The sequence below is a fragment of the Bradyrhizobium septentrionale genome, from assembly GCF_011516645.4.
Taxonomy (GTDB): domain Bacteria; phylum Pseudomonadota; class Alphaproteobacteria; order Rhizobiales; family Xanthobacteraceae; genus Bradyrhizobium; species Bradyrhizobium septentrionale.
This window is the reverse complement of record NZ_CP088285.1, coordinates 4,886,351-5,001,693: the sequence shown is the minus strand read 5'-3', so window position 1 is coordinate 5,001,693 and position 115,343 is coordinate 4,886,351. Positions and strand designations below refer to the sequence as shown.

Genomic DNA, 115,343 nt, shown 5'->3' with positions numbered 1-115,343 from the left:
GTGCGACATTTGCGGACGTGCGCATTCCATGATGCGAACGCGCGCAAGGCAAGGGTGAGCCTGGTGATGACCGGCTCACGACAGAACAGCTTCGGAGGAAGCGGAATGCTCGATCGACGAGACTTGATGAAGCGCGCCGGGTTGGCCGCGTTGGTGACGGGGCTGGGAGCAAGGGGCGCTTTTGCCCTCGACACGGTGACGCTGCCGTTCGGCAATGGCGAACGGCCGCTGGTGCGCTACCCGCAGAAGCGCCCGATGATAGGCCTGACCAGCCGGCCACCGCAGCTGGAAACGCCGTTTGCGATCTTCAATGACGGCCCGCTGACGCCGAACAACGCATTCTTCGTCCGCTATCACCTCGCCGACCTCCCCTACAATCTCGATCCGGACAAGTTCACGCTGGAGATCAAGGGCAAGGTCGACAAGCCGCTCAAACTGTCGCTGAACGATATCAGGAAGCTGAAGGCGACCGAGCTCGTCGCCGTCAACCAGTGCTCCGGCAACAGCCGCGGCTTCTTCAATCCGCGGGTCGCCGGCGGCCAGCTCGGCAATGGCGCGATGGGCTGCGCGCGCTGGCACGGCGTGCCGCTGAAGACCGTGCTCGACATGGCCGGCGTGCAGGCCGGCGCCAAACAGGTCACCTTCAACGGCATGGACGGTCCGGTCAGCGACAAGACCCCGGATTTCGTCAAGGCGCTCGATATCGACCACGCGCGCGACGGCGAGGTGATGCTGGCCTGGGGCATGAACGGCGAGGACCTGCCGTTCCTCAACGGCTTCCCGCTCCGCCTCGTGGTGCCCGGCTATTACGGCACCTATTGGGTCAAGCACCTCAACGAGATCAACGTCATCGACAGTGTGTTCGAGGGCTTCTGGATGAAGTCGGCCTACCGGATTCCGGATACGCCGAACAACGCGGTCGAGCCCGGCACCGCACCGAAGGCGACGATCCCGATCAACCGCTTCACGGTGCGCTCGTTCATCACAAGCGTCGCCGACGGCGCCAAGCTCAAGGCAGGCCGCACCATGCTGCGCGGTATCGCCTTCGACGGCGGCAAGGGCATCAAGGAGGTCGCGGTCTCGACCGATGGCGGCAAGAGCTGGATGCCGGCCAGGCTCGGCAAGGATCTCGGCAAATACGCGTTCCGCGAATGGAAGCTGCCGGTCAAGCTCGCGGCCGGCCCCTCAGACCTGAAGGTGCGTGCCACCAACAATGCCGGCGACACCCAGCCGATGGATCCGTTGTGGAATCCGGCCGGCTATCTGCGCAACGTCGTCGAAACCGTGCGCGTCACCGCGGCGTGAGGAGAAGCATCATGACCAGCAAGCTGCTTGCCTCACTCGCCGCGATCGCTGCGCTTTCGATCGGCGCCGCGATCGCCGCGCCCGTGAACTACAAGGTTCCCGAGGAGACCGCGGCGTTCAAGCCGGGTCCCAACCTCGAGGTGGCGCAGAACAACTGCACCGCCTGCCACTCGGCCGACTACATCAAGACCCAGCCGCAGGGCGAGAAGTTCAAGAAGGACTTCTGGCAGGCCGAGGTGACCAAGATGATCAAGGTCTATGGCGCGCCGATCGACGATGCCGACGTCGGCAAGATCGTCGAATACCTCACCGCGACCTATTGAGATGCGGTCGATTTGAACCCCCGCGCGCCGGCGGAAGACCTACGCGCGGGGCCATTGATCCAATATGGGTCGCTGGAACCGACACTTTTTTGCAGCGCAAAAATTGACCATGAAACCAACCAAATCCCCGCAAAGCGGGTTGTTTCCGGTCAAAAACACACCGTCGTTTGATCTACCCAGCTTTTTCCAAACTGCTATCCTGTAGTTACGGACAAGCCGGTTTGTGCGGGGACCGGCTGGTCTGTTTTCGATTGATTCCGCGGAGACGACTGGAATGCCCAAAGGTACAGTGAAGTGGTTCAACCCGACCAAGGGTTACGGTTTCATCCAGCCCGCAACGGGCGGCAAAGATATTTTCGTGCATATTTCAGCGGTTCAGAAGGCTGGTCTTCAGAGCCTCAACGAAGGCCAGACAGTTGAATACGAAGAGATTGCAAATCGCGGCAAGACGTCAGCCGAGAATTTGAAGGTCTAGCGCAATAGCGCCAGATCCGGCGGCGCACTCTCGGACGCCATCCGGGAGTGGGGGCCGATCCACACACCAGACCACGTGACGTTCGGCGGAGCGGGCACGGTGCCCGCGCGCCACGGCGGTGACCTTTTTTCGGCCGCCATCGATCGCGCGCCGACACATATTTTTTACTCCGGGAAGCGCCCGCCGCGGCGGGGTTGCCGCGTTACAGACAGGTGCCGCCCTGACCGGTGCCGCATGGCACCTTCTTCGACAATTCCTGGATCTTGCGTTTGGACTCGGCCTGCGCGAGCACGTCGAACACGCTCGACGGCGCGAGCTGGGTGGCTTTGCGGAAATCCTCGGTCGCCTTGTCGGTGTGGTTGAGCGCCTCATGCGCCTTCGCGCGCGCGAACACGCCCTCCACGGTCTCCTTCTGCGCAATCGCCCGATCGAGATCCTCGACCGCCTTGTCGTAGTTGCGCAGCGTCGACCAGGTGATGCCGCGCAACGTCAGCGCGGCCTGATAATCGGGACGTGAGCTGAGGACCAGATTGAGATCCTTCATCGCGTCATCCGGCTTCTTCAGCCCGAGATAGGCCCGCGCGCGCAGCACATGCGCGAAGGGATCGTTGGGCGCCCGTGCGACGATCTGGTCGAACGCGGCGATGGCGCGGTCGTATTGGGCCGAGGTCAGCATCGCGAGCCCGCGGCCGAGCTGCGCCGTGGGATTGTTGGGGACTCGCTCCAGCACGGCGTTGATATCGACCAGCCCCTCGTCGGTGCGGCCCTTGAGCATCAGCGCAAGGCCGCGCCACGATTTGGCGATCAGATTGGTCGGCACCAGCGCCAGCGCCTGATCGAAATCCAATAGCGCCTTGTCGAGCTGATTGAGGTTGAAATAGGCGAGCCCGCGTTCGGTGAAGGCGAGCGTCTCCTTGGCGTTGAGCGAGATCGAATGATCGTAGTCGGCGAGCGCGTCCTTCACCTTGCCGGTGCTGGCCTTGACGAGGCCGCGGGCGAGATAGGCCAGCGAGTTATTCTGATCGAGCGTGATCGCGCGCGTGGCGTCGGCCGTGGCATCGTCGAACTGCCGCAAGCCAGCGGCATTGAGCGCGCGGAAGGCGAGCAGCTGCGGATCATCCGGCTTGAGCTTGAGCAGGTCGTTGAGATCGTTGCGTGCTTCCGCCAGCCGGTTGAGCCGTGAATAGGCCTGCGTGCGCAGCCGCAGCGCCGCCTCGTTGCGCGGGTCGCCGCTCAGCACCTGGCTGAGATTGTTGATCGCGCCGGCGAAATTGCCCTGTGCGATAAACTGCTTTGCCTGCTCGATCTGCTGGTTGCTGGAAGCCGGCACCGCGGCGGATGGTTGCGCCGCCGGTGCGGCGGGAGCCGGCGTGGTCGGTGATGGCGCGGCTGCGCCCGATTTGGCGAGCTCGGCCTGCATCGCGACCGCCTGCTGGCGCTGCTCCTGGATCTCCTTGTTGCCGGGAAGGACCGTCAGCAGCCTGTCGAAGTCGGCAATCGCGCGCGCGTAATCGCCCTTGGCGCTGTAGAGCTGGGCGCGGGCGAAATAGGCGTTGCGCTCGGTCTGCGGCGCCTGCGCGATCGCACGCGAAAAATCCTCGATCGCACGATCGATGTCGCCCTTGCGGCGATAGGCCTGGCCGCGCCAGTAGAACGCGTTCGGCGTGCTCGCGTTGACGGCAATCGCGGTGTTGGCGTCGGCCAGCGCCGCGTCGGGCTGTCCGGATTCGACATAGGCCCGCGCGCGCCCTACATGGGCTGCGGGGAGATCCTGCCGCAGCGTGATGGCCTGGTCGTAGTCCGAGATCGCGTCAGTCCAGGCGCGCTGGTCGGCGCGCAGATTGCCGCGCGCGAGGTAGCCGAACGGACTCTTCGGCTCGAGCTCGATCGCGCGATCGAAATCGGCGCGGGCCTGATCCAGGCTGCCCTTGCGCTGCTGGACATAGCCGCGCGCAATCAGCGCCGACACGAATTGCGGATTGAGCTGAAGCGCGGCATCGGCATCGCCCAAGGCCTGATCGATCTTGCCGCGGGCGATATAGAATCGCGAGCGGCCGGCAAAAGCCTTGGACCGATCGTCGGTGGACCGTGCGGCATCGCTGATGATGGCCGAGCACGCCGCCTCGGCCTTGTCGGTCGGCGGCCCGTTGCAGTCCTCGACGTCGCCGGCGCGCGCCGGGCCGGCGAGCGCAAGCGCCAGCAACAGAAACAGTTGGAAACGAACACCGCTGACAGCGGCATCGGTGCAGATCGGACGTAAGCGCATATCGTGCCTCGGGTTGACCGAATGCCGTTCGTCTTATCGCGTCACTTGGTTCTTATGGTGGTGGGCGTGGAAGGTATTTGTCGAGCTTGTTTCGAACCTTGGAGCTCGGTTCCAGCGCCAATGACGCAGCTAACTATCCCTATAATCAATGGGAATGGAACACCACGGAACGCGCGCGCGGCAACACCAAGCCGTTCAATCTTCCGTCACCCATTGGGCGACGGTCATGACGTCAGGCGGTTGCAGATAGCCGCGGGGCCAGAGATCGACAACCCATTCCACCTTGGTGGCGCGCTCGACCAGGACGGCGGTGTTGTGCGGCGTTTGCCCCAGCGAAAATCCGCGGTAGTGGGGATCGCCGACGTCATGGAACTTGAACAGGTTCCAGGCCTGCATCACCAGCATCAGGCTGGTCGTGTTGCGGGTGGTGTCCCAGCAATCGTAATTGTGCTTGTCGTCGTTGGCGCGGAAGTCCGCTTTGGCCACGCGCTTGTCGGTACCGAGGATCGGCCCCATCCGGCGATCGAGCCAGATCACGGCCTTTTGCATGGCCGCGCGTTCGGCGGCGGCACTGGCGCGGCCACCGGCCATGATCTTGCCCAGGGCCGCCCTGTCGGCCGCGCTGAAATCGAGCATCTCGCGGCGCCGGCACACGAAGCCGTAGCAGACCGTCATCGTCGAGGCCGACGGCGGATAGATCGAGACCGACGTATAGAGTTGCATGATTCCCGAGCTGAGCTCAGCCGCGCGGGCCGGAGCCGCTGGTGGCAAGGACAGCATGAACACAGCCAGCGCACCGGCAAATCCGGTCCGCATCAAACGTATCGGCTGATCGGCGTCTTTCATCACCATTGGCCCCAACTCAAGGAGAGCGTTTTCAAGCGAAGTGGACACCGGTTCGCGTGAAGAAAACGCGTCAAAACAACAAGAGGATTATCGCGGGTGCGGCGCGATGCCAAGACATCCCGCGCATGGCTGTGGATCACATCGGGCGCATATCAACCGACCGGCAACGGCGCGTCGCGCTTGACTTCCTCCATCACCGCGTAGGTTCGCGTTTCGCGCACGCCCGGCAGCGCCAGCAGGGTCTCGCCGAGAAACCTGCGATAGGCGGTCATGTTGGCGACGCGCGCCTTGACCAGATAGTCGAAGCCGCCGGCCACCATGTGACACTCCAGCACTTCCGGCGCGGTCTGGACCGCCTTGGCGAAGCGCTCGAACACGTCGGGCGTGGTCTTGTCGAGCAGCACCTCGACGAACACCAGCAGGCCGAGCCCAAGCCGGTGCGGATTGAGCCGTGCGCCATAGCCCTCGACGAAGCCGTCGCGCTGCAGCCGCTTCAGCCGCTCGCCGACCGAGGTCGGCGACAGCCCGATCCTTTCCGCGAGCTCCACATTGGCAATCCTTCCATCCCCTTGCAGGATCGAGAGGATTTTGCGGTCTGTCTTGTCGATCTCTGTCATATCTACGGCAACTTTCCGATTGATCCTGATTTTCTAAGGCAAATCTGCTAATTTGTCTATCGAACTACGGTTCGTGTGCGCGTAGGTATTCCGTGCAACCCTGAAGGAACCGTCATGCCCGACCCGCTCCCGCCCCCGTTCAGCGCGCCCTACGCACCCGACGACGCCGCCATCGCCGGCCGCCTGCGTCAGGACGCGACGTCAGGCGCGGAGGCGGAGGTACGGATCGACCGCACCGCGACGCGGCTGATCGAGGCGATCAGGGCGAACGACGATCCGCTTGGCGGGGTCGAGGACATGCTGCGGGAGTTCGCGCTGTCGACCAAGGAGGGGCTGGCGCTGATGGTGCTGGCGGAGGCGCTGCTGCGGGTGCCGGACGCGCGCACCGCCGACCAGTTCATCGAGGACAGGCTCGGCCAGGGCGACTTCGTCAATCACGAAACCAGATCGAGCGCGTTCCTGGTCAACGCCTCGGCCTGGGCGCTCGGCATGTCGGCGCGCGTGATCCAGCCCGGCGAGACGCCGCAGGGCACGATCGGGCGGCTGACGAAACGGCTCGGCGCGCCGGCGGTGCGCGCCGCGACGCGGCAGGCGATGCGGCTGATGGGCAGCCATTTCGTGCTCGGCGAGACCATCGAGGCGGCGCTGGCGCGCGCGCAATCGCACACCGCGCGCGGCTCGCGCTATTCCTTCGACATGCTGGGCGAAGGCGCGCGCACCGCCGACGACGCCCAGCGCTATTTCGAATCCTACGCCCGCGCCATCGAGGCGATTGGCAAGGCCGCCGGCGATCAGGCTTTGCCCGACCGGCCCGGCATCTCCGTAAAACTGTCCGCGCTGCATCCGCGCTTCGAGGCGGTCAGCCGGGCGCGGGTCATGACCGAGCTGGTGCCGCTGCTGATCGATCTGGCGCGGCGCGCCAAGGCATTCGATCTCAACTTCACCGTCGATGCCGAGGAAGCCGACCGGCTGGAGCTGTCGCTCGATGTGATGTCAGCTGCGCTCGCCGACCCGTCGCTCGCCGGCTGGAGCGGCTTTGGGCTCGCGATCCAGGCCTATCAGAAGCGCGCCGCCGAGGTGATCGACTATATCGATGCGCTCGCGCGCGGCCTCGACCGCAGGATGATGGTGCGGCTGGTCAAGGGCGCCTATTGGGACACCGAGATCAAGCGCGCGCAGGAGCGCGGGCTCGACGGCTATCCGGTGTTCACCCGCAAGGCGATGACCGACCTCAACTACGTCGCCTGCGCGCGCAAGCTATTGGCATTGCGGCCGCGGCTGTTTCCACAATTCGCCACCCACAACGCTTTGACGGTCGCGACCATCCTCGAACTCGCCGACGATCCCACGAGCTTCGAATTCCAGCGGCTGCACGGCATGGGCGAAGCGCTCTACGCCCAGCTCGGCGAGGACAGGCCGGAGATCGCCCACCGCACCTATGCGCCGGTCGGCAGCCACCGCGACCTGCTCGCCTATCTGGTGCGACGGCTGCTCGAGAACGGCGCCAACTCGTCGTTCGTGGCACTGGCGGCGGACAATCGCGTCTCCATCGTCGACCTGTTGCGCCGCCCGGCGGAGATCGTAGGTAGCGACAACAATGCCGCCCATTCCGGGATTCCGCTGCCGGCCGATCTCTATCGGCCGCAGCGCGAGAATTCGCACGGCATCGAATTCGGCGAACGCACGGCACTCCACGCGCTGACCTCGGCGATTGCGGCCGAGCGCAAGGCTGCGCCCAACGTCGTCGCGACGTCGACGACCGAGCAGGCAAATGCCGCCGTCGCCGCTGCGCGGCACGGCTTCAAGCCCTGGAACGGCACGCCGGCTACAAGACGTGCGGCGATCCTCAACAAGGCCGCAGATCTGCTCGAGCAGCGCCGCGCCCACTTCCTTGCCCTGCTGCAGAGCGAGGGCGGCAAGACGCTCGACGACGCGCTCTCCGAGGTGCGCGAGGCGATCGACTTCTGCCGCTATTATGCGGCGCAGGGGCAAAAGCTGTTCGGCGAGCCGGAGGCGATGCCGGGACCGACCGGCGAGAGCAACGCACTCGCATTGCGCGGCCGCGGCGCGTTCGTCGCGATCTCGCCCTGGAATTTCCCGCTCGCGATCTTCCTCGGCCAGGTGACGGCAGCGCTGATGGCGGGCAATGCGGTGATCGCAAAACCGGCCGAGCAGACGCCGCGCATCGCGACCGAAGCGGTCGCGCTGCTGCATCAATCGGGCGTACCCAGATCGGCGTTGCATATCGTCCAGGGCGACGGCGCGGTCGGCGCCGCGCTGGTCGCGCATCCCGCGATCGCCGGCGTCGTTTTCACCGGCTCGACGGAGGTGGCGCGGTCGATCAACCGGACACTCGCCGCCAAGGACGGCCCGATCGTGCCACTGATCGCGGAGACCGGCGGCATCAATGCCATGATCGTCGACGCCACCGCGCTGCCGGAACAGGTCGCCGACGATATCGTGACCTCGGCGTTCCGTTCCGCCGGCCAGCGCTGCTCGGCGCTGCGGCTGTTGTTCGTGCAGGACGACGTCGCCGACCGCATGATCGAGATGATCGCCGGTGCCGCACGCGAGTTGAAGATCGGCGATCCCTCCGATCCGTCGACGCATATCGGACCGGTGATCGATGCCGAGGCCAAGCAGCGGCTCGATGCGCATATCGCACGGATGAAGCAGGAAGCGCGAGTGCATCTCGTCGGCGAGGCGCCGGCCGGCAATTTCGTCGCGCCGCACATCTTCGAACTGTCGGCGGCAAGCCAGCTGCGTGAGGAGGTGTTCGGTCCCATCCTGCACGTCGTGCGCTATCGCGCCGAGCGGCTCGGCGACGTGCTGGCCGCGATCGAGACAACTGGATTTGGGCTGACGCTCGGCATCCATTCGCGCATCGACGACACGATCGAGCACGTGATCGACCGTCTCCAGGTCGGCAACATCTATGTCAACCGCAACATGATCGGCGCGGTCGTCGGCGTGCAGCCGTTCGGCGGCAGCGGCCTCTCCGGCACCGGCCCCAAGGCCGGCGGCCCGCATTACCTCACGCGCTTCGCCACCGAGCAGACCGTGACGATCAACACCGCCGCCGCGGGCGGTAACGCGGCGCTGATGGCGGGGGTGGAGTAGCGGACACCGTCATTGCGAGGAGCTCGCGACAAAATTGCAAAGCAATTTTGCGCTGAAGCGACGAAGCAATCCATCTGTCCCCGAGCTGAGGTATGGATTGCTTCGCTCCACTCGCAATGACGGCCCAACAAGCCGTTGCATCGTGCCCCCGAGATGGGTCAAATGGCGGTCCGATCGGGATCATCGCCTGCGATAATTCCAGCTACCGGAAAAACACCAACAAGCGCCACGGGAGCGACGGCACGATGGAAAAAGGCATTTTTGACGGGCTCAAGGTCCTGGACTGCGCGAGCTTCATCGCGGCGCCCGCGGCCGCCACCGTGCTGTCCGACTTCGGCGCCGACGTCATCAAGATCGAGCCGCCGGGTGCCGGCGACCCCTACCGCAATCTGCCCAACCTGCCCGGCTATCCCTCAAGCGAGCACAATTTCGCCTGGATGCTGGAGGCCCGCAACAAGAAGAGCCTGGCGCTCGACCTCACGAAGCCCGAGGCGCGCGAGGTGCTCTACAAGCTCGTCGCCGAGGCCGACGTGTTCATCACCAACATGCCGCCGCAGGTGCGCCAGAAGCTCGGCATCACCCACGATCATCTCGCCCATCTCAACGACCGGCTGATCTACGCCTCGTTCACCGGCTATGGCGAAAAGGGCGATGAGGCCAACAAGCCCGGCTTCGATTCGAACGCCTATTGGGCCCGCTCCGGCCTGATGGACCTGGTGCGCGCCGACGAGGACACCACGCCGGCGCGTTCGGTCGCCGGCATGGGCGACCACCCCTGCGCGATGGCGTTCTATGGCGCGATCGTCACCGCGCTGTTCCAGCGCGAGAAGACCGGCAAGGGCTCGCATGTCGCGACCAATCTGATGGCCAACGGCGTCTGGGCCAACGGCGTGCTGGCGCAGGCCAAGCTCGCCGGCGCCAAGTTCAAGAAGCGCAAGCCGCGCGAAGAGGCGCTGAACGCCGTCACCAATCACTACAAATGCAAGGACGGGCGCTGGCTGATCCTGTCGCTGCTCAACGAAGACCGGCAATGGCCGACGCTGGCGCGCTGCATGGACCGCGAGGACCTCGTCTCCGATCCGCGCTTCGCCACCAAGCCGGATCGCCACGCGCGCTCGGTCGAATTGATCAGGATTTTCGACGAGGTGTTCGCCGGCAAGGATCTCGCCGAATGGCGCAAGATCCTCGACGGCAATGGTCTGGTGTTCGGCGTCGTCGGCATCCTCGACGACATTCCGAACGACAAGCAGATGATCGAGAACGAGGTGCTGGTGCGCTTCGAGAACGACACCATGCTGACCGTCAACACCCCGATCTTCATCGACGGTGCCAAGAAGGTCCAACCGCGCAAGCCGCCCGAGGTCGGCGAGCACTCCGACGAGATCCTGCGCCAGGCCGGCTACGACGAGGCCACGATCCAGAAGCTGCGCGCCTCCGGCGCGGTGGCGTAGGCCGGCTGACACGACCCGTCCTCCCTCGCCCCGCTCTTGCGGGGAGAGGGTCGGGGTGAGGGGCTTTCTCCACGAGCGTTGGCGTTCGTGAGACCTGTACCCCCTCACCCGGGTCGCTGACGCGACATAGCCGAAGCAGCGCTTCGGCGTTTTTTGACGGCCGCCAGGGGCGGCCTGTGCCTCTCCCCGCAAGCGGGGCGAGGTAAACTCGCGCGAGCTGCGGGCGCGTACGTCCCCCGCTACTTCTTCGCGATCAGGCTCTTGATCAGCGTCAGCAGGCTCGCTGCCATCTCTCGCCGAAATCCGCGGCGGGGGGTTGCGAGCTGCTGCAGCAGCATTCCGATCAACGCGGACACGAACAATTCCGCATGGCGGCGCGGCTCCGCGGAACCCCCCGCGCGCAAGGCGAGCTCCGCGCTTTGCCGCCAGGTCTCGAACCACTCTCCGACCACGGCCCGGTAGCGCTCGCTGCGCGCAGCCGCGAGGAACGCCTCGTAGCAGGCGATGTGGATTTCGCCCCGCGTCTTCAGCTCCTGATCGTACCAGCCCACCAGGGATTCGAGCCATGCCTCGACATCGAACGCCTTGCCTTGCAGGCTGAGCGCCAGCGCCTGCAGCCGGCCGGTCTCGCGGGCCAGGGCGAGGCGAAGGGCGCCGTCGACCAGCGCGTCTCGCGTCTTGAAGTGATGGGTGATCGCGCCGAGCGACAGGCCGGCCTCCGCCGCCACCGCCCGATGGGTCACGCCGTCGAGGCCCTTGCGCCCGATGATCCGAAGCGTCGCCTCCATCACGGGGCGTTCGCGGTTGCCGCTCTCAGGTTCAGTTCGCTTCATCGATTGCCGCTCAGGCCAGCCATGCAGAATGAACAGAACAAATGTTCCGTTTTGCGAAGTATACGTATCGTCGAGTAAATCGACAAGCATCTCAGGAACCCGACGATGCCCCGCTATCGCCTGCATTACTTCCCGGAATCCGGCAACAGCTACAAGCTCGCGCTGATGCTGACGCTGTGTGGCGCGACGTTCGAGCCGGTGTGGACCGATTTCGGCGGCGGCGTCACGCGGACCGCGGAATGGCGCGCTGATGTCAACGCGATGGGCGAGATCCCGGTGCTCGAGGTCGACGGCGAACGCCGTACCCAGACCGCACCAATCCTGCTGCAGCTTGCCGAGCAATACGGAAAATTCGGCGGCGAAACGCCAGCGGAGAAATTCGAGCTGCTGCGCTGGCTGTTCTGGGACAACCAGAAACTCTCCGGCTACATGGCGACCTATCGCTTCATGCGCACCTTCACGCCGTCAACCGACCCGAAGGTGCTGAAGCATTTTCGCACGCGGCTCGACGACTTCCTCGGCATCCTCGACCAGCATGTCGGCAACAACGCCTTCATGATCGGAGCGCGGCCGACGGTGTCTGACATGTCGATGATGGCCTATCTGCACTATCCTGCTGACGAGACCGGCTACGATTTTGCGGCCAGCCATCCCAATATCAGCGCGTGGCTCGGCCGCATCGCTGCGCTGCCCGGCTGGAAATCGGCCTATGATTTGCTGCCCGGCCCGCGCCTCAAGCACTACGCCTAAAGACTCTCTTTTGACGCGTTTTCTTCACGCGAACCGGTGCCCACCCCGCATCACGTGCGGGGCAGGCTTCGCTTGAAAACGCTATCTCGTCATCCAGGCCCAGACGATGGCCACGACGATGATGCCGATGATGACCGCGAGCCCGATCGCCCAGCTGCTGACGCGGACGGCGCTGACCGCCTGACGCTCGGCCTCGTTGGCCGCGATCTCGCGGTTGCGCTGCTTGTCCTGCTCGGGAGCATTCATCGGCCGGTCTCCGTCAAGGCTGGGCTGTTCGGGTCGTGGTCGCGAACCGCAATGTAGCATCAAATAATGACGCCTGGGCGCATCGGTTCCCGAGATCGCTACCGCCCCTTCACGAAGCACATCCCCATGCGCGAGGTCTTGCCGGCAATCTGGCAGGCGAGGCCCTCGGCACAGGTCCAACCACGGAAGCTGCGGTCGGTCTCGGCCGGCCTCGTGCCCGGCAGATAGCAATGCGCGCCCCAGCCGTCGCTGTACTCGGTGCCGGCCAACTCAGTGCCGCCGCGCAGTTGCGGCCGGTTGGAGAAGCCGCGCGAAAAGTCCGGCGCCTTGCCATCGCGGAAGCTCGTGAGGATATCGCGGCGACGGACCTGGTCGCCGAAGAAATGCGGCGAGGCCGGCACCACGGTGGAGTTCGACGGCTTCGCCGCCATCCAGTCGACGCCGGGGACATGGAAGCCGCCAATGCCGCGGGTCTGGTGGCAGCCGGCGCAGGTGACGTCGTTGAGGCGGCGCTCGAAGCCGGCCAGCGACTGAATGTTCTGCAGCTTCGTTCCGTCAGCCGCGGCCTTCTGCAAGGCGCCGACGACATCGCCGTCCGAGAACAGCGCATGGCCGGCGGTCCCCTCGCCCTGCACCATGCCGAATTCGGGCTGCAGATCGCTGACATCGAAACCGATCGGGGTCGGCGCCACCGCCGAGCTTGCGAGGAAGCGATCGGGGATCAGCAGGGTGCCGCGGTCGAGCTCGGCAAAATGCCCGGGATCGAGCAGCCACGCCTTGAAGTCGCGCCGCAGCGCCTCGTCGGCCAGAATGCGATCGCGATCGATCTGGTTCTCCAGCGGCGCTTCGGTGAAGCGCTTCGCCGCGCCGTCATAGTCGAACACTTTCAGGAGATAGTCGGTGCGGAAGTCGCGCACGGCGGATTTCGGCGCGTGTGCGATCTGCAGATTGGTTTCGATGCGATCGATATTCCCGGCGCCGATCAGGTCGAGCGGGCCGTCCTTGCCGAACAGTTTCTCCAACGTCGGCGGCGCACCGCCGGTCGCGAGCCAGCGCCGCGCGATCTCGCGGCAGGTGAGCGAGGCATCGTTGCCGTCGCCCTTCGCCTTCAGCACCAGGTTCAGCGTCATCGGCAGCCGCTGCGAGACCGCGATCTCGCCGATCAGCGGCACATCGGTCCGCGTCAGCCGATAGATCAGCCGGATCTCGCCGCAGCTTTTCGGCGCCACATAGGCGCGGTCCATGCGGTTGACGATGCCGGCCAGCACGAAGCGAACGTCGGGGGATTGAAACAGCGCGCGGTCGAACAGCTGAAAGGCAAAGCCGTCGCCGACACCGATGCTCTCGTTCGGCAGGCTGGCTTGATGCTTTGCGACATAGCGATCGAACTCACGATCGAGCGCCTCGCGCACCGGCACCATCGAGGGCAGCGCAAACAGATCGCGGTTGGACAGCAGCGTGTCGGCGGAACGCTCCGGCGCAAGCATCCGGCCGAGACTGAAACGGCCGTGATCGAGCTCGCGCAGGATGGCGGGATCAATGATCGCCGCACCGCGCTCGAGCGCGCGATCCTCGGCGGCGCGTGCAGGCACGGCTCCGCAGAGCAGAACGGACATCAGCAGAAAGCATTTCAGCGCGCGGCTCATGCCCCCACTAACACCGCGCGGCAAACCCTATTCAAGAAAAAAGGCGCTTCACATCGCGGTGAAGCGCCTTGGTGTTGTCGTGTTTCGGCGAAGATAGCGTTTTCGAGCGAAGTGGACGCCGGTTCGCGTGAAGAAAACGCGTCCGAACAACAAACTAGAGCTTCGGTTCTGCTTCAATCAGAACCGAAGCTCTAGCGCGAAACGATCAGGCCCTTGCTGGTGACGACCACCCAACGGCCGTCCTGCTTGCGGATGGCGTCGACGCGGCCGAGGCCGGGGACGGGATCGCCGGCATACACCTCGTAGATGCCGCCGCGGCCCTCGATCAGCGCGCCGCCATTGCCTACGTCGCGCAGTGACCAGCCGTCGACCACCGGCATGCGGCCGACCTCGGGCTTGGGGGCAGCCGGCGCAGCCGCGGCAGTCGCCGGCGGGACCGAGCCGGTGACCTCGCGGACGGGCGTCGCAGCGGCGACGGTCGTCTGCGGCGTGGCGCGCAGCTTGTCGACGGTCTCGCTGAGCTTGGCGAGCCTGGCGTTCGGCTCGGCCAGGGCTTTCTCGACCTTCTCGATCCGGTCGCTGGCCTTGCTGAACTGGGCCTGGCCGGCCTTGGCGGTCTGCTCGACGCTGGCCTTCAGCGCGGCGATTTCGGATTCGAGCCGGGCGAGCGAGGCGTCAGCCGTTTCCTTCGCGGCGGCGTCCTTGGCAGCCGTGTCCTGGGCGGAGGCAATGGCGGGACTGGCCAGATGGCCGAGGCCTGCGGTCGCGAGCGCGCCGCCGATGGCACCTGCCACGATCGCCAGCGCAATCACCGCGGCCATCGCCCCGATCCGGCGCGTGCCGGCCGGTTTGGCTGCCTGCTCGGCGCCCGGCTTGGAGGCGGTCGCCTCATGGTCCCAGGTGCGGTCACCGGGCGCCATGATCATCAGCTTGCCCGGAAAACGCGGCTCCTCACGCTTGCCGGCCTCGACCTTGGGCTCGTCCATGTTGGTCGGCTCGATCTTTGGCTCGACCTTGGGGTCGATCTTGGGCTCAACCATGGCATCAACCCTCGGCTCGACCTTGGGCGGCTCAACCTTCGGGAATTCAACCTTGGGCGCGTCCATCCTGGGCGCGTCCGCCTTCGGCGACGTCTCTTCCTGGTCGGGCGCCAGCCGGGTAGCCTCGGCCGCGGCCATCACGGGCTCGCTCTTCGCCGCCGTTTCGGCGCCGGTTTGACCGCTGACCGGCTCGCTCTGCTGCTCACTCACGTTCAAAGTCTCCAGACTAGGTTGACAATTCGGTAACTTTTATTGCTTGCGAAATGGTTACCCGGCCCCGCCATTACCTAAATTTTAGGGAGTTTTCCGGGCCGGATTGGGGCGGTGTTGCCCTGCGGCGTTTGCGCGCGGCGCTTTCCCGATTAACATACCGCCATCTTCCAGCCAGAAGGCAGGAGAGCGCCATGACGATCGAAAAATGCATCAAGGAATTTGGTGTCGATGACGTCATTTTCGAGGAAGGCTCGACCGGCCGCGAGCTGTTTGTCGTGCTCGACGGCAAGGTCGACATCGCCAAGATCGATGGCGGAAACAAGACTGTTATCGTCAGCCTCGGCAAGGGCGAGTTCTTCGGCGAGATGGCCGTGATCGACGGCTCGGCGCGCTCGGCGACCGCGATCGCCTCCGCGCCTGCGACGCGGGTGATGCGGATCAACCACGCCCGCTTCGTCTATCTGGTCAGCCAGCAGCCGGCGTTTGCGTTGATGGTGATGGACGCGCTCTCGAAACGGCTGCGCGCCTCCAACGCCGTCACTTACCGGTCGGCAGCCACCCCATGAGCGAGCGCAAGCCAAGCCCCTTCAAGACGCTGTTCGAGACCGACGTCGCGTCGCTGATCCAGGCCGCCGACGACGTCTACCAGATCCGCTTCAAGAACCGTGCGGCAAATGCCTATCTGGTGCGCGGCAGCAAGCGGACCATCATGATCGACGTCGGGCTGTCGACCAACTATCCCGCGCTTGTCGCCTGCCTCGATCATCTCGGGATCACGCCCGAGATGATCGACATGGTGGTGCTGAGCCACGAGCATCTCGACCACATCGGCGCGGCCTATCATTTCCACGGCAGCGCCTATATCGCCGCGCACCGGCTCGCCGCCAACAAGATCATGCTGCGCGACGACTTCTCGATGCTGCGCAAGATGTTCAACGAGCCGAACGTGCCGATCGATATCGACATCTGGCTCGAGGAAGGCAATCTGATCGACCTCGGCAATTTCCGCCTCAACGTGATGTACACGCCGGGCCATACCTCGGCCTGCATCACGCTGTTCGATCCGGACAAGGGCTTGCTGTTTGCCTCCGACACGCTGATGCCCGGCGGCGTGATGGGCGGCGTGTTCGGCTCCGGCTCGATTGCCGATTACATCCAGTCGCTGGAACGGCTGAAGGGCCTCAACTCCAAGATCCTGCTGTCGGGTCACGGCCGGCTGTCCGACACGCCACAGGACGACGTGCGGATCGCGCTGCAGCGCTCGCATGCCCTGCTCGAGGACACCGCGCAATTGTTCGATGCGCTGGATGCGCGCGCGAATTTCGAACCGATCATGCAATCGGTGCGCGACCTCAACAAGCTCGACGATTGACCCCGTTTGTGACAGGGCGTGCGACATCGGCTTAACTCCACGCCTCGCCTGACATCCGCGTGAGCCCTGCGCAGCAGCAAGTCATTTGACAAATCCGCGCGCGGCCTGTTCAACAGCAGCAATAACAACGCTGAAAAACAGGGAGCGAGGACATGAAGCTTTACGACTCGATCGGACCCAACCCGCGCATCGTGCGCATGTTCATGGCGGAGAAGGGCATCGAGATCCCCAAGCAGGCCGTCGACCTGCGCAAGGGCGAGAACCGCGAGGAAGCGCATCTGAAGCGCAATCCGCACGGCCAGATGCCGGCGCTCGAACTGGACTGCGGCAACTACCTCTCGGAGATCACCGCGATCTGCGAATATCTCGAGGAGAAGCACCCCTCGCCCGCGATGATCGGCGGCACGCCGGAAGAGCGCGCCGAATGCCGGATGTGGACCCGCCGCGTCGATCTCAACATCGCCGAGCCGCTCGCCAACGGCTACCGCTTCGGCGGGAGGCGCTGAAATTCTTCGAGAAGCGCATTCCGGTGGCGCCCGACGCCTCGCCCGGGCTGAAGATGATTGCGGCCAACCGCATCAAATGGCTAAACGACCAGATGTCGGATGGCCGCGACTACATCTGCGGCAAGCGCTTCACACTCGCCGACATGCTGCTCTATTGCTGGCTCGATTTCGGCAACCAGGTCGGCCAGCCGCTGGACCAGTCGAACGGCAACATCGTCGCCTGGTTCAATCGCGTGGGTGAGCGGCCTTCGGTGAAGGCGTAGGTTCTCGCCCGACCGTCATTCCGGGGCGCGCGAAGCGCGAACCTCAGGTGCGCAATTGCGCACCGGGGAATCTAGAAGTAATGGCGCGAGATTCCGGGTTCGATGCTGACGCATCGCCCCGGAATGACGGGCTCAAATCACCACCGGCTTGTCCGGCAGCTCGTTCGGGTCACCCTCGGCATGCGGAAAATATTTCGCCAGCTCCCGCGACACCGCCGCGATGCCGTTGATCACGCCTTGCTCGAACCGGCCTGATCGAAAATCCGCTTCCATGGCGCGGCAGATCGCTTCCCAGCCGGCGTGACCGACCTTGGCGTCGATGCCGCGGTCGGCGACGATCTCGACATCGCGGTCGGCGAGGAGGAGATAGATCAGGACGCCGTTGTTGTGATCGGTGTCCCAGATCCGTAAGTGCGAGAATACGTCGAGCGCCCGCTCCCGCGCCGGCTGGTTGCGGAACAGCGGCACACCGTCGAGCGCGCCTTCGACGACGAAACGGATCTGGCCCGAATGGGTCGCCTCACCTTCCTTGATCGCGCGCTCGATGGCGTCGAGCACGCGCGGCGGAAAGTCACGCCGCACCCGCCAGCGATGTTCGAGCAGATGCCTGCCGATGCGCTTGATGCTCATGTGCCTACCAGCTCCCCGAGGCGCCGCCGCCGCCGGACCAGCCGCCGGAATAACCGCCGCCGCGCCGATAGGGTCCGGAGCCCGCCGCCGGGCCACCAAAATTCAATCCGCCGAAGATCAGCGCCGCGACACCAGCGAACAAGCCGACCACCAAAGCGGTGGCGAGCGAGCCGGCGATCAACCAGGTGAAGACGCCGACGATACCGCCGGTTGCGGCCGAGCCCAACAAGCGCCCCAGCATCGCGCGCAGCGCGCTCGCCACGATGATAACGACGAAGATCGCCACCGGATTGGCGAAGTCGACCAGGTTCGGCGCCTGCCAATGCTCGGGCTCCGGCGCCGGCAGCTGCTCGCCATTGACCAGCCGGATCATCCGGTCGACACCGGCCGAGATGCCGCCGGCGAAATCGCCGGCCTTGAATTTCGGCGTGATGTCCTCGTCGATGATGCGGTGGGTGACGACGTCACTTAGCACGCCTTCGAGGCCATAGCCGACCTCGATGCGCAAATGCCGGTCGTTCTTGGCGACCACGAGCAGCGCGCCGTCGTCGACCTTCTTGCGCCCGATTTTCCAAGCCCCGGCGACGCGGATCGAGAACTGCTCGATCGTCTCGTCGCCAGTGGTCGGTACGATCAGGACAGCAATCTGGCTGCCTTTTCGTTTCTCGAGATCCTCCAGCTTTCCGTTGAGCGCAGCAATGTCGCCCGATGACAACGTCCCGGTCTGATCGACGACGCGGCCGGTGAGCTGAGGCACTGCGACCTCGGCCCGCGCCGGGCAGATGAGGCCCAGCAGGAAAGCGAACAGGATGACGCGAATGGCGGCCATTGCGGTCGGCGCGCGCCGCCGCTACTTCGACGGCGCCGGCGTTGGGCTGAAATCGACCTTCGGCGCGGTCGAGATCTCCTTCTCGTTCTCGACCGTGAAGTTGGGCTTCTCCTTGTAGCCGAACACCATCGCGGTCAGGTTGTTCGGGAAGGTGCGGATGCCGACATTATAGTCCTGCACCGACTTGATGTAGCGGTTGCGCGCCACCGTGATGCGGTTCTCGGTGCCCTCGAGCTGCGCCATCAGGTCGCGGAACAGCGCGTCCGATTTCAGCTGCGGATAGTTTTCGGTGACGACCAAGAGCCGCGACAACGCGCTGGTGAGCTCGCCCTGCGCCTGCGTGAACTTCTGGAACGCGGCCGGATCGTTGAGCACTTCCGGCGTTGCCTGGATGCTGCCGACCTTGGCGCGCGCGTTGGTGACGCCGAGCAGCACGTCCTTTTCCTGCTGCGCAAAGCCCTTCACCGAGTTGACCAGGTTCGGCACCAGATCGGCGCGCCGCTGGTACTGGTTCACCACCTCCGACCAGCTCGACTTGACCTGCTCGTCATTGGTCTGAATCGCGTTGTAGCCGCAATTGGTCAGGCTCAACGTCGCCAGCGCTGCCAGCACGGTCCAAAGCTTGCGCATGAAATTGGTCCTCCCGGTGGATTCTTCGCCAGCGTAGCAGATTTTCGTCCGTTAATCCCGTGTGGCGGTTTTCGCGCCACCTTTAGCGGACGATGGCCCTTGCCTATCCCTCCCCGCGCCGTTCATCATGGCGAAAAAATCGATCCGGGGAGGATCCATGACGTCTGAACAATTCGAGACGATTGTCGTCGAGCGGCCGGAGCCCGCGATCGCGCGGATCGTGATGAACCGCCCCGAGGTCCGCAACGCCCAGAACCTGCAGATGACCTACGACCTCAACGCCGCCTTCGACCAGGCGGTGCAGGACGACGCGGTCAAGGTCATCATCCTCGCCGGCAACGGCCCGCATTTCTCGGCCGGCCACGATCTGCGGCCGGGGGCCAAGAACCAGGCGGGCGTCGATTTCCCGCCAGTCGGAAATTGGGGCGGCTTCAACGAGCCGAACGCCCACGGCCGCTTCGCGCGCGAGCAGGAGATCTACCTGCAGATCACAAGGCGCTGGCGCAATCTGGCCAAGCCAACGATCGCGGAGGTGCACGGCAAGTGCATCGCCGGCGGGCTGATGCTGGCCTGGGCCTGCGACCTGATCGTCGCGAGCCATGATGCCGAGTTCTGCGATCCCGTGGTGACGATGGGCGTCTGCGGCGTCGAATGGTTCGTGCATCCCTGGGAGCTCGGCGCGCGCAAGGCCAAGGAGATGCTGTTTACCGCCGACATCTGGAGCGCCGACGAGGCGCACCGCCTCGGCATGGTCAATCACGTCGTGCCGCGCGGCGATCTCTCGTCCTTCACGTTGGCGCTGGCGCGCAGGATCGCAGCCAAACCCGCCTTCGCGCTGAAGCTTTCCAAGGAGGCGGTGAACCGCTCGATCGACATCATGGGACAGCCCGCCGCGGTCGATCAGGCCTTCGCGCTGCATCAGCTGTGCCACGCGCATAATCTTCAGGAATTCGGAATGGTGGTGGACCCCGCCGGTCTGCATCCCTCCGTCAAGAAAACCGCCAACGTGAAGTGACCAGATGGACCTTACCCTCAGCGACGAGCAGCGTCTGCTGCGCGAGAGTGCCGACCGCTTCGTGGCGGAGACCTTTACATCAGAGCATCGCAAGAAGACCGCGAACGATCCGCTCGGCTATTCGCCCGCGATCTGGAAACAGTTTGCCGAGCTCGGCTGGTTGGCGCTGCCGATCAATGAGGCCCATGGCGGACTCGGCGGCGGCGCGATCGAGATCGGACTGTTGATGGAAGCATTCGGCCGCGGACTGGTGTCGGAGCCGTTTCTCTCCACGGTCGTGATCGGCGCCGCGCTGGTCGCCGAATGCGGCACCGAGGCGCAGCAGCAGGCGATCCTGCCCAAGGTTGCAGAAGGCGCTCTCACGCTCGCCTTCGCGCATTCCGAGCGCGCCGCACGCTTCGACCTCGCCCATGTCGACACCACGGCCACGAAGAGTGCTGACGGCTGGCTCTTGAACGGCAGCAAGATCGCGGTTCTCGACGGCGCGTCGGCCAACCGGATCATCGTCTCGGCCCGCGTCGCCAACGCCAATGGCGCGTCCGGCAGGCTTGCCCTCTTCTTGGTGCCGGCAGGAACTCCCGGGCTAACTGTGCGCGATTACGCGCGGCTCGGCGGCGGACGCGGCTGCAATCTCGATCTGAAGGATGTGCAATTGCCTGCCAACGCGTTGCTCGGCAACGGCCAGGACGCGTTGCCCGCGATCGAAACCGTGATCGACCGCGCGATGGCAGCGCTCGGCGCCGAGGCGGTCGGCGTCATGCAGACGCTGCTCGACACCACACTCGAATACACCAAGATCCGAAAACAGTTCGGCCGGCCGCTATCGGCAAATCAGGTGATCCGCCATCGGCTCGCTGACGTCGCGATGCAAGTCGACGAGGCGCGCTCGATGGCGCTGCGCGCGGCGTTGATGGCCAATGCCGAACCCGTGGCGCGCGGCCGTGCGGCGTCCGGCGCCAAGGCCAAGATCGGCAGATGCGCGCGCTTCGTCGCCGAGCAAGCCGTGCAGCTGCACGGCGCCATGGGCGTCACCGAGGAGCTCGACATCGGCGCCTATTTCAAGCGGCTGCTCGCTTTCGACACGCTGTTCGGCGGCAGCGCCCATCACTATCGCCGCCACGCCGCGCTGAGCGGCCGCGCCCACGCATAACGGAGAGCGCACCATGGATCTCACCTTCAGTGCCGAGGAACGCGCCTTCGAGCAGGAAGTCCGCGACACCATCGCCGCGAGTCTCACGCCGGAAATGAAGCGCGCCACCGCGCTGACGCCTTCGGTGTTCTCCGACCCTGATATCGGCATGGCCTGGCAGCGCGCGCTGCACAAGAAGGGCTGGGGCGCGCCGGGCTGGCCGGTCGAACACGGCGGGCCGGACTGGACGCCGGCGCAGCGCTGGATCTTCGAAGCCGAATGCGCCCGCGCCGGCCTGCCCAATGTCAATGTGATGGGCGTCAAGATGGTCGGCCCCGTCATCATCGGCTTCGGCTCGCCGGAGCAGAAGAATTTTTACCTGCCGCGGATTCTCTCCGGCGAGGACTATTGGTGCCAGGGCTATTCCGAACCGGGCTCGGGCTCGGACCTCTCGTCGCTGAAGACGCGCGCGGTGCGCGATGGCGACGACTACATCATCAACGGCACCAAAATCTGGACCACGCATGCGCATCACGCCAACCGCATGTTCGCGCTGGTGCGCACCAGTGACGGCGAGCGGCAGCAGGACGGCATCAGCTTCATGCTGATCGACATGAAGACGCCGGGCATCACCACCCGCCCCATCCTGACCATCGGCGGCGATCACGAGGTCAACCAGGTGTTCTTCGACGATGTCCGCGTGCGCGTCGCCAACCGTGTCGGCGAGGAAGGCAAGGGCTGGACCTACGGCAAGTACCTGCTCGAATTCGAGCGCGGCTCCGGCATCGCATCCGCCAAGCTGCGCGAGGCGCTGAAGACGATTGCCGATCTCGCCGAAGCCGATGTCACCGGCCGCGCCATCGAGGACCCCGACATCGCGATGCGGATGTCGGAGGTCGAGGTCGACATCGATGCGCTCGAGATGACCGAACTGCGGGTGCTGTCGGCGCTGCAGACCGGACAGAACCCCGGCGCCGTGTCGTCGCTGATCAAGCTGCGGGTCAGCGAGATCCGGCAGGCGGTGACCCGGCTCGGCGTCGACGTGATCGGCAATGACGGACTTGCCGTCGAGCCGGCGCGGCCGTTCTACCGCTTGAACCACGAGCCGGCGATCCCGGAAGAGCTGCTGCCGGTGGTGCCGGAATATCTCAACGGGCGGGCGTATACGATCTTCGGCGGCTCGTCGGAGATCCAGCGCGACATCATCGCGAAGATGGTGTTGGGGTTGTAGCTCTCTCCGTCATTCCGGGGCAGCCCGCAGGGCTGAGCCCGGAATCCATCAAGCCGAATGTTCTGTAGCGAAATGGATTCCGGGCTCGCGCTAACGCGCGCCCCGGAATGACGTGTTGAGAGAGGGGCGCAATTAAGCTGCCCCCACCTTCGCGTCCTGGATCGCCTGCCAGATCTTGGCCGGCGTCAGCGGCGTGTTGAGCTGGGTGATCCCGACCTCGCTCAGCGCATCCATCACGCCGTTGGTGATGCAGGGCGGCCCGCCGATCGCACCGGACTCGCCGCAGCCCTTGGCGCCCAGCGGATTGGTCTTGCACGGCGCGGAGGGATCGAGCGTCACCGTGATCGGCGGAATGTCCGAGGCACGCGGGATGCAATAATCCTGATAGCTCGCGGTCAGCAGCTGGCCTTCCTCGCTATAGGCCACGCCTTCGTACAACGCCTGGCCGATGCCCTGGGCAACGCCGCCATGCACCTGCCCCGTCACCAGCATCGGATTGACCGCGACGCCGACGTCGTCGACCGTGGTGTAGCGCACCACCCGCGTGACGCCGGTCTCGGGATCGATCTCGACCTCGCAGATATGCGTGCCGTTCGGCCAGCTCGGCCCGTCGACCTCACCCTCGCTTTCGACCGAGAGCTTTGCGCCGGTTTCCTTCTTGGCGATCTCGAACAGGCTGATGCGCCGGTCGGTGCCGACCACGGTGAGGAAGCCGTCGCGATATTCGATATCCTCGACGGAGGCTTCCAGCAGATGGGAGGCCTTGTCGCGCGCCTTCTTGATCATGTCATTGCTGGAGACCGCAACCGCGGTGCCGCCAACGAACAGCGAGCGCGAGCCGACGCTGCCGAAACCGGTGGCCAAATCAGTGTCGCCCTGCACGACGTCGATCTTGTCCATCGAGATGCCGAGCGTATCGGCGACCATCTGGGTGTAGGTGGTGGCGAGGCCCTGCCCCATCGCCATCGTGCCGGACCACAAGATGACGCGGCCTTCGGCGGTCGCGTGCAGCGAGACCTTCTCGGTGTGGGCGCGGCCGCCGGTCCACTCGATGTAGCTGGTCAGGCCGCGGCCGTAGAGCAGGCCCTTCTTCTTCGCCGCTTTCTTGCGCGCGGCAAAGCCGTTCCAGTCGGCGAGGTCGGAGGCGCTCTCCAGCATGTGCGCGAAGGCGCCGGAGTCGTATACCTGCCCGACCGCATTGGTGTAGGGCAGCTGCGCCGGCTTGATGTAGTTGACCTTGCGGATGGCGCGCGGGTCCATGCCGATCTGGCGCGCGGCGGCATCGAACAGCCGCTCGACGATGAACACTGCCTCCGGCCTGCCGGCGCCGCGATAGGCGCCGACCGGCGCCGTGTTGGTCATCACCGACTTGACCTCGAAATGCACCAGCGGCAGGTCATAGACGCCGGTCTGGACGAACGGGCCGAGCACCAGCGGGATGATGTTGGCGGTGCCCGACGAATAGGCGCCGGTGCCGCCGATTGAGCGCACCCGATAGGCCAGCACGCGGCCCTTGGCATCGAGCGCGAACTCGCCGGTCGAGGTCAGGTCGCGGCCGTGGGTGCCGCCGACGAACTCGTCGGTGCGATCGCCGCGCCAGCGGATCTTCTCATTCAGCTTGGTCGCGGCGTAGGCGACGATGCCGTCTTCGGGATACAGGCTGGTCTTTTGCCCAAAACCGCCGCCGATATCGCCGACCAGCACGCGCACGCTGTCCTTCGGCCGCTTCAGGATGGATTCCGCCAAGAGGTCGCGGGTCGAGCCCGGGGTCTGCGACTGCACGTGGAGAATCAGTCGTCCGGTCTTCTTCTCGATCTCGGCGATCGTCGAGCGCGGCTCCATCGCGGACGGCACCAGGCGCTGGCTGAGCAGATCGAGCGACACCTTGTGGGCGGCGCTGGCAAAGGCTGCCTCGACCTTGGCGGCATCGCCATAGCTCATTGCGGCCACGATATTGTCGGGCGCCTCCGGCCAGACCGCAGGCGCGCCGGGCTTGATCGCCTCGACCGGATCGACCACCGAGGGCAGCACCTCGTAATCGACCTCGATCGCTTCCGCCGCGGTCTGCGCCAGCACGCGCGAGGTCGCGACCACAGCCGCGATACCCTCGCCCGCATAGCGCACCACCTCATGCGCCAGCAGGCGGCGCGGCGGCACGGTCATCGGCGAGCCGTCGGGCCGCTTGAAGATCGCGAGCGTCGGCAGCGTGCCGATATCGTCCTTCACGAGGTCGGCGCCGGTATAGACCGCCTTGACGCCGGACATCGCCAGCGCCGCCTTGGCGTCGATCGACTTGATGTTGGCGTGGGCGTGCGGCGAGCGCAGCACGTGGAGCCAGAGCGCGCCGTCGGCCGGCTTGTCGTCGATGAAATGCCCCTTCCCGGTGAGCAGCCGCTGGTCCTCCAGACGCTTGACTGGCTGGCCCGCACCAAAACGCATATTGCCGGGAAGAATGTTCATCAGAGGGTCCTTGGATTGCAGAAATTTCGGCGGGTTTTAACGGATTTTCGGCGCGAGACAACACGCCCGGGAAAGACGAGGTAATGCGCCTTGTGCATCCCGCAAGCCAGCGTCAGCCGAGATCGCGCAACGCTGCCTCGACCACCTTGCGCTGCTCGGCCGTGAGCGGCGCCTGCGGCGGCACGGGGTCGCCGACGTCGTAGCCCTGGATCGCAAGCCCGGCCTTGATGCAGGCCGCGAGGTTGAAGCGGGCGAAGGCCTCGTTGATGCGCCAGAGCTTGCGCTGCAGATTCATCGCCTCGTCCCAGCGGGCGCGGCGGCACAGGTTATAGAGCTCGACGCTCTGCCGCGGGATGATGCAGGCCGGGCCCGCCATCCAGCCATGGCCGCCGATCAGCATCACCGCGGCCGGAATATGGGCCGAGGCCGAGAACACTTTCAGGCTGTCGCCGCAGCGGTTCATGATCGACAGCAACCGGCCGGTGTTGGTCGAGGCGTCCTTGATGTAGCCGATGCGCGGATGCGCGGCGAGGCGCGCGATGACGTCGAGCGTGAGGTCGGAGCGCTGGAAATTCGGATTGGTGTAGATCACCACGGGAATATCGACCGCATCGGCGATGGCGCGGAAATAGGATTCCGCCTGCGCGTCGCCGACCGGAAAATACGCCTCCATGATCGCGAGAATCCCTGACGCGCCGCGCTTCTGATAGGCCTTGGCCTGCGCCACGGCATCGGCCGTCGAGGTCGAGGCGACGCCCGCCACTACCGGCACGCGGCCCTGCGCGGCCTCGATCGTGGTCGCCACCACCTGCATGCGCTGCGCATTGTTGAGATAGGCGAACTCGCCGGTCGAGCCGAGCGGCGTCAGTCCATGGACCCCGGCCTTGACCAGATCGTCGCAGAGCCGGCCAAGCACCTCGGTGCGGACATGGCCGGCCGGGTCGACCGGGGACACCAGATAGGGAAAGACGCCGTGAAAATCAGCCATTTGCGAGCCTCGTTGACGGCGAGACATAGTCGGGATCATGCGCAAAGGGAAGCGGCTCACCGCTGCGCAGAGCGCCGAGCACCGCTGCAAAGTCGTTCACCGCGCGGAAACCGAGCAGCCGTTCGGCCTTGGTGGAATCGTAGATCCGGCCGATCGACCGCGGCAGGCGCCAGCCGCGCTGCGCGAACAGCGCCGGCGCATCGGGGAAAGTGCGCGCGATCACGCCGGCCGCGTCCGTCTTCAGGTCCGCGACATCGCTGCGCGCAAACGGCGTCGGCGCGCTGATCACGAACACCTCGAAGCCGCGGATCCTCTCCAGCGCCGCGACATGGGCGTCGGCGGCGTCCCCGACGGTGAGGCGGCGGTACAACAACTCGGTCGCCTTCAGGTTCTCTCCATGGATATCGCGGATGGTGTCGTCGTCCTCGGGGAAGAAGCGGCTGGTCCGCAGCACCGCGCAGTTCAGCCCATGCTGGCGGCTGTACAGCCGGCACAGCCCCTCGGCGGCGAGTTTTGTAACTCCGTAGATGTTGCGTGGCTCGAGCGGCCCGATCGTCTCGTCGAGCCAAACCGCCGCATGGCCTTCGTCGTCGCGGATCGCCTGCGAGATCATCAGCGACGTGGTCGAGGTGAAGACGAAACGATCATGGCCGGCGGCGGCAGCCGCCTGCAGCAGATTGAGCGTGCCTGACACGTTGACGTCGACGAAGGCCTGCGGCGAGAACCGCGCAATGTCGGGCTTGTGCAGCGCGCCGCCATGGATCACGGCCGCGATGCCATGATCGGCGAACACGCGGTCGACCATCGATCGGTCGGCCACCGAGCCGACGACATCGGTCGCTGCGCCCGGGACGACGTCGAGGCCGACCACGTCATGGCCGACCTGCCGCAGCCGCGGCGCAAGGAAACGGCCGAGCCAGCCGGAGGAGCCGGTCAACAATACGCGCATGAATTCCGCCCGGCCCCGTGCCTTCAGAACACCTTGGCGATCGCGGCCTGCGCGTCGCCCTGGATCTGCTTCAGATGATCCGGCCCGCGGAAGCTCTCGGCGTAGATCTTGTAGACATCCTCGGTGCCGGACGGGCGCGCGGCAAACCAGCCGGCCTCGCTCTCGACCTTGATGCCGCCGAACGGCTGATCGTTGCCCGGCGCCCTAGTCCTGACCGCGCGCACGGGATCGCCGGCGAGCTCGGCCATGTTGAGCTGCTCGGGCCCAAGCGCCTTCAGCGCGCTCTTCTGCTTCGGCGTCGCCGCGACGTCGATGCGTTCGTAGTAGGGAACGCCGAGCTCGGCGGTCAGCTCCTTGAACAATTCGCTGGGATCGCGGCCGGTTTTCGCGATGATCTCCGCCGCCAGCAGGCCGAGGATGATGCCATCCTTGTCCGTGGTCCAGGCCGACCCGTCGCGCTTGAGGAACGAGGCGCCAGCGCTCTCCTCGCCGGCAAAGCCGAAGCCGCCGCTGCCGAGCCCGTCGACGAACCATTTGAAGCCGACCGGCGTCTCCACCAGCTTGCGGTTCAGCTTCTTCGCGACGCGATCGATGATCGAGCTCGACACGATGGTCTTGCCGATCGCAGCATCCCCGCTCCATTGCGGCCGATGCGCGAACAGATAGGCGATCGCGGTGGCGAGGAAGTGGTTCGGGTTCATCAGCCCGTTCGAGCGGGTCACGATGCCGTGGCGGTCGGCATCGGTATCGTTGGCAAAGGCGACGTCGAACCGGTCGCGCATCCCGATCAGGCTCGCCATCGCGTAAGGCGACGAGCAGTCCATCCGGATCTTGCCGTCCCAGTCCGCGGTCATGAAGCGGAAGGTCGGATCGACGGCCTCGTTGACGACGGTGGCATTGATGCCGTAGCGCGCGATGATCGGCCGCCAGTAATGCACCGCCGCGCCGCCGAGCGGATCGATGCCGATCTTGACGCCAGCGGACTTGATCAGCGCAAGGTCGACGGTATTGCCGAGATCGGCGACGTAAGGCGTGATGTAGTCGTGCAGATGCGTGGTCGTGGCCTTGCGCGCGCGATCATAGGGCATCCGCGCGACGCCCTTCAGGCCAGCTTCGATATAGCGGTTGGCGTTTTTCTCGACCACCGCGGTGACGTCGGTGTCGGCCGGGCCGCCATGCGGCGGATTGTATTTGTAGCCGCCGTCCTCCGGCGGGTTGTGTGACGGGGTGATGACGACACCGTCGGCAAGGCCCGCGCTGCGTCCCTTGTTGTAGCTCAGGATCGCGTGCGAAATAACCGGCGTCGGGGTGTAGCCGCCCTGCGCGTCGATCATGATCTCGACGCCGTTGGCGGCGAACACTTCCACCGCGCTCGCCAGCGCCGGCTCGGCCAGCGCATGGGTATCGATGCCGATGAACAGCGGCCCGGTGAGCCCCTTCTCGCGCCGGTAATCGCAGATCGCCTGCGTGGTGGCGAGGATGTGGTCCTCGTTGAAGGAATTCTTCAGCGACGAGCCGCGATGGCCCGAGGTGCCGAACGCAACCCGCTGCGCGGGATCACTGGCGTCGGGCTTGCCTGCAAAATAGGCCGTGACCAGCCGCGGCACGTTGGCGAGCGAGGCGGGATCGATGGGTTTGCCGGCGGCGGGATTTGGTGCAGTCACGTGACCTCTCAGATCTGGTATCGCCGATCATCAGCACAGGAGTGATGCGCTCGCGTGCTACCATGATGGCTTACGTTCAATCAAGCCGAGCGCTTTTCGTTCCTTGCGAAACGCAGCAATGCGCTACGACACGTCGATCTGCTGCACCTTCTCGCGCAATTCGTCGACCAGCACCCGCTTGTTCTCGGTGTAGTCGATCGGCACCACGACGAGATGCACGCCGCCGCCCGAGAAGGCCCGCTCCAGGGTCGGGACGATCGCTTCCGTGCTCTCGATCCGCGAGCCCTTGGCGCCATAGCTCTCGGCGTATTTGACGAAATCCGGATTGCCGAAAGTCAGGCCGAAATCCGGGAAATTGTCGACCGCCTGCTTCCAGCGGATCATGCCGTAGGCGGAATCTTCCAGGATCAGAATCACCAGATTGAGCTTGAGGCGGACTGCGGTCTCGAGCTCCTGCGAATTCATCATGAAGCCGCCGTCGCCACAGACCGCGAGCACCCGGGTGTTCGGATAGAGCATCGCCGCCATCATCGCCGACGGCAGGCCGGCGCCCATGGTCGCGAGCGCGTTGTCGAGCAGCAGCGAGTTCGCGAGCAGCGTGCGGTAGTTGCGCGCGAACCAGATCTTGTACATGCCGTTGTCGAGCGCGACGATGCCGTCCTCGGGAATGACCTGCCGCACATCGTGCACGATGCGCTGCGGTGTCGGCGGCCAGCGGCCCTCGGTGGCGCGATCGGTGATCTTCGCCAAGATGCTCTCGCGCAGGCTGAGCAGCGCACTGGCCTGCGGTAGCTTTCCTTCGACCCGGTCGGCCAAGAGCTCGAGGCTCGGACCGACATCGCCGATCACCTCGCATTGCGGGAAATAGACCTGCTCGACATTCGCCGCGGTATAGCTGACATGGATCACCTGCGGCCCCTTCGGGCCCATGATGAAGGGCGGCTTCTCGATCGTGTCGTGACCGATCGCGATGATGAGGTCGGCGCGGTCGATCGCCTCATGCACATAATCGCGCTCGCTCAGCGCAGCGGTCCCCATGTATTGATTGGTGCCGCCAGATACCGTGCCCTTGCCCATCTGCGTGGTGAAGAACGGGATTTTGGTTCGACGCACGAAGTCGCCGATCCCTGCGGTGGAGCGCGGGCGCGATGCCGCGGCGCCGAGCATGATCAGCGGACGCTGCGCCTTCAGAATCATGTCGGCGGCGCGGTCGAGCGCGGCGGCATGCGCGATCGGAATCTCGATTGGATGCGGCGAGATCATGTCGACCGGCGCGGTCTCCTCGCGTGCGATGTCCTCCGGCAGCTCGAGCAGCACAGGTCCTGGCCGTTCCTGCGTCGCGATCCGGAAGGCGTCGCGGACCAGCGTCGGAATGGTGGCGCCGCTGACGATCTGCAGCGAGAGCTTGGTCAGCGGGCGGAAGGTGTTGACGATGTCGACGATCTGGAACTTCGCCTGCCGGCTGCTCAAGATGCCCTTCTGTCCGGTGAGCATCACCATCGGCATCGCGCCGAGCAGCGCGTAGGCCGCGCCGGTGGTGAGGTTGAGCGCGCCGGGGCCGAGCGTCGTCATGCAAACGCCGGGCTTTCCGGTCAGCCGGCCATAGGTCGCCGCCATGAAGGCCGCCGCCTGCTCGTGGCGCGTCACGATCAGCTTGATCGAGGATTTGCGCAGGCTCTCGACGACGTCGAGATTCTCCTCGCCGGGAACGCCGAACACCCGTTCCACGCCCTCGTTCTCAAGCGCTGCGACCAGCAAATCGGAACCTTTGACCATGTCAGCCTCGCATCGTTGATTGCATGCCGCCCACGGAGCATAGCCGCATCGCGCGCCGCCGGAAACTCCCTCGCCAGCTCACGGCTTGTGCGCCCTGATCCAGGCGCCGGCGGCGGGCAGCACGCGTGTGGTCAGGTCGGCCGAGATCGCGATTGCTTGCAAGGCTCGCGCCACCATCACCCGTCCGCCGCTGGTCGATTGCGACGGGGCGAACGCAGCGAGCTCCGCCGCGTGGGCCGGATCGGTAAAATTGGTCATGAAGTTCGGCACGAACTGGTCGCGGAAGTTCGGTCCCTGCCTTGCCAGCAACGTATCGAAATTGGTCTGGACGAAATCCCAGGCCAGCTGAGGCTGCTCGCCTGCTGACGCAACTGTGCTGATCATTCCGGTCACGATCGTGTCGGGCAACTCATTGGTCAGCGTCAACGCCAGCGTCGCGCGCGCCAGTTCGGCATCGCGGGCGCTTGCCGCGGCGAAATAATAGCGCAGCCGCTCATTGGTCGCCGTGCTGTTGCGCGCCAGCGCCAGCAGCCTGTCATAGGTCGTCCGATCGGCGGTGATGCCAACGACATGGGCGACGGCATCGCGCAGCGTGGTCGGAAGCGAGCTGGGATCGTCGAGGAATGAGGCGAAGCGCCGCTTCGCCTCAATCACGACAGCGGCGTCGCCGAGGTCGCCAAGCGTCGAGATCAGGCTCGCGCGCAGCAGCGCCGTGTCGTCGTCTCCCGAGCCGCCGCCATCCCATCCGATCCGATCGAACACCGGGCGCAGCTTGGCGCGGGCATAGGCCTGGATCACCGGTCGCTCGGCGCGATCGCGTGACAGCCGGTTGAGCGCGGCGAAGGTCGAGATCACCTGATCCCAGACCGCGCGATGATCGCCGGCATCGAGCGCATCGAGCAGCGCGAGATAGGATGCCGGCTCGGCGCGGCCGGCCTGCACCAACGCCCAGCTGTCGGTCACGACATTGAGCCGGTCTTCGACCTGCATCTGCGGGAATGCGTTCAGCAACGCCGCACGGTTCTTCGGGCCGTATTCGACCCGGTAATATCCGATGTCGCCGAGATTGACCTTGATCGCATCGCCGCACGCGCCTGCCGGGATATCGGCACTGCCCTGCAGCAGGATCTCGTCAAGCGGCTTGCCACGTACCGGTCCGACCGCAACCGGAATCTGCCAGCTGCGGGCCGGCAGCGGCGCTGTGTCGGCCGGGGCGATCACGAAGCGGTCCTGCCGCAATGTCAGGCGCTGCGCGGCGCCATCGCAGGTGGTCTCGGCCACCACCAGCGGCACGCCGTCCTGCGCGGTGAAGGAGGCTGCGATGCCGGTGATGGTCTTGCCGCCGGACTGCTCGAGTGCCTGCCAGAGATCGGCGGTGGTGGAGTTGCTGTAGGCATGCGCGGCCATGTATTTGCGGATGCCGTCACGGAACGCCGCTTCGCCGAGATAGGTCTCGAGCATGCGGATCAGCGCCTGCCCCTTGTTGTAGGTGATGGCGTCGAACGCCGTGACCGCTTCGCTGTGATCGGCGATCGGCTGCTGCACCGGATGCGAGGTGCGGCGCGCATCGAGCGCCATGGCGAACTGCTTGGCGCCGTAGCCGTTCAGCCAGCTCTGCCATTGCGGATAGAACTGCTGCGAGGCCTTGGTCGCCATCCAGCTGGCAAAGCCTTCGTTGAGCCAGAGATTGTCCCACCACGCCATGGTGACGAGGTCGCCAAACCACATATGCGCCATCTCGTGCGCGATGATGGCGAAGATGCCGCGCCTTGCGGTCTCCGCAGAGGTCGCGGGGTCGAACAGCAGCCGGCTCTCGAAGAAGGTGATGCCGCCCCAGTTCTCCATCGCACCACCGAACCCGCCGGGCACGGCGATCAGATCGAGCTTCGGCAGCGGATATTTGACGCCGAAATAGTCGTTGTAATAGGCGAGCAGCTTCACCGCGCTATCGAGCGCGAACCGGCCCTGCCCGCTCTTGCCCTCCGTCGTCACCACGCCGATGGTGACGCCGCCGGCATCCGCCGTGACCCGCTCGAGCTCGCCGATCGTGAGCACGAACAGATAGCTCGACATCTTCGGTGTCGGCGCGAACGTGACCTTCTTGAGATTGTCGGCGACCGGCACCTCGCTCGTCACTGGCATGTTGCCGACCGCGAGCAGATTGCGCGGGATCACGACGGTCAGCGCAAAGCTCGCCTTGAACGACGGCTCGTCCCAGCACGGAAATATCCGCCTTGCATCGGCCGGCTCCAGCTTGCTGGAGATCAGCCGCTTGATCCCGGCCTTGGTTGGATAATCGACCGAGAACAGGCCGGTGCCGAATTTGTTGATCTGCGCCGTGAAAGCGATGCGCAGCCTGTGGCGGCCGGCCGCGAGCGGCTGGGCGAAGGTCAGCGTCGCCGTCTGCGCCGCAGCGTCGGTCGCGACTTCCGCGCGCTGCACACCGTCGTCGATCGTAACCTCGGCGAATGTCGTGTTGATCGCGTTCAGCGTCACCTGCGCAACCGGCGCGCGCACCTCGACGTCGACGGTCTCGACGCCGGGCAAGGCGAGGCTCGTGAAATCCGGCGTCAGCTCGATCGCGTAATTCAATGGGACGACCGTCTTCGGCAACTTCCCGGGTGTGCTGTCGAACGAAAATGTCTGCTCGGCCTGCGCGCCGGCGGCCATTGCCACCAGCAAGCCGATCGCCGTGGCAAGACGACGCAGCAGCGCCGTTTGGACGTGGGTTGCAGGCTTGTTCATCGCGCGCGGCTCACGATATCTCGGAAATTTCGGGGTGGCATTCCGGGAGGACCTGACGGGCAATCTAGAGCAGAAAGTGTCGCCACAGAACTGACAACTCCGCGACATTGCCATCACAACGGTTCGCATCGATTGGTGCGCGCTGGCTTCGGCCTGCCTTGTTGCTCAACGGCGGGGTGGAAGGTTAACCTGAGGCTGGCATTCCAGCCGCAGCGACCGGCGACGGGAGACAATCATGTTCGATCAATTCTCGCGCCGGCAATTTGCGGGCCTTGCAGGCCTCTCGGCGCTCGGCCTGTCGGCGCCTGCCGAGGCCGCAAACCGCGCTCCGCGGCCGAATGGCGCCAGCTTTCCGGCGGGCTTCGTCTGGGGCACCGCGACATCGTCCTATCAGGTCGAGGGCGCGGTCAACGAGGACGGCCGCGGCCCGTCGATCTGGGACACGTTCAGCCACACATCGGGCAAGATCGAGGACGGCTCGACCGGCGACCGCGCCAATGATCACTATCACCGCTACAAGGAGGACGTCCGCCTCATCAAGGAGCTCGGCGCCCGGGCCTATCGCTTCTCGATCGCCTGGCCGCGGGTGTTTCCCGACGGCACCGGCGCGCCGAACCCGAAGGGCCTCGACTTCTACAACCGCCTGGTCGACGAGTTGCTCGCCAACGGCATCGAGCCCTATGCCACCCTCTATCACTGGGACCTGCCGCAGGCGCTGCAGGACCGTGTCGGCGGCTGGCGCTCGCGCGATACGTCGAAGGCCTTTGGCGACTACGCCGGCTATGTGGCGCAGCGCTTGACCGATCGGGTGAAGAACATCTTCACCCTCAACGAAGTCGGGCGTTTCCTGCCATTCGGTTATGCTCTCGGCGTCGACGCGCCGGGGCTGAAGCTGCCGCCGGCCGAGGTGAACCAGGCGCGCCACAACGTTGCGCTGGCGCACGGCCTCGCGGTGCAGGCGATCCGCGCCAAGGGGCGCGCCGGCACGCGGGTCGGTCCGGCCGAGAACATCACCGCCTGCGTGCCCGCGATCAACACGCCGGAGCACATCCGCGCCACCGAGATCGCGACGCGCGAGCTGAACGCGGGCTTCCTCGGCGTCATCCTCGAAGGCAAGTACACCGAGGCCTTTCTGCAATATGCCGGTGCGGACGCGCCCAAATTCACCGCGGAGGAATTGAAGATCATTTCGCAGCCCAACGATTTCGTCGGGCTGAACATCTACGCGCCGCACTGCTACGTCCTCGCCACCGACAGCGCCCCCGGCTGGAAGCCGCTGCCGATGCCGGCCTCGTTCCCGCATATGAGCTCGGATTGGCTGCGGATCGCGCCGGAGACGATCTACTGGGCGCCGCGGATTGCGGCCAAGCTTTGGAACATCAAGAGCATCTATATCAGCGAGAACGGCACCTCCGGCGAGGACAAGGTGCATCCGGACGGGCAGATCTACGACCTCGACCGCATCATGTTCCTGCGCAACTACCTCGCCCAGTTGCAGCGCGCGACCGCCGACGGCGTCCCGGTCCAGGGCTATTTCCTGTGGAGCCTGATGGACAATTTCGAATGGATCTTTGGCTACGAGAAGCGCTTCGGCCTCTATCGGGTGGATTTCGAGACCCAGGCGCGCGTGCCGAAACTGAGCGCCGCATTCTACCGCGACGTGATCGCGCGCAACGCGATCGGGGTGTGACACGCCCTAGCCGAATTGCGGCCGCGCGCCGGACCACGCGCGCCTGAGCAACTCGCTGATTCCCTGCTGCTCGATCGGCCGCGGATTCCAGTAGGGATTTTTGGTCGCGAGCGCGGCCGCCTTTGCGATGCCGTCCTCGGGCATGCCGATCTGGCGAGCGAGCGCGGCGCGCCGAGCCTTGCCGACAGATCGAACAGGCCATCGGCGGCGTCAGCGCCGCCAAGCGCCCGCGCGGCGCGGCCGATCGCCTCACGCGCGGCCGGCGCGTTGTAGGCGATGGTGTGCGGCAGCAGCACCGCATGGGTCTCGGCATGCGGCAGGTCGAACAGCGCTCCGACGGTGTGGCAAAGCTTGTGGTGCAGCGCCATGCCGACGGTGCCGAGACAGACCGCGCACAGCCACGCGCCGTACAGCGCATCGGAGCGCGCGTCGAGATCGCGCGGCCGCGCCACGACCTCCGGCAGCGATGACGCGAGCTTTGCGATCGCTTCCTCGGCCATCAGCGCGGTGATCGGGTTGCCGTCCCGCGCATACAGCGCCTCGGCCGCATGCGCGATCGCGTTGAGGCCTGATATCGCGGAGAATTTGGCCGGCATCGAGAGGGTCAGGTTGACGTCGTAGATCACGGCCTCGGGCAATATCTTCGGCGACGATTGCGTGGTCTTGACGCCGTCGACGGTCTCGCCGAGCACCGGCGTCATCTCGGAGCCGGCATAGCTGGTCGGCAGGATCAGCTGCAGCAGATCGGTGCGCAGCGCAATCGCCTTGCTCAAGCCGGTCGCGGCACCCGCGCCGATCGCGACCACGCCGTCGGGCCTCAGATCGCGCACCGCCTGCATCGCCTGTTCGGTCACCGCGACCGGCGTGTGCACCACAGCGCCATCGAACACGCCGGCCACGCGACCGCCGGTCAATGCGGCGAGATCGCCGAGCTCGGCCTGCTGCCGCCGGCTTGCCAACACCAGCGCGCGGGCGACGCCGAGCCGATCGAGTTCGTCCGCCAGCGCGGCGACCGTGCCGACCCCGAACACGACCCGCATCGGGCTGACCTGATAGGTGAAGGATTGTGGCATCGTGAATTCTGAACCCTGCGTTAGCTGCGGCGCCAGTCGCGCGGCGTGCAGCCGAAGCGATGCCTAAAGCGACGGGTGAAATGCGACAGATCGGAGAAACCCCAGTCGAACGCGATGTCGCCGATCGCTCGTCCGGCGATCGCGGGCTCCTTCAGGTCGCGCGCGGCGCCGTCGAGGCGGCGGTCCATCAAATAGCTGGCAAACGTGGTGCCGGCGCGCTCGAACAGCTTGTGCACATAACGTTCGCTGATGCCGATCCCGGCCGCGATGGCGGCAACGCCAAGCCCGGGCTCGCGCAGCCTGCGGTCCACGGCGCGGCGCAGCGCAAGCCATGTCGCATCCGCGAGACCGGCGCTCTCGGCAACCCCGGCGCGGCTGCTGCGCGACAGGCTGAGCGCGACGAGATCGAGCAGCACGCCGAACAGCCGCGCGTTGTCCGCATCCGATGCGCGGAGCGCCGAGGTGTTGAGGACCTGCGCGGTCTCGGCGATCAGATGGCCGACGAACGGATCGTCTGAGACCCGCGCCGGTGCGACCTCCGGCGCCGACGGCAGCCGTTCATCGAGCGCCTCGGCCGGCACCCAGAACGAGGCGACCTGCAGCGCGGGGCCGCGGTCGTGCAGCAGCGAGAACCGCTGCCCGCTGTCGAAGATTCCGACCTGCCCCGGCGACAGGCTGATCTCGCGCCCTGCCTGCCGGATCCGGCAGCGGCCGGCGAGCTTGAGATTGAGGTAGTAGCAGCGCCGGCTCGACGCCGCGATGTCGGCGGCCGAGCGCCGCACGACATGCTCCGGGAAGCTGACCCGGTTGACCGCACCGTCGCCGAGCGCAACGGTCTCGACGCGGGCGAGGAAGCCCGGCGTCGCCGGAGGTTCCGGCGTCAGGTTCATGAAGGCCTGGCAGATCGCCTCGCGGTAATAGGCGAACTGCTCGCCCGGCCTGGTGTCCGCGGTATTCCAGCTCAGCCTGCGCGAGCGATCCGCGGCGGCGATTTGCTGCATCAGTTCACTCCGAGCCCAATCCGGTTCGGTTACAGCCAAGCGCGTTCCGTAGGCCCGGGTCAATATCCATCAGGAACTGCTTGAACCCGGCGCGTATCCCGGGCCGTCCCGGACGCCGCAATCGATCTAACCAAACCACGCAGGGAGGTACAACATGTCGACCTATGTTCTCGTCCATGGCGCCTGGCATACCGGCGCCGAGTTTGAGCCGGTTGCGGCTGCAATCCGCAGGGACGGCCACGTCGTCCACACCCCGACCATCAGGGGTAACCGGCCCGGGGACAGGAAGGATTCCGGCCTCCCCGAGGCGATCCAGTCGATCGTGGACTATCTCGCCGAGCACGACCTCAAGGACATCGTGCTGGTCGGCCACAGCTACGGCGGCATGATCATCACCGGCGTTGCCGACGCCGCCGCGGATCGCATCCGCCGGCTGGTCTACTGGAACGCCTTCGTGCCGAACAATGGCGAATGCCTCAACGATATGGTGCCGCCGCACTATCGCGGCCTGTTCGATGCCATTTATGCCGAACGCGGCGACGGCTCGGTGGTCCTGCCGTTCCCGATCTGGCGTGAGGCCTTCATCAACGACGCCGACCTCGAAACGGCGCAACGCGCCTATGACAAGCTCAACCCGCATCCCCTGAAGACCTTCCAGGACAAGATCGCGCTGAAGACCAATCCGGCCGAGATGCCAATCGCGAAATCCTACGTCAACTGCACCGAGGATACGGCGATGCCGCACAGCCTGCCCTGGCACCCGCGGCTGTCGGAGAAGCTCGGGCTGTTCCGTCTGGTCCAGGTGCCCGGCAGCCACGAGCTGTGCTTCTCCAATCCGGAGCGCCTCGCGCAAGCCTTCCTCGACGCCGGCCGCGACTGAACCACGTCGGAGCTACGCGACCGCCCTGTACTCCGGCGCGGTCGCCAGGAAGCGCGCATAGGCGTCCGCGTCAGGCGGCGTGAATTTTTCGACGAGCGGGTTGCGGCGCGACGCCTTGGTGCCGATGTCCGCCAACAGCTCGTCGAAATGTTTGAAGTGGTAGGGCGCGACGCACAGCCCGCCATAGACGCCCGCCGCCGGCCGCTCGACGCGCTTGAAGTTGAGCATCATCGCAATGTTGTCGTGCATCTCGGCCGCGCTCGGCTGGTGCGCGAGCTGACCGTCGGCATAGCGCACCAGCCAGTTCGCGGCGAGGTCGGCGCACAGCACCGTGCAGAAGCTCGAATTGAAGCCGACAAATCCCATGTCGGGCAGATCGGGATTGGCGATCAGCCGGTAGAGCCGGTACTGCCCGTCGGGCTCGACCAGCTTGTTCTGATACTCCTCGGGGAGGAACGGCACACCGAGCTTGTAGCCGATCGCGAGCACCGCGACGTCGGCCGCGACACGCTGGCCGCCGTTCATCACAATGGTCTTGCCATCATAATGATCGAACGTGCCGCGCACCGCCTTGATCCGGCCGTCGGCAACCATCGGATAGAAATCGGGGGTCGCGATCGGCACCGCGCAGTTGACGCCGTCCTCGATCCGCTCCTTCGGCACCATGTCGCATTGCTTGAGCTTGAGTTGCATTTTGAGCATGCTCTCGAGCCCGCGCCAGTTCGCCCAGACCAAGGGTTTTGCGACGGCATGCGCAAGCCGTGCCATCGGGCCGATGCCCCAGCTCGCAAACATCTGCTCCTGCGCGCGGATGTAGAGGATGCGCTTGAAGTTGACGAGGCCACCGACGAAATAGGGGATACGCCAGACCGGCTCGCGAAACACGATGGTGACCTCGCTGGCGCCGGAATTGACCGCATTCACGGCGATGTCGGTCGCCGATTTCGAGCCGCCGAGCACGACGACCTTGCGGCCCTTGGCCAGATCAGGATCGCTGTATTGCGACGAGTGCAAGATTTGGCCGCCCTGCGCCTTGAAGCCGTCCTCGCCAGCAAGCGGCAGCGTCTGCGGCTCGTTGAACTGCCCGGTGCAGACCGCGACAAAGTCAAAATCCTCATGGCCGGCGGCGCCGTCGGTCGAGCGCAGTTCGAGCGTCCAGCCCGGCCTGCCGTCGGCGCGGCGCTTCATCGCCTCGACCCTGGTGTCGAACCGCATCGCGCCGTCGAGCCCATGGCTGCGCGCATAGTCACGTAGATAGGCATGAACCTGCGGGCCCTTCGGCCATTCCGGATAGGCCTCCGGCATCGCCTTGTCGGTGTAACGATACAGATCCTTCGGGCTTTGGGTCTGGACATCGGGATAGGAGCGCGCCGGCTCCCAGACCCCGCCGAGATCGCCGCTGCGCTCGATGATGGTCACCTTGTGGCCGCGGCCGGCAAAGGCCTTGCCGGCGGCGAGCCCGGAAATGCCGGCGCCGATCACGCACACATGCTTCTGCTTGACCATGAAACCGCTCCGAATTGAATGAACAGGTCCAATTTCCTCAAGGCGCACGCGTCTCCGTCATCGCCGGAGCCAGCTCCGGCGATTGCCGCCTCGCGTGCGTATTGTTTGTGGCCCCAGGCCTAGTCGTTGGCTTCCGGCGGCAGGAAGTCCACCTCGTGCTGGGCGGAGATGCGCACCACTTCGGTGGGGTCCTGCAGATTGTGCAGCTTGTCGAACAGCGCCTCGAGCTTCTGCATCGGCGACACCCAGAACAGCGCCCGCGCCGGCTTGTCGGACTTGTTGAAATAGCCGTGCGGAATGCCGCGCGGCATGCGCACGAGGTCGCCGGCCTTGGCCTGCACCCAGACGCCGTCGAGCTTGAGGTCGAGCACGCCCTCCTGCACCAGGATGAATTCGTCCTGGGTCGGGTGGACGTGCACCGGCACGAACTGGCCGGGATCGCTGTTGGTCTCGAACGCGAAGGTCGAGTCGGTGACCGCCTTGGGATAATAAACCTGGCCCAAAATATTCCAGGTCTTGCCGCCGTAGCCGGTGCCGGTTCGGGTAATGCCTTTCTCGAGCGTGCCCATGTCAGCCTCTCCAGTTTTGATGCGTCTTGCGGACACGGAGCCTGTCGCCAGCCGGAAGGGCTGTCTAGCCGATAAACGAATCCCGACCCGACACGATCATGCTGCAATGCGGGAGCGTCGAGCAGGGCGTCTGCCCAATGCCGCCGCATCGTCCTGCGCGCCGATCGGGCAGATTGCGCGACGAAACGGCGTTCCCCTTTGCCGGCGGATGCACTAGGCTGCATGATGTTTTAGACCTCAAACAACTCCGGACGGCCGGCGTGACTGCGACGGGCAACGAGGTTTCGGCAAGGGCAAGTTCGACAAGGACGAGGCTCACGGATTTCGCGCGCGTCGCGACGGCGCGCGTCGATGACGCGGCTGAAGCGATCGGCCGCATCTTCTGCCCACACGAGTTGACGCCGGTCGATCACTCCGAGCGCGATTTCTCCGCGCAGCACAATTGCGCAGGCTTCGACGGGTTCTCGGTCAACTATGTCGCCTATGGCGGATCGGTCACGATCAATCCCGGCTGCCTCGACCGCTTCTTCCTGTTGCAGATGCCGCTGTCCGGCTCGGCGACGATCCGGACCGCCGCGCGCGAGCTCACCACGGGGCCGCAACACTGCGCCTCTCTGCTGTCGCCGACCATTCCGACCGAGATGACCTGGCGCGGCGACTGCGCCCAACTCATCGTGCTGCTCGACCGCAAGCTGGTCGAGCATCGCGCCGCGGCCCTTGGCGGCGTCGCGGTCCGGCCGGTCGAGTTCGATCCGGCCGTCGCGCTCACCGGGCCGCTCGGGCAGACGCTCTCGGCCAGGATCGAGCAACTCGTTGCGGTCGCCGAGCAGCTCGGGCCGCGCAAAACCTTGTCCGCGATCGCGGCCGCCGATTGGCGCGAGTCGTTTCTCAACGCCCTGCTCAACGGGCAGCGGCACAGCCTGAGTTCTGCAATCGATGTCTTCAACGGCCGCGCCGAGGCCCAGCCGGCGGCGTTGAAGCGCGTGCGGGCCTATCTGGAGACGCGCGCGACCGAGCCGCTTGACCTCGCCGAGCTTGCGGAGATCGCCGGCACCGGCATCCGCGCGCTGCAACTCGGCTTCCGCCGCCACTTCGGCACCACCGTGTCCGAGATGCTGCTCGACATCCGCCTCGCCCATCTCAACGCCCGGCTAAAGACGGCGCGGCCGGGCGAACGCATCGTCGATATTGCGTTCGACCTCGGCTTTACCCATCTGAGCCGGATGGCGAGCGCCTACCGCGCCAAGTTCGGCGAGAGCCCGAAGACGACCCTGCAGCGGCTGAGCTGAGCGGCGGTTCCGAGCGATGTGGCCGGGCCCTGCCCATCCGGCCAGTATCGCGGTCAGCCGCGACATCCCAGATTGAGGGAAGCCAACGGAGTTTCCCATGACCGAACCGACCGCCGAACCGACCACCCTCGCCTCGCTGTCGTCAGCCCTTTCGGAGACCATTGCGCGCGCTACGCCCGCGGTCGTCTCCGTGCATTCGCATCGCGCGCGCGCATCCGGCTTTGTCTGGAAGGCGGGGCTTGTCGTCACCGCCGACGAAGCCCTCGCCGACGAGGGCGAGGTCGAAATCCAATTCGCCGACGGCAGCCGCAGGCCAGCAACCGTCGTCGGGCGCGACCACACCACCGACGTCGCGCTGCTGCGCGTCGGCGGCGACGTCGCGCCGATCAAGCTTTCCACAGAGATCCCCGCGCTGGGATCGCTCGCGGTGATCCTTGCCGCCGACCGCGGCGCGCCGACCGCGCGGCTCGGCATGGTCTCGTTGTCCGGCGCGCCGTGGCGCAGCCTGCGCGGCGGCGAGATCGACGCGCGGATCGAACTGGACGTCCGGCTGCGGCACAGCCAGCAGGGCGGACTTGCGCTGAATGCCGCGGGCGAGCCATTCGGCATGGCCGTGCTCGGACCGCGCCGCGTGCTGACGATCCCGGCCGCAACCATCGAGCGGGTCGCGACGCAGCTGGAGAAAAGCGGCCGCATCGCGCGCGGATATCTCGGCGTCGGGTTGCAGCCGGTCCGTCTCGACGACGGCCTCGGCGCGATGGTGATGAATGTCGACAAGGCCGGGCCCTCGGCCGCTGCCGGCATCCGCCAGGGCGACGTGATCGTTGCCGTAAACGGTGAGAAACTGTCGGGCGTGCGGGCACTGTCGCGCGGCCTCGGGCCGCAAAGCGTCGGCACCGTGGTTGAGCTCACCGTGCATCGCGGCGGCGAGCCGCTGAACGTCAAGGTCACGGTTGGCGAGAGGCCCGAGACGTGAGCAGTGAGCCGGCCCCCGACATCGTCATCGCGCTCGAGATCGACGATCCCGCGGTGGCCGACCGGCTGGCGACGCTGCTCGGCAGCGTTGCCGGCCTGCGGTTGGCCGCGCCGGGCGAGCAGGCAACGGCTGCGATCGTCGCCCGCAACCGCGAGGCCGCAGGTGCCGGCGACTTCGAGCTGACGCCGCGCGAGCTGGATGTGCTGGCGCTGCTGGCCGAAGGCGCATCCAACAAGATGATCGCGCAGCGACTCGGGATTTCGGTCCACACCGCCAAGTTTCACGTCGGCTCCCTGCTCGACAAGCTCGACGCCACCGGCCGCACCGACGCCGTCGCCCACGCCGCGCGGCGCGGGGTGATCAATTTGTGAAGGGTGGGACGTACAAGGTTGATTCTGGCGGATTGATATCTATCCCTTCATCGTCCAGGCGAAAGCCAGGACCCATAACCACCGCATTTGGTGATGAACGGGATCGCGGCCGCAGCGTCGCGCAACAATTGAGATTTGGGGTAATGGGTCCTGGCTTTCGCAAGGACGACACCGAGTGTGTGGCGCGATTCAACTTCAGATGAACTCGCAGATCAGCATTCTCGCGACATGATTTGTCCGAGCTTTGCTCTTCATTCCGCCCTCTCTTGAACAGAGGGCGCAGGGAAAGCCGGGTGCCGATTGCACCCATGGGCCCCGAGCAAAGGTAGAAAGCTCGGGGGTAGGACCACAGGTGTAACCGGAGCAATCCGGCTTTCCCTGCGCGATGGGTTACGGCTTATACGTGCTCTCCCCGGCGAGACTGGGCTTGTTTGTCACCGTCTTCGCAAGGAGCATTCGCGCTTTGCGAAAAGACACCGGCCGCTAGGGCGTCAGGACCACACGACTTCACCGTCCGCTTCGCGTGCCCTCGTCAGTGCCACGCTCGGCGTCCACCGCATCTCACCGCAACACCCGTGACGATGCGCAGCGCCCCTCGATCGGGTGAGATGCGTCGCTTATACACGGAATTTTCATTCCGATAAACCGAAATATTTTTCACGCAGCCACTGGACAACGACCCCAACTCAGTGATTGCGAAAATTCCGCCATGCGGACGCTTAGACCAATTGCGTAGGTAGTCGTCCGGATACAGACGCCTTCGCGATCTGGCTATGCAGGCTCAGCTCACAAAAAGAAACGGCATGAAGAAGCTGATCGATCGTCACCGGGACATTGAATACACCCTCACCAACATCGAACCCGACCTCTGGAGTTGGTCGTTCGACATCAACGGCAAGACCAAGCGAGGGATCACGCGCGCGAGACTCGACCTGTTGGCGCGGCGCCGGGTTTGCACGCTGATCGATCGCGAATTGAAAGGCGCCGTGCGGACGAAGCCGAGAGAGCCTGGCTAGGCCGGTTGCCACCGCGTTCGCTCAAGACAATGCGATGACAGCCGCAGCAACATCGAGCCGCGGCCCGGCGTATCGCCGGTCGTCCGGCCCGCCCTCGCCGCAGCCGACGCTCCAGACTGCGGGCCAGGAAAAACGCTCGAGCCCTGTCGCCGATATCGCCGTGCACGACGTCCAGCGCGTGTCGCCGCTGCGTCGCCACAGCACGCCGCCCGGTCCCATATCGAGGTAGAAGGCAACATCGAGCGCGAAATCGGCGTCGGCGCCGAGCTCGGGACCGATCCAGTAATGAGGACTGCGCCCCTGCTCGCGTCCCAGGATCAAGGTCAGCGTCTGTTTCGGCCCGCGCAATCCGAGCCAGAGCGGCGCGATCATCCCGGGTGCGGGCGTGCAGAGCAGCGTTTGTGGCGCGGCGGCGGCCGCGGCGGTGCGGCCCGATAAGCTCAGGGCGATAATCGTGGCGGGCGCCGGCGTTCCGGATGATGGCGCAGGGCTCATCCCGCGCGGCAGTGGCGACCACGACGCCTGATCGAACGACGGCAGCGGCCATGCGAGCCGCTCGCGCACGACGCCTTCGGTGTCGAGCACCTGATAGCGAAGGCCGTCCCGATCGAGCGCGGCCTGCACGCAATGCAGATACTCGATGCCCTCGGGCATCCGGTGCGCGGTGCCCGCGCCGGCGGTGCAGAGCTGCAGCACGCCGCGATGGACCTGAACGTCGAAGGCGAGGATGTGGCTGCACAGATAGGCGGTCACATCGGCGCGCACGAGGATATCCCAGAAGCGCGCACTGTATTCGTGGCCGATCTCGCGCTGATAGGCGCCGCTGTAACCATTGATGGGGAATACCGGATGATGGCCCAGCACCAGTTTGTGCCTGGCATCCCCGTGCTGGGCGAGGACGGATTCGAGCCAGTCGGTCTCGACATGCCCCTCGCCACCGAGCCCGCTCCACAGCGTATGGACGAACACCATCAGAAGATCGTCGCGGCGAACCCAGTAGGACAGGCCTTCCTGACCGGGCGGGCCGTTGTGCGGCAGCTTCAGCACCTCGCGAAACACCGCCTCGCTCATTGCGTCATAGGTAGTGTGGTTGCCGGTGGTGTGCCACATCGGCACCTCACGCCGGTCGAGCCATCCCATCTCGGTGTCGAGCCAATGCTGCCATTGTGCGCGCAGCGCACCGGCGTCCGCCGTGAGGCCGATGATCTCGTCGCCGGGAAAGAGAATGAACTCGGGCTGCGGATGCAGCCGGCGAACCACATCATTCACCGCGGCGAAGGTGCGCTCATGCAGCGCGCCTGCTACCCCCGAGCAGGAATCGGCATAGAGCACGAACTGGTGGCCCGAATTTCTCGGCAACAGAGACGGAATTGCATCATGCATGGTCGGACCACGTCCTCGCGAGCCACATCATAGAAGAAGGCAAGCTGATCGCTCAAGGCAGACATTCGCGCGCGCGAGGTTGCGGCCGGCCTGGGCTTTTGAGATCGTGTGCCGCGCATTGCTGATGATCAGGGAGTTCCGGCGTGGCCATCCTCAAGGACTTCACCGTGGGATTCTACAAGATCCCGCTCCCGGTCGTGCTGAGCGACAGCACGCATGGCGAAATCAAGGCGTTCGAGCTCGTCACGATCCGCGCCCGCGACGCCGATGGCGCGGAAGGCACCGGCTACACCTACACGGTCGGCCGCAATGGCGGCGCCATCGCCGATATCCTCCGCCGCGAAATCCCCGAGATCGCGCGCGAGATGGAGGCCGACGACACCGAACAGCTCTGGCACAAAGTGTGGTGGGCGCTGCATTATGGCGGCCGCGGCGGGCCGGCGGTGCTTGCGCTCTCCGCGCTCGATATCGCCCTGTGGGATCTCAAGGCGCGCCGGGCGTCGCTGCCGCTGTGGCGGCTGCTCGGCGGCTTCGACCGCCGCGTGCCCTGCTATGCTGGCGGCATCGATCTCGATCTGCCGCTGGATAGATTGCTCAAGCAGACCGACGACAACCTCGCCAAGGGTTTTCGCGCCATCAAGATGAAGGTCGGCCGCCCTCACCTCGCATCCGATGTGGCGCGCGTGAAGGCGATGCGCGGCCATCTCGGCGACGAGTTTCCGCTGATGGCCGACGCCAACATGAAATGGACCGTCGAGGAGGCGATCCGCGCCGCGCGCGCCCTGCAACCGTTCGACCTGACCTGGCTCGAGGAGCCGACCATTCCGGATGACGTCGCGGGACACGCCCGCATCCTGCAGGCCGGCGGCGTGCCGATTGCGGCCGGAGAAAACCTGCGCAGCCTGTGGGAGTTCAAGCCCTACATCGCCGGCGGCGCGCTGTCTTATGCCGAGCCGGACGTCACCAATTGCGGCGGCGTGACTAGCTTCATGAAGATCGCGCGTCTCGCCGAGGCCTTCAACATCCCAGTGACCAGCCACGGCGCGCATGACATCACCGTGCATCTGCTGGCGGCCTGCCCGAACCGCTCGTATCTCGAAGCGCACGGCTTCGGCCTCGATCGCTACATCGAGCACCCGCTGGTTCTCGAGCAGGGCATGGCGATCGCGCCGGATCGGCCGGGGCACGGCATCGCCTTCGACTGGAAGGGACTGGAGCGGCTCAGCGCGGGATGATGGAACAGCTGGCTCGGGCTATCGGTTGCAGTGGCGGATGAATGTTACATTCCTGGCGTACAGGTAAGTGTAAGGGTCGACCTGTTCGAGCGCGTGGTGCCGCATCACCCAGTCGCGAACCTCGGGCGCATAGGCCGACATCATTAATTGGGTCTCGCCGGGGTTAATGCTGCGATCGCCGTGATGTGCAGCGTGAAACATGAAGTAGCCGCTCGGGGTAATGCAGATCTTGTTGAGGGGAACGGTCCCCAGGACCGTCGTGCAGGACGACTTGCAGCGGCCATCGATCACCACGCGGTCATACTCCGCATTGACTTGCGAGTACTTGTAGATGTGCGCGGCGGTGTTGCCGCCAGGGTCGTGAAGATAGTAGATCTTCTCCGCGTAGGCGGAACCGGCCATTACCAACGTGAAGATGGTGATACTGACCACGGCGAGCATCCGATACATATGACTTCCCCTCTTACTGTCCCCTCTACTTCAACGGGCATTTCGGGATGAGTACTATGCGTGGGTCGCTTTCGCAACTTCCGTCGTTGGACCCTTTGTTGGACCCTTGTTGGACTCTTGGCGGGACACGGTTGGGCAGGCCGACGATACCCGCTCTTGAAGCCAAGCCGAAAGACATAGCTTCAGGTCGCGGATCGGGTCTGCAAGCAAGTGCCCTAGTCGGGCTCGCGGCAAGCTGCTAGCCCTTTGTGGTTCAGATTGCTCAAAGCGCGACGAGATTGGGTTGAATCGTCATCGCGCTTTGAGCTCATTGTTGGGGCATGATCTCCGCGCAAACGCGTTCCGTGTTTGTCGCGAGGGAAAACCGCTTCACACTTTTCCGGATCATGCTCCAGCGAGTTAAGGGACCGAAGCAAATGGACAACCGTAGTGATGTTTGGCGCGGGGTCGACACGATCAAGCCGCGATTCATCGAATTGAGCGACCGGGTCTGGGCGATGCCCGAGGTCTGCTACACCGAGGCACGCTCATCCGCCGAACATCTGGCCGAACTGCGCCATCAGGGCTTTCGCATCACCGAGAACCTCGCCGACATTCCGACCGCGGTGATGGGCGAATGGGGTGAAGGCGGACCCGTGATCGCCTTCCTCGGCGAATATGACGCCCTGCCCGGCCTCAGCCAGGAGGCCGGCGTCGCCGAACCCCACCCGGTCGAGAGCGGTGGCCACGGCCATGGCTGCGGCCACAATCTGCTGGGTTCGTCGGCGCTGCTCGCCGCGACCGCGGTGAAGGACTGGCTGGCCGCCAACAAGGTGCCGGGCCGGGTGCGCTATTACGGCTGTCCGGCCGAGGAAGGCGGCGCGGCAAAGGCCTTCATGGTGCGCTGTGGCGCGTTCGAGGATGCCGACATCGCCATCACCTGGCATCCGCACAGTTTCTGGGAGGTGGCGGTGACGCCGTCGCTCGCCAACACAAGGGCCGATTTCAGCTTCACCGGGCGGACCTCGCATGCGGCGGCCTCGCCGCATCTCGGCCGCAGTGCGCTCGACGCGGTTGAATTGATGAATGTCGGCGTCAACTACATGCGCGAGCACATGCCGAGCGATGCGCGCGTGCATTACGCGCTGCTCGACACCGGCGGCATCGCGCCGAATGTGGTGCAGGCCCATGCCCGCGTGCGCTATTCGATCCGCGCCCGCGACCTGCCCGGCATGAACGAGCTGGTCGAACGCGTGCACAAGATCGCGCAGGGCGCTGCGCTGATGACCGAGACCAAGGTGGAGATGAAGATCATCTCCGCGGTCTCCAACATCCTGCCCAACACGCCGCTGGAGCAGACGCTGCACCGGATCATGGAGGATCTCGGTCCGCCGCATTTCGACGATGCCGACAAGGATTTCGCCGGCAAGATCCGCGCGACCCTGACCGAGAAGGATATCGCCTCGGTGTATTACGCGATCGGCATGGAGCCGACCGACCGGCCGCTCGCCGATTTCCTGGTGCCGATCGACGCCAAGCGCAATCCGCTGATCGGCTCGACCGATGTCGGTGACGTCAGCTGGGTGGTGCCGACCGTGCAGGTTCACGCACCGACGGTTGCAATCGGCACGCCGTTCCACACCTGGCAGGTTGTGGCGCAGGGCAAGACGCCGGCCGCGCACAAGGCGATGGTGCAGGCCGCCAAGGCGATGGCCGGCCTCGGCGTCAAGGCGCTGCTGGAGCCGGAGCTGATCGAAGCCGCCAAAGCCGATCTCAAGAAGCGGACCACCCGCACTCCTTATATCAGTCCGCTGCCGGCGAATGTTGCACCGCCGTTGGACATGTCGGTCGCCTGACGCGCCACATTTGCGGCCGGGCTCCTCGGGGGCCCGGCCAGAGCGCCGTTCCGACTGGATCGGAACAGAGCTGGATTTTGTTTTGACGCGTTTTCTTCGCGCCAACCGGTATCGGCATCCACTTCGCTCGAAAACGTGTTTGCGTGACAAAAAGGCATCTCGGAACAAAGGATAACGAACAAATTTTCCGCACTGCGAGGCGCGCAGAGACGGGCTTTGGCACCGAAATGCCGAACCGATGTGCGGCCGCGCGAGGTTCTGCACAAGCGATAGCCAAAAGACCTATGCGCCGGGCCCCGGGAGCCGTTGACCTTGGCGGTCATTCGGTGTGCCATCCTGCCGCCAAGACGGCGGCCGGTTCCCCGGCCCGCCGCAATCACACGTGAGCCGGACCGAGGGGACTATGTTCGACAAGAATCTGCGTGGCATGATCGACGACGTGAGGGACGGGCGGATGGATCGCCGCGCCTTCGTCAAGCGAATGATTGCCGTCGGCCTCACCGCTCCGATGGCGAACCAGATCCTCAGCCTCGGCGGCGTTGCGATGGCGCAGAGCCCCAGCCCCTACAAGCCGACCAAGCGCGGCGGCGGCGGTCCACTGAAACTGCTGTGGTGGCAGGGCCCGACCCTGCTGAACCCGCACTTCGCCACCGGCACCAAGGACCAGGACGGCTCGCGCGTCTTCTACGAGCCGTTGGCGAGCTGGGATACCGAAGGCAAGCTCAACCCGATCCTTGCCGCGGAGATCCCGTCGATCCAGAACGGCGGGCTCGCCGCCGACGCCAAGTCGGTGGTCTGGAAACTCAAGCCCGGCGTCAAATGGCACGACGGCAAGCCCTTCACGGCGGATGACGCCGTGTTCAACTTTGAATATTGCAGCGATCCGGCAACGGCGGCCGTGAGCGTCGGCTCCTATGGCGATGTCAGCGCGGTCGAAAAGATCGACGACCTCACCATTCGCGTCGTGTTCAAGAAGCCGACCCCGTTCTGGGCGAACGCGTTTGTCGGCGCCTATGGCTGCCTCATCCCGAAGCATCTGTTTGCGGAGTACAAGGGCAGCAAATCCCGCGAGGCGCCGAACAATCTGAAACCGGTCGGCACCGGCCCCTATAAATTCGTCGAGTTCAAGCCGGGCGACCAGATCCGCGGCGAGATCAACCCCGACTACCATATGCCGAACCGGCCCTATTTCGACACGTTCGAACTGAAGGGCGGCGGCGATGCGGTCTCGGCGGCACGCGCCATCATCCAGACCGGCGAGTATGACTACGCCTGGAACATGCAGGTCGAAGACGAGGTGCTGCTGCGTCTCGAGAAGGGCGGCAAGGGCAAGACTGTCTACGCCCCCGGCGGCGACATCGAGTTCATCGCCATCAACTTCACCGACCCGAACACCGAGGTCGACGGCGAACGGTCGTCGATGAAGACCAAGCATCCGATCCTGTCCGATCCCCGCGCGCGCCAGGCGCTGGCGCTGCTGGTCGACCGCGACTCCGTCAAGAAGGCGATCTACGGCCGCGCCGGCCGCACCACGGCCAGTTACCTCAATGGCCCCGAGGAGTTCGTCTCCAAAAACACCAGATGGGAATTCTCGATCGAGAAGGCAGCCGCGCTGCTCGACGAAGCCGGCTGGAAGGTCGGCTCGGACGGCATCCGCGAAAAGGACGGCAAGAAGCTAAAGCTGCTGTACCAGACCTCGATCAACGGACCACGCCAGAAGACCCAGGCGATCGTCAAGCAGGCCTGCCAGAAGGCCGGCATCGACGTCGAGCTGAAATCGGTGGTGGCCTCGGTGTTCTTCTCCTCCGACGTCGCCAATCCCGACACTTACGCAAAATTCTACTCCGACATCGAGATGTTCCAGATCCCGATGACCCAGCCCGATCCGGCGCTGCACATGCGCCGCTATCATTCGCGCAACATCGCCACCAAGGAGAACAAGTGGCAGGGCGGCAACTTCCCGCGCTGGGCCAACAAGGACTTCGATGCCGCGGTCGATGCCGCCGAGAACGAGATCGATCCGCTCAAGCGCGCCGATCTCTACATCAAGTGCAATGACCTGATGTGGCAGGACAACGTGGTGATTCCGGTCATGCACCGCATCAAGGTCGGCGCCGCGTCGAATACGCTGCGCCCCGTCATCAGCGGCTGGGCCAACGACCTGGATAATTTGCAGGATTGGTACAGGGACGCCTGACGACGTCAGTCGAACGGATTGCTCCCTCATGAGTCAGTATATCCTTCGTCGCCTGCTGATCGCGATTCCGAGCCTGCTCGGAATCTCGCTGGTGCTGTTCGTCGTGCTCGCACTCGCGCCCGGCGACCCGTTCTCCGAGCTCGCGACCAATCCAAATGTGCCGCCCGAAGTGCAGGCCGCGCTTCGGGCCAAGTTCGGCCTCGATGACCCGATCTATCTCCGCTACCTGCATTGGCTGGCGGCGATGGCGCAGGGCGACTGGGGCTTTTCCTTCGTCAGCCGGATGAATGTCGACACGCTGATCCTGCAGCGGCTGCCGGCGACACTCTATATCATCGGCTCCGCCCAGCTGCTCGCGCTCCTGATTGCGATCCCGGTCGGCGTCTATGCGGCGACCCGGCCCTATTCGCTGTTCGACCAGATCGCCAACACCTTCGCCTTCATCGGCTTCTCGCTGCCGACCTTCTTCACCGGCATCCTGTTCATCCTGGTGTTTTCGGTGAAGCTGGACTGGCTGCCCTTCGTCTACACCGACGTGCCGGGCAGCGGGATCAAATGGGCGCTGGAGATGATCCGGCAGGCCATCATGCCGGTGATGGTGCTCGGCCTGTTCCAGGCGGCGTCGATGACCCGCTTCGTGCGCTCGGCGATGCTCGACGTCATCCGGCTCGACTATGTCACCACCGCCCGCGCCAAGGGCCTCGGGCAGGCCAAGGTGATCGTCAAGCACGTGATGCGCAACGCGATGATCCCGGTCGTCACGCTGATTGCACTACAAATGCCTGCCGTGTTCGGCGGTGCCATCGTCACCGAGCAGATCTTCCGGATTCCCGGCATCGGCTCGCTGCTGATTTCCTCCATCCTCGCCAACGACACGCCGGTCATCATGGCCGTCACCTTCGTGTTCGCGTGCCTCGTTGTGCTGTTCAACCTGATCGCAGATGTGCTCTATGGCTGGCTTGACCCTCGCATCTCCTTCCGCTGAGCGGCGCGGCTATTCGCCCTGGCGCGAGACCTGGCGCCGCTATCGCCGGCACAAGCCGGCCGTGGTCAGCGCCGTGCTGCTGTCGGTGCTGATCCTGGCCGTCGTGATCGGGCCATTCATCTGGCGCGTCGCCATCAACGACGTCGACGTCGTGGCAGGCCTGCAGGGCCCCTCGCTGGCGCATCCGTTCGGCACCGACGATCTCGGCCAGGACCTGCTCGCCCGCATGATCTATGGCGGACGCATCTCGCTCGCAGTCGGCCTTGCCGCAATGCTGGTCTCGGTGTTCGTCGGCACGCTGATCGGCGCGCTCGCCGGCATGTCGCGCGGCGCGCTCGGCTACGGGCTGATGTGGCTCACCGACCTGTTCCTGTCGCTGCCGCAACTGCCGCTGCTGCTGCTGCTGATCTATCTGTTCCGCGACGGCCTGAGGGCGGTGTTCGGCCCGGAGGGCGGCATCTTCATCCTGATCGTGCTGGTGATCGGCGGCCTGCGCTGGATGCCGGTCGCGCGCCTGGTGCGCGCCCAGTTCCTGTCGCTGCGCGAGAAGGAATTCGTCGAGGCGGCGCGCGCGCTCGGCGCGAGCCCGGTGCGGCAGGTGGTGCGCCACATCCTGCCCAATGCGCTCGGACCCGTGATCATCGCCGGCACGATCGACGTCGCCGCCGCCATCATCGCGGAATCGACGCTGTCATTCCTCGGCCTCGGCTTCCCGCCTGACACCCCGACCTGGGGCCGCATTCTCTATGACGCCAAGGACTTTCTCGACATCGGCCCGCATTGGGCACTGTTTCCGGGCGGCGCGATCTTCATCGCGGTGGTCGCCATCAACTTCATCGGCGACGGGCTGCGCGACGCGCTCGACGCGCGCAAGGTGATCTGATGGCGCTGCTCGAGATCAAGGGCCTGAAAACCCATTTCACTACCGACGACGGCATCCTGCAGGCGGTCGACGGCGTCGACATCAGCATCAATCGCGGCGAGACGCTGTGCGTGGTCGGCGAATCCGGCTGCGGCAAGACCGTCACCGCGATGTCGATCCTCAAGCTGATCGCGATGCCGCCGGGCAAGATCGTCGCAGGCGAGATCATCTTCGAGGGCCGCGACCTGGTGCCGCTGACCAGCCACGAGCTCGACGACATCAGGGCCAAGGAGATCGGCTTCATCTTCCAGGAGCCGATGACCTCGCTCAACCCGGTGCTGACCATCGGCGAGCAGATCTCCGAGAGCCTGCGCCGCCGCGAGGCGGTGACCAGGAAGCAGGCGCTGGAACGTACCATCGAGATGCTGAAGCTGGTGCAGATTCCCAACGCCGAAGGCCGCGTGCATCACTATCCGCACCAGTTCTCCGGCGGCATGCGCCAGCGCGTGATGATCGCGATGGCACTGGCCTGCCGGCCCAAGCTCGTGATCGCGGATGAGCCGACCACCGCGCTCGACGTCACCATCCAGGCGCAGATCCTCGACCTGCTGCAGGACATGAAGGAACGCCTCGGCATGGCGGTGATGCTGATCACCCACGCAATGGGCGTGGTGGCGGAGACCGCGCAGCGTGTCGTCGTGATGTATGCCGGCAAGGTGGTGGAGGAAGCAGGGGTCGACGAATTGTTCGCCGATCCGCGCCATCCCTACACCCAGGGCCTGATCCGCTCGATCCCGCGCATCGATCTCGACGCCGAGCACAAGACCCGGCTGGAGGCGATCGGCGGCTCGGTGCCGATCCTGATCAATCCGCCGCCCGGGTGCCGTTTTGCGCCCCGCTGCAAACACGCCATGAGCATCTGCGCCGAACAGGAGCCGCGGCTGCGCGAGATCGCGCCCGGCCATCGCATGGCCTGCCACCTCGGAGACGCGTCATGAGCGAGCCGCTGCTGCGCGTCAGCAATCTGAAGAAGCACTTTCCGGTGCTCGGTGGCCTGTTGTCGCGCGAGGTCGGCCAGGTCTATGCGGTCGACGGCGTGTCGTTTTCGGTCAACCGCGGCGAGACGCTGGGGCTGGTCGGCGAATCCGGCTGCGGCAAGTCGACCACCGGCCGCTGCGTGCTGCGGCTGATCGAGCCGACCTCGGGCGAGGTCGTGTTCGACGGAAAGAGCGTGATGGGGCTCGGCGGCGGCGATCTGCGCGCCATGCGGCGCAACATGCAGCTCGTGTTCCAGGACCCGTTCGCGTCGCTCAATCCGCGCATGACGGTTGGTACGATCCTCGCCGAGCCCTTGATCATCCATAACCTCGTGACCTCGGCCAGCGAGCGCGAGGACCGCGTCGCTCGTCTGCTGGTCAAGGTCGGGCTGAAGGCCGACCACATGCGGCGCTATCCGCACGAATTCTCCGGCGGCCAGCGCCAGCGCATCGCGATCGCCCGCGCGCTGACGCTGGAGCCGAAGCTGATCGTGTGCGACGAGCCGGTCTCGGCGCTCGACGTCTCGATCCAGGCCCAGGTGATCAACCTGCTGGAGGATCTGCAGGCCGAGCTGAACCTCACCTATCTGTTCGTCGCCCACGATCTCTCGGTCGTGGAGCACATCTCGGACCGCGTCGCGGTGATGTATCTCGGCCGCATCGTCGAGCTCGCCAAGGCCAGCGATCTCTACCGCAACCCGCAGCACCCCTACACCAAGGCGCTGCTCTCGGCGGTGCCGGTGCCGGATCCCAAGGCAAAAAAGTTGCGCATCCGGCTCAAGGGCGATGTACCGAGCCCGATGAATCCGCCGAAAGGCTGCCACTTCCACACCCGCTGCCCGATCGCCGAGGAGCGTTGCCGGCAGACCGCGCCGGAGCTGCTGGAGGGCAGCAACGGCCACTCCGTGGCGTGCCATCTGGCTTAGGCGGGGATTGCTCTGTAGCGCACTCTGCTCCCCGACCGTCACCCTGAGGAGCGCGCTCTTGCGCGCGTCTCGAAGGGTCGACGGCCACCAGCCGGGGCCGATTCATCCTTCGAGACGCCGCTTCGCGGCTCCTCAGGATGACGGCATAGAAAGCAAGCTTGAAGATCAGCGTCTCCGCTTCTTCGCGGCGTTCGTCTTGGCCTTTGGCTTAGCTTTGGCTTTTGCCTTCGGCCGTGAGACAGGCGCATCCCTCACATCCTCGCTCTCGCTCGCTTCCGCCCGCAGCGTGTCGAGCAGCCAGTCGCGGAAGGCGCGCATGCCCGGTGTTATCTCCCGCGACTTCAGCCAGGTCAGCCAGTAGGAGCCCGCCGGCGCCTCTGCCGCGAACGGCCGCAGCAGCCGGCCGGATGCCAGCTCGTTGTCAAACATCGCAATCGGCACCAGCCCGACGCCGACGCCGCGCGCCGCGGCCTCGGCCATCGCCACCGAACTGTCGAAGATCGGCCCCTGGATTTTTGGGCACGGCGCGCCGGCCACCGCAAACCATAGCGGCCATTCCTCGGCGCGGTAGGAGCGCAGCAGAAATTCTTGCGCGAGGTCGGACGGTTTGCGCAGCCGGCTCGCCGCATCGGGGCAGCACACCGGCGACAGCGGCGCGGACAACAGATGGATCGCCTCGGTGCCGTGCCACGAGCCATCGCCGAAGCGCAGCGCAAGATCGAGCCCGTCGCCCGCGATGTCGACGCGGTTGTTGTTGGTGAGCAGGCGCAGGTCGATATAGGGATGCGCGCGCTTGAAGCGGTCGACCCGCTGCAGCAGCCATCCGGTCGCAAACGTCGTGACGCAGCCGACGGTGACGACCTCGCGCGTGCCCTTGGCCTCGATGCGGTCGATCGCCGCTCCAATACGATCGAGCGCATCGCTCAACACCGGCAGCAGCGCCAGCCCTTCATCGGTGAGCACGAGCCCGCGCGGCAGGCGGCGGAACAGGCTCGCGCCAAGCGACTCCTCGAGCTGCTTGACCTGGTGACTGATCGCGGTCTGCGTCACGCGCAGCTCCATCCCCGCACGGGTGAAGCTCAGCAACCGCGCGGACGCCTCGAAGGCGCGCAACGCATTCAGCGGGAGATGCCGGCGCACGGCGTCATGACCAAGTTTTTCTCATGCCTGGCTGTATAAATGATTGTTTGTCGATCGTCACGCCGTTCGGCAGGTTCGCGCCGCCAACGGAGAACGGGAATCGACATGCTGACGAGGCGGACATTTGGATTGCGCACGCTGGGCCTTGCGATGTGCTGCACCCTGCCGCGGCCAAGCGCCGCGGCGGGACAGAGTGCAGCGGCGCTGCGGCTGCAGCAGGAATTTGCACGCATCGAGCTGGCGACTAGCGGCCGGCTCGGCGTCGCCGCGCACGACATGGAGACGGGATTGCGCGCGAGTCAGCGCGGCGACGAGCGGTTCCCGATGTGCAGCACCTTCAAGGCGCTGGCCTCGGCCGCGGTGCTGCACCGGGTCGACCGCGACGAATCCAGCCTCGATCAGCGCGTGCAAATCGAGGCCAAGGATATCTTGGCCTACGCGCCAGTCACCAAGGAGCACGTCGGGTCGAGCATGACGCTGTCCGAACTCTGCGAGGCCGCCATCACGCTCAGCGACAATACCGCCGCCAACCTGCTGCTGCGCGAGATCGGCGGACCCGCCGGCCTCACCAGCTTCTTCCGCACCATCGGCGACAATGTCAGCCGGCTGGATCGCTGGGAGGTGGCGCTGAACGAGGGCGTATCAGGCGATCCGCGCGACACCACGAGCCCTGTGGCGATGCTGAAGAATCTACAGCGCGTTGCGATCGGCGATGTCCTGCAGGCCACCTCGCGCCAGAGGCTCATCGACTGGATGGTCGCCAACAAGACCGGCGACGCCCGGCTACGCGCCGGCGTGCCCCGCGACTGGCGGGTTGGCGACAAGACCGGCACTGGCGAGCGCGGCACCTATAACGATATCGGCGTGTTCTGGCCGCCCGGCCGCAAGCCGATCGTGGTGACGGTCTACCTGACCGGGGCAAGTGCTCCCATGGACAAGTGCAACGAGGTGATCGCCAATGTCGCGCGCGCCGTTGCGAATGCGAGTACCGGACAGACCGGCTAGCACGCTGCGCGGCTTAACTTCGCTGCGCGGCTTGGCAGGCACGGAGGATCATGCGACGTTGAACCGAAATGGCAATGCCGTCAGCATGCCATGTCGGAGGAAGACGTCGTGTATCGCCGCATCGCCCTCGCCGCGCTGCTTGTTGCCGGCAGCGTCCAAATTAGCTTCGCGGCGGCTGACCCGGCGCGGTGCCGCGAGCTGATCCGCAAATACGACACCGATAAGGCGCAGCTCAGCGCAGTCGAGATCTCGCTGACCTTGTTCGCCGCCGCCAATGCCGATTGCATCAATCTCGCCACCGAGCTGCTCGATGGCGGCGCCTCGGTCGATGCGCGGGACCGGCTGGGCGCAAGGCCGCTGAGCCACGCCGCCCGCTCCGGCCATCTCGACATGGTCGATTTGCTGCTGGCGCGCGGCGCGCCGGTTGATGCACGCAACCTCGCGGGATCGACCGCGCTGTATTTTGCCGCCGAGCGCGGCCATGCCGCGATCGTGCAGCGCCTGATCGACCGCGGCGCCGACGTCAATCTCACCGGCCGCAGCGGCGCATCACCGGTCGCGGCTGCCGCCTATGCCGGCAGGGACATGGTGGTGCGCATGCTGCTGGCACACGGCGCCGACGGCCGCAAGGCTGATGACACCGGCAAGCCGCCGGTCGTGTACGCCGCCGCCGGCGGTCAGCTCGGCATCGTCAAGCAGCTGCTCGCGCTCGGTATCGACATCAACGCGCGCTACGCCAACGATCTCACGCTCTTGACGTGGGCCGCCGGGCCGGACGAGACCGTGCCTGAGGCGCAGGCGCTCGAAATCGTCTCATATCTGCTCGACGCCGGCGCCAAGGTGGACGATCGCGATGCGCGCGGACGCACCGCGCTGATGATTGCCGCCGAGGGCAATCATCCTGCAATCGCGAAAGTACTGCTGGCCCATGGCGCCGACGCTGCGCTGGCCGACAAGGCTGGGAAGCACGCCGCCGACCTCACCATCCTCTCAGCGCTGCGCGAGGAGCTGACGCCGCGCTAGCAATCGCGAAGGCGACGCGCCCCCTCTCCCGCGCAACTCACAGCCCCGCCAGATACTCCACCAGCGCGGCGAGGTCGTCGGGTGAGGTTGCCAGCATCAGGTCGGACATGCCGGGGTTGTTGCCGCGCGCGCGGGTGCGGAAATCGGCGATGGTTTTCGCGAGGTAGTCGCGTCCCATTCCGGCAAGCCGCGGCACCGTGCCGTCGCCCTGGAAGCGGTCGAGGTGGCAGGCCGGGCAGCCGACCGAGCGGCTGGCGCTGACCGCCTTCTCCGCGACATCCTTCGGCGCACTGGGCTGGCCGAGATCGGGCCATGGCTTCTGCGAGAAATATTCCGCGATCGCCAGCATGTCGTCGCGCTCGAATTGCGTCGCGATCGGCTGCATGATCTCGCTCTTGCGGTCGCCGCGCTTGAAATCGCGGAGCTGGATATAGAGATAGCCGGCCTGCTGGCCCCAGATCGTCGGAATGGTCTTGTCGATGGGTTTGCCGTTCTCGCCGTGGCAGCCGGCGCAGACCTGCACCTTCTCCTCGATCGTCTCCGCCCGCACCTCGGCCGCCATCAGCAACAGCGCGGCGCTACAAATCATCAATCTGCCGAACATCTGCTCATCCGAAGAAAACAGAAGCGGGACCGAACCGGTCCCGCCTCGCCGTCACCATTTGCAGGCGCAATTATGCATCACGCCTCAGTCGAGCGTGAAGGCGATGATGTTGTTGCCACGCTTGTAATCGAGCTGGGTGTTGCCACCGGCACCGACCACGACATATTGCTTGCCGCCGATCATGTAGCTCGACGGCGGCGCGTTGACACCGGCGCCGGCACGGAAGCTCCACAGCTCCTTGCCGCTCGACGAATTATAGGCCGCGAACTTGCCGTTGCCTTCGCCGGTAAACACCAGGCCGCCGGCCGTGGCGAGGATGCCGCCGATCATCGGCTCGGGTGTCTTGACCTGCCACTTGATCTTGCCGGTGTTGTAGTTCACCGCGGTGATATTGCCCGACTGCTTCTCGCTCGGGATCACCTTGAAGGCGCCGCCCAGCCACAGCTTGCCGTTCGGATAGGCCGAGCTCTCGACGTGGTAGGTCATCGGCTGGTGCAGGTTGATGGCGTAGGCCAGCTCCTGTCCCGGGTCGGTCGCGATCGGCGACCATTCGACGCCGCCATTGGCGCCGGGCAGCATGCGGGCGCCTTCCTTGGTCGGCAGCACCCACATGTTCTCCTGCGGCACCATCGCCTCGGAGAAGCGGATCAGGCTGCAGTCCTTGCGATCGTGCACATAGATGTGCCCGGTCTTGCCGGCATGGATGACGCCGGGAATCGTCTTGCCGTCCTTGTCCTTGACGTTGACCAGCACCGTCGGGCTGACCGCGTCGAGATCCCACACGTCATGGGCGATGTACTGGAAGTGACAGACATACTTGCCGGTGTCGAGATCGAGCGAGACCAGCGAGTTGGTGTAGAGGTTGTCGCCGGGCCGGTTCGAGCCATCGAGGTCGGGTGACGGATTGCCGACGACGAAGTAGATCCGGTTGGTCGCGAGATCGACCGACGGGTTCTGCCACACGCCGCCGCCGAGCTTGGCATAGGGATCGCCGATCTTGGCGAGCATGTCCTTCTCGGCCTGGATATTGCGATGCATGTCGCGGCCGGTGGCGTCCTTGGTCGCCCAGACGCCGACGGAGTTTTCCGGAATGGTGTTGAAATTCCAGAGCTGCTTGCCGGTCTTGGCGTCATAGGCGCGCACGAAACCACGGATGCCGTATTCGCCGCCATTGGTGCCGATCAGCACCTTGTCCTTCACCACGGTCGGCGCCATCGTCTCGCTGTAGCCGAGTTCGGGATCGGCGATGTTGGTGGTCCAGACCACCTCGCCGGTCTTGGCGTTCAGCGCCATCAGCTTGGAATCGAGCGTCGCCAGATAAACCCGGTCGCCGAGCACCTGGACGCCGCGATTGTTGGGGCCGCAACAGTAGACGGTGATCGGGCCCATCTTGTGGGCATAGTGCCAGAGCTGCTGGCCGGTCTTGGCGTCGAGCGCATAGACATGGCTGAACGACGTCGTGACATACATCACGCCATCGACCACGATCGGCGATGTCTCAAGCGACTCCTTGACGTCGGTCTGGAAAATCCAGGCGACGTGCAGGTTCTTCACATTGTCCCGGCTGATCTGCTTGCCCGGATAGAAGCGCGTCTGGGCGTAATTGCCGTTGGTAAGCAGGAAGTCTTTTGCGTTCTTGTCGGCAGCGTTGAGCTGCTCCTGGGTCACCGGAGGGACATTGGCGTTCCCCAGGACCGACTGCTTCTCCTGCTTGACTTCTTGTGCGATGGCAGCACCGGACAACAAGCCAACGCCGACCGCTGCGGCGAATGCCGCAAGCCCTTTCACAGTCATGATTTCCCCCGTTATTTCTTGGTTGCAGGATCAGGGATGGAATTTGCTACTTCCCCTTCGAGGCCTGGCCGCCGTCACGAGCGCGCACCGTTGATGGCCTGGTTGCGCTGCAATAGATGAATGAAAAAGACAACGACAGGTATCGATGGACAGGCCTCATGTTAGCGCTGTCGTTCATAAAGACAATCGATGCGCTCAATGCGAAGCGGGAACAGCATAGGTTCGCGCTGCCGAACCGCAGCGATCGCGCGTCGACATCAATCCAAGCGATATCGGTCACTTCCGGCGCCTTCAGCGTTGGCTGGACGAATTCGCCTTCGCAGCCGCAGCACGCAAAATGAGACTGCGCGTCAAGCGACGGCACCCGCACGAGTCCTGGCGCCCGTCTGAGGTCGTTGACCTCAGACGGTCAGATTACTCCCAGGACCATGTCGAGAAATCGTTCTCGAACTGCGGGACTTCCTTCCACACGCCCTTCAGCTTCTTGCTGGCGATCGAGATGAATTGCGGCTGAAACAGGAAGCCGGCCACCGCGTCGGTCGCCAGCATGCGCTGCGCGTCGCCGAGCAGTTTGGCGCGGTCGGCCTCGGCCGGCGTCGCCATGATCTGCTGGTAGAGCGCGTTGAACGCCTCGGACTTGTAGCCGAGATAGTAGTCGGGCTCGGTCAGCTTCACGAGATCGAACGGCTCGACATGCGCGACGATCGTAAGGTCGTAATTGTGCGGGCCGGTGAAGACCTGCGACAGCCACTGCGCCCATTCCACGTTCTCGATCTTGGCCACAATGCCGACCTTGGCCAGCTGGGCTGCGAGGATCTCGCCGCCCTGCCGCGCGTAAGACGGCGGCGGCAGCTTGAGGCTGAGCTCGAGCGGCGTCTTGACGCCGGCCTCGGCCAGCAGCTTCCTGGCGAGTTCCGGATCGTAGGGGTTGATGCCGGTGGTATCGACATAGCCAAGCGATCCCGGGGTGTAGAAGGCCCGGGCGGCTCCAGCGTCATGCCCATCACGACGCTGTCCTTCTTGCCTTGCGCGAGGCTCGGCAGCGGCGCTGCGGCGAGCGCGGCAGCCGCCGCGATGACGCATAGTTTCCTCAACATCGGTCTGCTCCCCGGACGTGCTCTTCCATCAGCCAAGCCAGTCCTGCACGAAAGACTACCCAGCCTCCGTGACCACTGGCGGCAGCACCATCACGGCTTCGGCGTGATGGCAGGCGACCAGGTGGACCTCTCCCACCGTCCGTAGCGCAGGCGCGGTCTCGCGACAATGCTGGTCCGCCATGGGGCAGCGCGGCGCGTAAGGACACCCGGCCGCAGCCGACGCCTGCGAGCCAATCGGCTGCGCGCCGCGGCGGCGCCTGATACCACCGGCCCGGGCGCGCGGAACCGCATCGATCAGCGCGCGCGTATAGGGATGGGCGCTGCGCGCGAACAGATCGGCCGGCCGCCCCTGCTCGACGATCCTCCCCTGATACATCACCGCGATCTCGTCGCAGAGCAGATCGACCACCGCGAGGTCGTGGCTGATCAGGATGTAGCTGAGACCGAATTCGTCCTGCAGGTCCTGCATCAGATTGAGCACCTGCGCCTGCACGGAGACGTCGAGCGCGGAGACCGGCTCGTCGGCCACGATCAGCTTCGGCTGGGTGATCAGCGCGCGCGCAATTGCGATGCGCTGGCGCTGGCCGCCGGAGAATTCGTGCGGGAACTTGTCCATGTCGGCGTCGCGCAGCCCGACCTGCCGCAGCACCGCAGCGACGCGCTCGCGCAAGCTGTTGCGATCGATGCGCCCGAGCGCGGTCAACGGCTCGGCCACGATCCGCGCAATGGTCTGCCGCGGATCGAGCGAGCCATAGGGATCCTGGAACACCATCTGGAAATCGCGGCGGGCGCGGCGCAGCTCGTCCGGCGGCATCTGGTTGAGGTCGCGGCCCAGCAAAGACACCGTGCCGGATGTTGGGCGCTCCAGCGCCATCACCAGCCGCGCAAAGGTCGATTTACCCGAACCGGACTCGCCGACGACGCCGAGGCTCTTGCCCGGCATGACCTGCGCCGTGACGCCGTTGAGCGCGTGCACCTGCGCCGCCGCCTTGAACAGACTTTCACGCGGCAGGGTGTAGCGTTGCGCGAGATCCGTCACCTCAAGCAGCGGCGTCGCGGGCGCGGCTGATGCCTGTTCCAGCACCGTCATGCGCCAACGCCCCCAGTGGCCATCGAGACATCGGTCCTGATGCAGCGCACGCCATGCGCTTCGCCGACATCCACCACGGCCGGCAACGCCGCACGGCAACGCTCTTCCACGATCGTGCAGCGATCGGCAAACGCGCACCCCGCCGGCAGGTCGGCCAGCTCCGGCACCGTGCCGGCGATGGTCTTGAGCCGCGTCCCCTTGCGCGCGCCAAGCCGCGGGCGGGCGCGGAACAGGCCCTGGGTGTAGGGATGGCCCATCCGGGTGAACACGGCACAGGTTTCACCACTCTCGACGACGGTGCCGCCATACATCACCATCATGCGCTCGACATTCTCGGCGATCACGCCGAGATCGTGCGAGATCAGGATCATCGACATGCCGCGTTCCGCGACGAGATCGGCAATCAGATCGAGGATCTGGCCCTGGATGGTGACATCGAGCGCGGTGGTCGGCTCGTCGGCGATCAGCACATCGGGCTGGCAGGCCAGCGCCATTGCGATCGTGATGCGCTGGCGCTGGCCGCCGGAGAACTGATGCGGGTAGGCATCGACGCGCTTGGCCGCATCCGGCAAGCCGACGCGGTCGAGCAAGGCAATGGTTTCGCCGCGCGCTGCAGCCGCCGAGATTCCGGTGTGACGCCGCAACGGCTCGGCGACCTGATGCCCGATCGTATGCATCGGATTGAGCGCGGTCATCGGCTCCTGAAAGATCATGCCGATGCGGTTGCCGCGCAGCTTGCAGTAGGCCGCATCAGGCAAGCCGACGAGCTCGCTACCATCGAGCCGGATGCTGCCGCTGATCACGGCGCTGTCGGGCAGCAGCCCCATCAGCGCCAGCGCCGTCACCGACTTTCCGCAACCGGATTCGCCGACCAGTCCGAGCGTCTCGCCGCGGCGAAGCGCAAAGCTGACGCCGCGGACCGCGTGCGCCGGACCGCGGCTGGTGTTGAGCCGGACGCCAAGGTCCTTCACCTCGATCAGCGGCGCGTCATTCATGCTCAACGCTCCCGCGCCAGTCGCGGATCGAGCAGATCGCGCAAGCCGTCGCCGAGCAGATTGAGCCCGAGCACCGCGATCGCGATCGCCACGCCAGGATAGACCGCGAGCATCGGCGACTGGAACAGCAGCGTCTGCGCGTCGTTGAGCATGCGGCCCCAGGACGGCTGCGGCGGCTGGGTGCCGAGCCCGAGATAGGACAGCGCCGCCTCGGCGAGGATCGCGAGCGCGAACTGGATCGTCGCCTGCACGATCAGGATCGACAGGATGTTCGGCAGCACATGCTCGATGGTGATGCGGAATGAGCCCTTGCCCGCGGCGCGCGCGGCCAGCACGAATTCGCGGGCCCAGATCGCATTGGCCGAGCCGCGGGTGACGCGGACGAAGGTCGGAATCTGGAAGATGCCGATCGCGGTGATCGAGGTGACCATGCCGGGGCCTGCGACGGCGGCCAGCATGATCGCCGACAGCACGGCTGGGAAAGCGAAGGTGAAGTCGCTCATCCGCATGATGAGCTCCTCGGTCCAGCCCTTGCGCGCGGCGGCGATCAGGCCGAGGCAGACGCCGAAGCTCAGGCCGATGCCGACCGCGATGATTCCGACCATGATGGTGGAGCGTGCGCCGACCAAGAGCAGCGAGACGATGTCGCGGCCGAACACGTCGGTGCCGAGCCAGTGCGCCGCCGACGGCGGCCGCAGTTTCGAGGCGACGTCGATGTCATAAGCCGACCACGGCGTCCAGAGCAGCGACAGCAGCGCGGCACCGAGCACGAGCAGGCTCAGCACTGCGCCAAGCACAAAACTGCGATGACGCAATGCGCGGCGCCAGAACCCGGTCGCCGGCCGCGCGCCCGCTGCGATGGCCGGCGTGCCGGCGGAGGCGGTCAGCGGCGCGCTCACAGATTGGCCACCTTGATGCGCGGATCGATGAAGGCATAGAGCATATCGACCACGAAATTGACGATGACGACCATCGCTGCCAGCAGCATCACGCAGTTGCGCACCACGATCAGGTCGCGGTTGGCGATCGACTGGAAGATCAGCCGTCCGAGGCCCGGCAGATAGAACACGTTCTCGATCACGATGGTGCCGGCCAGCAGATTGGCGAATTGCAGGCCCATCACCGTCATCACCGGAATCATGGCGTTGCGCAGCACGTGGCGCCACAGCACCTCGCGCTTGCCGAGCCCCTTGGCGCGCGCGGTGCGGACGAAATCCTCGCGCAGCACCTCCAGCACCGCCGAGCGGGTGACTCGGGCGAGGATCGCGGCCTGCACTACGGCGAGCGAGATCGCAGGCAGCAGCAGCGACTTGACGCCCGGCCAGACGCCGTCATCCCAGCCGGCAAATCCGCCGGCAGACAGCAATTGCAGCTTCACCGAGAACAGCAAGATCAAGAGGATCGCGAACCAGAAATTCGGCAGCGCGATGCCTATCTGCGTCAGCGACATCACGCCGACATCGCCGAGCTTGTTGTGGTTGGCCGCGGTGTAGATGCCGGCGGCGAGCGCCAGCACCACCGTGATCGACATCGACATGATCGCAAGCGGGATGGTCAGCACCAGCCGCTCGGCGATCAGGGAGGCCACCGGCGTGCCATAGACATAGCTGTTGCCGAGATCGCCGACTGCCATGCCCTTGAGCCAGAGCAAATAGCGAACCGTGAGCGGCTGGTCGAGGCCGAGCTTGACGGTGAGCGCGCGCACCGCATCGGGCGAGGCGTCGGCACCCATCAGCATCTGGGCGGCATTGCCGGGCAGCGCATCGAGCACCAGGAAAATGATCAGTGACGCCGCGAGCAGCGTCGCCACCAGGGTCAGGATCCGCCGCAGGAAGAAAACGCTCATGCGCGCCCAGGATGCAAGGAACAGGCCGCAGGTTTCAACATGTTCGCGAACGAATGCAAGCCCCTCGCCGCGCCATTCATGACGCGTGCGTCGGCCAGCGGCCGAGCAGATCGCTCGCCTCCTCGAACAGCGCCGCGACGCGCAGCAGTTCCGCATCGCCCCGGAAGCGGCCGACCAGATGCAGGCCGATCGGCAGGCCATCGCGGCCGAAGCCGGAGGGAATGCTGACCGCGGGATGCCCGGTCATGTTGAACAGCATGGTCCAGGGAAACCAGTGCGGCCGCACGCTGTCAAAGCTCTGCCCGTCGATGTCGATGGTGCCGAACAGATCCTGGTCGATTGGCAGTGCCGTGCGGGTCAGGGTCGGCATCGCGAGCAGATCGCCGCGCGCGAGCAGCGACTGTATCAGGCGGAACAGCGCGGTACGATCGAACATCGCCTGCTGATAGTCGACGCCGCTGACCTCAGCGGCGAGCGCGAGCTGCTTCAGGAAGGTCGGGCTGAGGTCATCGGGATGCTCGGCCGCGAGCTTCTCGAAACGGGTGCGCCAGACCGTGTGATTGATGGCGCGCCAGATCGGCTCGATGTCAAAACCGTCGCCGGAGAATTCCTCGAGTTCCGCGCCGAGGCTGACCAGCCGGTCGAGGCTCGCCTTGAAGTCAGCGGCGACATCCGATGTCACCGGGCGGCCCGGCGGCGACAGGCAGAACAGCACCCGCCTGCCCCTGAGATCGCCGCGGGGCGCCGCGCGATCGAGATAATCAGGCACCGGCACGCCGATCGACCAGGGATCGGACGGGTCTTCGCCGGCCATCGCCTGCATCATCAGCGCCGTATCGGCCACCGTGCGGGTGGTCGGCGTAACATAGGTCTGGTTGCCGAAGGCGTCCTGCACCTGGCTGTGCGGGATCACGCCGTTGCTCTGCTTGATCCCGACCACGCCGTTGCAGGCGGCGGGAATCCGGGTCGAGCCGCCGCCATCGGTCGCAACCGCCAGCGGCGCGATGCCGCTCGCAACCGCGACCGCCGCGCCGCCGCTGGAGCCGCCGCTGGAGCGCTCCGCGCTCCACGCGTTGCGGGTGCGGCCGAACAGAGGCGAGTCGGTCAGGCACTTGCTGCCGAACTCCGGCGTCGTGGTCTTGCCGAGCAATATTCCGCCCTGCGCACGGAGCCGGGCCACCGCCACGGCATCATGATCGGGCACGTTGTTCTGGTACGGCACCGCGCCGAAGGTCGTCCGCACACCCCTTGTGCTGACGATGTCCTTCACGGTGAAGGGGATGCCGTGCAACAGGCCGAGCGGCTCGCCGGCCATGACCTGACGCTCGGCGACCTTCGCCTGCGCCATCGCCTCGTCGGCGCACAGCGTGATGAAGCAGTTCAGTTCGGGTTGCAGCCGCTCGGCGCGAGCAAGCACCGCGGCCGTGACCTCGACGGGAGATATTTCCCTGGCGCCAATGCGCGCGCGAAGGTCAACGGCAGGCAGGAGACACAGATCGTCGCTCATCTGGGGGAACGGGCTCGCATTGGACGTGGTCGACGATCCGCATCGTGCCGCGCTGCATCCGCCAAGTCCATTGCCTCGCGCGCATAGTAGCAGGTGGCGCGGCGCCAGTTGTGCATGGCCTACCAATAGTCCGCAGACAATTCCCGGCTCCGCGGCGGATCGGCGCCGGCGCGCGTGCAGGTGAAGGCGGCGCATTTGCACGCAAACGACAGCGCGCGCGTGAGCTCGGCCGCGCTGATCTCGCGCAATTGCTGCCGTGCGATCCGGTTCAGCCGATGCAATGCGGCGAGCAGCGCGGCCTGAAAACTGTCGCCGGCGCCGATCGTATCCACGACCTTCACCACAGGCGACTCGACGTCGATCGGCCCAGCCTGGCGATGCCAGGCGCTGGCGCCATTGTTGCCGCGCGTGATGACGACGAGCGATGCGCCGGCCGATAGCAGCGCCTCCGCGCGATCGGTGTAGGCCTCGTCGCCGAACAGATAGGCGAAGTCGACATCGGACATTTTCACGATGTCGGCCTTAGCGCAGAACGCCAACATGCGCGTGCGATAGGCATCCTTGTCCTTGACGAGGTTCGGCCGGCAGTTCGGGTCGAGCGCGATCGTCACCTTGGGCCTGATATCCTCGATGAAGGCCAGCGTCTCGGTCGCGCCCGTGTCATGGACCAGTGTGGTCGAGCCGGTGTGAAGGCAGGTCACGCCATCAAGCCCGATCGCATCGCGCCGGTAGGTCCAGTTTCGCGACGCGGTGTCCGCGTCATAGAACGCGTATTGCGTCTCGGTGCCGGTCACGCGCGCAAAGGCCAGCGTTGCCTGATGGTCGCTGCGCGTCGCGCGGCCGAGATCGACGCTTGAAGCCGCGGCATGATCGGCGATCATCTTGCCAAAAGTGTCGGTCGAGATGCCGCCGACAAAGCCGGTGGGAACATCGAGCCGCGCGCTCCCGATCGCGATGTTGAGACAGGAGCCGCCGACCGCGGGCGTCAGGGCCTCGCGTCCATCCGCCGTCCGTGACGGCAGGAAATCGATCAGCGCATCTCCGCAACTCAGCAGCATGGACAAACTACCTTACGTCGGCGCCTCGCCGGGCGCCCGCTTCATCGCCTCGCGGCTGTCGCGATCAAGCTCCCGCAGCATCTTGTGCACGCCGCGTTTCTTGCGGTGGAACTCGGCCAACTCGGGCCTGGTCGGCTCGCTCAATCGCCCGAGCGCCGACATGCCGGCCATCGCCGCGTTGATCGAATTGTGCGCGCCGCTGGCGACCGCACCGAGCATCGCAGCGCCGAGCAGCACGGGTTCCTGCGTCTGCGGCAGCGCCACCGTGTAGCCGGTGGTGTCGGCCATGATCTGGCGCACCAGGGGGCTGCGGCTCGCGCCGCCGCCGATCACGATGGTCTTGCCACTGACGCGATGGGCCTGCAGGGCGTCGATGACATCGGCAAGGCCGTAGGCGAGCCCGCACAGGCCAGCGATGAACAGCCGCTCCAGCGCCGACACGTCGGTGTCGAGATCAAGCCCCGCGATCACGGCGCGCGAACCCGGATCGGCATAGGGCGACCGGTTGCCGAGGAATTCCGGCAGGACGTGAACATTGCGCGCGAGCAGCGCCGCCGTACCGGCGTCGCCTGCACGCACCAGGATGCGCTTCTCGAGGTACTCGATGATATCGACGCCGTCGTGCTTCGCTGCGGCCAAAACCTCGGCATGCGCCGGATGGGATTTCAGCAAATGATCGACCGCCGCTCCCGCCGCGGATTGGCCGCCCTCGTTTAGCCAGAAGCCCGGCACCATGCCCGAAAAATACGGGCCCCAGACACCCGGCACGAAACAGGGATCGACCGTCGTCGCCATGATGCAGGCCGACGTTCCCATGATGTAGGCAAGACGCTTGCAGACATCGACCTCGGCGCCGGAGCCGTCGCGGCCACCGATCGCGCCGACGCCGCCGGCATGGGCATCGATCAGCGAGGCGCCGACCGCGGTTCCCGGCAGCAGGCCGAGTTCGCGCGCGGCATCCTCCGACAAGCCGCGGCCGAGCGGCGAACCGGGCGGCACGATCTCGGCGCCGATGCGCCCAAAGCGGTCGGCTGCGAGGGCCTCGAGCCCGACCCGCTTGAGGAACGATTCGCTCCAGCCGCCTTCACCGGCGACATAGGTCCATTTGCAGGTGACGGTGCAGGTCGAGCGCGCCTGCGAGCCGGTGGCGCGGAACGAGAGGTAGTCGGCGAGATCGAAGAAGTGCCCGGCGGCTTCGAAGGTCGCGGGCAGATGCCGCTTCAGCCAGAGGATTTTTGGTATCTCCATCTCCGGCGAGATGGCACCGCCGACATAACGCAGCACGCGATCACCGGTCGCGTTGACGAATTCGGTTTCCTCCATCGCGCGGTGGTCCATCCAGACCACGACGTTGCGCGCGGGATCGCCGGACGGGCTGACGGTGAGCGGCCGGCCTGTCCTATCGAGCACGACCAGCGAGCAGGTGGCATCGAAGCCGATGCCCTTGACCTGCTCGGCCGCAACCGCCGCCTCGCGCATCGCATTGCGGACGGAGGCAACGCAGGCCGCCCAGATATCGTCGGACGACTGCTCGACGATATCGCTGGGCTCATGCCAGACCCGGATCGGATGCCGGGCCGACCCCAATAGCTTCCCGCCCTCGTCGAATACCCCCGCCCGGGCACTGGTGCTCCCGACGTCCACCCCGATATAGGCTTGCCGCATGACCGCTCTATCTTTTGTTGAGCCCGATCGTTCGGCGCAACCCTACCAGCAAGTGTAGCCGCCATCGACACCAACGATGCTTCCGGTCATCAGGCTCGCCGCGTCGGAGGCGAGGAACAAGACGACGGAAGCGATCTCGTCGACCTGCCCCATTCGCGCCATCGGGGTTCCGCCGATCCAGGCGTCGTACATTCTGGGGCTGTTCTTCACGAAGGCGTTCAGCGGGGTCTCGATATAGGTCGGCGCCACCGCATTGACGCGAACCCCGCGCGCGCCCCATTCGGCCGCCAGCGATTTGGTGAGATGATGCACTGCGGCCTTGGAAGCATTGTAGAAGCACTGTTCCTGCGGCTTGTTGACGATGAAGCCGGACATCGAGCCGACATTGACGATGGTTCCGGACTTGGCCTTCAACATGTGGCTGCCGAAGGCGCGGCAGCACCAGAAGGTGCCGTTCAGATTGACGTCGATGACGTTGAGCCAATGCTCGTCGGTCACGGTCTCGGCCGGCGTCTCGCTGCGCGCGATGCCGGCATTGTTGACGAGAATATCGACCTTGCCGTATTTGCGGACCAGCTCGTCGGCGACCGCGGAGACGCGGCCGGAATCCGTTACGTCCATCAGCGCGATATCGGCGTCAAAACCCTTGGCCTTCAGCGCCGCCTGCGCATCATTGGCGACCTTGGCGTCGCGGTCGCCGATAATGACCTTGGCGCCGGCTTCCGCCAGCGCTTCGGCGCAAGCGAGGCCGATGCCCTGGCCGGCACCGGTGATGATGGCGGTCTTGCCGTCGAGTTTGAATTTCTCGAGATACATTTTCTTCTTCCTTTGCCTGAAGCCCGCGTTCTGGCTTCTTTTGAGCATGATCTGATCGGAAAACCGCTTCGCACTTTGCGCTGGCGCGGCCCTCCGGGTCCGGATCATGCTCTACGCGTGGATCGACTTTCCGCTGTCGTCGAACCGATGGATGCGCGCCGGATCCGGGATCAGCGACACGCGATCGCCGGGATGCAGGTCAAGCTCGCCGACATAGCGCGTGGTCAGCATGCCCTGCGGTCCGGCGTCGACGTAGAGGAATGTGTCGCTGCCGAGATGCTCGGCGACCGAGACCGTGCCGGGCCAACCGCCCTGGCCGTCGCGCTCGACCTTCAAATGCTCGGGCCGCACCCCGATGGTAGCTGCGCCCTGCTGTTTCGCGGGCTCGCCAGTGACGAAGTTCATCTTCGGCGAGCCGATGAAACCGGCGACGAACAGGTTTGCGGGCTTTTCATAAAGTTCGAGCGGCGAGCCATATTGCTCTATCTTGCCGCCGTTCAGCACCACGATCTTGTCGGCCATGGTCATGGCCTCGACCTGGTCGTGGGTGACGTAGATCGCCGTGGTGCCGAGCTGCTTCTGCAATCGCGTCACCTCGAGCCGCATCTGCACGCGCAGCGCGGCATCAAGGTTCGACAGCGGCTCGTCGAACAGGAACGCCTTCGGCTCGCGCACGATGGCGCGCCCGATCGCGACGCGCTGGCGCTGGCCGCCGGACAGCTCGCGCGGCTTGCGGTCGAGATAGGGCGTAAGGTTGAGGGTCGCCGCGGCGGCCTCGACCTTGCGGTTGATCTCGTCCCTGGCGATGCCCGCCATCTTCAGGCCGAACGCGATGTTGCCGCGCACGCTCATATGCGGATAGAGCGCGTAGGACTGGAACACCATCGACAGCCCGCGCTTGGCCGGCGGCACGTCGACCACGTTGCGCCCGTCGATCAGGATGGCGCCGCCGGTGACGTCCTCGAGCCCCGCGATCAGCCGCAGCAGCGTGGTCTTGCCGCAGCCGGAGGGACCGACGAAGACGACGAAGGAGCCATCGGCGATCTCGAGGTCGGCGCCCTTGATGATGTGGACCGGCCCGAACGATTTTTGCACACCCTGCAGCGTAATCTGACCCATGGCAAAAGCCTTTCTGCTACTTGACCGCGCCGAAGGTCAGGCCGCGGACGAGCTGCCGCTGACTGAACCAGCCGAGCACGAGAATGGGCGCGATCGCGAGCGTCGACGCCGCCGACAGTTTCGCCCAGAACAATCCTTCCGGGCTGGAATAGGATGCGATGAACACGGTGAGCGGCGCGGCCTCGAGCGTCGACAGATTGAGGGTCCAGAACGCCTCGTTCCACGCCAGGATCAGATTGAGCAGCAGGGTCGAGGCGAGCCCCGGCACCGCCATCGGCGTCAGCACGTAGATCAGCTCACGCCCGATCGTGGCGCCGTCCATCCGCGCCGCCTCGAGGATATCCTTCGGGATCTCCTTGAAATAGGTGAACAACATCCAGATCACGATCGGCAGATTGCCGAGGCACAGGATGAAGATCAGGCCGGAGCGGGTGTCGAGCAGGCCGAAGGTCCGGAAGATCAGGTAGATCGGCACCAGCACGCCGACCGGCGGCATCATCTTGGTGGACAGCATCCAGAGCAGCACGTCCTTGGTCCGCTTGGTGGGCGAGAACGCCATCGACCACGCCGCCGGGATCGCGATCAGCATCGCGATCAATGTCGATCCGCCGGCGATGATAATCGAGTTGAGCGCGTGATGGATATAGTCGCTGCGCTCCTGCACGGTCGCATAGTTCTCCGTCGTCCAGTGGAAGAACAGGAACGACGGCGGAATCGCGAAGGCCTCCAGCTCGGTCTTGAAGCTCGCCAGCACCATCCAGAGGATCGGGAAGAAGATCAGGAAGCCGACCAGCCAGGCCGCCGCCGTCGAGATCACCTTGTTCCGTGTCGTGACCTTCCGTGCCATGACGTTACGCCTCCAGATTCCGGCCGACGATACGAACGAGGAAGAACGCGACGATATTGGCGAGCACCACCGCGACCAGGCCGCCCGCCGAGGCGCTGCCGACGTCGTACTGGATCAGCGCCTGCGAATAGATCAGAAAGGCGATGTTGGTGGTCTGCAGGCCGGGGCCGCCGCCGGTGGTCACGAATATCTCCGCGAACACCGTGAGCAGGAAGATGGTCTCGATCAGGATCACCACCGTGATCGGGCGCGCCAGATGCGGCAGCGTGATGTAGATGAAGGTCGAGATCGCGCTCGCGCCATCCATCTCGGCCGCCTCCTTCTGCTCCTCGTCGAGCGATTGCAGCGCGGTGAGCAGGATCAGAGTCGCAAACGGCAGCCATTGCCAGGAGATGATCAGGATCACCGAGAACAGCGGCGCATCGTTGAACCAGTCGATCGCCGGCAGGCCGAACAAATGCGCGATCCAGGCGAACAGGCCCGACACCGGATGCATCAGGAGATTCTTCCAGACCAGCGCGCTGACCGTCGGCATCACGAAGAACGGCGCGATCACCATCAGGCGGACGATGGAGAGCCCGACCACCTGCTGGTCGAGCAGCAGCGCCAGCGGCACGCCAAGGATGATGGTGATCGCGAGCACCGAGCCGACCAGCACCAGGGTATTCTGCAGCGAGGCGAGGAAGGCCGGATCGGTCAGGAAGTAACGAAAATTCTCCAGCCCGACGAACGCTTCGGAACCGGGATCGAGCAGATTGTAATGCAGGGTCGCGAAGTAGATCGTGAGCGCCAGCGGCACGATCATCCAGATGAACAGCAGCGCCACCGCGGGCGTAAGCAGCGTGCGTGCAAGCAGTTGGGTCTGCTGGGTCGCCATCCCCGCCTCCTTCCGTGGAAAGGAGCGACCATCCCGCTGCGGGACAGGATGGTCGCGAGTAGCCCAGCTCGGGAGGTTTGAGCCGGTCGGGCGGCCAAGGCGCGTGTTGCGCCCTGGCTTTGTCTGGTGTGGCTTAGTCTGGCGTCGTTTATTTGATGTAGCCGGCGCGCTTCATTTCGCGCTCGGTCGCGGACTGCGCGGCTGCGAGTGCGGCATCGACCGTTGTCGAGCCGGAGAGCGCCGCCGAGAATTGCTGTCCGACCTGGGTGCCGATGCCCTGGAATTCAGGGATCGCCGCATACTGCACGCCGACATACGGCACCGGCTTCACGGTCGGCTTGTTCGGATCCGCCGCATCGATCGAGGCCAGCGTCAGCTTGGCGAAGGGCGCGACCTTCAGATACTCGGGGTTCTTGTACAGCGAGGTACGCGTGCCCGGCGGCACGTTGGCCCAGCCTTCCTTCGCGGCGACGAGCCTGCTGTAGTCCTTGCTGGTCGCCCAGGCGATGAACTTCTCGGCCGCCTCGACCTTCTTCGAGCCGGCGGGGACCGCGAGACTCCACGCCCACAGCCAGTTGGCGTTCTTGCCGAGCCCGGTGTTCGGCGCCAGCGCAAAGCCGACCTTGTCGGCGACCTTGGACTCCTTCGGATTGCTCACGAAGGACGCCGCCACCGTCGCATCGATCCACATCGCGCATTTGCCGGCGTTGAACAGCGCAAGGTTCTCGTTGAAGCCGTTGGAGCTGGCGCCGGGAGGGCCGGCCTGCTTCATCAGGTCGACATAGGTCGAGAGCGTCTTCTTCCATTCCGGCGAATTGAACTGCGGCTCCCACTTCTCGTCGAACCAGCGCGCGCCGAAGGAATTGGCCATCGCGGTCAGGAACGCCATGTTCTCGCCCCAGCCGGCCTTGCCGCGCAGGCAGATGCCGTAGACGCCGCCCGACTTGTCAGTCAGCTTCTTGGCGGCGTCGACCACGAAGTCCCAGGTCGGGCTCTCCGGCATCTTCAGCCCAGCCTTGTCGAACAGGTCGGTGCGGTACATCACCATCGAGCTCTCGCCGTAGAACGGCGCGGCATAAAGCTTGCCATCCACCGAGACCGCGTCCTTGATCTTCGGCAGCAGGTCGCCGACGTCATAGTCGGCGCCGAGCTTGTCGAGCGGCACCAGCCAGTTCTTCTTGGCCCAGATCGGCACCTCATAGGTGCCGATGGTGAGCACGTCGAACTGGCCGCCCTTGGTGGCGATGTCGGTGGTCACGCGCTGGCGCAGCACGTTCTCCTCGAGCGTCACCCATTTGACGGTGATGTCAGGATTCTTGGCGGTGAATTCGCTGGAGAGCCCCTGCATGCGGATCATGTCGCCGTTGTTGACGGTCGCCACCGTCAGCGTGGTCTGGGCGATCGAGGGGGCAGAGATCAAAAGAGCAGCCGCGCCCGCAACGGCGCAAAGGACGTTTTTCAAGGTGACCTCCCTTATGTCACGTTGAGCATATGCCCACGTGTTGGGCGTATGTTCATCCTGTCGCCAAATTTTGTCAAGCGCGCGGGTGCGCCGTCCCACGCGATTGCGGGTTCCAACGCAGCCTGGAATGGAGGTTTTTGCGGAGGCGAAGAAAGCGTCTAGCGATCGAGCACCGCGCGCGCGGTCGCCTCATCGGTGATCAGGCCGTTGATCACCCGGCCCGCCAGCGCGGCCTTGATTGCCGGCACCTTGGCGGCGCCGACCGCCGCTGCGATCGTGGTTTGCTCCGCGGGAATCTGCGGCGGGATGCTGGTCAGGCGCTTGTTGGTGCCGCCCTTGATGAGGCGCCCCTTGGCGTCATAGGCCCAACCGGTCAGCTCGCCGATTGCGCCGAGCCGCATCATCTCCAAGAGTTCCTCGCGGGTGACGAAGCCATCGACATGGACCTGGGCCTTCTGGTCCATCTGGCCGATGCCGATCAGCCGAAGATCGGCCTTGGCGGCGACCGCCCTCACCCGTGCGATCGGGTCGATGCGCACCATGCGGTTGCGCTCGTCCTCGCTCGACATCAAGAACGGCAGCGGCATCGGGTAATGGCGCGCGCCGGTGCGGTCGGCGAGCCGTCCTACCGTGTCGTAGAAGCTCGCCGAGCCGTCGGCGGAGATGTTGCCGACCAGCGAGACGATCTGGTGATCGGGCCGCTCGATCGGCGAGACCCGCTCGACCGCGGCGCGCACCGCGCGGCCGGTGCCGAGCGCCACGATCACAGGCGTCTCCGAGCGCAGCGTCGTCTCCAGCAGATTGGCGCTGCGTTCGGCGATCCCCGCATTCGACAGCGGCGCCGCCGGATCTGATGGCACCACGTCGCAATGCACCAGATCGAACCGCGCCTTCAGCCGGGACGCCAGCTCCATGCAGGCCGCAATCGGGTGCTCGAGCCGAAACGTGATCAGCCGCTCCGCCAGGCACAGCGACACCAGACGCTGCGCCGAGGCGCGCGACACCTGCAGCATCTTTGCAATCTCGTCCTGGGTGTGGCCCGCGATGAAATACAGCCAGCCGGCGCGCGCCGCATCGTCCAGGCGAGACTTTTCGTTGTCGGGCGCAGCCATAATCCTGTGTCAGCCTTCCATCCAGAAATCCGTCATCGCGGCGAAGATTCGATCTGCCCCGGCTTGCCGCAGCAGAGCACTGCCATCCGCCAACCGATAGTGGGCGCCGCCGACAAATCCCCACACTTTCATGCCTGCTGCCTTCGCGGCCGTCACCCCGCTGACGCTGTCCTCGATCACAAGCGTGTGGCGCGGCTCGGCGCCCATCGCGCCTGCCGCATGCAGAAACAGATCCGGCGCCGGCTTGCCGTGCTTGACCATCTGCGAGGTGTAAAGCCGCGGCCCAAAGCTTGCCGCAAGACCGGTCAGTTCCAGCGAGAACCTCACCCGCGCGAGATCGCTAGATGAAGCGACACAAGACGGCAGGCGCAATTCCGTAAGCACCGCCGCGACGCCCGCGATCGGTGTGAGCTGGGATCGGAATGTCTCGCGGACCTGCAACGCCAGATCAGGCAGGAAGGTCGCAGGCAGTGGCTTTCCCACGGCCGCGGCATATTCGATCACCGCCGCGGTGCTGCGGCCGAGGAAGAGTTCGAGGGCTTGCCCGGTGCTCATCGCGATGCCCGCCTGGACCATCGCCTCGGCGAGGCAGCGGCAGCTCAACTCCTCGCTGTCGACGAGCACGCCGTCGCAGTCGAAGATGACGAGATCGGTCTCGGGAAGCCGCGGATCCATCCCGGCATGAGATCATATGCTCACGTATTGGGCAATAGATCACAATTTCCGCGCGGAATGCCGCGCCTCAAATGGTCGCGGTGCACCACTGGGCATGCTGTGCGACAAGGCGAAATGCCGCATGACACACCTCTGATCGCGACCGTCGTCGCGGGACTTGGCCTCGCTTTCGTCTTCGGAACCATCGCCCAGCGCTTCCGGGTTCCGCCACTGGTCGGTTATCTGCTCGCAGGCGTCGCCGTTGGTCCGTTCACGCCCGGCTTCGTCGCCGATCAGGCGCTGGCAACCGAGCTCGCCGAGCTCGGTATCATCCTCTTGATGTTCGGCGTCGGCCTGCATTTCTCGCTGAACGATCTGTTGTCGGTGCGCGCGATCGCGGTGCCCGGCGCAATTGCCCAGATCGCGGTCGCCACATTGATGGGCCTCGGCCTCGCGCTGTTGATGGGCTGGACTGTCGGCGCCGGCCTGGTGTTCGGCTTGGCATTGTCGGTTGCAAGTACCGTGGTGCTGTTGCGCGCGCTGCAGGAGCGCCGGCTGATGGACACCGAACGCGGCAAGATCGCGGTCGGCTGGCTGATCGTCGAAGATCTCGCGATGGTGCTCGCGCTGGTGCTGTTCCCGGCGGTGGCGAGCTTCCAGGGCGGCGATGGCGCAGTGCTTGTCTCCGATCCGCTGGCCACCCGGTTCGGCCTCGGGCTGACCGGCGTGCTGGTGCTGACGCTGGTCAAGATCGCGGTGTTCATCGCCTTGATGCTGGTGGTCGGACGGCGGCTGATCCCATGGGTGCTGCACTACATCGCGCACACCGGATCGCGCGAGCTGTTCCGGCTGGCCGTGCTTGCGATCGCGCTCTGCATCGCGTTCGGTGCGACCAAGCTGTTCGGGGTTTCGCTGGCGCTCGGCGCGTTCTTCGCCGGGATGATGCTGCGGGAATCGCCGCTCAGCCAGCGCGCCGCGCAGGAAACTCTGCCGCTGCGCGACGCCTTCGCGGTGCTGTTCTTCGTTTCAGTCGGCATGCTGTTCGATCCGCTCAGCATGGTCCGCGAACCCTGGCCCTTGGTCGCGACGCTGTTCGTCATCGTGGTCGGCAAATCGCTCGCTGCGCTCTTGATCGTCGTGCTGTTCCGTCACCCGATGGCGACCGCCCTGATGATCTCGGCGAGCCTCGCCCAGATCGGCGAGTTTTCGTTCATCCTGGCGGAGCTCGGCGTTGCGCTCAATCTGCTGCCGAAGGCCGGCCGCGACCTGATCCTGGCCGGCGCGATCTTCTCGATCATGCTCAACCCGCTGGTGTTCGCGGTCGTCGATTGGCTGACGTCGCGGCTGGAGAAACCGCAAGCCGCATCGCCGACCGTTGCATCCTCAGAGGCGATCCCGGTTACCGAATTGCAGGATCACACCATTCTGGTCGGCTACGGCCGGGTCGGCAGCATCGTCGGCGATTCCCTGCATCAGCGCAACGCGCCGTTCCTCACGGTCGAGGCGTCCGACGACATGGTCGCAAAACTCAGGCAGCGCGGCATCGAGGCCCTGATCGGCAACGCCGCGCGCGCCAGCGTGCTGCGCGCGACCAATCCGGTCGGCGCGCGATCCCTGGTCATTGCGATTCCGGAAGCGTTCGAGGCCGGACAGATCGTCGAGCAGGCCCGCGCGGCGAATGCCGATATCCAGATCATCGCACGCGCGCATTCCGACGCCGAAGTCGATCATCTGAAGGGCCTGGGAGCCGACATCGTGATCATGGGCGAGCGCGAGATCGCCCGCGGCATGATCGAGGAGCTGGAACGGCAATATCCGGGTGCTGCCACGCCAAATGTGCGGACAGCCGAGCAAGACTCGGCGGCCTGAGGGCGCAGCGAACGCACTCAGCCGCCAAGAAACGCGGGCGCCAGATCTTCCTGCACGATGATGTTGGCGGCTTCCGTCGTCAGCTCGCTGCCGACGAGATCGAGATTCTTCGCAGCCTCGAACAGCATCGCGCGAACGTCGTCCGGCGTCAGCACACCCTTCGCGATCAGCTTGCGCACCAGCGCCTGCAGGATGAGAACGTCGATCTCGCCATGGGCCAGCGGTGTGGGCTTGTCCGTCATGATCGTCTCCCAGGCTGAGTTCGTCGTATGCGGGGCTGCTAGCGCGGTGGTGACGCAATGTCCTTGTGCAATTGCTCGAACGCGCGGCGCAGGCCATGCAGTTGATCGACCAGATGGAGGATGACGTCGATGCCCTCGTCGTTGACGCCGAAATCGCCCTTCAGATCCTGGATCAGATGCGCACGCGCCAAATCGGTGTCGGAGAAGCTGATCTCGCTCGCGGTCTCTTCCGGGACGAGCCATTGCTGCTCGATCCAGAACTCCAGGGTCTGCACCTCCAGACCCGCATCGATGAGGAACTGCTGCTTGTTCATCACGCACCTTCCTCGCGCGGATTGAATGCCTTGCGATCCCAGTTCGCAACAAACGCCTCGAGCTCGGGATCGGGTCTCTTGGGCAGCACCACCTTGAGCTTGACCAGCTCATCGCCCTGGCCGCCACTGAGCCGAGGCGCGCCCTTGCCGCGCAACCGCATCGTGGTGCCGGTGTTCGATCCCTTCGGCACCGTCATGGTGACGGCGCCGGTCGGCGTCGGAACGCGGACCTTGCCGCCGAGCACGGCCTCCGACAGCGAGATCGGCAATTCCAGCGTGATGTCGTCGCCCTCGCGGGTGAAGCGGGGATCGGGACGGACCTCGACCTCGATCAGCGCATCGCCGGGACCGCCCTTGCCGCTGCCGGGCATGCCCTTGCCGCGCAGCCGAATGACCTGGCCATCGATGAGCCCCGGCGGGATCGTCACGTCGAGCGTGCCACCGTCCGGAAGCGTCAGCCGCTTGCTCGCACCGGTGATCGATTCCGCGAAGTCGATCGCCAGGCTGTAATGCAAATCGCGGCCGCGACGGTTGGCGCGCGCCTGTTCGCTGCGCCGGAGCAATTCGGCGAAGGCGTCCTCCTGGTCCATATAGTCGGCATAGCCGGAACTGTCGGCGTAAGGATGCCCCTCATCCGCGGTGGCGAAATCCCGGTAGTAACGATGCTGCGGCCGCTCGGCGCCGCTGGCGTCAATTTCACCGGCATCGAAGCGCTTGCGCTTCTCGGCATCCGAGAGCAGATCGTTCGCGGCTGCGACTTCCTTGAACTTTTCCTCGGCCGCCTTGTCGCCCGGATTGAGATCCGGATGCAGCTTCTTCGCCAGCTTGCGATAAGCCTTCTGGATATCGGCCGCAGATGCCGCAGGCGCAACGCCAAGAACCTCGTACGGATTTCTCACAATTTGCTCCGCAACACCGTGAGTGCACCTGCAATCATGAGGGCGTAAAAGCAGGCGATTTGCAAGACCGCTCGCGGGTCGCCCGGCAATGGGCGACGCAGCATGCGTTCAGATCACCGACGGTCTAGGACGTATGCCCGGGGTCGAGATATTTCGGGATGTTCTTTTCCTGCTGCGGCGTCATCTTGGCGGGATCCGGCTTGCCCGGCACGCCCCGCGGACCGAGCAAAGCGCGCTGCATATCGTCCTCGCTCAGGCGCGGCTTGCCGTCATCAAGCTGTCCGCTGCCACCGTGACTCTGTGCCATGACTGTCCTCCAGTGATGATCACTTGCCCGTAGCCGGAACAATACCGCGCTCCGCCGGAACGAGCCAGCGGAGCGCGTATCTATCTTAGCGGTGCTCCTGCCGCTTCTCCTCAGCGGGATGACCTGCGGCAGGCGCAGCATGCGGCGCCGCCTGAACGTGCGGCTCCGGCCGTGCCGCCGGCTGCGGATGCGCCTCGGGACGCGCCATCGTCTCCGGCCTTGCTGCGGGCTCGGGTCGCGGCTCCTCCTTGCGCACCTCTTCGGGCTTCCGCTCCAACACCGGCTTGTTCTCTTGCGCGGCAGGCCGCGCCACTTCGGGTGCGGGTCGCGGCTCAGCCTTGGGCTCAACCCTGGGCTCGGGCGCAGGCGCTGCGCGCTTCTCTTCGACCGCGGGCCTGTTCTCCTGCGCGGGTGGATGCGCCGGAAGCCCCTTTTCCGGAACCGGCAGCGCATGCTGCTCAGCAGGCGCAGGCCGCGGTTCGACCTTCGGCTCGGCAACAGGCGCGGCGCGCTTCTCCTCGATTGCGGGCTTGTTCGCCTGGGCATGCGGAAGTTCCTTGCCCGGGACCGGGAGCGCATGGGAGTCCGCCGGCGCAGGTGCGGACCCCGGCCGCCGCGGCTCCTCGGCCGCCGGCCGTGCAGCGGCGGCGGGCACCGCCTCGCCGGCCGGCCGTGCGCGAACCACGCCCGGCCCCTTCAGCTCGCCCGGACGCGCCGTCGCGCCGACAGCGGGCACGCCGTTGTTGGCGCGCTTGAACAGGCTCGGATCCTGGCTTGCGGTCTCGACCTGCTTGCGCTGCAACGGCGTCGCCGCGAAGTGCTGCTCCTTGGCGATCGCACGTTCGGCGGGAGTCGGCCGCACCTCGATGCCGCCGCGGCCGCCATTGTAGCTGACATTGTTGACGGTGGTCTGATTGATCGTGACGTTCTTCTCGTAGACGTTGGTGATCCGCGCGCCCTGCAGATTGTTCACGGTGCGATTGTAGAAGAAGTTGCCGTGGTCCCAGCGGCCGCCTTCATAGCCCGCGCCGCCGTAACCGAAACCGTAATTGATGCCGCCGTAGAAGCCGACGCGATCACCCCAATAGCCCTGATGGAAAATGAAGCCGCCGCCAAACCCGCCCCAATAGCCCGGGGTCCATAGCAGCCCGACCCGCGGCGGCTGCACCCAGGTGCCCGGCACCCAGTAATAGTCGCCACGATCCTCGTCCCACGACCAATTGCCCGGCGACCACATGTAGCCGGGCCCTGGCACCGGTGGCTGATCATAGGTCGGCAGCGGCGGCGGCGCCGTCTCGACGGCAGAGACCGGCGCGCATGCCGCATCCTGTGCGATCGCCGGTGCGGCGGTCGCATAGAACAGCGCCGTGGCGATCGCGGCACACGACACGGTCGAAAGAAGACGAGTGGTCATTGGGAGCCTCTTCGATGAACGTGAGAACTGGAACAAAAGTTCCAGGCATCGGCGCGAACCGACGCACGTCATCGCTAGCGCTTTGGCCTTACACCAGCCTGAAACGCATCGACGCAAAGCGGAAACACACTCGCGCAGCTATTCATCGGCAGTTCAGAGTGTGCAGCGACGCAGTGTCGTGCGATTCAGTGACGTGACGCGCGACGCTCGCCTGCATCATTCGGCCGCATCATCACTTGCGCATGCAGAGTGCGACGTCACCAGTTCCGGAAACGTCTCGAACATGACTCTCGCATTCGCACGATTGCAACGATCCGGACCCGTCGCGCAGCTCGACGTCGCAGCGCGCGGTGATCGGCCGAGCCGATAACCTGACGCATCGACGCGTCCGTAGCAGTGCCTCCGGATGAGTGCCAGACGCGTGCATCGGCAGCCGCAGGACCTCGAACGTGGTAGGCCAGAGGCCGCGCTCGGCGATTGACACTCCCCTGAAAGGACCACACGATACGGAGAGCGGCAGCGTCAGGCCCGCGGTTTCCGCCGACGCGATTGCATTCGGCTGCCGCATGATGGATGTCATCGTTCCGCCATCTGTCGCCGGCTGGAATGCGTGGCATACTGGATCTCGACGAGCCTCTGTTTGCCTTGAGGTGCCACGATGAACATAGAGAAGTATACCGACCGCCTTCGCGGCTTCATCCAGTCGGCACAATCGCTCGCCATGCGCGAGGGACATCAGCAGTTCTCGACGCTCTATCTCCTGAAAGTGCTGCTCGACGACAATGAAGGCCTCGCGGCCGGCCTGATCGACCGCGCCGGCGGCAACTCGCGCGCGATCCTCAAGGCAACCGAGGATGCGCTGGCCAAGGTGCCGAAGATCAGCGGCGCAGGCTCGGGACAGATCTACATGGCGCCCGAGACCGCGCGCGCCTTCGCCGCCGCGGAACAGGCCGCCGACAAGGCCGGCGACAGTTTTGTCTCAGTCGAACGGCTGCTGCAAGCGCTGGCCACCGACAAGGACAGCGAGGCCGGCAAGCTGCTCGCCAAGGGGGGCGTCAACGCGCAGAACCTCAACGCCGCCATCAACGCGCTGCGCAAGGGGCGCACCGCCGACAGCGCGTCGGCCGAGAATGCCTATGACGCGCTGAAGAAATATTCCCGCGACCTCACCCAGGCCGCGCGCGACGGCAAGCTCGATCCGGTGATCGGCCGCGACGAGGAAATCCGCCGCACCATCCAGGTGCTGTCGCGCCGCACCAAGAACAATCCGGTTCTGATCGGCGAGCCCGGTGTCGGCAAGACCGCGATCGTCGAGGGGCTGGCGCTGCGCATTGTCAATGGCGACGTCCCGGAAAGCCTGCAGGACAAGGCGCTGCTCGCGCTCGATCTCGGCGCGCTGATCGCGGGCGCGAAATATCGCGGCGAGTTCGAGGAGCGGCTCAAGGCGGTGCTGCAGGAAGTGACCTCCGCCGAGGGCGGCATCATCCTGTTCATCGACGAGATGCACACGCTGATCGGTGCCGGCAAGGGCGACGGCGCGATGGACGCATCGAACCTCTTGAAGCCCGCGCTCGCCCGCGGCGAGTTGCATTGCATCGGCGCCACCACGCTCGACGAATATCGCAAGCATGTCGAAAAGGACGCGGCGCTGGCCCGGCGCTTCCAGCCAGTGTTCGTCTCCGAGCCGACGGTCGAGGATACCATCTCGATCTTGCGCGGCCTGAAGGACAAATACGAGCAGCATCACGGCGTGCGGATCGCGGATTCGGCGCTGGTCGCCGCCGCCACGCTGTCGAACCGCTACATCACCGACCGCTTCCTGCCAGACAAGGCCATCGATCTGATGGACGAGGCCGCCGCGCGGCTGAAGATGCAGGTCGATTCCAAGCCGGAGGAGCTCGACTCGCTCGACCGCGAGATCATCCGGCTCAAGATCGAGCAGGAGGCGCTGAAGAAGGAGACCGATCTCGGCTCCAGGAGCCGGCTGCAGACGCTCGAGAAGGATCTCGTGGATCTCGAGAAGAAATCGGCGGACATGACGTCGAAATGGCGCTCGGAAAAGAGCAAGCTCTCGGATGCGCAGAAAATGAAGGGCGAACTCGAGCAGTTGCGCACCGAGCTTGCCAATGCGCAGCGCAAAGGCGAATTCCAGAAGGCGGGCGAGCTGGCCTATGGCCGCATTCCGGAGCTCGAGAAGAAGCTCGCCGCGGTCGAGGCCAGCGAGACCTCGTCGGCCAGCGAAACCGTGACCGCCGACAATATCGCACAGGTGGTGTCGCGCTGGACCGGCGTGCCGGTCGACAAGATGCTGGAGGGCGAAAAGGACAAGCTGCTGCGCATGGAGGAGATGCTCGGCAAGCGCGTCGTCGGCCAGGCCGAAGCGGTCCGCGCGGTGTCGACCGCGGTGCGCCGCGCCCGCGCAGGGCTGCAGGATCCGAACCGGCCGATCGGCTCGTTCATGTTCCTGGGCCCCACCGGCGTCGGCAAGACCGAACTGGCAAAAGCGCTCGCCGAGTATTTGTTCGACGACGAGACCGCGATGATCCGCCTCGACATGTCCGAATACATGGAGAAGCACTCGGTCTCGCGGCTGATCGGCGCCCCGCCCGGCTATGTCGGGTATGACGAGGGCGGCGCGCTCACGGAAGCGGTGCGGCGGCGGCCCTACCAGGTCGTGCTGTTCGACGAGATCGAGAAGGCGCACCCCGATGTCTTCAACGTGCTGCTTCAGGTGCTGGACGATGGCCGCCTCACCGACGGCCAGGGCCGCACCGTCGATTTCCGCAACACGCTGATCATCATGACCTCGAACATCGGTGCCGAGTACCTCGTCAACCAGCCGGAGGGCCAGAGCACGAGCGCGGTGCGCGAGCAGGTGATGAACATGGTGCGGGCGCATTTCCGTCCCGAGTTCCTCAACCGCATCGACGAGATCATCCTGTTCCATCGGCTGCAGAAGAGCGACATGGGCCGGATCGTCGAGATCCAGTTTTCGCGGCTGCGCAAGCTGCTGGAGGATCGCAAGATCGAGCTGGAGCTCGAGCCGAAAGCGCGCGACTGGCTGGCGGAGAAAGGCTGGGATCCAGCCTACGGTGCCCGCCCGCTGAAGCGGGTGATCCAGCGCAGCGTGCAGGATCCGCTCGCCGAGATGATTCTCGCGGGCGACGTGCGCGACGGCTCGCAGGTGAGGCTCTCTGCCACCAAGGCCGGCCTCACCTTCAACGGCAAGAGGCCGGAGACCGCCGAGGCGGACGAATACGAGCCGGTGTGAGACAAGCCCGGATTGCACCGGCGACGCGCCGTCATCGCTGCGTCGTCTCGGCGCATCATATGCAAGCTGGCCTTCAACCAGGGAGAGCGTCATGACGCAGAACATCAAGGACAACATGGAGGTCATCGGCGCGGATGGCGTGCATGTCGGCACCGTCGATCGCGTCGAAGGCAACCGCATCAAGCTCAAGAAAAGTGAAAGCGACGGCTTCCACAAGGGACATCACCACTATATCGAGCTCGGCTTCGTCGCCGGTGTCGAAGGCACCAAGGTGCGGCTGTCCGCCAACGCCGCGATTGCGGTGACGCTCGAGGAGGAGAAGTCCGGCAAGCCCGTCGATTGACGCAGGCACCTCTGCATTCGAGGTCTTGTAAAGGTTCCAGTTGCATGCTCCTCTGCCTCTCTCTGAACGTCGATCCGACGTCCAGAACCAGCTGTTTTGTCGTCGTGGACTAGCCGTTTAGTAAGGAGAGATGCGTGCCATCAGCCGTTCCGCAACCGGTCGCTGCGAAGCTGACGCGCGCGGCCATCTTCCTTGCGGTCACGATCAAGCCCAATCCGGAATATGATGCGGTGGTGCGGTCGCTGTGCGCCGATCTGGCCGCGCTGGTGCGCGCCGTCGGCTTTCGCGATCTCGACGGCCGGCTGTCTTGCGTCATGGGAATCGGCTCCGACGCTTGGGACCGGCTGTTCGGCGCGCCGAAGCCGCAAGGCCTGCATCCGTTTCGCGAGATCCATGGCGTCCACAACGCCGTCGCAACGCCGGGCGACCTGCTGTTTCACATCCGCGCCGTGCCGATGGACCTGTGCTTCGAGCTCGCGACCCAGATCATGACGCGGCTCGGCGATGCTGTTGCCTCGTCGGACGAGGTGCACGGCTTCAAATATTTCGACGAGCGCGACCTGCTCGGCTTTGTCGACGGCACGGAGAATCCGGAAGACCAGGCGGCGATCGACGCCACGATCATCGGCGACGAGGACCCGGCCTTCGCCGGCGGCAGCTATGTGATCGTACAAAAATACCTGCACGACATGAAGAAGTGGAACGAGCTGCCGGTCGAGATGCAGGAGAAGATCATCGGCCGCACCAAGCTGTCCGACATCGAGCTCGACGATGCGGTGAAGCCGAGCTACGCGCACAACGCCCTGACGACGATCGTCGAGAACGGCGAAGAGCTCGATATCCTCCGCGACAACATGCCGTTCGGCAACATCAGCAAGGGCGAGTTCGGCACCTATTTCATCGGCTACGCCAAGTCTCCGCACCGGATCGAGCAGATGCTGGAGAACATGTTCGTCGGCAAGCCGCCGGGCAACTACGACCGCCTGCTCGACTTCAGCCGCGCCGTCACCGGCACGCTGTTCTTCGTCCCGTCGGCGACCTTCCTGGAGGATGTCGCGAGCGCGCCGCCTGCGGCCTCGCCCGCCGAGCCGTCCGTGGATGATGCCGGGGCTGCCGAAACACCCGCACCAAGAATACCGCCGTCCGACGGCTCGCTCGGGATCGGCTCACTGAAAGGAGAGGCTGGACATGAATAATCTGCATCGGGGACTTGCCCCCATCTCGGACGCGGCATGGGCGCAGATCGAAGAGGACGCCTCGCGCACGTTGAAGCGCCATCTGGCGGCGCGCCGTGTCGTGGACGTCGATGGCCCGAAGGGCGCCGATTTCTCCGCCGTCGGCACCGGCCATCTCAAGAAGATTTCGACGCCCGGCGACGGGGTCGAGGCGACGCAGCGCGATGTCCGTGCGCTGGTCGAGCTGCGCGTGCCGTTCGAGCTCTCGCGCCAGGCGATCGACGACGTCGAGCGCGGCTCCAATGATTCCGACTGGGACCCGCTCAAGACGGCTGCGCGCAAGATCGCCTTCGCGGAGGATCGCGCGGTGTTCGATGGCTACGCCGCCGCCGGCATCCAGGGCATCCGTCAGGGCAGCAGCAATCCGGTGCTGACTCTGCCGGCGAGCATCAAGAATTACCCCAACGTGGTGGCGCAGGCGGTCAGCCAATTGCGGCTCGCCGGCGTCAACGGCCCCTATACGCTGCTGCTCGGCACCGAGCCCTATACCGCGATCGGCGGCGCGACCGATGACGGCTACCCGGTGCTGCAGCACATCCAGCGCCTGGTCGACGGCAAGATCATCTGGGCGCCGGCGATCGAGGGCGGCGTGCTGCTGACCACCCGCGGCGGCGATTTCCAGCTCTCGATCGGCCAGGACCTTTCGATCGGCTATCTCAGCCACTCCGCGTCCTCGGTCCAGCTGTATTTCCAGGAGACCATCACCTTCCTGATGCTGACCAGCGAAGCGTCGGTGGTGCTTGCGCCGGAGGCGAAGAAACCCGCCTAGTCTTACCGGCGTTGACTCATCCGGGAAGTCTCCGGCCGCTACCGGCACTTCCACTAAACGTGAAACGGAGAGGCGGCGCGCAATGGACTACGATCTCTACATCAACCCGAAGAAGGCGTCGGTCGGTCTCTATGTCCGCAAAGGCGCGGGTCTACCCGACCTTGCCGATGCCAAGGACTGGGTGTTCGACGGCACCTCGGCGCAGGCCAATCTGCCGCCGCAACTCGTGAAAGAGATCGAGGCCAACGGCCACGCCTTTCGCGACATGGATTGAACGCGGCCGCCGGCGCCTATAGCCTTTTCCGTTCCGATTGAATCGGAACGGGGCTCTAGATTCTTGCTTTGACGCGTTTTCTTCACGCGAACCGATATCCACTTCGCTCGAAAACGCTTTACTTCTCGCCGACCTTCACCGGGGCGGTCTCCGGCATCAGGCTCATCGCGAGGATGCCGACCGCTGCCGCGAGCAGCAGATACCAGGACGGCGCCAGCGGATCTCCCGTCGCGTGCAGCAGCCACGTGACCACGAGCTGCGCGGTGCCGCCGAACGTCGCGATCGCAACCGCGTAGATCGTGGCGAACACGCCGCCGCGGATGTTCTGCGGCAGCGCTTCGGTGAAGGCGGCATAGAATGCGGTGAACGGCAGCGATCCGATGAACGACAGGATGCCGAAGCCAAACAGCAGCGACCAGGCGCCCGGGTCGTGGACGATCCACAGGAAGGCCGGGTAGGTCAGCACCAGCACGACGAGCTGCGGCCAGATCATGATCGGCTTGCGTCCGAGCCGGTCGGCGAGCCAGCCGCCCAGCAACGCACCGATGATCTGCAGTCCGTTGCTGACCAGCGACACGGTGAACGCCAGCGACGGCGACACATGCAGCGTGTTCTTGGCGTAGGTCGTCATGTATTGCGTGACATAGGTCGATATCGTGCCGCTGGCCAGGATCATCACCGCCAGCACGATCACGCGGAGATGCGCCCGCGCCTGCGCAACATGGCTCGAACTCTCGGCGGCCCCGGCAGCGCGCTCGCCGTGAGCAACGGTTTCCGGCAGCGTGCGGCGCATCCAGATGCCGAACGGCAGGCAGACGGCCCCGAGCAGGAATGCGAAGCGCCATCCGTAGGCCTGCAGCATGTCGGGCGCCATGGTGCTGCTCAGGATGACGCCGACCAGCGCGCCGATCGTGGCTGCGATCTCCTGGCTGGCTGGCTGCCATGCCACCACCAGGCCGCGATCCCTGGGTCGTGCGATCTCGATCAGATAGGCTGTGGTCGGTCCGACCTCGCCGCCGAGTGCAAATCCCTGCACCATGCGCGCCAGGATCACGATGATCGGGGCCACGATGCCGATTGCGGCATAGGATGGCGTCAGCGCGATGGTCAGGATCGCGCCGCCCATCAGCGCGAAACTCAGCAGCATTGCGGGCCGGCGGCCGACCCGGTCGGAGAAGATGCCGAGCACGATGCCGCCGATCGGGCGCGTCAGAAATCCGGCACCGAAGGTTGCGAGCGACAGCATCAGGCTGCCGTATTCGCTGTGCGCGGGGAAGAAGGTGCGGCCGATCTCGGTGGCAAAGAAGCTGTAGGTGATGAAGTCGTAGAACTCCAGCATGTTGCCGATGGTCGCGGCAAAGGCTGCACGCTTGACATCGAACCCTTCGCTGCTCGCAATGTCCGGCAATGATATGGGTTCCTTGTCTGCCTGTTCGGGGCGAGTATTATTCCTTGGGCTATGCAAGGCAAGGCACAGCGCGCTGCGCGACCTGCATGCAGAGGAAACAAGGACAGACCCGATGCCCGCCGACAAGCTCTTCATCAATGCCAGGCTCGGTGACGGCGCCAGCAGCGACATGCTGGTCCGCGACGGCCGCGTCGTTGCGATCGAAGCGAGGGCCGAGCGCCCGGCCGGGGTCGAGATCGTCGATCTCGGCAACGCACTGGTCGTGCCCGGCTTCGTCGAGGGCCATATCCATCTCGATACCAGCTTCTATGGCGACACCTGGCGGCCGCACCGTCCCTGCACTGATGGATTCAACGTCCATGAGCGGGTGGCGTTTCAGGCCGAGAACCTTGCTGCCGCCGCCCCGATGGACGTGCGGGCGCGGAATCAGCTCAACCTCTGCATCGGGCATGGCACGACGCAAATGCGCAGTCACGTCATGGTCGATGGGTCAGTGGGCCTCAACTCGCTCGAAACCATCCTCAGGGTGCGCGACGAATACCGGGGCCTGATCGACATCCAGCTCGTGGCGTTTCCGCAGAGCGGGATTCTCGGCAGCCCCGGCACGCCGCAATTGCTCGACGAGGCGATCAGGCTCGGCGCCAATGTGGTCGGCGGGCTCGATCCCGCGAGCTTCGATCGGGATGTCGAGGGCCATCTCAATGTCGTCTTCGGCGTTGCGCACAAGCACGGCGTCGATGTCGACATTCATCTTCATGATGGCGGCATGCTCGGCGCCTTCGAGGTCGAGCAGATCGCGGCGCGGACGCGTGCGCTCGGCATGGAGGGCCGCGTCGCCGTCAGCCACGCCTACGGCCTCGGCGACATTCCGGCCGACGCGTTGAAGAAGACCGCCGACATTCTGGCACGCTCAGGCGTGGCGATCATGACGAATGCGCCGGGCAGCCGGCCGTTCCCGCCGGTCGCCACGCTCAGGAACGCCGGCGTCACGGTGTTCAGCGGCAACGACAATATCAGGGACAGCTGGTGGCCCTATGGCGACGGCGACATGCTGGGCCGCGCGATGATGATCGGATACCGCTCGGGCTTCTACACCGATGACGAGCTCGCGATCGCGTTCGACATGGTCACCGCGGCCGGCGCCAAGGCGCTGCGGCTCGAAGGTTACGGCCTGCGTGTGGGGGACAAGGCCGATTTCGTGACGTTGAACGCTGCGCATATCCAGGAAGCCGTGGTCGCGCGGCCCTCGGAACGTTCGGTGTACAAGGGCGGCGTGCTCACGGCGCGCGACAATCGCGTCGTCAAGGACGTCGGCCGATCCTGAGGCGAAGGGCGCCGCGCAGCAGGCGGACTAGCGGACCGACGGAATGATTGCGCGGAGAATATCGCGGTTCCAGCGTTGCCGGGCGCTATCGAATGCCGCGAAATCGTGATCGAACTGCCAATAGGCCCAGGCCCAGCCGAATTTCTCGGCGTTTCTCGCCATGAACGACAGGTATTTCGCGCGGCTCTCTGCCGGCGCGCGCTCGTAGACGCCGAACTCGCCGAGATAGATCGGGCGCCTCTCCTTCTCCGACCAGGCGCGGACCTTGTCGAAATCAGCGGCGGCCTTCGCCTCGTCTTCAGCCGAGCCCCAGCTCAGCGGACCGATCTTCGAAAAGATTGCCGACCATGGCGCGCCCTGGTGGGTGAAGCGTATCGGCGCATAATAGTGGAACGTAACGATCAGGTTTCTGTCGCCGGGTGGCAGCACCAGTTCGTCGACCGGCAGTTCGTCGATGTTCAGGATGGCGGCAACGACACTGCGCGTCGGATTCGTGCCCCTGATGATGACCAGACAATCGCTGAGCAGTGCATTCCACTCGGCCGAAGTCATGTTGCCACCGGGCTCGTTCAGGACCTCGAACACCAGATTCGGATATTTCCCCGCATAGCGCGACGCGATCTGGCGCCAGAACGCCTTGAGCTTCACCGTGCATTCCGGCACGTCGCGCTGGCAGAGGTCGGTGTCGTGCTCATCGAGGATCGGGATCAGCTTCCGCGCCAGCACGTCCTCGATCACACCATCGAGGCGCCGCAAGACGGCTTCGTCCAAGATGTTTCCGGAATCCATGTACCTGAAGCCGAAGAAGTTGATCCTGACATGCGAGAAGCCGGCCTGGCGGATCGTATTGAGGTTTTCCAGGCGAAAAGGCGCGTTCTGGTGTCCTTCCCAGATGCCGTCATAGCCGAGAATATTGATGCCGCGCCCCAGTGCCGCGACGTCCGGGGACGCGCCTCGCTCCGCGGTATTCGCCGGCGAGACCAGCACCGCAGACAGCGCCGCCGCCACCAGCGCGCTGAAGGTTCCCTGCAAAATCGATCGGAACGCCGTCATGGTTGCTCCAGCTCGTGCGCACGCGATGACGGCACCGGCCGACAGACGGCAAGGAAGAACGCAATCAGCAGCACCGATGTGAACATCGTCGAACGAAGGAACACCGTCTCGGTAAAGTTGGTCTGGCAGTTGAGAAACACGAACCCGATGATCAGCGCACAATGCAGACGATCGATCGCGCGCTCCGCGATCAGGCAAAGCACCTTGTAGGAGAACAGAAAGACGCTTGCCGTGAACAGGAAATAGCCCAGGAATCCCGTCTCGATCAGAATGGCGATATAGCCATTGTGATAGTTGTCGAGCACCCAGCCGTGGTTCTGGTTGAAATAATCGTAGATCGCCGGAGTGGTCCAGAACCCGTTGATGCCAAATCCGAACAGCGGTGCGTCATCGAAATGACCGATGGCGTACTGCCAGATGAAGGTTCTTTCGGTGAAATCGATCGTCGTGTCGAAGACGTGGATCGAGTCATATCCGGTCGTGTAGAAATACAGGATCAGCAGCACGGCCGTGACGCACATCACGCATGGCAGGATCGCGTAGACCTCCATGCACCTGACGGACCACAGCGACGTCAGCACGAGCGCACAGGCAACCAGCGCCAGGGCGCCGGCGCCGCGCGACTTCGAGAGAATGACACAGGTCGAGGCGAGCCCGAAGGTGACGAGGAAGGGCAACCATCCCTGTCCGGTTATCTTTCGATAACAGGCAAAGAACATCAGATAGGCACCGGCGAAGCCCAGGGTCTGCTTCGATTCGAAGACGCCCTGCCACTGCCCCATGTGCATCCAGCTGTCATCGACCCCGATATCAGGGAAAACCAATGCGCAAACCGCCGAGCCCGCGATCAGCACGAACAGGCCGCGGGTCGTCGCTTTCACGATGTCGTCGATGTCGACGCGGGTGATCATGCAGAACGCGCCGAGCGTCGTGATCGCGAGCGCCGCGGCCTTCATCAGCGCAGCGACGCCGAGATTGGTCCAGAACACCGAAATCGTGGCAAACGCATAGAACGCGATGACCGCAAGCGTGTCGAGATTGAAGGCCAGCGGCAGGCAGGGACGGATGAACAGGCTGGCATAGATCAGCACGCCCCACATCAAGAGGGCGACGGCCTGCTGCACCAGCGTCAGCTCGGTCGGCAGCAGCGCCGCGTGGAAGGTCCCCATCGACATGATCACGTTGATGGTGATCGACCAGTTGACGACGGTCCTTGCGAAATTTTCCGCCTCGACGCTGGGCGCCTGCCAGGTCGAGCTATCGAGCGCGCGTCCGTCCATATCGATTGTACTCCGCTCATAAATGAGCTCGGCACTCCGGTGGATCGGGCCGGAGTGCATATTGCACGCGGTAGGCTTCAGTCTTTGCTAGACGAGGATCGGGTCCGGTTGAGCAGCAGATAGAGAGCATGCGGATTGGTCGTCAGGTAGCGCCAGAACAGCCGGCGCGGCTCGAGCCAGAGCCGCCAGGCCCATTCGAGTCCCACGATCTGCATCCACCGCGGCGCGCGCGGCCGCGAGCCCGACAGGAAATTGAACAATCCGCCTGACGTCTTGATGACGCCGACATTGCCAAGCCGCGGCATGAATTCATCGACGAAAGCCTGCTCGTTGGGCACGCCGAGCGCGACCCAGAGGAAGTCCGGCACCAGCGAGTTGATCTCGTCGACCTTGGCCCGCAGCGCGTCGCCGCGCAGATAACCGTGCGAATGGCCGACGATCTTGAGGGCCGGATAGGCCCGGCGGACATTGGCGATTGCCGCCTTGTTCTCGGCATCGTCGGCGCCGAGCAAATAGAAGGTAAGCCCGAGCTCTTCCGCCCGGCGCGCGACGTCGTGGAACAGGTCGGTGGTCGCGACGCGCTCGGGCAGCGGGTTCGATGACCGCAGCTTGGACACCATGACGAGCGGTTGCCCGTCGGCATTGATCAGGTCGGCGGTGCGGAACAACCGATCGGTCATCGGCTCGGTCGAGCAGCGCGACAGCACCTCGCCATTGGCCGAGGTCAGATACAGCGGCCGACTGACCCGCCGCTGCGGGTGCACCATCTCGACCATGAAACCCGCAGTCTGCTCGCGATCGAGCACGGCGAGCCGCAGCCCGCCGATGGTTGCTCGGGTAACGCCGGCGGTCGCAGCCCGGCCGACAGGATTGATGCGGCGCTCGCGCATGCCGTTTGGCAGCGATGATCCGGCCGGCACATCCGCCTGCGGATCACCCGAAGTGTTGCAAATCCGGACAGCTGGAGCAGCCGTGTCTGAATTGAGACGCTGGGCCCCCTCGCGATCAACGCGCGCAGGCGAAATTGCATCGGAAATGCGGGCGTTTTGGCTGCTAGTCAACATTTCACCAAGGACTCCAGTGCTTACCTGCCCATAACTGCAATATTCGGTCCAGCCGCGTGCCAGCCGCGCGATGCGTGACGATCTCAGGCCATAGCGAGATTATTAACGATACCGACAGATGAGGCGTCAGACGCGATCCGTTCACCGCGGCGACCTTCGATCAGCAACAATGCGCAAAGGTCGACGCACTACATTAATACAAATCGTTTTCTACCGGTGCCCGACGTCATCAGCCTTTGCTATAAGGGTATCCACGCCGGCTCGATCGGCACTTTGAAAACCCGTTTGTTTGGTTTCGCATGAATAAGAATGATGACGCGTTCGATGTTTGCATCGACGACGCATTCGACTTCCTGTCCGAAGAATACGCGACGTTGTTTGAAGGATCGGACGCGACCGCCTTCCAACATCCGCTGTGGTTGGACAGCCTCTATCGCAAGCTCGCGCCCGCCGCGGCGGCGAAGCCGCTGGTCGTCGTCATCAGGAATCGCGCAAGCAAGGCACTGGCGGCTGTGCTTCCGCTGCTGCGCGTGCGCCGCGGGCCGATGCGCACGATCGAATTCGCGGATTTGCGTGTGTCCGACTACCTGTCGCCGGTCTGCAGCATCGCGACATTCGCCGACCTGCTGCGGGACGAGCGTGCCTGCGAGAGGCTTCGACACCTGGTCCGGCCATTCGATCTGCTGCGCATACCGAAGCTGCTCGATGCCAAGATGCCGATCGAAAATCTGCTCGGGGCGCCTCACCGCAGCCTGATGGATACCAATGCCTATGCGACGGTCCTGTCTGCGCCGTTCGAGCAATGGCAGATCAACGCGTTGGGGAAGTCCTATCAAAAGGAGCTGGCAAAGAAATGGCGCCAGATCCACAAGAAAGGCACCCTCACCTTCTCATGCTGCGACGACAGCGCCTCCATCGGCGAGGCGATGGAGGTGATGAAGAAGTTTCGCGGTCCGCGGTTCCAGGCGCATGGTGATGGCGACCTGCTGCAGCGTCCGGAATATTTCGATTTCTATTCGAGCGTGGCGCTGCGCGGCGCCGGCTCCTTTGCCCGCCTCTATGCCATGAAGATGGACGGCGAGGTCATTGCCACCGCCCTTGGGCTATCTCACCGCGACAGCCTCCTCGTCGTCATGACGGCGTTCGATATCGAGGGATACAAGAGCCAGTCGATCGGCGCGCTGACCTTCGAACGGGTCGCGCGGGACTGCATCGAGCGCGGCGATCGGGTGCTCGACTTCACCATCGGTGACGAACCCTACAAGATGCAATTCGGGGGACAGCCGACGCCGATGTCGAGCGTGACGCAGGCCGGCAGCGCGGCCGGCTCGCTTGCACTGTTTGCGCTGAGACAGGCGCCCTGGATCAAGCAGGCCGCCAAGCGGTTGACCGACATCAGGCCGATCCGCACCTCGACCGGCACGCGGTAGCGCCGCCAAGAGTTTGCCAAGAGCTAGCCAGGCGTTTTTTTTGCGGGCGCCTCGCGCTTCGGTTCAGGAAAACTCAGTCGTCGTCCGGACAAGCCAACGGGTCGGCGCGAAGCGCCGCCCGATGACAGGATCCGCGATCCGGGACCCATAACCACCGATGGCTGTCGTTAGAACAAGCTGGGGCCCCAGCCTTTGCGCCACAAATATTTGTGGTTATGGGTGCCGGCTTTCGCCGGGACGACACCGAGTGTGCGGCGCCGTAGCTCTGGGTTCCTGCTTTGACGCGTTTTCTTCACGCGAACCGCTGCCCACTTCGCCCGAATACGCTCTAACGGAGCGCGCTGCGGACGCGCATCACCCATCCCGGATGAATCCGGTCCACCCGATGCGTGATCGCGCGGCGCAGGAAGTGCAGCTTCCGCTGCATCGTCCAGCGTGCATCGGTGTTCGATGTCAAGTCCTGCCGGTAGCGCGCCAGTTGCAGCGAAAGCTGGTCGGCGGCGAGCTTGTCCCGATCGGAATAGAACTGCGCAATCTTCTCCGTGCCCATGCCGTCGGTCTCGAGCCAGCGCGGCACATGGAGCGTGCAAAGACGTTCGACATCCACCAGCAGACGGCTGACGCCGGTTCCGGCGGCCGGACAATTGGTCTGATATGCATCGCCGATCAGCACGACGCCCGGCTGCAGATGGCCTTCGGTCACGGTCAGGTCCATGACCCAGTTCTGCACCGGGCCGACAACCTGGAAGTCGCCCAGATAGGTCTCCAACCCCGGCATCAGGCGAAGCAGCGTCCGCCTGGTGTCGCGGCGCAGCTCGCGCATGATCGGATCGGTCGGATCGCGGAACATGAACAGGTTCGCCCGCATGCCGCCCGACATCGGAAACAGGCTGAGATAGTCGACGCCGTCAGCCGCCCTCTTGCCATAACAGGTCAGCGCATCGAAATCGAACGGCGCGTTGTCCGGCCGTGCGATCGTGAAGCCGAACGAAACCGAGTGGCGCGCGGCAAGCATCTGCCGGCGCATGCCGAGACTGTAGCCAAGCGCGGCCGCCATGCCGGTCGCCAGAATGACGAGACGCGAGACGACGCGTCTGCCGGAGGCCAGCGTCAACTGCTGACGGTCCTCGCTGCAGCTGACATTGGTCACCTGATCGAGCAGGAAGCTCGACGTATCAGGCGTCAGGTCGCGGGCCATGTTGACGAGGTTGGCATAGGAAATTCCGTAGGACCGGCCGACGCCGATATCGATCAGCCTGCCGTCCCTGATGTTGAGCACCCTGTCAAAGGGCGCGGCGACGGCCTCGACATCGTCGATGAAGCCGAGGCGGCGCAGGATGTCGATCTGCCGTCCCGCGATCTTTTCGACGCGGAATTCGTCAGGAGGAATCGCGCGCTTGTCGATCAGGACGACCCGGTAGCCGGCCCGGGCAAGCACGGCTCGCGCAAGCGAGCCCGCCAAACCGGCGCCCACGATCGCGACATCCGCTTCGATGACCTCGGCCTCGCAGCTCGCGATCGGCCTGGTCGTGCTTTCCTCGGCAATCATGTTTGTCCGCTCCAACGGCTAATTGACCGCAGAACTGCAATTTCCCTGCCTGCCGTGCCGCCTTCCCGAACGAACACGACGAGTTCCATGATTGGGGTTAATGAAAACGTGCCGACTGCGATCGGCAGGCTCTCGGCACATGGCTTGCACCAAAGACCGTCATGAAACCGATCTATTGGAGGCTCACCAGCAGGATGGCGGGTCTGTCGCCTGGCCATGGAGCCTCGACGGACGCCCTTGGCACGCAGACGCGGCCTCACCCGGCGCGGTCCTCGCCTTTGGACCGAGCTTCGGAGAAACACCCGATCTGCACCGTTTGGAGACAGCGCGCGCGATGCCGTTCCAGAATGGAGCAAGGCGACGGGTTGACCTGGTTCACAACCGCGTGGCGAGCCGGAAGGAACGGAATCTTAGCAAGACAACATTAACACTCGCGACTTGACCGATTGCTACGGTCGACAGCCTGACTGGATATTGAGATATCTCCGGTGATTGCCTCTGTTCTCCAACTGCTACGGCGCGATGTGACGCGCGGCGTTGCCGGGACCATCCTGCTCAAGGTTGGTAGCGGCGGGCTGGCATTCGCGCTGTTCTCGCTGGCCGCGCGGACCATGACGCCCGACGCGTTTGGAGATTTTGCGACCTGGCTTTCCGTCGCCCAGATCGCATCGGTCGTGGGCCTGGTCGGCCAGGAATTGCTGCTTGTTCGCTTCCTCAACGAATACCAGGTGCGCGGCCAGGCCGACCTCACCAAGGGCGTCCTGCTGTCGAGCCTGAAGTACTCCGCGGTCGGCATGCTGATTTCGATCGCCGCGATCGCCGCAGCGGCGGTCATTCGCGGCGAGTGGTGGCTGCTGGTCCTGTCGGTCTCGGCGTTTGCGGCCGTCAATGCCGGGCTCATGCTCGGCAGCCAGATCGCGCGATCCCTAGTCAGCATTCTGATGGGGGAAGGCAACCGCGAGTTCTTCTGGCGGGTTGCCGTTGTCCTGTTCCTGATCGCGGTGCTGCTCGGCCACCGGCAACTCACCCCAGCCGAGCTGTTCACCGCGATGTCGGCCGCGATGGCGCTGGGGCTCGCCGTGCAGATCGTGTCGGTCGTGCGCGCGCTGCCGAACCTGCGCACGGTCACCGCCCGCCTCGAGACCGCACGCTGGAACCGGAGCGCATTCCGCTTCTGGCTCTCCTCCATTCTGGAAGCGGCCAACCAGTATTTCGACGTCATCCTGGTCTACTGGATGCTCGATCCGGCCACGGCCGGCGTCTATTTCGCCGCATCGCGTCTGGCGAACATCTTCGCCATGCTCTCGGCCGCGCTCTACACGTTCGGCGCGCGCCGGCTCCCCTCGCTGTATTTCAGCAAGAATCACGGCGAGCTCGAACATACGCTGAAGCTGATGGCCGAGGTGACCGCGCTGTGCGTGCTCAGCGGGCTCGTCATCGTCTGGGTCGGCGCCCCCTATTTGCTCGGCCTGTTCGGGCCGCATTTCGCCGCGCAGCAGTGGGTGCTAATCGTGCTCGCAATCGGAACGGCGTTCCAGGCGGCGGGCGGACCGTCCGCCGCGGTTCTGCAGCTGACCGGGCATGAGCGCGACTATGTTCCGGTCGTCGCCGCCAACGTGGCGTTGCGGCTGGTGGGATTTGTCGTGCTGATCCCCTGGCTCGGCGTGCTCGGCGCTGCGATTGCGGCCACCGTGTCGCTGGTGCTTACCACCATCGCCCTCAACGTGCTGTGCCGCCGCCGGACCGGCGTCGATCCGTCAATCCTGGTGCTGACGCATCTGGCGTCGTCGAAGAGTGGCGCCTACGCGGTCCGCGTCGCCGATAGCAAGGACTAAGCGTTTTCGAGCGAAGTGGACGCCGGTTTGCGTGAAGAAAACGCTTCAAGAAAGTTAGAGCATATGTTCTGATTCAATCAGAACCGATGCTTTAAGCTTCTTCAGCTTGCCAATCCCAGGGCTTCGCCCTGACGGCCGCGAACCGCGGCATTGCCGGCCACGCGGTTGACGACAAGCGCTGTCGGCACCGAACCGGACCTCGACAGATCAGCCCTCGCCTTGGCGACGGATGCCGCGTTGGCGGCCCCCTCGCGAACCACCAGGATCACCAGATCGGCATGGGCAGCCAGCGCAACCGCCGCCGGCTGCATCGCAAGCGACGATGCGTCGACGATGATCAGGCCGAAATCGCCGCGAATATCGTCCGGCGGATACGGCGGCGCCTTGCTGCTGGCGCCCAGCAGCTCGACGACGGACGGCAGATCGGCCTTGATGATCCCCGAGCCTTGCGGCGGTGCGGTCTCGGCCCGCCTGGATTCCATCTCGATCAGGACGCTGAGCGTCCCGTTCTTGACGGCGGACCGGTTCAGCGACCGTGCGACAGTGCTGCCGCCTGCACCGGCCTCGACCGACAGCAGCAGCGCCACCTTGCCGTGGTCTCCCGGAAGCTGCTCGATGTTCTCGACCAGCAGCTGAAGATGCGGACTGAGATCGGGCTCGGCCGTCGTTGCAATCGGGGTCTGCCAGACGCTCCGGACGGCATCCGGCGACACCATGTTCGGAATGCGGGCTAGCACCGGCAATCCCGGCGGCAGCGCAGGCTGCGGCGCGGGCGGCGCTTCGGCGCGACGCGGCACGGGAACGGCCTTGATCGGAAACGGCTTCAGGCCGGGAATGGCGACAATCGCCGTCGAGGTCAGCAGCGAAACGATCGCGAGTGCGACGAGCAGCAGAGGCAGCGGCGGAAGCGTCGAGCGCACCGGCGGCGTCGCCGGCGATGCGACTTTGGTCTGCGAGCTCTGCAAACCGCGCTGCTCGTCGGTCGTCCTGTAGCGCGAGAGGAACTGCTCGTAGATGTTCTTGTTGGCGTCGGCGTCGCGCTGCAATTCCTGCAGCTTAACGAGCGCCTGACCGTCGACCAGGATCTGCTGCTCGGCCGCCTTCAGCTGGTCTTCCAGCGCCTTCTGCTGGTCGCGCTGCGCCTCGTATTCCGACTTCGCGGTGTCGATGTTCTTCTTCCGCTCGATCTCGATCTGCCGGTTGAGGTCGCTCAACTGGCTGAGCGACATCACGAGGTCGGGATGGCGATCGCCGAGCACGGCGCGCTTCTGCGCGATCTGGTCGTTGAGGGCGGACCGCTGGGCACGCAGCACGCTCAGCAGGTCCTGCTTGACCGGGCCGTCGACATTGGCCTTCAGGTCGCGTTGCGATTGCTCATAGCGCGCCTTGGCCTCTTCGGTGCGGGCGCGCGCGGCGGCGACCTGCTGCGTCAGATCGGTGACGCGCAATTGCTGCGTGGTCGATTCCTTGCCGGCGTTGACGATCCGGTGCTCGAGCTTGAATTTGGCGACGGCATCTTCCGACAACCGCAGCCGGTCGTTCAACGCCTTGAGCCGGCTCTTCAGCCAGTCGGCCGCCTCGTCGGTCGCGACGCTGCGGGTTCCGCGCTGGCTGGCGACGAACGCCTCGGCCACCGCATTGGCGTAGTACGCTGCGCGCTGCGGGTCGTTGGACGTGAACTTGATGGCGATCACATAGGTTAATCCGCGCCTGGAGATATCGAGCCGGTTGCGAAACCGGTCGAGCAGGCGGGTGGGATCGGTCCTGCCGCCGGAGATGTCGCTGTCCTCGGCGATCTTGAGCTGGTCGATCAGCGGCCCGAGAAATCCGTCCGATTTGGCGATCTCGACATAGCTCTGCAGCGCTGCGGCATCTTGCCCGATCCCCGGCAGCACGTCCTGATCGGCGGTGACGCGCTGCTCGCGCGGGTCGACCACGACCAGCGCAGTCGCCGCGTAGCGCGCCGGGATCAACATCAGCAAGATGACGCCGACCGCGAAGATGACCGCGGCGAGCATCAGAATGCGTTGACCGTTCTCACGGAAAAAGCCGACCACGCCGGCAAGGCTAAGCACGCCCTTGGTGATTTCTGTGGAGGATTGGCCGGCCGGCACGCCGGCATTTTCCCACGACGCTGCGGGTTCCGTGGCTTCGGAACGTCTCGGGCCTACGCGGCTACCGAACTTCATGGGTTCAAACTCGAATTCAACTGACAGTACTGCGCCAACGTAAATATCTATGGTTAATCTGCGGTTACCCCCTCCCTACGCGGCCGTAACCAATTAGTTAACGAGCCAGTTGTACCCTATGTGTGAGACAATCGCTTTGTTTGCGCTTTTGATTGCTGGCCATGTCCGATCGCACTAAATGAGCAGTAACCTCAACACGCGCTACCCGGTGCACGAGCACGTTTCGCGTGATAGGTACGCGCGCAAAAATGAGGGGAGCGAATCCACTCCTTCAACGGGTGAGGAATCCGTGCTCCAATACACGCCAAGCACAGCATTGCGCGAGGCATCGGCCGCGTCACGCGATCGACCGAACGAGAGCGGCAAGAAGCTGCGTGTTGTCCTGGTGCAGACCCAGGCCGAGAACGCCGGCGCGCAGGAGATATCGCGGCTGCTCGGTGCCGGCCTCACCGCGCGCGGCTATGACGTCGCCAACCTGTTCTTCTTCCGCAAATCGGATTCCTTCGACGAACCGCCCAATACGTTCTATTGCGCGTCGAGCCGCCCGGGAAATCCGGTGGCGCTGCTGCGGATGCTGTGGACGCTCGCCGGACATCTCAGGACCATCCGGCCCGATGTCGTCCTGACCTTCCAGCACTTCGGCAACGTGATCGGCGGAGGCGTGTCGCGCCTCATCAGCCGCGCCCCCGTGATCGCCAACCAGGTCTCCTCGGCAATGTCGATGAGCATGCCGGTGCGCGCCGCCGACATCATCATGGGCTCTACCGGCTTCTTCCACTCCATCACGCTGAACTCGCGGGATATGGAGCGTGAATACGCCCGCTATCCCGCGCCCTATCGCGCGCGGATGAAGCACGTGCCGCACGGCTTCGACGACAAGTCGCACAGCCTGCCGAAGGACATTGCACGACAGCAGTTCAAGCTGCCGCCGGATCGTACCCTGCTCGGCTGCGCGGCCAGGCTGCACCCGCACAAGCGGCTCGATGCAGCAATCCGCCTGCTGGCCGCCGACCCATCCTGGCACCTTGCGCTCGCCGGCCAGGGCGCCGATGAAGCACGGCTCAAGGCACTGGCCGATGAACTGAAAGTCTCGGACCGGCTGCACCTCATCGGCGAGATTCCGCCGCGCCAGATGGCCGACTTCCTGGCTTGCCTCGACGTCTTCGTGTTTCCGACGCAGGCCGAAACCTTCGGCCTCGCCGCCGTCGAGGCCGCGAGTGCCGGCATTCCATGCGTCGTCAACGATCTTCCGGTCTTGCGCGAGGTGCTGTCCTACCAGGGACAGCCCGCGGCGGTGTTCGTTGACGCTGCTGACGAGGCGGAGTTTTCGGCCGCCGTATCGAAGGTCCTGACCGATCGTGTGTTGAGCGACCAGCTGCGGCAAAGCGCCGTGGGCCTGAAGTCGCGCTATTCGTTGGATGCCATGATAGAGGAATACGTCCGCATTCTCGCCAACGCCGTGGGGGCGGACGCGCACTAGGAAGTTGGGCTGGACATGATTATCGAGTTCCGCTGCGATCGTGAGCAGCCGCGGCTCTGGATGTGCCGCGAAAAGCTGCGCGTCAACGATCAGGATATTCCCGTTCAAATCGCCTGGACCACGACGCCGGAGCCTCGACCGGCCGGCCTCGACATGCTGTTCGAGCTCGAGCGCATCGTCCTGCGCAAGGGCAAGGCCGGCGGCGCCGACGGGCTGAAGGCACTTCCGGAGCGGCCGCGCGCAGGCGACCCCGACGTGGTGATCGACTTCACCAGCGCCGAGCGCGATCCGGACTGCGCCGCCAGGCTCTATCTCCGTCCGCGGTTCAACGGCTCTACAGGAGAGCATGCGGCGCTGGCGGCCGTTCTCGCCGGCGACCTGCCGGTGATCGAAATCGTCAACGAGCGCGACGGCTCGGTCATGGACCGCGGCCATCCCTCCGCGGAAATCGCAGCCGGCCTGAGTGGCGGGCTCGAAACGGTGATAGCACGGACACTGTCCATGCTGCCTCCGATTCTGTCGGGGGCTCCGCGGCTGGTGCCGCAATTGGCCGCTCCGGCGATCAGCAGCGCGCCGCGCAATCCCGCGCCCTTCGTCGTGCGTGGCGTGGCGACTTCGATCGCCAAGGAAATCTATCGGCTGTGCTGCTACGCGCCGCACTGGCATATCGGATGGCGCTACGCCGAGAACGCGGACGTCTGGCGCACCGGTGATCTGTCCGGACCGGCCTGGAACGTGCTCGGCGATCCCGGCAACCACTTCTATGCCGATCCCGTCCCGGTGAAATGGCAGGGCAGGACGTTCGTGTTCTTCGAAGATCTCGACCACCGGGTCGGCAAGGGCATCGTCTCGGCGATCGAATTCGACGGCGAGGGACCGGTCGGCACCGTGATGCCCGTGCTCGAAGAGCCGTGGCACCTGTCCTACCCGTTCCTGATCGAGGACAATGGCGAACTCTGGATGATCCCGGAGAGCACCGCGCATCGGGACGTCCCGCTCTACAAATGCATCCGCTTTCCGGACAAATGGGAGCGGCACAGCACGCTGCTGTCCGGGCTCGAACTTGCCGACGTGACCATCACGCAGCACAATGGTCTCCACTACATGTTCGGCGCGTGGCGCGATGGCACCGGCGGATACTCCGACACGCTCGCGATCTATTACGCCGACCGCTTGCTCGGCCCCTGGCAGCCGCATGCGGCCAATCCGATCCTGATGGATCGCGCGACCGCGCGGCCGGCCGGAAATTTCGTGACCATCGACGGGAAGCTGTGGCGCCCGGTGCAGGATTGCAGCAACGGCTATGGCGCGGCGCTGGGACTTGCGGAAGTGCTTGAACTGTCGCCGACGACGTACAAGCAGGCGGTCCGCCGCCTGCTCAGGCCCGGACCGCTGTGGAGCGGACGGAAGCTGCACACGCTCAACCGGTGCGGCCAGCTCGAGGTGATCGACGGCTCGCGGGTGCAGCCGAAGACCACGGCGTTCCTGGCGAGCCTGCGATCGAGCGACCGATCATCGCAATGGAACTGGCACAGCGCGCCGGCGAAGCCGATCGCACGACGGCTCCACTAGCGCACTGGCGATCTTTGTGTGACGGCTCAGTTCGGCTCGGCGCTCAGCACGCCGCCGAACTGCTCCCAGGAGCTTCCCGTCCAGCGCTGCAGCTGAAGTTGCGTATAGGCCATGCTGTTGTCGGGCCCGGTGTTGACCGTGATGCCAGGCATCAGCGTCGGCAGCACAAGTCCCTTGATGTTGCGCGCCTGCTTCACGATGTTCTCGCGCGACAGGTCATCGCCGCATTGCTTCAGCACCTGCTCCAGGATCTGGCCCTGCTGGGTCCCGAACAGATAGTTGCTGTCGCCGATATCGGCACCCGGAAGATACTTCTCGAAGTGGGCGCGATACCATTTGATGCCGGGATCGTCGGCCCATTTCTTGTCGTTCGGATCCTTCGCGATGGTCGCGACTACGACGCCCACCGCCTTGTCCGCTCCGGCGGGCACGATGGTCGAGGACACCGAGCTCGACACGTAATTGACGATGGTGAGCGGCGACCAGCCGATCTCGCTCGCCTTCTTGATCGCTTGCGCTGCGAATTTCGGCGTGCCGGCGATCAGGAATGCCTGGGCGCCCGACGCCTTCAGCGTCACGACGCGGGAGTCGATCGTGGGCTCGGTGACCTCATAGGGCGATGTCACCACCTTCTTGTCGAACTCACCCTTCAGGGTTTCCTTGAACGCGGTCACGAAGTCACGGCCGAGATCGTCATTCTGGTAGAGGATCGCGATCTTCGCGTCGGGCGCCGTCTGGGCAATGTACTTGGCGTAGATCTTTCCTTCAGTGTTGTAGCTCGGCAGCCCCGTGGTCGTCAGTGGAAACTCGGCGAAGTTGGCAAACTTGGTCACGCCGCTCACGACAAAGAGGTGCGGCACCTTCTTCGCGGTCACGTATTTGATGGTTGCGCCGATACCGGGCGTCCCCAGCGGGCTGAACAGGAACGCGACCTCGTCGCTCTCGATCAGCTTGCGGGTCTGCTCCACCGCCTTGGGCGGCGAATAGGCATCGTCATAGGTGATGAGGTTGATCTTGCGGCCGTTGACACCGCCACGATCATTGATGGAGTTGACATAGGCGATGAGGCCCTTGCCGGTATTGCTGAGCGGGGATGCCGGGCCGCTGAACGGGAATGTGGCCCCGATCCTGATTTCCGATTCCGAGATACCAGGCGTTTCGGCGCGGACGGGAGCTGCGGCAAAGGCCGCGAGAACCGCAATGGACACAGCAAACTTTCTCAACGACATGCAAATCCCCTTGGGCTTTTATGGATTGACCGGCACTTGCGACCGTAACGCCGGGCCTACCAGGCCTCGCCGAACGGCCTGATCTCGACATTGAACGACCACGCGCTGCGATCCTGGTGCGCGACGTGCCAGATCTCGTCAGCGATCGCTTTCGGCTTGATGAAGAAGTCGTCCGGCCGTTCCGGCCAGCGCTTCCGCGTCCACTCCAGATCGATCACCGCATCAATGACGACGTAGGCGACGTGAACCCCTTGCGGCCCGAGGTCGCGCGCCATCGCTTCGGCAAGAATCCGCTGCGCCGCCTTGGTCGGCGCGAAGCCTGCGAAGCCGGCCTTGCCGCGCAACGCCGAGGTATTGCCGGTCGCCACGATGGCGCCCTTGCCTGCGCTGATCATCGCCGGGGTAAAGCGCCGCGCCAGATACAACAGTCCCATCGTGTTGACCTGGAAGTTGCGATTGAGAATCTGCGGATCGATCTCGCGGAATGTGCCGAACGCGCCGCCGACGGCGTTGTGGATCACGACGCCGGGATTGCCGAGATCGCGCTCCACGGCGGAGGCCACCGCCTCGACCTGCGCGGGGTCGGACACGTCGCATCGATAGGCCTTTGCGCCCGGCAGCTGCCTTTCGAGCGCGGCGAGGCGCTCCTCGTTCCTGGCGAGCAGCGCGACGCGATAGCCGCCTTCGGCGAACCTCCTGGCGAGCGCCGAGCCCGTGCCGGGTCCCACGCCGGAGATCAAACAAACAGGTGCGGTCATGCGATCAACCCTCCGCGTTGCGGCCAACAGGTTTCATGCTCAGGCGACCGCCTTCGACCGCAGCTTCTCGACATAGGGCTTGAGCTCCGGCGCAAAATGCGCGTGCTCGAGCAGCCGGGCAAAATGGGCGAACATCAGCGGATACTGATCCTGCACTCCCGGGTGGAGGATTCTCTCCAACCCCAGCTTGCGCAATTGCTCTGCGCGCCCGTGCTCGTTCATGAAGAGGGCGAGCTCGGCTGTGAGGCAGATGTCGGCAATCGAGATGCCGGTTCCGACCAGCGTCTCGCGCAGCGGCGACAATGCCTGCTCGATCCCCGAGGCATAGATCGCAAACGCGTCCTTGGCGCGCGCGTGAATGGCCGCGTCGACCGTTCCGCCCGACAGAGCGAGCAGATAGATTTGCGTGTCCCGCGCGAACACCAGGCTGACATCGAGAAAACTGTCGATCCTGGACGCCTCGTAGGCGTCACGCCCATAGAGGGCGAACTTCGCTTCACCGAGCCGCGCCACCGCGCGCATGATGCTGTTCGATTCGAAAATCCCGACCTTGCCGTCGGCGCCGAATGCGGCAGGCACATTGCCGAACGGCTGCGCCTCCATGAACGCGTCGGTCTTGAACAGCTGTGCGCCGGTCAGCCCGACCCGGCCGGTTCGCGCCAGCGACGACAGCGCGGCGCGTTCGTGCTCGGTCAGCGGATGGGCATCGTAGTCCCACAGCCAGTCGCGCAATTCCTTGCCCGAGGCGCCTCGCACCTCGACATCGACGCCGCAGAACCGCGCGGCGATGGTCGCTTTCCAGACGCGCGGGTTCGGCAAGTAAGAGAATATACGCAGGTCAGCCATTGTGGACTGCTCCCGTTGCGACAAGCTTCAGGCGGCGAGCTTCAGGATCTTGACGACATCGCCGGGCTCGCGGATCGGCTGCGGGTTGGCCCGGGTGAAGATCGACAGCATCGCGTTCTTGCCGATCAGCTCAAAACGGTCCTCGCCCACGCCGACATCAGCCAGCCGCCGCGGCAGGCCGAGCTCGGCGATAAAGCCGGCGAACGCCTCGCCGGCATCACGCCCCGGCGTTCCGAGCGCGGCGGCGATCGTCTGCTGGGCCGCCTCCGTCGCGGGACGGTTGTAGCGGAGCACGCTCGGCATCATCACCGCCGTGCAGAAATAATGCGGCACGTCGCAGGTGCCGCCGAGGACATGGCCGATGGCGTGGCTCGCGCCCATCGGCACCCGCGCCTGCAATCCGAACGCGGACAGCCACGAGCCCAACTGGCAATTCAGCCGTGCCGCCTCGTCATGCGGATTGTCCTTGGTGCGCAGCAGGCCGTCATGCAGATAGCGCAGCCCCTGCTGGCACACCGCGTCGACGAGTACATTGGGACGGCTGGAGCAGATCGCCTCGATACCGTGGTCCATCGCGCGTGTGCCGGAGCCCAGCCAGAGCTTCTCGGGCGTGTATTTCGTGATCGCGGGATCGAGGATGATGCTGCGCGGCATCATCATCGGGTGATTGAAGATCTGCTTCAGCTTGCGGCTGGTGTCGGTGACCAGCGCGCCGGAATTGTACTCGCCTCCCGAAAGCGTGCTGGGGATCGCGATCATCCGGACCTTCGGGTTGCGGAACGGCCCGAAGCGGCGGTCCGGCGTGGTCTCGAAGCCGTCGAGCCCGGCAGGTTCGAAGATCTCGTGCTCCATGCACATCAGCACGATCTTCGCCGCATCGACTACCGAGCCGCCACCGATGGCGACGACGAGATCCGCTTTGGCCTCACTTGCCTGTCGCGCGATCTGCGTCACCACGTCCCGCGTCGTGTGCTGCGGCACGCCGTCAAAGGTCGCGGCATGGCGGTCGCCGAGCCCTTCGCGGATCTTCTCGATCTCGTCGGTCGTGGTGTTCAGCGTCCGGCTTGCGATCAGATAGACGCGCTTCGCGCCCAGCCGTTCGGCTTCCTCGCGCAGCGCCTCGGCCGCCGGCCTGCCGTAGATCACGGATTCCATGCTGGGGTATTGATGGCTGCCGACGACGCCCATGCTTTCACTCCCTCGATCTGTCCGTGAATTCCCGGCGATTTCAGGCCGACAGTTTGGTGAAGTCCGGCTGACGCCGTTCGGCGAACGCGGCAAAGGCCTCGCGCGCTTCGGGCGTCGTCAGCCGCTCCTTGAACAACACGCCTTCCGCGGCGATCTGCGCCGCGATCCGCTGCTGCTCGCGCATCAGCTTCTTGGTCATGCTGAGCGAACCCGCCGGCCGCTTGGTCAGCGCGACCGCCGCGTCATGCGCGCGCTTGCGCAGATCGGCCTGCGGCACCACGGCATTGGCGAGGCCGGATGCCAGTGCGCCCTGCGCATCCATCGGCTCGCCAAGCGCGAACATCGCATAGGCGCGCGCATGGCCGATCCGCAACGGCAGCAGCCAGCTCGATGCAGCTTCCGGCACCAGAGCGAGATTGACAAAGGGCGTGATCAGCCGCGCATTCTCGGCGAGATAGATGAGATCACAGTGCAGCAGCATGGTGGTGCCGACGCCGACCGCATTGCCCTGCACCGCCGCGACGATCGGCTTGCCGACCTTGCTGATGGTTTCGATGAAAGTGTGGGCCGGACTGTCGACAGTGCCTTCACCGCGCGCCTGGCTTGCGAAGTCAGCCAGATCATTGCCCGCGGTGAAGCTGTCGCCGTCGCCCTGGAACAGGATCACCCGGACAGAGGCATCCGCCTCCACCTGCTTGAGCGCCGCGGACATGACATTGTACATGGCCCCGGTCAGCGCGTTCTTCTTCTCCGGCCGCTGCAGCGTCAGCGTCATCACGCCGGCGGCAATCTCACCCTTGACATGCTCGGTCATGGCACTCTCCTTCAGGCGACGGCGCGGGCCGGTTTGGTTTCGAATTGGCCGTCGAGGAAGCCGGTCAGCCGCTGCCGAATGATCGCTTCAGCCTCGGCCATGATGCGGTCGATCAGCTCCTTGACGGTCGGGATGTCGTTGATCAGCCCGACCACCATGCCGCAGCTCCAGGCGCCGGCATCCATCTCGCCGTCGATCATCACCTTCGGGTAGACGCCGGCGACCTGCTCGTGGATGTCCTCGATCTTCAATTTGGCGCCCTTCTCGCGCTCGATCTCGAGCAGCTCATCGACGCCCTTGTTCTTCAGCACGCGCTCGGTGTTGCGCAGCGCCCGCATCACCAGGCGGGTGTCGAGCTCGTTCGCCTCCACCAGCGCCTTCTTCACATTGGGATGGACCGGCGCTTCCTTGGTGGCGATGAAGCGCGTGCCCATGTTCATGCCGGCTGCGCCCATCGACAGCGCCGCGACGAGGCTGCGCGCATCCGCCATGCCGCCCGAGGCCACGAACGGGATCTTCAGCTCGTCCGCCGCACGCGGCAGCAGGATCATGTTCGGGATGTCATCCTCGCCGGGATGGCCGCCGCACTCGAAGCCGTCGACGCTGACCGCATCGCAGCCGATCTTCTCGGCCTTCAGCGAATGCCGCACCGAGGTGCATTTGTGGATCACCTTGATGCCGGCCGCTTTCAGCGCCGGCATGTACTGCTCCGGGCTGCGGCCCGCGGTCTCCACCGCCTTGACGCCGCCCTCGCGGATCGCCGCGATGTATTCCGGATAGGGCGGCGCGGTGAAGCTCGGCAGGAAGGTGAGGTTCACGCCGATCGGCTTGTCGGTCATGTCGCGGCAGCGCGCGATCTCCTTGGCCAGCAGTTCCGGCGTCCTCTGGGTCAGGCCGGTGATGATGCCGAGGCCGCCGGCGTTGGACACCGCGGCCGCCATCTCGGCGAAGCCGACGTAATGCATGCCGCCCTGGATGATCGGATGCTGGATACCGAACAGTTCAGTGATTGCTGTCTTCACAAGTCTCTCCCCGCGTTGCCGATCAGTGGACGATTTCGAACAGGCCGGCCGCGCCCATGCCGCCGCCGATGCACATGGTCACCACGCCGTATTTCGCCTTGCGCCGCCGGCCCTCGATCAGGAGGTGGCCGGTGAGCCGCGCGCCGGTCATGCCATAGGGGTGGCCGATCGCAATCGAGCCGCCATTGACGTTCAGCTTCTCCGGATCGATGCCGAGCTTGTCGCGGCAATAGATCACCTGCACCGCGTAGGCCTCGTTGAGCTCCCAGAGATCGATGTCGTCGATCTTGAGGTTATGGCGCTTCAACAGCCGCGGGATCGCGGCGACCGGGCCGACGCCCATCTCGTCCGGCTCGACGCCGGCGGCGACGAAGCCGCGGAAGATGCCGAGCGGCTTCAGCCCCTTCTGCGCGGCGATCCTGTCGCTCATGATCACGCAGGCCGAGGCGCCGTCGGAGAGCTGGCTGGCATTGCCGGCGCTGATGGTCTTGCCCTCGAACACCGGCTTGATCTTCGCGAGACCATCCGCGGTGGTATCCGGCCGCGGACCTTCATCCTTGGCCAGCGTCACCTCTTGATAGCTGACGTCCTTGGTGTCCTTGTTGACCACGGCCATTTTTGTCGTGATCGGCACGATCTCGTCGTTGAAACGGCCGCCCTGCAGCGCGGCACCGACGCGGCGCTGGCACTCCAGGCTGTATTCGTCCTGCTTGTCGCGGCCGATCCCGTAACGCTCGGCGACGACCTCGGCCGTCTCCAGCATCGACATGTACATCTCGGGCTTCATGGCCATCAGCTCGTCGTCGACGGCGTGGAACCGGTTCATATGCTCGTTCTGCACCAGGCTGATCGACTCGATGCCGCCGCCGATCGCGATCTCGACGCCGTCAAGCATCACCGAACGCGCGGCAACCGCGATCGCCTGCAGGCCGGAGGCGCACTGCCGGTCGATGGTGGTGCCGGCAACAGTGACGGGGAGGCCGGCGCGGATCGCGCCCTTGCGCGCGACGTTCATCACCATGGTGCCCTGCTGCATGGCGCAGCCCATCACCACGTCCTCGACCTCGCCGGGCGCGATGCCGGCGCGCTTCACCGCTTCGGCCATGACGTGGCCGGCCAGGGTCGGCCCGTCGGTGTTGTTGAGCGCGCCGCGATAGGCCTTGCCGACGCCGGTGCGCGCGGTGGAAACGATGACTGCGTCCTGTGACATGCTTGCCTCTCTGGCTTTAGGCGACCGCCTCGAGCTGCGCGAAGCGCAGCACGTGATAGGCGGGATCGCCGAACTGGATGTTGATGGAAGAAATCCTCTTGAAGTAGTGGCCGACATTGAGCTCGTCGGTCATGCCCATGCCGCCGTGCAGTTGCACGGCCTGGTCCGCCACGAATTTGGCGGCATAGCCGATCTTGGACTTGGCGCCCGAGGCGAGCCGGGAAATGCCGGCCTCACCCTCGTTGAGGCTGAGGCTGAGATGCTGCATCAGGGACAGCGTCTCCTGATGCGCGATGAACATGTCGACCATCCGGTGCTGCAGCACCTGGAAGCTGCCGATCGTGACGCCGAACTGCTTGCGCGTCTTGGAATAGTCCAGGGTCGCCGCGTTCAGCTCACCGATCGCGCCGACCGCCTCGGCGCAGAGCGCGCCGATGGCCTGGTTGCGACAGGCTTCCAGCGCCGTGACGGCCCCGCCTTCGTTGCCGAGCAGCTCTCCGCGCACACCACGCAGGCTGATCTCGGCCGCGCGGCGGCCATCGATCGTCTTGAAGCTTTGCAGATCAAGATTAGCGGCGCGCCGATCGACCACGAACAGACTGACGCCGCCGCGATCGTGACGATGGCCCGAGGTGCGGGCGGAGACGATCAGATAATCCGCCCAGGGCGCCGCCATCACCGCCGTCTTCTCGCCGGTGAGGACATAGTGGCTGCCCTCCCGGCGCGCCGTGGTAGTGACGGTGGCGAGATCGAAGCGCGAGCCTTTCTCGGTCCAGGCCAGCGCCCAAAGTTTTGATCCTGCGATGATGTCGGCAATGAAGGCCTGCTTCTGCGCGTCGGAGCCCGCCTGCTCGATCAGGCCGCCGGCCACCACGACCGTCTCGACGAACGGCTCGACCACGAGATGGCGGCCGAACTCCTGCATGATGATCATGGTCGACAGCGGCCCGCCGCCGAGCCCGCCAACGGCTTCCGAGAATGGCGCCGCGAGCATGCCGAGCTCGGCGAATTCAGCCCATTGCTTGCGGCCAAAACCCTCCTCGCTCGCGACGATCTTGCGGCGGGCGTCGAAATCATACTGGTCGCGCAGCAGCCGCTGGACGCTGGACCGCAACAATTCCTGCTCTTCCGTGAACTGGATATCCATCCGATCCTCTCGTGCCGCTGTTGCCAAAGCGCGATGAGATGCGCGTTAGCTCCTTGTTTGCGCATGATCCGCTTGTCCGGATCGTGCCCTAGAGACCAAGCACCGCCTTGGCGATGATGTTGCGCTGGATCTCGTTCGATCCGCCGTAGATCGAGAGCTTGCGCGAGTTGAGATATTTCTCCGACGCCGTGTGGCCGTAGTCCGGACCCGGCATGAAACGGTTGGCGCTGACCGGATACTCGCGGATCGCAAGCCCGTAATTGCCGATCGCGCGGTGCGTCAGCTCGGTGATGTCCTGGAAGATCTCGGTGCCGCGGATCTTGAACAGCGATGCCGCAGGTCCCGGATCGATGCCACGGGCCATCTGGGCGACGACGCGCAGCTCGGTCGCTTCCAGCGCCAGCACGTCGAGCTCGACGCGGGCGATGTCCCGGATGAATTCCAGATGCGCGGGATCGTCTTCGGGGATCTCGGCCTTGACGATCTTCTTCAGCCGTTCGATGTAGCGCGTCGAGCGGCCGATGCCGGCCATGCTGGTGCGCTCATTGCCGAGCAGGAATTTGGCGTAGGTCCAGCCCTTGTTCTCTTCACCGATCAGGTTCTCGGCGGGAACGCGGACGTTTTCCAGGAAGACGTCGTTGACCTCGTGCGACCCGTCGATTGTGATGATCGGGCGGACGGTGACGCCCGGCGACTTCATGTCGATCAAGAGGAACGAGATGCCGGACTGCGGCTTTGCGGTGGTATCGGTACGAACCAGGCAGAAAATCCAGTCGGCATGCTGCGCCAGCGTGGTCCAGGTCTTGTGCCCATTGACGACGTAGTGGTCGCCGTCGCGCACCGCCTTGGTGCGAACGGTGGCGAGGTCGGAGCCAGAGCCCGGCTCCGAATAGCCCTGGCACCACCAGTCCTCGCCGGAGAGGATGCGCGGCAAGAACTTCTTCTTCTGCGCATCATTGCCGAAGGTGTAGATGACGGGGCCGACCATGGTGACGCTGAACGCCAGCGGTGGCATCGTGCCGGCCCGCGTCGTCTCCTGGTCGAAGATGAAGCGGCGCGTGATCGACCAGCCGGGCCCGCCATATTCCTTCGGCCAGAGCGGCGCGATCCAGCCCTTGGCGTGCAGGATGCGATGCCACAGCAGCATCTGCTCCTTGGAGAGATCGGTCTCCGGATTGGGGACGCGCATCTCCGCCGGATAATTGTCCTTGATGAAGGCGCGGACTTCGTCGCGAAACGCCGCATCTTCAGGAGATAGCGCGAGCTCCATCTGCCGTGCTCCCTACCACTTCTCGCCGAAGGGCCGGATTTCAAGCTCAAACGTCCAGGCGCTCTTCGGCTGCTGGTAGAGCTGCCAGTAGGAGGTCGCGACCGAAGCCGGCGGCATCAGCAGATCGGGATCGTCGAGCGCGTTCGGGCCGAGCGCCTCGATGCGCCGCTGCCGCACCCATTCGGTGTCGACGCCGGAATCGATGATCAGGTGCGCGACATGGATGTTCTTCGGTCCGAGCTCGCGCGCCATCGCCTGCGCCACCGCACGCAGGCCGAACTTGGCGCTGGCAAAGGCGGCATAACCGCTGCCGCCGCGCAACGACGCGGTCGCGCCGGTGAAGAAGATGTTGCCCTCGCCACGCGCCGTCATCAGCCGCGCCGCCTCGCGTCCGGCCAGGAAGCCGGAATAGCAGGCCATCTCCCAGACCTTGCGGAACACGCGCTCGGTGGTCTCCAGGATCGGGAAATTGACGTTGGCGCCGATGTTGAAGATGCAGACCTCGAGCGGCGCATGCTTGTCGGCGTCGTTGAGGAAGGAGATGATCTCCTCCTCCTTGCGCGCATCGAGCGAGCGGGCATGGATCTCGCCGCCTGCCGCCTCGATCTCCTTGACCAGCGGCGCGAGCTTGTCGCCGTTGCGGCGGCCGGCGAAGACCGTAAAGCCCTCGGAGGCGAACTTCTTGGCGATCTCGCCGCCGATGAAATCACCGGCACCAATGACGGCAACCGTCCTGTTTCTCTTCTGCATGGTGGTCTCCGGTCTCTTGTTTGCGTGAACTGTTCTGCGGCGACGCGTCAGCGTCAGGCTCGTGAGCTAGGCTTGGCTGCGCAACGATTCCGCAAGCTTGTGCTTCAGCAGCTTGCCCGTCGACGTGGCGGGCAGAGCATCCATCAGGATAATCTCCGTCGGACGCTTGTACGAGGTCAGTTGCGGAGCAACATGGGCCATCAGGTCCGCCACGGTGACGGTCGAACCCTTGATCAGCTGGACGAAGGCGACGACCTCCTCATTGCCCTCGACCGCCCGGCCGACCACGGCGCACTGCACAACGGCGTCATGCGTGCTCAGCACCGCCTCGATCTCGGCCGGATAGACGTTGAAGCCGGAGCGGATGATCATCTCCTTGGTCCGCCCGACGATGTAGAGGGCGCCATCCTGGAAACGGGCGAGATCGCCGGTGTTGAACCAGCCGTCGGGATCGATCGCCTTGGCAGTCAGGTCGGGAGCGCGGTAATAGCCGCGCATCACATTCGGGCCGCGGACGTGAAGCTCGCCGACTTCGCCATCGGCCACCGGCTTGAGGTCGCGACCGACGAGCTTTGCCTCCAGGCCCGGCATGACGGTGCCGACGGCGTGGTCGGCCCGCGGGTTATCGGGCCGGACACCGGAGATGCCCGGCGAGCATTCGGTGATACCGTAGCCGTTGAGCAAAGGCAGCCCGAGTTCCTGCTCGACCCGGGATTTGAGTTCGAGATCGAGCGGCGCGCCGGCCACCGAGATCACACGCAACCGGCCGCGATCGAGCTTCGGCAGGCCGGCATTGCGGCGGTATTCCAGCAAACGCTGATAGGTCGCGGGCACGCCGTTCAGGATCGTGATGCCCTCCTCGGCCATCGCCTTGACCAGCGCGGCCGGATCGTATTTGGCGACCAGGCGCACGGTGGCGCCGACCATCAAGGTCATCGTCAGCAGCGAGATGCCGACGATATGCGAGATCGGCAGCACGCAATACTGCACGTCATCGGCCGCCATCTTGCGGAAGGCCGCGGTGCCGCGGGCGCTGAACAGCAGATTGCGATGGGTCAGCATCACGCCCTTTGGCGTGCCCGTGGTGCCGGAGGTGTAGATGAGGACCGCGACCTGGTTTGCGCCATCGGCCTCCACCGGCTCGGCAACCGTTGCCAGATTCAGGCTGGTGACGGCGACGCCGCGGAGCGGGCCGACATCCTGCACGGAAGCCTCATAGCGCGCGGCATGCGTGGCTGCTTCCTGCGAGACGTCGGCAGTCAGCAACACGCGGCGGGCGCCGCTGTGATCCCTGATCTGATCGAGCTCTCGCGGCGACAGCCTTGGATTGACCACGATCGACCAGACATCGAGCCGGCTCGCCGCCAGCAGCAGGCAGGCCAGCGGAACGGAATTCTCGCTCACGATCATCAGGCGGTCACCGGCGCGGATGCCGAGCGTCCGCAACGCCTCGGCGACCCGGCCGACCGTTCGATCGAGTTCGCGATAGGTCAGCCGCATCTTGTCGTCGACCAGCGCCAGATGATCCGGCGTCGCCGCGACATGGTGATCGATCACCTCGTGGATGCGGTTCGGCAAGCCTTCCACACTTCCTTCAGCCACTTGCGTCGACGCCTGCACTGAAACCTCCCTGTCGCAGCCCTTCGGGCTTGATTTGTTGGCTTGAGGAATTTGCCGC

At 65.1% G+C, this 115,343-nt stretch carries 100 protein-coding genes and 2 pseudogenes; 39 read left to right on the top strand and 63 right to left on the bottom strand.

What is annotated here, in order from left to right; translation table 11 throughout:
• Positions 1 to 105 precede the first annotated feature (105 nt).
• The 3 genes from sorA (at position 106) to HAP48_RS25515 (ending at position 2,103) form a co-directional block, all read left to right on the top strand.
• Positions 106 to 1,305: a SorA family sulfite dehydrogenase catalytic subunit gene (gene sorA, locus HAP48_RS25525; RefSeq protein ID WP_166209113.1), complete on the top strand. Its 1,200-nt coding sequence runs from the start codon at positions 106 to 108 to the stop codon at positions 1,303 to 1,305.
• A gap of 11 nt (positions 1,306 to 1,316) precedes the next feature.
• A complete protein-coding gene (gene sorB, locus HAP48_RS25520) occupies positions 1,317 to 1,628 on the top strand; it encodes a SorB family sulfite dehydrogenase c-type cytochrome subunit (protein ID WP_175612297.1) in 312 nt (103 codons plus the stop codon).
• 274 nt (positions 1,629 to 1,902) lie between these two features.
• Entirely contained in the window at positions 1,903 to 2,103 is a 201-nt protein-coding gene (locus tag HAP48_RS25515; RefSeq protein ID WP_029080322.1) for a cold-shock protein, read from the top strand.
• A gap of 202 nt (positions 2,104 to 2,305) precedes the next feature.
• Here HAP48_RS25515 and HAP48_RS25510 read toward each other — a convergent pair whose 3' ends face one another.
• The 3 genes from HAP48_RS25510 to HAP48_RS25500 form a co-directional block, all read right to left on the bottom strand.
• A complete protein-coding gene (locus HAP48_RS25510; RefSeq protein WP_166209117.1) occupies positions 2,306 to 4,369 on the bottom strand; it encodes a tetratricopeptide repeat protein in 2,064 nt (687 codons plus the stop codon).
• Between the two features lie 195 nt (positions 4,370 to 4,564).
• Complete coding sequence (locus tag HAP48_RS25505) at positions 4,565 to 5,185, bottom strand: hypothetical protein (protein ID WP_166209121.1); 621 nt, start codon at positions 5,183 to 5,185, stop codon at positions 4,565 to 4,567.
• A 182-nt stretch (positions 5,186 to 5,367) separates the two neighbouring features.
• A complete protein-coding gene (locus HAP48_RS25500) occupies positions 5,368 to 5,832 on the bottom strand; it encodes an Lrp/AsnC ligand binding domain-containing protein (protein ID WP_050423774.1) in 465 nt (154 codons plus the stop codon).
• A 114-nt stretch (positions 5,833 to 5,946) separates the two neighbouring features.
• Between HAP48_RS25500 and putA the strand changes: the two genes are divergently transcribed.
• Both putA and HAP48_RS25490 read left to right on the top strand, forming a co-directional pair.
• The gene (gene putA, locus HAP48_RS25495) at positions 5,947 to 8,952 is read left to right on the top strand and encodes a bifunctional proline dehydrogenase/L-glutamate gamma-semialdehyde dehydrogenase PutA (RefSeq protein ID WP_166209124.1); all 3,006 of its coding nucleotides are present in this window, start codon (positions 5,947 to 5,949) and stop codon (positions 8,950 to 8,952) included.
• Between the two features lie 245 nt (positions 8,953 to 9,197).
• Positions 9,198 to 10,403, top strand: coding sequence for a CaiB/BaiF CoA transferase family protein (locus HAP48_RS25490; protein WP_166209127.1), 1,206 nt, complete (start codon positions 9,198 to 9,200; stop codon positions 10,401 to 10,403).
• A 239-nt stretch (positions 10,404 to 10,642) separates the two neighbouring features.
• Here the strand turns inward: HAP48_RS25490 and HAP48_RS25485 are convergent, their stop codons facing one another.
• Complete coding sequence (locus tag HAP48_RS25485; RefSeq protein ID WP_224496581.1) at positions 10,643 to 11,236, bottom strand: TetR/AcrR family transcriptional regulator; 594 nt, start codon at positions 11,234 to 11,236, stop codon at positions 10,643 to 10,645.
• Between the two features lie 105 nt (positions 11,237 to 11,341).
• Between HAP48_RS25485 and HAP48_RS25480 the strand changes: the two genes are divergently transcribed.
• On the top strand, positions 11,342 to 11,986 hold the full coding sequence (locus HAP48_RS25480) for a glutathione S-transferase family protein (protein ID WP_166209130.1): 645 nt from the start codon (positions 11,342 to 11,344) through the stop codon (positions 11,984 to 11,986).
• Positions 11,987 to 12,067: 81 nt separating this feature from the next.
• On the opposite strand, the gene HAP48_RS25475 is transcribed toward HAP48_RS25480, so the two are convergent.
• From HAP48_RS25475 to HAP48_RS25465, 3 genes are all read right to left on the bottom strand, one after another.
• Positions 12,068 to 12,232 (bottom strand): hypothetical protein, encoded by a 165-nt coding sequence (locus tag HAP48_RS25475; protein WP_166209133.1) that lies wholly within the window; start codon positions 12,230 to 12,232, stop codon positions 12,068 to 12,070.
• Positions 12,233 to 12,330: 98 nt separating this feature from the next.
• Complete coding sequence (locus tag HAP48_RS25470) at positions 12,331 to 13,878, bottom strand: hypothetical protein (protein WP_166209136.1); 1,548 nt, start codon at positions 13,876 to 13,878, stop codon at positions 12,331 to 12,333.
• Positions 13,879 to 14,069: 191 nt separating this feature from the next.
• Positions 14,070 to 15,134: a hypothetical protein gene (locus HAP48_RS25465; protein ID WP_166209139.1), complete on the bottom strand. Its 1,065-nt coding sequence runs from the start codon at positions 15,132 to 15,134 to the stop codon at positions 14,070 to 14,072.
• A 188-nt stretch (positions 15,135 to 15,322) separates the two neighbouring features.
• On the opposite strand from HAP48_RS25465, the gene HAP48_RS25460 reads away from it, so the two are divergent.
• The 4 genes from HAP48_RS25460 to HAP48_RS25445 all read left to right on the top strand — a co-directional run bounded on the left by HAP48_RS25460 (position 15,323) and on the right by HAP48_RS25445 (position 17,272).
• Positions 15,323 to 15,697, top strand: coding sequence for a Crp/Fnr family transcriptional regulator (locus HAP48_RS25460; RefSeq protein ID WP_029080332.1), 375 nt, complete (start codon positions 15,323 to 15,325; stop codon positions 15,695 to 15,697).
• Entirely contained in the window at positions 15,694 to 16,503 is an 810-nt protein-coding gene (locus tag HAP48_RS25455) for an MBL fold metallo-hydrolase (RefSeq protein ID WP_166209142.1), read from the top strand. The genes HAP48_RS25460 and HAP48_RS25455 overlap by 4 nt, the downstream gene beginning before the upstream one ends.
• 152 nt (positions 16,504 to 16,655) lie before the next feature.
• Positions 16,656 to 17,009, top strand: a complete 354-nt coding sequence (locus HAP48_RS25450) for a glutathione S-transferase (RefSeq protein WP_224496580.1) — start codon at positions 16,656 to 16,658, stop codon at positions 17,007 to 17,009.
• A 23-nt stretch (positions 17,010 to 17,032) separates the two neighbouring features.
• Complete coding sequence (locus HAP48_RS25445; RefSeq protein ID WP_224496579.1) at positions 17,033 to 17,272, top strand: glutathione binding-like protein; 240 nt, start codon at positions 17,033 to 17,035, stop codon at positions 17,270 to 17,272.
• A 132-nt stretch (positions 17,273 to 17,404) separates the two neighbouring features.
• Here HAP48_RS25445 and HAP48_RS25440 read toward each other — a convergent pair whose 3' ends face one another.
• The 3 genes from HAP48_RS25440 to HAP48_RS25430 are packed head-to-tail and all read right to left on the bottom strand — an operon-like array spanning position 17,405 to position 19,361.
• The gene (locus tag HAP48_RS25440) at positions 17,405 to 17,902 is read right to left on the bottom strand and encodes a TPM domain-containing protein (protein WP_166209146.1); all 498 of its coding nucleotides are present in this window, start codon (positions 17,900 to 17,902) and stop codon (positions 17,405 to 17,407) included.
• 4 nt (positions 17,903 to 17,906) lie between these two features.
• Positions 17,907 to 18,731, bottom strand: a complete 825-nt coding sequence (locus tag HAP48_RS25435; RefSeq protein ID WP_166209149.1) for a TPM domain-containing protein — start codon at positions 18,729 to 18,731, stop codon at positions 17,907 to 17,909.
• A 21-nt stretch (positions 18,732 to 18,752) separates the two neighbouring features.
• Complete coding sequence (locus HAP48_RS25430; RefSeq protein ID WP_029080337.1) at positions 18,753 to 19,361, bottom strand: LemA family protein; 609 nt, start codon at positions 19,359 to 19,361, stop codon at positions 18,753 to 18,755.
• 157 nt (positions 19,362 to 19,518) lie between these two features.
• On the opposite strand from HAP48_RS25430, the gene HAP48_RS25425 reads away from it, so the two are divergent.
• From HAP48_RS25425 to HAP48_RS25415, 3 genes are read left to right on the top strand one after another with little or no spacing between them, the layout of a single operon-like run.
• Positions 19,519 to 20,376 (top strand): enoyl-CoA hydratase, encoded by an 858-nt coding sequence (locus tag HAP48_RS25425; protein ID WP_166209152.1) that lies wholly within the window; start codon positions 19,519 to 19,521, stop codon positions 20,374 to 20,376.
• Positions 20,377 to 20,380: 4 nt separating this feature from the next.
• A complete protein-coding gene (locus HAP48_RS25420; protein ID WP_166209155.1) occupies positions 20,381 to 21,526 on the top strand; it encodes an acyl-CoA dehydrogenase family protein in 1,146 nt (381 codons plus the stop codon).
• Positions 21,527 to 21,539: 13 nt separating this feature from the next.
• Positions 21,540 to 22,736: an acyl-CoA dehydrogenase family protein gene (locus tag HAP48_RS25415; RefSeq protein WP_166209158.1), complete on the top strand. Its 1,197-nt coding sequence runs from the start codon at positions 21,540 to 21,542 to the stop codon at positions 22,734 to 22,736.
• Positions 22,737 to 22,868: 132 nt separating this feature from the next.
• Here the strand turns inward: HAP48_RS25415 and HAP48_RS25410 are convergent, their stop codons facing one another.
• The 6 genes from HAP48_RS25410 to HAP48_RS25385 form a co-directional block, all read right to left on the bottom strand.
• Positions 22,869 to 25,196 carry a xanthine dehydrogenase family protein molybdopterin-binding subunit gene (locus tag HAP48_RS25410; protein WP_166209161.1) on the bottom strand — a complete coding sequence of 776 codons (2,328 nt, stop codon included), beginning with the start codon at positions 25,194 to 25,196 and terminating at the stop codon, positions 22,869 to 22,871.
• 112 nt (positions 25,197 to 25,308) lie between these two features.
• The gene (locus HAP48_RS25405; RefSeq protein WP_166209163.1) at positions 25,309 to 26,184 is read right to left on the bottom strand and encodes a dihydrodipicolinate synthase family protein; all 876 of its coding nucleotides are present in this window, start codon (positions 26,182 to 26,184) and stop codon (positions 25,309 to 25,311) included.
• Positions 26,177 to 27,133, bottom strand: coding sequence for an NAD-dependent epimerase/dehydratase family protein (locus tag HAP48_RS25400; protein WP_166209166.1), 957 nt, complete (start codon positions 27,131 to 27,133; stop codon positions 26,177 to 26,179). Before HAP48_RS25400 ends, HAP48_RS25405 begins: the two co-directional genes overlap by 8 nt.
• Before the next feature lie 23 nt (positions 27,134 to 27,156).
• Entirely contained in the window at positions 27,157 to 28,797 is a 1,641-nt protein-coding gene (pgm, locus tag HAP48_RS25395) for a phosphoglucomutase (alpha-D-glucose-1,6-bisphosphate-dependent) (protein ID WP_166209169.1), read from the bottom strand.
• Positions 28,798 to 28,920: 123 nt separating this feature from the next.
• Entirely contained in the window at positions 28,921 to 30,573 is a 1,653-nt protein-coding gene (locus tag HAP48_RS25390; protein ID WP_166209173.1) for an acetolactate synthase large subunit, read from the bottom strand.
• Between the two features lie 78 nt (positions 30,574 to 30,651).
• Positions 30,652 to 33,318: a M1 family metallopeptidase gene (locus tag HAP48_RS25385; RefSeq protein WP_166209176.1), complete on the bottom strand. Its 2,667-nt coding sequence runs from the start codon at positions 33,316 to 33,318 to the stop codon at positions 30,652 to 30,654.
• Between the two features lie 235 nt (positions 33,319 to 33,553).
• Here HAP48_RS25385 and HAP48_RS25380 point away from each other — a divergent pair, with 235 nt between their 5' ends.
• Complete coding sequence (locus HAP48_RS25380; protein WP_166209179.1) at positions 33,554 to 35,008, top strand: GH1 family beta-glucosidase; 1,455 nt, start codon at positions 33,554 to 33,556, stop codon at positions 35,006 to 35,008.
• Positions 35,009 to 35,014: 6 nt separating this feature from the next.
• Here the strand turns inward: HAP48_RS25380 and HAP48_RS25375 are convergent.
• Positions 35,015 to 36,081: pseudogene (locus tag HAP48_RS25375) on the bottom strand (maleylacetate reductase).
• Between the two features lie 20 nt (positions 36,082 to 36,101).
• Complete coding sequence (locus tag HAP48_RS25370; RefSeq protein ID WP_166209182.1) at positions 36,102 to 37,082, bottom strand: helix-turn-helix domain-containing protein; 981 nt, start codon at positions 37,080 to 37,082, stop codon at positions 36,102 to 36,104.
• A 154-nt stretch (positions 37,083 to 37,236) separates the two neighbouring features.
• On the opposite strand from HAP48_RS25370, the gene HAP48_RS25365 reads away from it, so the two are divergent.
• Complete coding sequence (locus HAP48_RS25365; RefSeq protein ID WP_166209185.1) at positions 37,237 to 37,962, top strand: alpha/beta hydrolase; 726 nt, start codon at positions 37,237 to 37,239, stop codon at positions 37,960 to 37,962.
• Between the two features lie 12 nt (positions 37,963 to 37,974).
• Here the strand turns inward: HAP48_RS25365 and HAP48_RS25360 are convergent, their stop codons facing one another.
• Together HAP48_RS25360 and HAP48_RS25355 are read right to left on the bottom strand one after the other, a co-directional pair.
• Complete coding sequence (locus tag HAP48_RS25360) at positions 37,975 to 39,468, bottom strand: flavin-containing monooxygenase (RefSeq protein WP_166209188.1); 1,494 nt, start codon at positions 39,466 to 39,468, stop codon at positions 37,975 to 37,977.
• Positions 39,469 to 39,587: 119 nt separating this feature from the next.
• A complete protein-coding gene (locus HAP48_RS25355) occupies positions 39,588 to 40,037 on the bottom strand; it encodes a cupin domain-containing protein (RefSeq protein WP_166209191.1) in 450 nt (149 codons plus the stop codon).
• Between the two features lie 260 nt (positions 40,038 to 40,297).
• Between HAP48_RS25355 and HAP48_RS25350 the strand changes: the two genes are divergently transcribed.
• The 4 genes from HAP48_RS25350 to HAP48_RS25335 all read left to right on the top strand — a co-directional run bounded on the left by HAP48_RS25350 (position 40,298) and on the right by HAP48_RS25335 (position 43,689).
• Positions 40,298 to 41,326 (top strand): AraC family transcriptional regulator, encoded by a 1,029-nt coding sequence (locus tag HAP48_RS25350; RefSeq protein ID WP_166209194.1) that lies wholly within the window; start codon positions 40,298 to 40,300, stop codon positions 41,324 to 41,326.
• 97 nt (positions 41,327 to 41,423) lie between these two features.
• Positions 41,424 to 42,302, top strand: a complete 879-nt coding sequence (locus HAP48_RS25345; protein WP_166209197.1) for a S1C family serine protease — start codon at positions 41,424 to 41,426, stop codon at positions 42,300 to 42,302.
• The gene (locus HAP48_RS25340; RefSeq protein WP_166209201.1) at positions 42,299 to 42,673 is read left to right on the top strand and encodes a response regulator transcription factor; all 375 of its coding nucleotides are present in this window, start codon (positions 42,299 to 42,301) and stop codon (positions 42,671 to 42,673) included. Before HAP48_RS25345 ends, HAP48_RS25340 begins: the two co-directional genes overlap by 4 nt.
• An 803-nt stretch (positions 42,674 to 43,476) precedes the next feature.
• Positions 43,477 to 43,689: a hypothetical protein gene (locus HAP48_RS25335; RefSeq protein WP_166209204.1), complete on the top strand. Its 213-nt coding sequence runs from the start codon at positions 43,477 to 43,479 to the stop codon at positions 43,687 to 43,689.
• A 21-nt stretch (positions 43,690 to 43,710) separates the two neighbouring features.
• Here the strand turns inward: HAP48_RS25335 and HAP48_RS25330 are convergent, their stop codons facing one another.
• Positions 43,711 to 45,072 (bottom strand): metallophosphoesterase family protein, encoded by a 1,362-nt coding sequence (locus tag HAP48_RS25330; RefSeq protein ID WP_166209207.1) that lies wholly within the window; start codon positions 45,070 to 45,072, stop codon positions 43,711 to 43,713.
• 143 nt (positions 45,073 to 45,215) lie between these two features.
• Between HAP48_RS25330 and HAP48_RS25325 the strand changes: the two genes are divergently transcribed.
• On the top strand, positions 45,216 to 46,307 hold the full coding sequence (locus HAP48_RS25325; protein ID WP_166209210.1) for a mandelate racemase/muconate lactonizing enzyme family protein: 1,092 nt from the start codon (positions 45,216 to 45,218) through the stop codon (positions 46,305 to 46,307).
• A gap of 18 nt (positions 46,308 to 46,325) precedes the next feature.
• Here HAP48_RS25325 and HAP48_RS25320 read toward each other — a convergent pair whose 3' ends face one another.
• Positions 46,326 to 46,757 carry a hypothetical protein gene (locus HAP48_RS25320; protein ID WP_166209213.1) on the bottom strand — a complete coding sequence of 144 codons (432 nt, stop codon included), beginning with the start codon at positions 46,755 to 46,757 and terminating at the stop codon, positions 46,326 to 46,328.
• A 416-nt stretch (positions 46,758 to 47,173) separates the two neighbouring features.
• Here HAP48_RS25320 and HAP48_RS25315 point away from each other — a divergent pair, with 416 nt between their 5' ends.
• From HAP48_RS25315 to HAP48_RS25290, 6 genes are all read left to right on the top strand, one after another.
• Positions 47,174 to 48,592 carry a M20 family metallopeptidase gene (locus tag HAP48_RS25315; RefSeq protein ID WP_166209216.1) on the top strand — a complete coding sequence of 473 codons (1,419 nt, stop codon included), beginning with the start codon at positions 47,174 to 47,176 and terminating at the stop codon, positions 48,590 to 48,592.
• A gap of 403 nt (positions 48,593 to 48,995) precedes the next feature.
• On the top strand, positions 48,996 to 50,789 hold the full coding sequence (locus tag HAP48_RS25310) for a peptide ABC transporter substrate-binding protein (protein WP_166209219.1): 1,794 nt from the start codon (positions 48,996 to 48,998) through the stop codon (positions 50,787 to 50,789).
• A gap of 28 nt (positions 50,790 to 50,817) precedes the next feature.
• Positions 50,818 to 51,774 (top strand): ABC transporter permease, encoded by a 957-nt coding sequence (locus tag HAP48_RS25305; protein WP_029080430.1) that lies wholly within the window; start codon positions 50,818 to 50,820, stop codon positions 51,772 to 51,774.
• Complete coding sequence (locus tag HAP48_RS25300) at positions 51,740 to 52,657, top strand: ABC transporter permease (RefSeq protein ID WP_029080358.1); 918 nt, start codon at positions 51,740 to 51,742, stop codon at positions 52,655 to 52,657. Before HAP48_RS25305 ends, HAP48_RS25300 begins: the two co-directional genes overlap by 35 nt.
• Positions 52,654 to 53,634: an ABC transporter ATP-binding protein gene (locus tag HAP48_RS25295; protein ID WP_166216030.1), complete on the top strand. Its 981-nt coding sequence runs from the start codon at positions 52,654 to 52,656 to the stop codon at positions 53,632 to 53,634. Before HAP48_RS25300 ends, HAP48_RS25295 begins: the two co-directional genes overlap by 4 nt.
• Entirely contained in the window at positions 53,631 to 54,599 is a 969-nt protein-coding gene (locus HAP48_RS25290) for an ABC transporter ATP-binding protein (protein ID WP_176399233.1), read from the top strand. Before HAP48_RS25295 ends, HAP48_RS25290 begins: the two co-directional genes overlap by 4 nt.
• A 165-nt stretch (positions 54,600 to 54,764) precedes the next feature.
• Here the strand turns inward: HAP48_RS25290 and HAP48_RS25285 are convergent, their stop codons facing one another.
• Entirely contained in the window at positions 54,765 to 55,739 is a 975-nt protein-coding gene (locus HAP48_RS25285) for a LysR family transcriptional regulator (protein WP_166209222.1), read from the bottom strand.
• Positions 55,740 to 55,844: 105 nt separating this feature from the next.
• On the opposite strand from HAP48_RS25285, the gene bla reads away from it, so the two are divergent.
• Positions 55,845 to 56,744, top strand: a complete 900-nt coding sequence (bla, locus tag HAP48_RS25280) for a class A beta-lactamase (RefSeq protein ID WP_166209225.1) — start codon at positions 55,845 to 55,847, stop codon at positions 56,742 to 56,744.
• Positions 56,745 to 56,852: 108 nt separating this feature from the next.
• Positions 56,853 to 57,767, top strand: coding sequence for an ankyrin repeat domain-containing protein (locus tag HAP48_RS25275; protein ID WP_166209228.1), 915 nt, complete (start codon positions 56,853 to 56,855; stop codon positions 57,765 to 57,767).
• Between the two features lie 37 nt (positions 57,768 to 57,804).
• On the opposite strand, the gene HAP48_RS25270 is transcribed toward HAP48_RS25275, so the two are convergent.
• From HAP48_RS25270 to HAP48_RS25185, 18 genes and pseudogenes are all read right to left on the bottom strand, one after another.
• Positions 57,805 to 58,371: a c-type cytochrome gene (locus HAP48_RS25270; protein ID WP_224496578.1), complete on the bottom strand. Its 567-nt coding sequence runs from the start codon at positions 58,369 to 58,371 to the stop codon at positions 57,805 to 57,807.
• An 84-nt stretch (positions 58,372 to 58,455) separates the two neighbouring features.
• Entirely contained in the window at positions 58,456 to 60,165 is a 1,710-nt protein-coding gene (locus HAP48_RS25265) for a pyrroloquinoline quinone-dependent dehydrogenase (protein ID WP_166209231.1), read from the bottom strand.
• Between the two features lie 46 nt (positions 60,166 to 60,211).
• Positions 60,212 to 60,529, bottom strand: a complete 318-nt coding sequence (locus HAP48_RS25260; protein ID WP_166209234.1) for a hypothetical protein — start codon at positions 60,527 to 60,529, stop codon at positions 60,212 to 60,214.
• A 50-nt stretch (positions 60,530 to 60,579) separates the two neighbouring features.
• A pseudogene (locus HAP48_RS25255) lies at positions 60,580 to 61,227 on the bottom strand (ABC transporter substrate-binding protein); the annotation flags it as partial.
• A 90-nt stretch (positions 61,228 to 61,317) separates the two neighbouring features.
• Positions 61,318 to 62,352 carry an ABC transporter ATP-binding protein gene (locus HAP48_RS25250; RefSeq protein WP_166209237.1) on the bottom strand — a complete coding sequence of 345 codons (1,035 nt, stop codon included), beginning with the start codon at positions 62,350 to 62,352 and terminating at the stop codon, positions 61,318 to 61,320.
• Positions 62,349 to 63,347 (bottom strand): ABC transporter ATP-binding protein, encoded by a 999-nt coding sequence (locus HAP48_RS25245; protein ID WP_166209240.1) that lies wholly within the window; start codon positions 63,345 to 63,347, stop codon positions 62,349 to 62,351. Before HAP48_RS25245 ends, HAP48_RS25250 begins: the two co-directional genes overlap by 4 nt.
• Positions 63,348 to 63,349: 2 nt before the next feature.
• Positions 63,350 to 64,246, bottom strand: coding sequence for an ABC transporter permease (locus HAP48_RS25240; RefSeq protein WP_166209243.1), 897 nt, complete (start codon positions 64,244 to 64,246; stop codon positions 63,350 to 63,352).
• Entirely contained in the window at positions 64,243 to 65,193 is a 951-nt protein-coding gene (locus HAP48_RS25235; protein WP_166209247.1) for an ABC transporter permease, read from the bottom strand. Before HAP48_RS25235 ends, HAP48_RS25240 begins: the two co-directional genes overlap by 4 nt.
• 76 nt (positions 65,194 to 65,269) lie before the next feature.
• Positions 65,270 to 66,700, bottom strand: a complete 1,431-nt coding sequence (locus HAP48_RS25230) for an amidase (RefSeq protein ID WP_166209250.1) — start codon at positions 66,698 to 66,700, stop codon at positions 65,270 to 65,272.
• Between the two features lie 119 nt (positions 66,701 to 66,819).
• Entirely contained in the window at positions 66,820 to 67,758 is a 939-nt protein-coding gene (locus HAP48_RS25225) for a carbohydrate kinase family protein (RefSeq protein ID WP_166209253.1), read from the bottom strand.
• Positions 67,759 to 67,770: 12 nt separating this feature from the next.
• The gene (locus HAP48_RS25220) at positions 67,771 to 69,423 is read right to left on the bottom strand and encodes an FGGY-family carbohydrate kinase (protein WP_166209256.1); all 1,653 of its coding nucleotides are present in this window, start codon (positions 69,421 to 69,423) and stop codon (positions 67,771 to 67,773) included.
• A 42-nt stretch (positions 69,424 to 69,465) separates the two neighbouring features.
• A complete protein-coding gene (locus HAP48_RS25215; protein ID WP_166209259.1) occupies positions 69,466 to 70,239 on the bottom strand; it encodes an SDR family NAD(P)-dependent oxidoreductase in 774 nt (257 codons plus the stop codon).
• Between the two features lie 111 nt (positions 70,240 to 70,350).
• On the bottom strand, positions 70,351 to 71,358 hold the full coding sequence (locus tag HAP48_RS25210; RefSeq protein ID WP_029080374.1) for an ABC transporter ATP-binding protein: 1,008 nt from the start codon (positions 71,356 to 71,358) through the stop codon (positions 70,351 to 70,353).
• Positions 71,359 to 71,374: 16 nt separating this feature from the next.
• Positions 71,375 to 72,205, bottom strand: a complete 831-nt coding sequence (locus HAP48_RS25205; protein WP_029080375.1) for a carbohydrate ABC transporter permease — start codon at positions 72,203 to 72,205, stop codon at positions 71,375 to 71,377.
• A 4-nt stretch (positions 72,206 to 72,209) separates the two neighbouring features.
• Positions 72,210 to 73,082, bottom strand: coding sequence for a carbohydrate ABC transporter permease (locus HAP48_RS25200; RefSeq protein ID WP_166209262.1), 873 nt, complete (start codon positions 73,080 to 73,082; stop codon positions 72,210 to 72,212).
• Positions 73,083 to 73,230: 148 nt separating this feature from the next.
• Entirely contained in the window at positions 73,231 to 74,544 is a 1,314-nt protein-coding gene (locus HAP48_RS25195; RefSeq protein ID WP_166209265.1) for an ABC transporter substrate-binding protein, read from the bottom strand.
• 158 nt (positions 74,545 to 74,702) lie between these two features.
• The gene (locus HAP48_RS25190; RefSeq protein WP_166209268.1) at positions 74,703 to 75,656 is read right to left on the bottom strand and encodes a sugar-binding transcriptional regulator; all 954 of its coding nucleotides are present in this window, start codon (positions 75,654 to 75,656) and stop codon (positions 74,703 to 74,705) included.
• Between the two features lie 9 nt (positions 75,657 to 75,665).
• Complete coding sequence (locus tag HAP48_RS25185) at positions 75,666 to 76,331, bottom strand: HAD family hydrolase (protein ID WP_166209270.1); 666 nt, start codon at positions 76,329 to 76,331, stop codon at positions 75,666 to 75,668.
• Positions 76,332 to 76,445: 114 nt separating this feature from the next.
• On the opposite strand from HAP48_RS25185, the gene ybaL reads away from it, so the two are divergent.
• Positions 76,446 to 78,179 (top strand): YbaL family putative K(+) efflux transporter, encoded by a 1,734-nt coding sequence (ybaL, locus tag HAP48_RS25180; protein WP_166209272.1) that lies wholly within the window; start codon positions 76,446 to 76,448, stop codon positions 78,177 to 78,179.
• A 17-nt stretch (positions 78,180 to 78,196) separates the two neighbouring features.
• On the opposite strand, the gene HAP48_RS25175 is transcribed toward ybaL, so the two are convergent.
• The 5 genes from HAP48_RS25175 to HAP48_RS25155 form a co-directional block, all read right to left on the bottom strand.
• The gene (locus HAP48_RS25175; RefSeq protein ID WP_021081495.1) at positions 78,197 to 78,421 is read right to left on the bottom strand and encodes a hypothetical protein; all 225 of its coding nucleotides are present in this window, start codon (positions 78,419 to 78,421) and stop codon (positions 78,197 to 78,199) included.
• Positions 78,422 to 78,459: 38 nt separating this feature from the next.
• Positions 78,460 to 78,735 (bottom strand): chaperone modulator CbpM, encoded by a 276-nt coding sequence (locus tag HAP48_RS25170; protein WP_166209274.1) that lies wholly within the window; start codon positions 78,733 to 78,735, stop codon positions 78,460 to 78,462.
• Positions 78,735 to 79,634, bottom strand: coding sequence for a DnaJ C-terminal domain-containing protein (locus tag HAP48_RS25165; RefSeq protein WP_166209276.1), 900 nt, complete (start codon positions 79,632 to 79,634; stop codon positions 78,735 to 78,737). The genes HAP48_RS25170 and HAP48_RS25165 overlap by 1 nt, the downstream gene beginning before the upstream one ends.
• 124 nt (positions 79,635 to 79,758) lie before the next feature.
• Positions 79,759 to 79,941: a hypothetical protein gene (locus HAP48_RS25160; RefSeq protein ID WP_166209278.1), complete on the bottom strand. Its 183-nt coding sequence runs from the start codon at positions 79,939 to 79,941 to the stop codon at positions 79,759 to 79,761.
• A gap of 85 nt (positions 79,942 to 80,026) precedes the next feature.
• The gene (locus tag HAP48_RS25155) at positions 80,027 to 81,355 is read right to left on the bottom strand and encodes a YXWGXW repeat-containing protein (protein WP_166209280.1); all 1,329 of its coding nucleotides are present in this window, start codon (positions 81,353 to 81,355) and stop codon (positions 80,027 to 80,029) included.
• 658 nt (positions 81,356 to 82,013) lie between these two features.
• Here HAP48_RS25155 and clpB point away from each other — a divergent pair.
• The 5 genes from clpB (at position 82,014) to HAP48_RS25130 (ending at position 87,247) form a co-directional block, all read left to right on the top strand.
• Complete coding sequence (clpB, locus tag HAP48_RS25150) at positions 82,014 to 84,626, top strand: ATP-dependent chaperone ClpB (protein WP_166209282.1); 2,613 nt, start codon at positions 82,014 to 82,016, stop codon at positions 84,624 to 84,626.
• 91 nt (positions 84,627 to 84,717) lie between these two features.
• On the top strand, positions 84,718 to 84,969 hold the full coding sequence (locus tag HAP48_RS25145) for a DUF2171 domain-containing protein (protein WP_166209284.1): 252 nt from the start codon (positions 84,718 to 84,720) through the stop codon (positions 84,967 to 84,969).
• A gap of 134 nt (positions 84,970 to 85,103) precedes the next feature.
• Entirely contained in the window at positions 85,104 to 86,165 is a 1,062-nt protein-coding gene (locus tag HAP48_RS25140) for a Dyp-type peroxidase (protein WP_166209286.1), read from the top strand.
• Positions 86,158 to 86,973: a family 1 encapsulin nanocompartment shell protein gene (locus HAP48_RS25135; RefSeq protein WP_166209288.1), complete on the top strand. Its 816-nt coding sequence runs from the start codon at positions 86,158 to 86,160 to the stop codon at positions 86,971 to 86,973. The genes HAP48_RS25140 and HAP48_RS25135 overlap by 8 nt, the downstream gene beginning before the upstream one ends.
• Positions 86,974 to 87,055: 82 nt before the next feature.
• Complete coding sequence (locus HAP48_RS25130; protein WP_057019217.1) at positions 87,056 to 87,247, top strand: hypothetical protein; 192 nt, start codon at positions 87,056 to 87,058, stop codon at positions 87,245 to 87,247.
• 118 nt (positions 87,248 to 87,365) lie between these two features.
• Here HAP48_RS25130 and HAP48_RS25125 read toward each other — a convergent pair whose 3' ends face one another.
• Positions 87,366 to 88,586, bottom strand: coding sequence for an MFS transporter (locus tag HAP48_RS25125; RefSeq protein ID WP_234583995.1), 1,221 nt, complete (start codon positions 88,584 to 88,586; stop codon positions 87,366 to 87,368).
• Positions 88,587 to 88,767: 181 nt separating this feature from the next.
• Between HAP48_RS25125 and HAP48_RS25120 the strand changes: the two genes are divergently transcribed.
• Positions 88,768 to 89,979, top strand: a complete 1,212-nt coding sequence (locus tag HAP48_RS25120; protein WP_166209291.1) for an amidohydrolase family protein — start codon at positions 88,768 to 88,770, stop codon at positions 89,977 to 89,979.
• A 27-nt stretch (positions 89,980 to 90,006) separates the two neighbouring features.
• Here HAP48_RS25120 and HAP48_RS25115 read toward each other — a convergent pair whose 3' ends face one another.
• From HAP48_RS25115 to HAP48_RS25105, 3 genes are all read right to left on the bottom strand, one after another.
• Complete coding sequence (locus HAP48_RS25115) at positions 90,007 to 91,032, bottom strand: glycoside hydrolase family 5 protein (RefSeq protein WP_166209294.1); 1,026 nt, start codon at positions 91,030 to 91,032, stop codon at positions 90,007 to 90,009.
• A complete protein-coding gene (locus HAP48_RS25110) occupies positions 91,029 to 92,312 on the bottom strand; it encodes an O-antigen ligase family protein (protein WP_166209297.1) in 1,284 nt (427 codons plus the stop codon). Before HAP48_RS25110 ends, HAP48_RS25115 begins: the two co-directional genes overlap by 4 nt.
• A 77-nt stretch (positions 92,313 to 92,389) precedes the next feature.
• Positions 92,390 to 93,202 (bottom strand): WecB/TagA/CpsF family glycosyltransferase, encoded by an 813-nt coding sequence (locus tag HAP48_RS25105; protein ID WP_166216039.1) that lies wholly within the window; start codon positions 93,200 to 93,202, stop codon positions 92,390 to 92,392.
• Between the two features lie 473 nt (positions 93,203 to 93,675).
• Between HAP48_RS25105 and HAP48_RS25100 the strand changes: the two genes are divergently transcribed.
• Positions 93,676 to 94,806: a GNAT family N-acetyltransferase gene (locus HAP48_RS25100; RefSeq protein WP_166209300.1), complete on the top strand. Its 1,131-nt coding sequence runs from the start codon at positions 93,676 to 93,678 to the stop codon at positions 94,804 to 94,806.
• A 328-nt stretch (positions 94,807 to 95,134) separates the two neighbouring features.
• Here HAP48_RS25100 and HAP48_RS25095 read toward each other — a convergent pair whose 3' ends face one another.
• Entirely contained in the window at positions 95,135 to 96,355 is a 1,221-nt protein-coding gene (locus tag HAP48_RS25095) for an FAD-dependent monooxygenase (protein WP_166209303.1), read from the bottom strand.
• 488 nt (positions 96,356 to 96,843) lie between these two features.
• On the opposite strand from HAP48_RS25095, the gene HAP48_RS25090 reads away from it, so the two are divergent.
• Positions 96,844 to 98,190 carry a lipopolysaccharide biosynthesis protein gene (locus HAP48_RS25090; RefSeq protein WP_166209306.1) on the top strand — a complete coding sequence of 449 codons (1,347 nt, stop codon included), beginning with the start codon at positions 96,844 to 96,846 and terminating at the stop codon, positions 98,188 to 98,190.
• A gap of 101 nt (positions 98,191 to 98,291) precedes the next feature.
• On the opposite strand, the gene HAP48_RS25085 is transcribed toward HAP48_RS25090, so the two are convergent.
• Positions 98,292 to 100,379, bottom strand: coding sequence for a GumC family protein (locus tag HAP48_RS25085; RefSeq protein WP_210292677.1), 2,088 nt, complete (start codon positions 100,377 to 100,379; stop codon positions 98,292 to 98,294).
• A gap of 289 nt (positions 100,380 to 100,668) precedes the next feature.
• Between HAP48_RS25085 and HAP48_RS25080 the strand changes: the two genes are divergently transcribed.
• Both HAP48_RS25080 and HAP48_RS25075 read left to right on the top strand, forming a co-directional pair.
• Positions 100,669 to 101,859: a glycosyltransferase family 4 protein gene (locus HAP48_RS25080; RefSeq protein WP_166209309.1), complete on the top strand. Its 1,191-nt coding sequence runs from the start codon at positions 100,669 to 100,671 to the stop codon at positions 101,857 to 101,859.
• Between the two features lie 15 nt (positions 101,860 to 101,874).
• On the top strand, positions 101,875 to 103,431 hold the full coding sequence (locus HAP48_RS25075; protein ID WP_166209312.1) for a glucosamine inositolphosphorylceramide transferase family protein: 1,557 nt from the start codon (positions 101,875 to 101,877) through the stop codon (positions 103,429 to 103,431).
• Positions 103,432 to 103,457: 26 nt separating this feature from the next.
• Here the strand turns inward: HAP48_RS25075 and HAP48_RS25070 are convergent, their stop codons facing one another.
• From HAP48_RS25070 to HAP48_RS25020, 11 genes are all read right to left on the bottom strand, one after another.
• Positions 103,458 to 104,660 carry an ABC transporter substrate-binding protein gene (locus HAP48_RS25070; RefSeq protein ID WP_166209315.1) on the bottom strand — a complete coding sequence of 401 codons (1,203 nt, stop codon included), beginning with the start codon at positions 104,658 to 104,660 and terminating at the stop codon, positions 103,458 to 103,460.
• Positions 104,661 to 104,716: 56 nt separating this feature from the next.
• Positions 104,717 to 105,418, bottom strand: a complete 702-nt coding sequence (locus HAP48_RS25065; protein WP_166209318.1) for an SDR family NAD(P)-dependent oxidoreductase — start codon at positions 105,416 to 105,418, stop codon at positions 104,717 to 104,719.
• Between the two features lie 39 nt (positions 105,419 to 105,457).
• Positions 105,458 to 106,264 (bottom strand): glutathione S-transferase family protein, encoded by an 807-nt coding sequence (locus HAP48_RS25060; protein ID WP_166209321.1) that lies wholly within the window; start codon positions 106,262 to 106,264, stop codon positions 105,458 to 105,460.
• Between the two features lie 27 nt (positions 106,265 to 106,291).
• Positions 106,292 to 107,452, bottom strand: a complete 1,161-nt coding sequence (locus HAP48_RS25055; protein WP_166209324.1) for an iron-containing alcohol dehydrogenase — start codon at positions 107,450 to 107,452, stop codon at positions 106,292 to 106,294.
• Positions 107,453 to 107,492: 40 nt separating this feature from the next.
• The gene (locus HAP48_RS25050) at positions 107,493 to 108,266 is read right to left on the bottom strand and encodes an enoyl-CoA hydratase-related protein (RefSeq protein ID WP_166209327.1); all 774 of its coding nucleotides are present in this window, start codon (positions 108,264 to 108,266) and stop codon (positions 107,493 to 107,495) included.
• 11 nt (positions 108,267 to 108,277) lie between these two features.
• Entirely contained in the window at positions 108,278 to 109,288 is a 1,011-nt protein-coding gene (locus HAP48_RS25045) for an NAD(P)H-dependent flavin oxidoreductase (protein WP_166209330.1), read from the bottom strand.
• 22 nt (positions 109,289 to 109,310) lie between these two features.
• Positions 109,311 to 110,498: an acetyl-CoA C-acyltransferase gene (locus tag HAP48_RS25040; RefSeq protein WP_166209333.1), complete on the bottom strand. Its 1,188-nt coding sequence runs from the start codon at positions 110,496 to 110,498 to the stop codon at positions 109,311 to 109,313.
• 16 nt (positions 110,499 to 110,514) lie between these two features.
• On the bottom strand, positions 110,515 to 111,645 hold the full coding sequence (locus HAP48_RS25035) for an acyl-CoA dehydrogenase family protein (RefSeq protein ID WP_166209336.1): 1,131 nt from the start codon (positions 111,643 to 111,645) through the stop codon (positions 110,515 to 110,517).
• 88 nt (positions 111,646 to 111,733) lie between these two features.
• Positions 111,734 to 112,915, bottom strand: coding sequence for an acyl-CoA dehydrogenase family protein (locus HAP48_RS25030; protein WP_166209339.1), 1,182 nt, complete (start codon positions 112,913 to 112,915; stop codon positions 111,734 to 111,736).
• 12 nt (positions 112,916 to 112,927) lie between these two features.
• On the bottom strand, positions 112,928 to 113,665 hold the full coding sequence (locus HAP48_RS25025; protein ID WP_166209342.1) for an SDR family oxidoreductase: 738 nt from the start codon (positions 113,663 to 113,665) through the stop codon (positions 112,928 to 112,930).
• Positions 113,666 to 113,731: 66 nt separating this feature from the next.
• Positions 113,732 to 115,285 (bottom strand): class I adenylate-forming enzyme family protein, encoded by a 1,554-nt coding sequence (locus HAP48_RS25020; protein WP_224496577.1) that lies wholly within the window; start codon positions 115,283 to 115,285, stop codon positions 113,732 to 113,734.
• Between the last annotated feature and the right edge of the window lie 58 nt (positions 115,286 to 115,343).

Coding starts and splice junctions, on each gene's coding strand:
- sorA (WP_166209113.1), top strand. CDS start 106: ATGCTCGATCGACGAGACTTGATGAAGCGCGCCGGGTTGGCCGCGTTG.
- sorB (WP_175612297.1), top strand. CDS start 1,317: ATGACCAGCAAGCTGCTTGCCTCACTCGCCGCGATCGCTGCGCTTTCG.
- HAP48_RS25515 (WP_029080322.1), top strand. CDS start 1,903: ATGCCCAAAGGTACAGTGAAGTGGTTCAACCCGACCAAGGGTTACGGT.
- HAP48_RS25510 (WP_166209117.1), bottom strand. CDS start 4,369: ATGCGCTTACGTCCGATCTGCACCGATGCCGCTGTCAGCGGTGTTCGT.
- HAP48_RS25505 (WP_166209121.1), bottom strand. CDS start 5,185: ATGCGGACCGGATTTGCCGGTGCGCTGGCTGTGTTCATGCTGTCCTTG.
- HAP48_RS25500 (WP_050423774.1), bottom strand. CDS start 5,832: ATGACAGAGATCGACAAGACAGACCGCAAAATCCTCTCGATCCTGCAA.
- putA (WP_166209124.1), top strand. CDS start 5,947: ATGCCCGACCCGCTCCCGCCCCCGTTCAGCGCGCCCTACGCACCCGAC.
- HAP48_RS25490 (WP_166209127.1), top strand. CDS start 9,198: ATGGAAAAAGGCATTTTTGACGGGCTCAAGGTCCTGGACTGCGCGAGC.
- HAP48_RS25485 (WP_224496581.1), bottom strand. CDS start 11,236: ATGAAGCGAACTGAACCTGAGAGCGGCAACCGCGAACGCCCCGTGATG.
- HAP48_RS25480 (WP_166209130.1), top strand. CDS start 11,342: ATGCCCCGCTATCGCCTGCATTACTTCCCGGAATCCGGCAACAGCTAC.
- HAP48_RS25475 (WP_166209133.1), bottom strand. CDS start 12,232: ATGAATGCTCCCGAGCAGGACAAGCAGCGCAACCGCGAGATCGCGGCC.
- HAP48_RS25470 (WP_166209136.1), bottom strand. CDS start 13,878: ATGAGCCGCGCGCTGAAATGCTTTCTGCTGATGTCCGTTCTGCTCTGC.
- HAP48_RS25460 (WP_029080332.1), top strand. CDS start 15,323: ATGACGATCGAAAAATGCATCAAGGAATTTGGTGTCGATGACGTCATT.
- HAP48_RS25455 (WP_166209142.1), top strand. CDS start 15,694: ATGAGCGAGCGCAAGCCAAGCCCCTTCAAGACGCTGTTCGAGACCGAC.
- HAP48_RS25450 (WP_224496580.1), top strand. CDS start 16,656: ATGAAGCTTTACGACTCGATCGGACCCAACCCGCGCATCGTGCGCATG.
- HAP48_RS25440 (WP_166209146.1), bottom strand. CDS start 17,902: ATGAGCATCAAGCGCATCGGCAGGCATCTGCTCGAACATCGCTGGCGG.
- HAP48_RS25435 (WP_166209149.1), bottom strand. CDS start 18,731: ATGGCCGCCATTCGCGTCATCCTGTTCGCTTTCCTGCTGGGCCTCATC.
- HAP48_RS25430 (WP_029080337.1), bottom strand. CDS start 19,361: ATGCGCAAGCTTTGGACCGTGCTGGCAGCGCTGGCGACGTTGAGCCTG.
- HAP48_RS25425 (WP_166209152.1), top strand. CDS start 19,519: ATGACGTCTGAACAATTCGAGACGATTGTCGTCGAGCGGCCGGAGCCC.
- HAP48_RS25420 (WP_166209155.1), top strand. CDS start 20,381: ATGGACCTTACCCTCAGCGACGAGCAGCGTCTGCTGCGCGAGAGTGCC.
- HAP48_RS25415 (WP_166209158.1), top strand. CDS start 21,540: ATGGATCTCACCTTCAGTGCCGAGGAACGCGCCTTCGAGCAGGAAGTC.
- HAP48_RS25410 (WP_166209161.1), bottom strand. CDS start 25,196: ATGAACATTCTTCCCGGCAATATGCGTTTTGGTGCGGGCCAGCCAGTC.
- HAP48_RS25405 (WP_166209163.1), bottom strand. CDS start 26,184: ATGGCTGATTTTCACGGCGTCTTTCCCTATCTGGTGTCCCCGGTCGAC.
- HAP48_RS25400 (WP_166209166.1), bottom strand. CDS start 27,133: ATGCGCGTATTGTTGACCGGCTCCTCCGGCTGGCTCGGCCGTTTCCTT.
- HAP48_RS25390 (WP_166209173.1), bottom strand. CDS start 30,573: ATGGTCAAAGGTTCCGATTTGCTGGTCGCAGCGCTTGAGAACGAGGGC.
- HAP48_RS25385 (WP_166209176.1), bottom strand. CDS start 33,318: ATGAACAAGCCTGCAACCCACGTCCAAACGGCGCTGCTGCGTCGTCTT.
- HAP48_RS25380 (WP_166209179.1), top strand. CDS start 33,554: ATGTTCGATCAATTCTCGCGCCGGCAATTTGCGGGCCTTGCAGGCCTC.
- HAP48_RS25370 (WP_166209182.1), bottom strand. CDS start 37,082: ATGCAGCAAATCGCCGCCGCGGATCGCTCGCGCAGGCTGAGCTGGAAT.
- HAP48_RS25365 (WP_166209185.1), top strand. CDS start 37,237: ATGTCGACCTATGTTCTCGTCCATGGCGCCTGGCATACCGGCGCCGAG.
- HAP48_RS25360 (WP_166209188.1), bottom strand. CDS start 39,468: ATGGTCAAGCAGAAGCATGTGTGCGTGATCGGCGCCGGCATTTCCGGG.
- HAP48_RS25355 (WP_166209191.1), bottom strand. CDS start 40,037: ATGGGCACGCTCGAGAAAGGCATTACCCGAACCGGCACCGGCTACGGC.
- HAP48_RS25345 (WP_166209197.1), top strand. CDS start 41,424: ATGACCGAACCGACCGCCGAACCGACCACCCTCGCCTCGCTGTCGTCA.
- HAP48_RS25335 (WP_166209204.1), top strand. CDS start 43,477: ATGAAGAAGCTGATCGATCGTCACCGGGACATTGAATACACCCTCACC.
- HAP48_RS25330 (WP_166209207.1), bottom strand. CDS start 45,072: ATGCATGATGCAATTCCGTCTCTGTTGCCGAGAAATTCGGGCCACCAG.
- HAP48_RS25320 (WP_166209213.1), bottom strand. CDS start 46,757: ATGTATCGGATGCTCGCCGTGGTCAGTATCACCATCTTCACGTTGGTA.
- HAP48_RS25315 (WP_166209216.1), top strand. CDS start 47,174: ATGGACAACCGTAGTGATGTTTGGCGCGGGGTCGACACGATCAAGCCG.
- HAP48_RS25310 (WP_166209219.1), top strand. CDS start 48,996: ATGTTCGACAAGAATCTGCGTGGCATGATCGACGACGTGAGGGACGGG.
- HAP48_RS25305 (WP_029080430.1), top strand. CDS start 50,818: ATGAGTCAGTATATCCTTCGTCGCCTGCTGATCGCGATTCCGAGCCTG.
- HAP48_RS25300 (WP_029080358.1), top strand. CDS start 51,740: ATGGCTGGCTTGACCCTCGCATCTCCTTCCGCTGAGCGGCGCGGCTAT.
- HAP48_RS25290 (WP_176399233.1), top strand. CDS start 53,631: ATGAGCGAGCCGCTGCTGCGCGTCAGCAATCTGAAGAAGCACTTTCCG.
- bla (WP_166209225.1), top strand. CDS start 55,845: ATGCTGACGAGGCGGACATTTGGATTGCGCACGCTGGGCCTTGCGATG.
- HAP48_RS25270 (WP_224496578.1), bottom strand. CDS start 58,371: ATGTTCGGCAGATTGATGATTTGTAGCGCCGCGCTGTTGCTGATGGCG.
- HAP48_RS25265 (WP_166209231.1), bottom strand. CDS start 60,165: ATGACTGTGAAAGGGCTTGCGGCATTCGCCGCAGCGGTCGGCGTTGGC.
- HAP48_RS25250 (WP_166209237.1), bottom strand. CDS start 62,352: ATGACGGTGCTGGAACAGGCATCAGCCGCGCCCGCGACGCCGCTGCTT.
- HAP48_RS25245 (WP_166209240.1), bottom strand. CDS start 63,347: ATGAATGACGCGCCGCTGATCGAGGTGAAGGACCTTGGCGTCCGGCTC.
- HAP48_RS25235 (WP_166209247.1), bottom strand. CDS start 65,193: ATGAGCGTTTTCTTCCTGCGGCGGATCCTGACCCTGGTGGCGACGCTG.
- HAP48_RS25230 (WP_166209250.1), bottom strand. CDS start 66,700: ATGAGCGACGATCTGTGTCTCCTGCCTGCCGTTGACCTTCGCGCGCGC.
- HAP48_RS25225 (WP_166209253.1), bottom strand. CDS start 67,758: ATGCTGCTGAGTTGCGGAGATGCGCTGATCGATTTCCTGCCGTCACGG.
- HAP48_RS25220 (WP_166209256.1), bottom strand. CDS start 69,423: ATGCGGCAAGCCTATATCGGGGTGGACGTCGGGAGCACCAGTGCCCGG.
- HAP48_RS25215 (WP_166209259.1), bottom strand. CDS start 70,239: ATGTATCTCGAGAAATTCAAACTCGACGGCAAGACCGCCATCATCACC.
- HAP48_RS25210 (WP_029080374.1), bottom strand. CDS start 71,358: ATGGGTCAGATTACGCTGCAGGGTGTGCAAAAATCGTTCGGGCCGGTC.
- HAP48_RS25205 (WP_029080375.1), bottom strand. CDS start 72,205: ATGGCACGGAAGGTCACGACACGGAACAAGGTGATCTCGACGGCGGCG.
- HAP48_RS25200 (WP_166209262.1), bottom strand. CDS start 73,082: ATGGCGACCCAGCAGACCCAACTGCTTGCACGCACGCTGCTTACGCCC.
- HAP48_RS25190 (WP_166209268.1), bottom strand. CDS start 75,656: ATGGCTGCGCCCGACAACGAAAAGTCTCGCCTGGACGATGCGGCGCGC.
- HAP48_RS25185 (WP_166209270.1), bottom strand. CDS start 76,331: ATGGATCCGCGGCTTCCCGAGACCGATCTCGTCATCTTCGACTGCGAC.
- ybaL (WP_166209272.1), top strand. CDS start 76,446: ATGCCGCATGACACACCTCTGATCGCGACCGTCGTCGCGGGACTTGGC.
- HAP48_RS25175 (WP_021081495.1), bottom strand. CDS start 78,421: ATGACGGACAAGCCCACACCGCTGGCCCATGGCGAGATCGACGTTCTC.
- HAP48_RS25170 (WP_166209274.1), bottom strand. CDS start 78,735: ATGAACAAGCAGCAGTTCCTCATCGATGCGGGTCTGGAGGTGCAGACC.
- HAP48_RS25160 (WP_166209278.1), bottom strand. CDS start 79,941: ATGGCACAGAGTCACGGTGGCAGCGGACAGCTTGATGACGGCAAGCCG.
- HAP48_RS25155 (WP_166209280.1), bottom strand. CDS start 81,355: ATGACCACTCGTCTTCTTTCGACCGTGTCGTGTGCCGCGATCGCCACG.
- clpB (WP_166209282.1), top strand. CDS start 82,014: ATGAACATAGAGAAGTATACCGACCGCCTTCGCGGCTTCATCCAGTCG.
- HAP48_RS25145 (WP_166209284.1), top strand. CDS start 84,718: ATGACGCAGAACATCAAGGACAACATGGAGGTCATCGGCGCGGATGGC.
- HAP48_RS25135 (WP_166209288.1), top strand. CDS start 86,158: ATGAATAATCTGCATCGGGGACTTGCCCCCATCTCGGACGCGGCATGG.
- HAP48_RS25130 (WP_057019217.1), top strand. CDS start 87,056: ATGGACTACGATCTCTACATCAACCCGAAGAAGGCGTCGGTCGGTCTC.
- HAP48_RS25125 (WP_234583995.1), bottom strand. CDS start 88,586: ATGCTGGAGTTCTACGACTTCATCACCTACAGCTTCTTTGCCACCGAG.
- HAP48_RS25120 (WP_166209291.1), top strand. CDS start 88,768: ATGCCCGCCGACAAGCTCTTCATCAATGCCAGGCTCGGTGACGGCGCC.
- HAP48_RS25115 (WP_166209294.1), bottom strand. CDS start 91,032: ATGACGGCGTTCCGATCGATTTTGCAGGGAACCTTCAGCGCGCTGGTG.
- HAP48_RS25110 (WP_166209297.1), bottom strand. CDS start 92,312: ATGGACGGACGCGCGCTCGATAGCTCGACCTGGCAGGCGCCCAGCGTC.
- HAP48_RS25105 (WP_166216039.1), bottom strand. CDS start 93,202: ATGCGCGAGCGCCGCATCAATCCTGTCGGCCGGGCTGCGACCGCCGGC.
- HAP48_RS25100 (WP_166209300.1), top strand. CDS start 93,676: ATGAATAAGAATGATGACGCGTTCGATGTTTGCATCGACGACGCATTC.
- HAP48_RS25095 (WP_166209303.1), bottom strand. CDS start 96,355: ATGATTGCCGAGGAAAGCACGACCAGGCCGATCGCGAGCTGCGAGGCC.
- HAP48_RS25085 (WP_210292677.1), bottom strand. CDS start 100,379: ATGAAGTTCGGTAGCCGCGTAGGCCCGAGACGTTCCGAAGCCACGGAA.
- HAP48_RS25075 (WP_166209312.1), top strand. CDS start 101,875: ATGATTATCGAGTTCCGCTGCGATCGTGAGCAGCCGCGGCTCTGGATG.
- HAP48_RS25070 (WP_166209315.1), bottom strand. CDS start 104,660: ATGTCGTTGAGAAAGTTTGCTGTGTCCATTGCGGTTCTCGCGGCCTTT.
- HAP48_RS25065 (WP_166209318.1), bottom strand. CDS start 105,418: ATGACCGCACCTGTTTGTTTGATCTCCGGCGTGGGACCCGGCACGGGC.
- HAP48_RS25060 (WP_166209321.1), bottom strand. CDS start 106,264: ATGGCTGACCTGCGTATATTCTCTTACTTGCCGAACCCGCGCGTCTGG.
- HAP48_RS25055 (WP_166209324.1), bottom strand. CDS start 107,452: ATGGGCGTCGTCGGCAGCCATCAATACCCCAGCATGGAATCCGTGATC.
- HAP48_RS25050 (WP_166209327.1), bottom strand. CDS start 108,266: ATGACCGAGCATGTCAAGGGTGAGATTGCCGCCGGCGTGATGACGCTG.
- HAP48_RS25040 (WP_166209333.1), bottom strand. CDS start 110,498: ATGTCACAGGACGCAGTCATCGTTTCCACCGCGCGCACCGGCGTCGGC.
- HAP48_RS25035 (WP_166209336.1), bottom strand. CDS start 111,645: ATGGATATCCAGTTCACGGAAGAGCAGGAATTGTTGCGGTCCAGCGTC.
- HAP48_RS25030 (WP_166209339.1), bottom strand. CDS start 112,915: ATGGAGCTCGCGCTATCTCCTGAAGATGCGGCGTTTCGCGACGAAGTC.
- HAP48_RS25025 (WP_166209342.1), bottom strand. CDS start 113,665: ATGCAGAAGAGAAACAGGACGGTTGCCGTCATTGGTGCCGGTGATTTC.